Genomic DNA, 113,629 nt, shown 5'->3' on the forward strand with positions numbered 1-113,629 from the left:
CCGCTTCGTTCAGCCCCGCAGGTCCACCAGCAGCGGTGGCGCGTGCTCGCCCCGCACGCCGGTCAGCGACAGCACGGCGTGTCCCGGCGGGACCTCGTGGGCCAGCTGGGAGGCGGACCAGCGCTCCCGCTCGACCTGCTTGGTGGTCACGGCGTCCGTGGTCACGGCCCGGCCGGTCACCAGCTTGCGCAGGGCGTGGATGGCGCGGGTCATCGGCTGGTGGGCGAAGACGGTGTGCTTGGCCACCTCCTTGGTCTCCACCCACTCGGTGCCCCAGGCGTGCGCGAACCGGCTGCCGTCCCAGGTGGTGACCCCGGCAAGGGCCATACGGCAGCCGACGGCCCCCAGCAGCGGGCCGTGCAGCGCCTCGGGCACGTCGGCGACCGAGCGGAGCGCGAGGACGACTCCGGCGTTCTGCGCGCGCAGCCGCTGGATGCGGCGCACCGACTCGGCGGTGACGGTCCCGGTGGCGTCGTCGAGGACCAGGCAGGCGAAGTGCGGGCGCCGGGTGTCCCGTACGACGGTGTGGAACTGGGCCAGGACCAGCCGGGTGATCAGCCGGGACGCCTCCTCGTGCCCCCGCTCGGGCAGGTCGATGCGGACCCGCAGCGGATGGTGGGCCACGGCGCGCAGCGAGAACGGCCTGCTGTCGCTCGTCCCGCCGCCGAAGAACTCGGCGAAGACCGGCCGGTCGAGGAGCGCGAGCCGGTCGGCGAGGGCCGGGCCGGCGTCGGCCGCGGAGCCGGCCTGCCGCATACGGGCGTCCAGCTCGCGCCGCATCACGGCGTGCTCGTCGGCCGCGAGCCCCGCCCGCAGCGAGGCCAGCGCGCCCGGCTCGCCCTCCAGCAGCTCGCGCAGCACCGGCAGCGGCGGGAAGCGGCCGTGCACGGCCCGGTAGGGGCCGAGCAGTTGGGCGAGCGCGGTGGCGGCGCTCTGGTTGCCGACGGTGTCGAGGTCTCCGACCAGGGCCTCGGCGAGGAAGGCGGCGGCCTCGTCGGGGTCGTCGCACTCGGCGTAGGGATCGAGGTCGTGGGCGGAGGCGGGATCGCCGATCCGCACCACCACGTCGTACGCCGCATCCGGGCCGAGCGGGGTCCCGGCGGCGCAGACGGCGACGACCGCGCACCGGCCGGTGAGCGCCTGCAGCGCCAGCGCCTCGGTGACCGGTCCGGTGACATGCCGGGTCTTGCCGGAACCGGGCGGGCCGACCAGCAGCAGCGAGGTGCCGAGGGCATCCGGGTCCACGGCGGCACCGGCGCCCTCGTAGGCGCGCGGGCCCCGTTCCCCCGGCACCCAGCGCCCGAGGCGTACCTGCCCCTGAAGCAGGTCGTGGCGCGCGGTGCGGCCTGGCAGGTCGCGGGCGCCGGAGGGGTGGGTCCAGGCGGCGCCGCCCTGCCGCAGCACGGTGTCGGTGAAGGCGGCCGGGCGCCCCTCCCGCCGGGCCTCGTCCCACATCCGCTCGACGCGGGCGCAGTCCACGTCGTTCATCCGGCCTCCGGCCACCTCGGCGGCCAGCAGGTCGGCCGCCTGATGCTGCCCGGCGTGGCGCAGCTCGGGCCACTGCGAGCGGGGCAGGTCCGCCGGTGGCGGGGCGGCGGGGTCCGTGGCGATCCGGCGGCGGGCGGCGAGTTCCTTGGCGTACGCCCACCAGCCGCCGATCCGGGCGAACGGCCAGACGACCAGCAGGGTGACGATCGCGTACAGCGTGTCGGTGAACAGCGGGGAGGCGAACAGGCCGTAGCCGCCGGAGACGAGCACGACCAGGGAGAACACCGGGTCGACGACCGGCAGGGGATCCCAGCCGACGCCCGGGAAGGCGCCGGGGAAGACCAGGCTCAGCGTGATCAGGGCGCCGGCCGCGGCGAACAGGGCCCGGGCGGGCTGCGGACGGCGGCCCACGAAGTGCCGTACGACATCGGGCCAGCTGCCGAGCCGGCCGACGGCGTAGACGAGCACGGCGAAGAACACGCCGTCGTAGACCACCATGGCCTCGCGGCCCTGCGTCCCCTTCGGGGACACGGTGCCGCCCCACCACCAGTCGTCCGGCGTGAACAGCTTCAGCGGCGCCCACTGGTACGGCAGGGCGCCCTGCCGCCACAGGGACCATACGAGCAGGCCCACGACCAGCGGGATCAGCAGGCCGACGACCGTGATCGGGGGCAGCCGGTCCGGGGTGCGGGCAGCCTTGGGCGGGCGGTGTCCGAAGCGCCAGATGCCGGGGGCGGCAGTCGGGCGGGGGGTGTCGAGCCAGTCGGCGACGGCGGGCCGCGGGGGCTGCCCTTGCGGGTGGTACTCGTATGCGTCCGGGGCGCCCGGAGGCCGGGTCGGCCGCGGTGGCGTCGCGGGAGCGTCCCGCGGCACCGCCGGGCGGGGCACCGGGTTCGCGCGCTTCGGATGCGTACCCCGGGCGTCCTGCGTCCCGTCGTCCATCGCCCTTGCCCCCTGACCAGCCGTTCCGTCCACCATCAGCGAGTCAATCTAACGCCCGGGCAAGGGGAGTTCACCGATTGCGCACCAACGCGCACACCAGTGGCGCCGGTACTCGGCCCTTCCCGGCCCGCCCCCTTCTATATCCACCACGGACAACCGCGACCGCCGACAACGCCCACATGGAGCATGCCCGCCCCTCCCCCGCCGCCTTAACCTGCGAGAAAAGGAGACAGCGTCCGCCTGATGGCCCACCGCACCCATCCGTCGTTTCCCCTTCACCAACGCAAGATCAGCAGGGAGCCCCCCATGACCGCACTTGAGCAGGAGCGCCGCGTCGTCACCGCCATCCCCGGCCCGAAGTCGCAGGAGCTGCAGGCCCGCCGTACGGCCGTGGTCGCGCAGGGCGTGGGCTCCACGCTGCCGGTCTTCGTCACCCGCGCCGGCGGCGGCATCATCGAGGACGTCGACGGCAACCGGATCATCGACTTCGGCTCCGGCATCGCGGTGACCAGCGTCGGCGCGTCCGCCGAGGCCGTCGTACGCCGTGCCTCCGCGCAGCTCGCCGACTTCACCCACACGTGTTTCATGGTCACGCCGTACGAGGGCTACGTGGCCGTCGCCGAGGCGCTGGCCGAGCTCACGCCGGGCGACCACGCCAAGAAGTCGGCCCTGTTCAACAGCGGCGCCGAGGCCGTCGAGAACGCCGTCAAGATCGCCCGCGCGTACACCAAGCGCCAGGCGGTCGTGGTCTTCGACCACGGCTACCACGGCCGGACGAACCTCACCATGGCGCTGACCGCGAAGAACATGCCGTACAAGCACGGCTTCGGCCCCTTCGCCCCCGAGGTCTACCGCGCCCCGCTCGCCTACGCCTACCGCTGGCCGACCGGCCCGGAGAACGCGGGCCCCGAGGCCGCCAAGGCCGCCATCGACCAGATCACCAAGCAGGTCGGCGCCGACAACGTGGCCGCGATCATCATCGAGCCGGTGCTGGGTGAGGGCGGCTTCATCGAGCCGGCCAAGGGCTTCCTGCCGGCGATCCGCCAGTTCGCCGCCGACAACGGCATCGTCTTCGTCGCCGACGAGATCCAGTCCGGCTTCTGCCGCACCGGCCAGTGGTTCGCGTGCGAGGACGAGGGCATCGTCCCGGACCTGATCACCACGGCGAAGGGCATCGCGGGTGGCCTCCCGCTGGCCGCCGTGACCGGCCGCGCCGAGATCATGGACGCCGCCCACGCGGGCGGCCTGGGCGGCACCTACGGCGGCAACCCGGTCGCCTGCGCGGGCGCGCTCGGCGCGATCGAGACGATGAAGGAGCTGGACCTCAACGCCAAGGCGAAGAACATCGAGGCGATCATGAAGGGCCGCCTCACCGCCATGGCCGAGAAGTTCGACGTCATCGGCGACGTCCGCGGCCGCGGCGCGATGATCGCCATCGAGCTGGTCAAGGACCGTACGACCAAGGAGCCGAACCCGGAGGCGACGGCCGCCCTCGCCAAGGCCTGCCACGCCGAGGGCCTGCTGGTCCTGACCTGTGGCACCTACGGCAACGTCCTGCGCTTCCTGCCCCCGCTCGTCATCGGCGAGGACCTGTTGAACGAGGGCCTGGACATCATCGAGCAGGCGTTCGCGCGCATCTGAGACATCTGAGCGGCGGATACGCACGCCTGACGCAGTCGGCGGCGAGCGTGTGAAGAAGGTGTGCGAGGTGGATGGCAGGACGCCGTTCCGGCTGTTCTGCGTCCACCCGCTGCCGTAGGTTCTCTCCTCAGATGAGAGAAACACCCGCCCACAGGGGACTGTGGGCGGCAGGCCGTAGCCTCCCCAGCTTCGACCTGGCCGTGCCTCGCGCACACACCCGGAGCCGGCAGGCTCCGAACCTCCTCACCGATCGGACGGTCGCCCGCCCCACACCCCCCGGGGCGCGCGACGTTCCGATCCGAACGGCCCGCAACTGACGGACCGTTCCCCGTAGGGCCGGCGCAGCTCCCCCCTTGCGCCGGCCCTTCGGCGTGCGCCGCCGCACCTGCGAAGCTGTGCGTGTGTCGTCTTCGCGGGTTTTCCTGCTTCTCGTCTGGCTTGTCGGTCTTCCGGCCGTACTCTTCTCGCTGATCACCTGGCAGGTCGTCAGCCATGGGCCGCTTCTGGGGGTGGACCGGGGGCTCAGTCGCGTTCTGCTGCATCCGGACCGGGGGTCCGAGCTGCTCGCGGATCTCGGGAACGTGCAGGTCGCGGTTCCGGTGCTCGTGGTCGTGCTCGGGTACGTGGCCTGGCAGGGACGGACCACGGGTAGGGACCGGTGGTGGCTGGGGCCCCTCGGGGCGGCCGGGTTGATGGTACTGGTGCCGGTGTTCGTCGTGCCGCTCAAGGAGTGGACGGCCCGGCACGGCACGGCGGCCGTGCCGCCCGGGACCGGTTACTTCCCCTCCGGGCACACGGCCACCGCCGCCGTCGCCTACGGTGCCGCGACGCTCGTGCTACTGCCCTGGCTGCGCACGGCCACCACCCGCCGCGCCCTCGTCTCCGTCTGCGCCGCGCTCGTGCTCGGTGCGTCGTACGGGCTCGTACGGCGCGGCTACCACTGGCCACTGGATGTCGTGGCCAGCTGGTGCCTGAGCGCCGTGCTGCTCTCCGCGCTGTGGCTGCTGCTCAGCGGCCTCGGCCGAAGTAGGCGTCGAAGTTCTTCTGGAACTCCCAGCTCCCGAACCGGTCCCAGTTGACCGACCACGTCATCAGACCGCGCAGAGCCGGCCAGGTGCCGTGGGTGGTGTACGAGCCGCAGTTCGTCTTCCTGGTCAGGCAGTCCAGGGTCTTGGTGACCTCGGACGGGGAGACGTATCCGTTGCCCGCGTTCGTGGAGGCCGGCATGCCGATCGCCACCTGGTCGGGGCGCAGGGGTGGGAAGACGTTCGTCGCGTCCCCGGCCACCGGGAATCCCGTGAGGAGCATGTCGGTCATGGCGATGTGGAAGTCCGCGCCGCCCATGGAGTGGTACTGGTTGTCCAGGCCCATGATCGGGCCCGAGTTGTAGTCCTGGACATGCAGGAGCGTGAGGTCGTCGCGGAGGGCGTGGATCACCGGGAGGTACGCCCCGCAGCGCGGGTCCTGGCCGCCCCACTTGCCCGTGCCGTAGTACTGGTGGCCCATCTGGACGAAGAAGGTCTCCGGGGCCATGGTCAGGACGAACTTGGCGCCGTACTTCGCCTTCAGGGTCTTCAGGGCCGAGATCAGGTTGACGACCACGGGGGTCGTCGGGTTCCTGAAGTCCGTGTCGTTCGCGTTCAGGGACAGGGAGTGGCCCTCGAAGTCGATGTCCAGGCCGTCCAGGCCGTAGGTGTCGATGATCCTCGAAACGGACGAGACGAACGTGTCCCTGGCCGCCGTCGTGGTCAGCTGCACCTGGCCGTTCTGGCCGCCGATGGAGATCAGGACCTTCTTGCCGGCCGCCTGCTTGGCCTTGATCGCCGCCTTGAACTCGGCGTCGCTCTCGACGTTCGGGCACTCGGTGACCGGGCAGCGGTTGAAGCGGATGTCGCCCGAGGTGACCGACGTCGGCTCACCGAAGGCCAGGTCGATCACGTCCCAGCTGTCGGGGACATCGGCCAGGCGGGTGTATCCGGCGCCGTTGGCGAAGCTCGCGTGCAGGTAGCCGACCAGGGCGTGCGGCGGGAGGTCCGTGGTGCCGCCGGATCCGGCGGTCGTCGTCGCCGTCACCGTCGCCGACTTCGCGGACTCGCCCGCGGCGTTCACCGCCGCGACCTGGAAGCCGTACGCCGTCGAGGGTGACAGGCCGGTGATCGTCGCGGACGTGCCGGTCACCGTCTGGGCCTTCGTGCCGTCGCGGTAGACCGCGTAGCTCGTCGCGCCGGTCACCGGGGACCAGGACAGAGCGACGCTGGTCGAGGTGACGGTGCCGGTCTTCAGGCCGGTCGGCGCGGCGGGCGGTTGCTGGCCGGTGTTGCCGCCCGGGCCGACGAGCGAGAGGTCGTCGGCGTGGTAGGCGCCCGTGCCGTACCAACCGTGGGTGTAGATCGTGACCTTGGTGGTCTGCGCGCCGGTGCGGAAGGTGGTGGTGAGCTGCTGCCAGTCGGGGGCGGACTGGGTCCAGGTGGAGACGTCGGTGGTGCCGGTGCCGCTCGCGCCCAGGTAGACGTAGGAACCTCGGACGTAACCCGACAGCGTGTACTGGGAGTTCGGCTGGACCGGCACCGTCTGCGTGCACTGGGCGTTGTCGCTGCCGGCCGGGGTCGCCTGCAGTGCCGAACTGCCGCTGCGGACCGGAGACTTCACCGTCGTACCGGACCCCGAGCAGGTCCAGCCGTCGAGCCCCGCCTCGAACCCGCCGTTGCGCAGGACGTCCGCGTCGGCCGCTCGCGCGGGCGACGTGAGCGCGGTGACGCCGGGCAGGGCGAGGAGCGTGGCCGTGAGCGCGGCGAGCAGTCGGCGCTTGGCCGGTCCGGCTGGTCTGGCTGGTCTGCGTCTGTCACGGTCCACAACTGCCTCCGGACATGGGGGGATTGGGGAGGGTGGAGCGCGCCCCAACCTGGTCCAGACCAATTAAGTTGTCAAGACCTGTGGCGCCATGAGAAGACCTCCCTCTCCCGCGGACGCGCGGGTCGCGTCACGAGGAAGAGGGAGGTCTCCCCTCAGGCGTCAGCTGTCGAAGCCCAGGCCCAGGCGGTCCATCGTGCGCAGCCACAGGTTGCGGCGGCCGCCGTTCGCGTCGGCGCGGGCCAGGGACCACTTGGTGAGGGCGATGCCGGTCCAGGCGAACGGCTCGGGCGGGAAGGGCAGGGGCTTCTTGCGGACCATCTCCAGCTCCGTGCGCTCGGTGCGCTCCCCCGCCAGCAGGTCGAGCATCACCTCGGCGCCGAAGCGGGTGGCGCCGACGCCGAGGCCCGTGTAGCCGGCCGCGTAAGCGACCTTGCCCTGGTGGGCGGTGCCGAAGAAGGCCGAGAAGCGTGAGCAGGTGTCGATGGCGCCGCCCCAGGCGTGCGTGAAGCGGACGCCCTCCAGCTGCGGGAAGCAGGTGAAGAAGTGCCCGGCGAGCTTGGCGTACGTCTCCGGGCGCTCGTCGTACTCGGCGCGTACCCGGCCGCCGTAGGGGTAGATCGCGTCGTAGCCGCCCCACAGGATCCGGTTGTCCGCGGAGAGGCGGAAGTAGTGGAACTGGTTGGCGCTGTCCCCGATGCCCTGGCGGTTCTTCCAGCCGATCGACGCCATCTGCTCGGCGGTCAGCGGCTCGGTCATCAGGGCGTAGTCGTAGACCGGGACGGTGTAGGAGCGGACCCGTTTGACCAGGTTGGGGAAGACGTTGGTGCCGAGGGCGACCCGGTGGGCACGGACCTGGCCGTAGGGGGTGCGTACGGCCATGCCACTGCCGTACGGCTTCAGTGCCAGGGCGGGGGTGTGCTCGTAGACGCGCACGCCGAGCCGTATGCACGCCTGCTTCAGGCCCCAGGCGAGCTTGGCCGGGTGGAGCATGGCGACGCCTCGGCGGTCCCACAGGCCGGCCTCGAAGGTGGGCGAGGCCACCTGCTCGCGCACCGCCTCCCGGTCGAGGAACTCGATGCCGTCGGCGAGCCCCTTCTGCTCCATCTCCGCGTGCCAGTCCTTCAGCTCCCAGGCCTGGTACGGCTCGGTGGCGACGTCGAGTTCGCCGGTGCGTTCGAACTCGCAGTCGATGGAGTGGCGGGCGACCGTCTCCTCGATGGCGTCGAGGTTGCGGGCGCCCAGTTCCTCCAGCTTGTGGATCTCGCCCGGCCAGCGGGCCAGTCCGTTGGGCAGGCCGTGGGTGAGGGAGGCGTCGCAGAAGCCGCCGTTGCGGCCGGAGGCGGCCCAGCCCACCTCGCGGCCTTCCACCAGCACCACATCCGTGCCGGGATCGCGCTCCTTGGCGATCAGCGCGGTCCACAGTCCGCTGTAGCCGCCGCCCACGACCAGCAGGTCGCAGCTCTCGGCCCCGGTGAGCGCGGGCTCCGGGCGGGGCCTGCCGGGGTCGTCCAGCCAGTACGGGACCGGCTGGGCGTCGGAGAGAGAAGTGATCCAGTCGTTCTCACGGCTCATGGCGCTCGGGGCCATGATGTCAACTCCCTACAGAGTCAATTGTGGTGTCCCGGCGAGGCCGTGCCTCATGCCTTCTGCCGGGTACGGCGATTGCTGACGACCATGCCGGTCACGACGAACAGCACGGCGATGAGGAACATGGCCGTTCCTATGACGTTGATCTGGACGGGGGTGCCGCGCTGCGCCGCGCCCCAGACGAACATGGGGAAGGTGACGGTCGAGCCGGCGTTGAAGTTGGTGATGATGAAATCGTCGAAGGAGAGCGCGAAGGCGAGCAGCGCGCCCGCGGCGATTCCGGGGGCCGCGATCGGCAGGGTGACGCGGGTGAACGTCTGGAACGGTCCGGCGTACAGGTCCTGCGCGGCCTGCTCCAGCCTCGGGTCCATCGACATCACACGTGCCTTGACGGCGACGACGACGAAGCTGAGGCAGAACATGATGTGCGCGATCAGGATGGTCCAGAAGCCGAGCTGAGCACCCATGTTGAGGAACAGGGTGAGCAGCGAGGCCGCCATGACCACCTCGGGCATCGCCATCGGCAGGAAGATCAGCGAGTTCACGGCGGAGCGGGCGCGGAAGCGGTAGCGGACCAGCGCGAAGGCGATCATCGTGCCGAGGGCGGTGGCGCCGATGGTCGCCCAGAGGGCGATCTGGAGGCTGAGCGACAGCGATCCGCACATGTCGGCGACGCCGCACGGGTCCTTCCAGGCGTCCGCGGAGAACTCCTGCCACTGGTAGTTGAAGCGGCCCTTCGGTTTGTTGAAGGAGAACACCGTGACGACGATGTTCGGCAGGAGCAGGTAGCCGAGCGTCAGCAGTCCGGCGATGACGACGAGGTGGCGCTTGAGCCAGTTGACGAAGGCCATTTAAACCAGATCCTCCGTGCCGGACCTGCGGATGTAGACGGTGACCATGACGAGGATCGCGGCCATGAGGATGAAGGACAGGGCCGCGGCCGTCGGATAGTCGAGGATCCGCAGGAACTGTGTCTGGATGACGTTGCCGACCATGCGGGTGTCGGTGGAGCCGAGCAGGTCGGCGTTGACGTAGTCGCCGGCGGCGGGGATGAAGGTCAGCAGCGTGCCGGAGACCACGCCCGGCATCGACAGCGGGAAGGTGACCCTGCGGAAGGTGGTGACGGGCCTGGCGTACAGGTCGCCCGCCGCCTCGTGCAGTCGCGGGTCGATGCGCTCCAGCGAGGTGTACAGCGGCAGGATCATGAACGGCAGGAAGTTGTACGTCAGACCGCACACCACCGCGAGCGGGGTGGCCAGCACCCGGTCGCCGGAGGTCCAGCCGAGCCAGCTGGTGACGTCCAGGACGTGCAGCGCGTTGAGGGCGCCGACGAGCGGGCCGCCGTCCGCGAGGATGGTCTTCCAGGCCAGGGTGCGGATCAGGAAGCTGGTGAAGAACGGTGCGATCACCAGGACCAGGAGCAGGTTGCGCCAGCGGCCCGCGCGGAAGGCGAGCAGATAGGCGAGCGGGTAGCCGAGCAGCAGACACAGGATCGTCGCGGAGGCCGCGTAGAGGACCGAGCGGACGAACTGCGGCCAGTACTCGGACAGCGCGTCCCAGTAGGTCACGAAGTGCCAGGTGACCTTGTAGCCCTCTTCCAGGGAGCCCGTCTGCACGGACGTGGACGCCTGGTAGACCATCGGCAGGGCGAAGAAGACCACCAGCCACAGGATGCCGGGCAGCAGCAGCCAGTACGGCGTGAGGCGGCCCCGTCTGCGCGGTGGTTTCTGCTGGGGGGTGGCGGGCGCCGGCGGAGCGGGCGCCTGGGTGACAGCGGCCATCAGGCGGCTTCCTCCTCCACGGTCTCCACGCCCGCGTCGATGTCCTGAGCGGCGTCCAGGCCGAAGGTGTGGGCCGGATTCCAGTGCAGGACGACCTCGGTGCCGGGCACCAGGCGGGCGTCGCGGTCGATGTTCTGGGCGTAGACCTCGAACTCGGGGCAGGCCGGGCTGTCGATCACGTACTGCGTGGAGACGCCGATGAAACTGGAGTCGGCGATCCTGCCGGTGATGCGGTTGCGGCCCTCGGGAATCTCGCCCGCGTCGTCGGCGTGGGTGAGGGAGATCTTCTCCGGGCGGACGCCGACGAGTATCTTGCCGCCGGTCGTCGCCGGGGCCGAGCACCGCGCCTGGGACAGGGAGAGCTTGCAGCCGCCCGCCTTCAGGACGATTTCGTCGCCGCTCCTGGTGTCGACCTCGGCCTCGATCAGGTTGGAGGTGCCGAGGAAGTTCGCGACGAACGTGGTCTTCGGGTTCTCGTAGAGGTCGGTGGGCGAGCCGAGCTGCTCGACGCGGCCGGCGTTCATCACGGCGACGGTGTCGGCCATGGTCATGGCCTCCTCCTGGTCGTGCGTGACGTGGATGAAGGTGATGCCGACCTCGGTCTGGATGCGCTTGAGCTCCAGCTGCATCTGGCGGCGCAGCTTCAGGTCCAGGGCGCCGAGCGGCTCGTCGAGCAGCAGCACCTTGGGGTGGTTGATCAGGGCGCGGGCGACCGCGACGCGCTGCTGCTGGCCGCCGGAGAGCTGGTGCGGTTTCTTGCGGGCCTGCTCGCCCAGCTGCACCAGGTCCAGCATCTCCTCGACCTGTTTCTTCACGCTCTTGATGCCGCGCCGGCGCAGGCCGAAGGCGACGTTCTCGAAGATGTCGAGGTGCGGGAAGAGGGCGTAGGACTGGAAGACCGTGTTGACCGGGCGTTTGTACGGCGGCAGGTGCGTCACGTCCTGGTCGCCGAGGTGGACGGTGCCGTGCGTGGGCTCCTCCAGGCCGGCGATCATGCGCAGGGTGGTGGTCTTGCCGCAGCCGGAGGCGCCGAGCAGGGCGAAGAAGGAGCCCTGCGGCACGGTGAGATCCAGCGGGTGTACGGCGGTGAAGCCGCCGTAGTGCTTGCTGATCTGGGTGAGGCGGACGTCGCCGCCGTTGTCGTTCGTGCTCTTCATCGTCGTCACGCCCCTGTGAGCTTCGCGAACTTCGCTTCGTAGGCCGCTTCTTCCTTGTCGCTCAGGGCGCGGAAGGAGTGGGACCTGGCCACCATGTCCTTGGTGGGGAAGATCAGCGGGTTCTCCGCCGCCGACTTGTCGATCTTGGCCAGCTCTTCCCGCGCCCCGTCGACGGGACTGATGAAGGCTGTGTAGGAGACGAGCTGGGCGGCCTGTTCCGGCTGGTAGTAGAAGTCGATCAACCGCTCGGCGTTCGCCTTGTGGCGGGCCCCGCGGGGAATCAGCAGGTTGTCGGTGGCCGTCGTGAATCCGGCTTCCGGCATGATGTAGTCGACATCGGCGCTGTCCGATTGGAGCTGGACGATGTCACCGCCCCAGGCGAGGCATACGGCGACGTCGCCCTTGGCCAGGTCGGACGTGTAGTCGTTGCCGGTGAAGCGGCGTATCTGCCCCTTGTCGACGGCCTTCTGCAGGCGGGCGATCGCCGCGTCGTAGTCGTCGTCGGTGAACTTCGCCGGGTCCTTGCCCATGTCGATCAGCGTCATGCCCATGGTGTCGCGCATCTCCGAAAGGAAGGCGACCCGGCCCTTGAGCTTGGGGTTGTCCAGCATGTCGGAGATCGACTTCACCTCGATGCCGTCGAGCGCCTTCTTGTTGTAGGCGATGACGTTCGAGACACCCTGCCACGGGTAGGAGTAGGCGCGCCCCGGGTCCCAGTCCGGGCCGCGGAACTGCTCGGACAGGTTGGCGAAGGCGTGCGGCAGGTTCGCCGGGTCCAGCTTCTCCACCCAGCCCAGCCGGATCATCCGCGCGGCCAGCCAGTCGGTGAGGACCATGAGGTCCCGGCCGGTGTCCTGGCCGGAGGCGAGCTGCGGTTTGATCTTGCCGAAGAACTCGTTGTTGTCGTTGATGTCCTCGTTGTACTTGACCTTGATGCCGGTCTGCCGGGTGAACGCGTCGAGCGTGGGGTGCTGCTTGCCGCTGTCGTCGACGTCGATGTACACGGGCCAGTTGGAGAAGTTGACGGTCTTCTCCTTGGCCGAGTGGTCCTCGGCGGAGGTGCCGCCCCGGGTCTGGCCGGCCGCGGGGATCCCGCAGGCGCTCAGCGCCCCGAGGCCGCCGACCGCCAGCGCGCCGCCGGCGGAGGCGCGCAGCAGCGAACGGCGGCTTAGGGAGGCCCTGCCGCCTCGGATGCTGCGCCGCGGGGCGGCCATCCGGGCCGAGGTGAGGCGGTCGGGCTCGTACTGCTCCATGCGCGTGGTGCCCTTTCGGGAAGATGGCCCGGTCACGGGCCAGGATCGTTGCTATCGGTCCCCGAAGATGGTGCGGTGCCAGTCCTTGCGAGCTACCGCGGTGTTGTCGAACATGACGTGCTTGATCTGCGTGTATTCCTCGAACGAGTACGAGGACATGTCCTTGCCGAAGCCGGACTGCTTGTAGCCGCCGTGCGGCATCTCGCTGATGATCGGGATGTGGTCGTTGATCCACACGCACCCCGCCTTGATCTCCCGCGTCGCCCGGTTCGCCCGGTAGACGTCCCGGCTCCAGGCCGAGGCGGCCAGACCGTACGGGATGTCGTTGGCCAGCCGGATCCCCTCGTCGTCGGTGTCGAAGGGGAGTACGACGAGGACGGGGCCGAAGACCTCCGACTGGACGATCTCGCTGTCCTGGGCGGCGTCCGCGATCAGGGTGGGGCGATAGTACGCCCCGTTCTTCAGCTCGCCCTGGGGCGCCTCGCCGCCGGTGACCACGCGCGCGTAGGCACGCGCGCGGTCGACGAAACCGGCGACGCGGTCGCGCTGGGCGTGCGAGACGAGGGGGCCGAGGTCGGTGCCGGGGGCGAAGGGGTCGCCCAGCCGGACGGTCTCCATCAGGGCGGCCGTCCGCTCGACGAACTCCTCGTACAGGGGGCGCTGTACGTACGCGCGCGTGGCGGCCGTGCAGTCCTGCCCGGTGTTGATGAGGGCGCCGGCGACCGCGCCGTTGACGGCGGCCTCCAGGTCGGCGTCGTCGAAGACCACGAAGGGGGCCTTGCCGCCGAGCTCCAGGTGGATGCGCTTGACGGTGGCGGTGGCGATCTCGGCGACGCGCTTGCCGACGGCGGTGGAGCCGGTGAAGGAGGTCATGGCCACGTCGGGGTGGCCGACCAGGTGCTCGCCGGCCTCCTTGCCGGTGCCGGTGACGATGTTGATGACGCCGTCCGGGATGCCCGCGTCCGTGGCGGCCTGGGCGAACATCAGCGAGGTCAGCGGGGTCAACTCGGCGGGCTTGAGCACGATGGTGTTGCCCGCGGCGACGGCCGGGAGGATCTTCCAGGCGGCCATCTGCAGGGGGTAGTTCCAGGGTGCGATGGAGCCGACGACCCCGATGGGCTCGCGGCGGATGTAGGAGGTGTGGTCGCCGGAGAACTCGCCGGCCGACTGGCCCTGCAGATGCCGGGCGGCGCCCGCGAAGAAGGCGGCGTTGTCGATCGTGCCGGGCACGTCGAACTCGCGGGTCAGCTTCAGGGGCTTGCCGCACTGGAGGGACTCGGCCCGGGCGAAGTCCTCGGCCCGGTCGGCGAGCACGGCCGCGAAGCGGTGCAGCGCGTCCGAGCGGTCGCCGGGGGTGGCGCCCGCCCAGCCCGGGAACGCCTCGCGCGCGGCGGCGACCGCGGCGTCGACGTCGTCGGGGCCGGCCAGTTCGTAGGTGTGGACCTCCTCGCCGGTGGCCGGGTCGACGACCGCGTGGGTGCGGCCCGAGGTGCCCTTGGTCAGCCGGCCGGCGATGTACTGCGCGCCGTCCGCGAAACGGTTCTGCGCCGGAAAACGGTCCTGGGCGGCGTTGCCCGGGTTCTGCATGTCGCTCTCCTCCGCCGTCGCCCCTCGTCACCGAGGGCGGGTGGCGTAGCTCCAGCTCGATTTGAGTGCCGATCCTGACAGAGTTAGGGGACTCCAACAAGTGATTCCGTTGTTGCCTTTTGGTTACGCGACGGAATCTGTCGACCAGGTGTCGAGTCGACACGGAAAAGGAGGGACGGAGTGTCAGTGGTGCGTGCCACACTCGCGTGCATGGGGGAGATCGATTCCAGGGAAGCCCTGGTCAGGGAGGTCCGCGCCGGGAGACAGGTCAAGTACCTGCACTTCTGGGGTCACCGGGCGCGCCCGGACGGCCGGGTGGGCGCGAACTGCCTGAGTCAGTGGTGGCCGTCACCGTTCGTGGTGGACGGCGTGCCGTACGCGACCGCCGAGCACTGGATGATGGCCGGCAAGGCCCGGCTCTTCGCCGACGCGGACGCGGAGCGGCGGGTACTGGCCGCGCGGCACCCGGCCGAGGCCAAGAAGGCGGGGCGACTCGTGCGGGACTTCGACGAGCGGCTATGGGAACGGGAGCGGTTCCGGATCGTGGTGGAGGGCAACGTCCACAAGTTCACCGCGCACCCCGCCCTGCGGGACTTCCTGCTGGCCACCGGCGATCGGGTACTGGTGGAGGCCAGCCCGGTGGACCCCGTGTGGGGCATCGGCCTGGCCGCGACCGACGCCGCCGCGACCGACCCGGAACGCTGGCGCGGCCCGAACCTGCTGGGCTTCGCCCTGATGGAGACCCGGCGCCGGCTGCGAACGGGGGCGTAACGCCTGCCGGCGGTGCGCTGGGCGGCGGTGCGCTGGGCGGAGGTGCGCTGGGCGGAGGTGCGCTGGGCGGAGGTGCGCTGGGCGGAGGTGGGGCCGCGGCGGGCCTGAGCGACGTGCACCTGGGCCGGGGACATAGGGCCGCGGAGGGCGGCCCCCACCGGTGACGCACCCGGCACGGCACAGGACCCGCGGACGCCCTCGGCGGGGACGGGTCGCACAGCGCCCGCCGACGGTGCACCCGGCGGCGGGCGCAAGGCCGCCTGGCGCTGAACCCGGCATGGGCGCAGGGCCGCGCGGAACCTGCCCGACGGCGCGCCCGGCACGGGCGCAGGGTCTGCTCGGCGCTGCACCCGGCGGAGGCGTAGGCCGCGAAGGACCCGCGGCGACGCGCCCTGTCCGGCGCGGCGCAGGGCGCACAAGATCCGCTCAGTGATACGACGCCCCGGCGGGAGCGGGCCACACAGGATCCGCCAACGGCGCACCCGGCGGCGGCGCAGGGCCACCTGCGGTGCGTCCGGCGTGGGTGCAGAGCCGCGCAGGGCCTGCTCGGCGGTGCGCCCGGCGGGACAGAGCCGTCCGGTGGCGCTCCCAGCAGGGGTGCGAGCCGCCCGGCCGTGGGGTCGGCGCGGGCGTGGGGGCGCGTAGTGGCTGCTCGGCGGGGGTGCAGGGCCTTGCCCTGGGGGCGGCGGGGTCAGGGGGCGATCGGGGCGGTCGCCGTGGGGAGGGGGGCGCGGGCGTCGTAGTACGGGTCGGCGTCGATCGAATTCCCCTCATTGATGCCGACCACGATGATGACGATCATCAGGACCAACATGGCGAGGCCGAGGACCAGGCCGATGATGCCCGTGATCAGGCCGGCCTGGGCCTGGCCGTGGTTGTTGGCCTCGCCCCGTTCGGCCCGCCGGCGGCCCTTGACGCCGAGGACCACGGCGACGATGCCGAGCACCACGGAGAACACGCCGTACAGGCAGAACATGCTGCAGGACAGGATGCCGAGCACCATGGCGGCGGTGCCCATCCCGTTCTGCGGGGGCATCGTCGGAGTGCCGGGCCAGCCGTAGCCCTGGCCCGGGTAGCCGGGATAGGTGGGGTAGCCGTATCCGCCCGGGGCGGGGCCGGTGGGGGCGATGGGCGGCGGGGGTACGGCGGAGCCGGCGCCCGGCATGGAGACCACCGTCGCCTGGTCGTGCACGGACGGAGGCGGGAAGGCGAGCGGCTGGTTCTGCGCCGGGTACGGGGCCGACGGCTGCTGCGGTACGGGCGGGTTCTTCTCCAGCGAGGGTCTGTCCACGGGCGGCGCCCACGGGTTGTCGTCGGCTCCCGTGCCCCCACCGGCCTGTGTTCCGTCCGTCATGTCCTCGTCTCCCCCTCATCCGATGGCCCGGCCATGCTACGGCCTCCTCACCTCGGCCCCGACAGCCGGGAGGCCGGCGGACCCGGCCGGGCGCCTACGATGGCCGTGCTCACCGATCAGCCGATCACCCGCGCCGCGCCCACCGGGCGGCGCCCGTCCCGGGGAGGGACCCCTTGACCGACCAGCACGCACTGCGTGACCGGCACTCCTTCATCGCCGGACTGCCCAAGGCCGAACTGCACGTGCACCACGTCGGCTCCGCCTCCCCCCGGATCGTCTCCGAACTCGCCGCCCGCCACCCCGACTCCAAGGTCCCCACCGACCCCGAGGCCCTGGTCGAGTACTTCACCTTCACGGACTTCGCCCACTTCATCGACGTATACCTGTCCGTCGTGGACCTGATCCGCACCCCGGAGGACGTCCGGCTGCTGACCTACGAGGTGGCCCGCGACCTGGCCCGTCAGCAGGTGCGCTACGCCGAGCTGACCATCACGCCGTTCTCCTCCACCCGCCGCGGCATCGACGAGCGCGCCTTCATGGACGCGATCGAGGACGCCCGCAAGGCGGCCGAGGCCGAGTTCGGGACCGTACTGCGCTGGTGCTTCGACATCCCCGGGGAGGCCGGCCTGGAGTCCGCCGAGGAGACCGTCCGGCTCGCCACCGACGACCGGCTGCGCCCCGAGGGACTGGTGTCGTTCGGACTCGGCGGGCCCGAAATCGGCGTACCGCGGCCGCAGTTCAAGCCCTACTTCGACCGTGCCATGGCCGCCGGGCTGCGCTCGGTCCCGCACGCCGGTGAGACCACCGGACCGGAGACGGTGTGGGACGCGCTGAACGAGCTGCGCGCCGAGCGCATCGGCCACGGCACGAGTTCCGCGCAGGACCCGAAGCTGCTCGCGCACCTCGCCGAGCACCGGATCGCGCTGGAGGTGTGCCCGACCTCCAACATCGCCACCCGAGCCGTACGCACCCTCGACGAGCACCCCATCAAGGAGTTCGCCCGCGCCGGGGTCCTCGTCACGATCAACTCCGACGACCCGCCGATGTTCGGCACCGACCTCAACAACGAGTACGCCGTGGCCGCCCGCCTCCTCGGCCTCGACGAGCGGGGCATCGCCGAGCTCGCCAGGAACGCGGTGCACGCCTCCTTCCTCGACGAGGCCGGCAAGGGGCGCATCGTGGAGGAGATCGACGCCTACACCGAGCGGTGGCTCGCACCCGGCCCCCTGACACCATGAACCCCATGCAGACCGTGACGGCCGTGGCGCACCGCGGCGATCCCTACCGCTTCCCCGAGAACACGATCGACTCGTTGCGTTCCGCGCTCGACCGGGGCGCGGACGCGGTCGAGATCGACGTACGGCTGACCCGGGACGGCGTTCCCGTGCTGCTGCACGACGAGTCGCTGAAGCGGCTGTGGGCACACGACCGGCCGCTGCGGGCGCTGTCCGCACGGGAGGTGCGCGAGGTGACGGGCGGCCGGGTGCCCACGCTCGAGGACGCGCTCGCCGCGACGGACGGCAGCCGGGTGATGATCGACCTGCCGGGCCCGGCCCGCCCGCGGACGGTGCGGCGGATCGTCGACGTGGTCCGCGCGTGCGGGGCGCACGACCGCGTGTACTACTGCGCGGGCGCCGAGGCGATGCTCACGGTGCGCGCCGCCGACCCCTCCGCCGAGATCGCCCTGACCTGGACCACGCTCGCACCCCCGCGCGCCGGGCTGCTGGACGCGGTGCGCCCGAGATGGCTGAACTACCGCTTCGGCCTGATCAGCCGTGACCTCGCGGCCCGGGTCCGCCGCGACGGCTACCTGCTGTCCGCCTGGACCCCCGACACCAGCCGCTCCCTGCGCCGCCTCCTCGACCTCGGCGTCGACTCGATCACCACCAACCGCGTCGACGTGCTGTGCGCGCTGCGCCGGCGGCCGGCCACGGCCCCGTAGGGACGGCACCCGGACAACTCCCCTGTTTTTCAGGCCAGTTGGTTCGGGACGGCTCGGGGTCGGGTGCCCTCCTCGCCGACGGTCCGCTGAGCGCCGTACGCCCTGAGGATGATTGAGACAGCCGTTCGAACATCCCGTAGGAGCAGCCGATGCGTGCCCGTACCACCGCTCTGACCGCAGCCTCTCTCGTCCTCGCCCTGGCCGCCGGGCCGCTCGCCGCACCGGCCCTCGCCGCACCCATCTCCCCGTCCCCGGTCGCGGCCCGCAGCACGGCCGGGCCGGACGCCGAAGCGCTCTCCGCCGCGATCGCCGGCCTGCCCGACCAGGACGCCACCGCGGCGCTCGTCCGCGTCGGCGGCGACGGGGCCTGGCGCGGGACGGCCGGGGTGCGGGACGTCCGGACCGGGGCGCCGGCCCTCGAGAACGGACGGTTCCGGGCCGGTTCGGTGACGAAGGTGGTGACCGCGGCGATCGTGTTGCAACTGGCCGCGGAGGGACGGATCAGCCTGGACGGCACGGTGCAGCGGTATCTGCCGGGCCTGCTCACCGAGGACTTCCGGCCCATCACCGTACGGCAGTTGCTGAACTACACCAGCGGTCTGCAGCCGGGCCCGTCCCTCGGCGACACCGTCGAGGAGGGATACCCGCACCGTTTCGAGACGCTGACGCCACGGCAGGTCCTGGCGGGCGCGGTCGCCAAGGGGCCCGGATACGCGCCCGGGACGCGGCAGACGTACGGCAACATCCACTACACCGTCCTCGGGATGCTGATCGAGAAGGCGACCGGTGACTCCTACGCACACCAGGCGCAGGTACGGATCTTCCGGCCGCTGGGCATGCGGCACACGTCGTTCCCGGTGGGCGCCGACCCGCGCATCCACGGCCCGCACAACCGGGGGTACGACTGGATCGACGGCGAACTGGTCGACGTCACCGACTGGAACGTGTCCGACCGGTGGGCGGCCGGCGACATGATCTCGACGACCGCCGACCTCGAACGGCTGCTGGTGGCACTGTTCCGCGGCCGGGTGGTGCCCGAGCCGCAGCTGCGGGAGATGTTCACGCTCCCGGACGTGCCGGGCGCGCGGTACGCCGCCGCGCTGGAGCGGTTCGAGCTGAACCGCAGGGTGATCTGGGGCAGGACCGACTCGCGTCCCGGCTACGCCGCGGTGATCGCCGCGACCCGCGACCTGTCCCGGACCCTGGTCCACGGCGTCAACTCCACCGACGCCAAGGGCGACGGCCAGTCCACCGCCGAGCGCTTCGGGTATCCGGCGTTCAACCGCTGACGGCCGTGACGGCTGGGGACGCGGTCGCCGTGGTCAGGGCCTCCAGCCGCTTGATCTTCCTGCGTACGGCATACAGCGGAACGATCCCGAACACCCCGAACGACATGTCGATCACCGACCACCAGAAGGGAATCCCGCGGATCGATCCGCAGACGAGGGCCAGCGGCACGATGCCCGCGCAGGCGATCATCCCGAACTCGACGACCCAGATGTTGCGGACCGGGTCGCGGTACGGGCCGTAGAAGGCGACCGCGATGACGAGGTGGGCGAAGGCCAGCCAGTCCGTGCCGTAGAGCAGGAACGGGTAGTCGCTGTCGGCGGCGTCGAGCCCGTGCCGTACGCGCTCGATCCAGTCCATGAGCGCGGGGAGGTGCTCGGGCACGGACAGGGACCGCAACAAGCTCTCGGTCCAGTGCAGTTCATGGACCAGTGGAAACGCGGTGGCGCCGCTGAGCACCAGGCAGACGACGAAGAGAACCAGCCAAACGCGGATGCCCTTGAGCAGGGCGGCTCTGTCGCTCATGGCAGGAGCGTACGCCGGTCTTGAACATGTTCAAAAGTAGGGGTCGAGCGGGCCGGCCTTCAGCGTCCTCTGAGGACTCGGCGTGCCACCGCGTGCGATGCCGCCGTGGCCGCGCCCGCCAGGCCGAGGCCGAGGGCCAAGTCCCGGGGGCGGGTGGGGCGCAGGACGCCGGCGCGGCGCAGCCGGGCGCGGGCCCAGAGAGTGAAGGGGACCACCACAACGGGCGAGGTGGCCGATCCAGGGGTGTAGCCGCGGACCGCCGCGGCCTGGGCCAGGTGGACCAGGCCGTGGAGGCCGAAGCCGTTGAGTGCCGTCTGGTAGGCGGCGGACCGGCCGCCGGTCGCCGCGCCGGCGGCGGACGTGGTGGCGACGATCGCGCCCATGACCCCGACGGCCGCCGCGAATTGGCGTCCGTCCACGGACTCGGCCCGCCGCCACACCGCCTCCGGCACACCCGGGAACCGCCCCCGCAGCACCGGTACATTGCGCCGCAGCCACCCCGGCAGGGCGGCCAACTCCTCGACGTCGTGCAGGGCCCAGGCCGCCAGCAGCCCGAACGTGACGGCGGGGCCCACGTGTTGGTCGCTCGACGTGTGCGTCATGGATGTGAGTCTGCTACATGTCCACGACCTACATACCCACGATCTTGTTCCAGCGCTTGGCGAACTCCACGCGTTCCTCGGCGGTGATGTTCCTGGCGATGGCGAGGCGCTTGCGCATGGTGGTGTCGGGGAAGATCAGCGGGTTTTCGGCGAGGGCCGCCGTCTCCTCGTCCTTGGAGTCGGCGAGCACGGCCTGGGCCGCCGGGACCGGGCAGATGTAGTTCACCCAGGCGGCGAGCTCCGCGGCGACCTCGGGCTCGTAGTAGTAGTCGACCAGGCGTTCCGCGTTGGTCTTGTGGCGGGCCCGGTTGGGGATCATCAGGGAGTCCGACCACAGCTCGGCGCCCTCCTCGGGCACGACGAAGTGGATGTCGGGGTTGTCCGCCTGGAGCTGGATCACGTCACCCGAGTAGGCCTGGCAGGCCAGGACGTCGCCGCTGACCAGGTCCTTGGTGTAGTCGTTGCCGGTGAAGCGGCGGATCTGGCGCCTGCGGATCTGCCGCTCCATCTGGTCGCAGACGGTGTGGAAGTCGTCGGCCGTCCACTTGGTGATGTCCACGCCGTCTGCCTGCATGAGCAGCGCGAACGCCTCGTCGACGCCGGAGAGCAGGGTGACGCGGCCCTTGAGGTCGCTCGCCCACAGGTCGGAGACCTGGCGGATCTCGCGGCCGAGCCTGCGGCGGTCGTAGGCGATGCCGGTGATGCCCGACTGGTAGGGCACGGTGAACCTGCGGCCCGGGTCGAAGGCGGGCGAGCGCAGCAGCGGGTCCAGGTGCTCGGCCACATGGGGCTGGCGGTTGCGGTCCATCTCCAGCACCCAGCCCAGCCGGACGTAGCGCGCGCACATGTAGTCGCTGATCACGATGAGATCGCGGTCCGTCTGCCGGCGGTTCATCAGCGAGGGGCTGATCTTGCCGAAGAACTCGTCGTTGTCGTTGATGTCCTCGACGTAGTCGACGGAGATGCCCGTGCGCTTCTCGAAGGCCTCGAGGGTGGGCCGCTTGTTCGGGTTGTCGTCGTCGGTGTCGATGTACAGCGGCCAGTTCGACCAGGACAGCCGGCGATCGGCGGCGGAGGCGTCCGGGATCGTACGGTCGCCCGGCTTGACGTAGGCGGCGGGGACACCGCACCCGGCGAGCGCACCGAGCGCGGCCGTGCCGCCCAGGGCGCGCAGCAGGGAGCGGCGGGTGGGCGGAGGCGTCTTCGGAGTCTGGGGCACGCCGCCAGCATGCCGCCCGTGTCCGTGTTCGGACAATGGACGCAGCGTCGAGTGGGCCCGGGCGAAACCGACATCCTGTCGATCACCCGCAGTGCGGAAAACGCACCGCGGCCCCGGACGGTCCGTCCTCCGTCCGGGGCCGCGGGTCCGCGGTTCGTCGCGATCGGCCGGTCATGCGGTCATGCAGTCACCGGGTGGTCGGCGGGTCACGCGTCCAGCGACGTCATGACGTGCTTGATCCGCGTGTAGTCCTCGAAGCCGTACGCCGACAGGTCCTTGCCGTAGCCGGACTTCTTGAAGCCGCCGTGCGGCATCTCGGCGACCAGCGGGATGTGGGTGTTGATCCACACACAGCCGAAGTCGAGCTTCTTGGACATCCGCATGGCGCGGGCGTGGTCCTTGGTCCACACCGAGGAGGCCAGCGCGTACTCGACGCCGTTGGCCCACTCCACGGCCTGGTCCTCGTCCGCGAAGGACTGGACGGTGATGACCGGGCCGAAGACCTCCTTCTGGATGATCTCGTCGTCCTGCTTCAGGCCCGAGACGACGGTCGGGGCGTAGAAGTAGCCCTTGTCGCCGACCTGGTGGCCGCCGGCCTCGACCTTGGCGTGGGCGGGCAGCCGCTCGATGAAGCCGGCCACCTGCTTGAGCTGGTTGGGGTTGTTCAGCGGGCCGAAGAGGACGTCCTCGTCGTCCGGCTGCCCGGTCCTGGTCTCGGTGGCGGCCTTGGCGAGCGCCGCGACGAACTCGTCGTGGACGGACTCGTGGACCAGGACGCGGGTGGCGGCCGTGCAGTCCTGGCCGGCGTTGAAGAAGCCGGCGACCGAGATGTCCTCGACGGCCTTTTCGATGTCGGTGTCCTCGAAGACCACGACCGGGGCCTTGCCGCCGAGCTCCAGGTGGACCCGCTTGAGGTCCTTGGAGGCGGACTCGGCGACCTGCATGCCGGCGCGCACGGAACCGGTGATGGACGCCATCGCCGGGGTCTCGTGCTCGACCATCATGCGGCCGGTCTCACGGTCGCCGCAGATGACGTTGAAGACGCCCTTGGGCAGGATCGAGCCGAGGATCTCGGCGATCAGCACCGTGGAGGCCGGGGTGGTGTCCGACGGCTTCAGCACGACCGTGTTGCCCGCCGCGATCGCCGGGGCGAACTTCCACACGGCCATCATCATCGGGTAGTTCCACGGCGCGACCTGGGCGCAGACGCCGACCGGCTCACGGCGGATGATCGAGGTCAGCCCCTCCATGTACTCGCCGGCCGAGCGGCCCTCGAGCATCCGCGCCGCGCCCGCGAAGAAGCGGACCTGGTCGACCATCGGCGGGATCTCCTCGGAGCGGGTCAGCCCGATCGGCTTGCCCGTGTTCTCCACCTCGGCCGCGATCAGTTCCTCGGCGCGCTCCTCGAAGGCGTCCGCGATCTTCAGCAGGGCCTTCTGACGCTCGGCCGGGGTGGTGTCGCGCCAGCCCGGGAAAGCCGCGGCGGCGGCGGCCATGGCGGCGTCCACGTCCGCCTGCCCGGACAGCGGCGCGGTGGCGTACGCCTCGCCCGTCACGGGGTTGACCACCTCGGTGGTCCGTCCGTCGGCGGCGTCCCGGAACTCACCGTCGATGTAGTTGCGCAGACGACGCAGCTCGGTGCTCACTGCCGGCCCTCCTGATGCTGTTCAAGCTGTCCAGTGGATGAGACATCCACCCTAGCCCGCGCTCTGACGTTTTCAACAGTCCCGCCGCGCCGACTTATACGAAATCCGCAGGTCTCAGTCTCGTAAACAACGAATTTCATCGCCTCGGCCTTGCGGAACTGACGAGACGTCGTGCACAGTGAGGCCGTGCCCAGTCGAAGCGCAGACCACAAGGACTCCCGCGAGTCCAGGAACGGCAACCACCACCTGGACGCCGTCTCCCTCGCCATCATCGAGCAGTTGCAGGAGGACGGCCGCCGGCCGTACGCCGCGATCGGCAAGGCCGTCGGCCTGTCCGAGGCGGCCGTGCGTCAGCGCGTCCAGAAGCTGCTCGACCAGGGCGTGATGCAGATCGTCGCCGTCACGGACCCGCTCACCGTGGGCTTCCGCCGGCAGGCGATGGTCGGGATCAACGTCGAGGGCGACGCGGAGTCCGTGGCCGACGCGCTGACGGGCATGTCGGAAGTCGAGTACGTGGTGATGACCGCGGGCTCGTTCGACATCCTCGCCGAGATCGTCTGCGAGGACGACGACCAACTGCTGGACGTCATCAACAAACGCATCCGGGCCCTGCCCGGCGTGCGCTCCACCGAGAGCTTCGTGTACCTCAAGCTCAAGAAGCAGACCTACATGTGGGGAACCCGATAACCGTGAGCAAGGATCTCAGCCGTACCGCGTACGACCACTTGTGGATGCACTTCACCCGCATGTCCTCGTACGAGAACTCCCCCGTGCCGACGATCGTGCGCGGCGAGGGCACCTACATCTACGACGACAAGGGCAAGCGCTACCTCGACGGTCTCGCGGGTCTGTTCGTGGTCCAGGCCGGTCACGGCCGCACGGAGCTGGCCGAGACGGCGTTCAAGCAGGCGCAGGAGCTGGCGTTCTTCCCCGTCTGGTCCTACGCCCACCCCAAGGCCGTGGAGCTCGCGGAGCGCCTGGCCGACTACGCGCCGGGCGACCTGAACAAGGTCTTCTTCACCACCGGCGGCGGCGAGGCGGTGGAGACCGCCTGGAAGCTCGCCAAGCAGTACTTCAAACTGACCGGCAAGCCCACCAAGTACAAGGTCATATCCCGCGCGGTCGCCTACCACGGCACCCCGCAGGGCGCCCTGTCCATCACCGGCCTGCCGGGCCTGAAGGCCCCCTTCGAGCCGCTGGTGCCGGGCGCGCACAAGGTCCCGAACACCAACATCTACCGCGCCCCGATCTTCGGCGACGACCCCGAGGCCTTCGGCCGCTGGGCCGCCGACCAGATCGAGCAGCAGATCCTCTTCGAGGGCCCGGACACCGTCGCCGCGGTCTTCCTGGAGCCGGTGCAGAACGCCGGCGGCTGCTTCCCGCCCCCGCCCGGCTACTTCCAGCGGGTCCGCGAGATCTGCGACAAGTACGACGTACTGCTCGTCTCGGACGAGGTCATCTGCGCCTTCGGCCGCCTGGGCACGATGTTCGCCTGCGACAAGTTCGGCTACGTCCCGGACATGATCACCTGCGCCAAGGGCATGACCTCGGGCTACTCCCCGATCGGCGCGTGCATCGTCTCCGACCGCCTGGCCGAGCCGTTCTACAAGGGCGACAACACCTTCCTGCACGGCTACACCTTCGGCGGCCACCCGGTCTCCGCGGCGGTGGGCCTGGCCAACATCGACCTGTTCGAGCGTGAGGGCCTCAACCAGCACGTGCTGGACAACGAGGCCGCCTTCCTCTCCACCCTGCAGAAGCTGCACGACCTGCCGATCGTCGGCGACGTCCGCGGCAACGGCTTCTTCTACGGCATCGAGCTGGTGAAGGACAAGAACACCAAGGAGTCCTTCAACGAGGAGGAGACCGAGCGCGTCCTGTACGGCTTCCTGTCCAAGGCGCTGTACGACAACGGCCTGTACTGCCGTGCCGACGACCGTGGCGACCCGGTCGTCCAGCTCGCCCCGCCGCTGATCTCCAACCAGGAGACCTTCGACGAGATCGAGCAGATCCTGCGCGCGACGCTGACGGAGGCGTGGACCAAGCTGTGACCGGCGTGCCTCTTCCGGAGGCGGTCGGGCACACACCTCCGATCAGATGATGATCACGGCCCCGGTGTCGACCGTTCGAGTGAGAAACGGCGGCCCGGGGCCGTGTGCTGTCCGGCCTCCCGGTGTCGGCTGCCTAGCGTCGGTGACCGATCGGCTCCGCCTTCGTTCCCCCGGACGGGGGATGCGCGGGAGGGATCCCACGGACCCGCACGGGAATCCGCGCGGCATTTGAGCTCCGAACCGAGGTGTACGCCATGGACGCCCCACCGGACAACGACGTGCTCTGGGCGCGCGCCCTGCACTACACCCACAAGGACGGCTCGCCCGGCCTCGAGGGCGTCTCGCTCGGCGTCCGGCAGGGCGAGATCCTCGCCGTCGCCGGTCCGAGCGGCAGCGGCAAGACGACCCTGCTGCGGTGCCTGTCCGGAATGGTGCGCGTGCGGCAGGGCGAGGTCTGGTTCAACAGCGCCCCCGTGCACACCCTCGGCCCGCTGGCCCGCGAGCGGCTGCGCCGCGACCGGTTCGGCTGGGTCGACCCCGTTCCGGTGCTCGTACCGGAGCTGAACGTCTGGGAGAACACGGCCCTGCCCCTGATGCTGCGCGGCACGAGCCGGCGCCGGGCCAAGGTGGCCGCCCAGGAGTGGCTGGACCGCCTCGACGTCGGCGAACTGGCCCGCAAGCGCCCGCACCGGCTGCGCCAGGCCGAGCGGCAGCGCGTCTGCATCGCCCGCGCGCTCGCCCCTGCCCCCACGGTGCTGTTCGCCGACGAGCCGACGGCCCCGCTGCACCGGGCCGACCGCGCCCACGTACTGCGCACGCTCACCACGGCGGCCCGCTCGCACGGCATCACCGTCGTGCTCGCCACGCTCGACCCGGAGACCGCGGCCCTCGCCGACCGCACGGTGGCGCTGCTCGACGGGCGGTGCGTGAAGAGCGTGCACCTGCCCCCGGTCGGCGACACGACGGAAGGCCGGGCCACGTGCTCGCTCTCCGTCTGATCCGCGTCGCTCGCCCGGCCGTCCAGCTGCGCCGCCTGACCGTCGTGGCGGCGTCGGCGGGCACGGGCTTCCTGCTGCTGTGCAGCCTCGGCCACGCCCTGGGCCACCCGGAGCACTCGGCCGCGGCGGCGCTGCGGCTGTCCTGGTGCGTGATGCCCCTGGCCGCGACGGTCTACCTCGCGGTCGCGGTGGCCCGCACCGACCCCGGCACCCGTCCCCGGCCGGGGCTGTCGGCGCTCGGTCTCGGCCCCGGCCGCCTGATGGCCGTCTCGGCGGCCACGACGGCCCTGTCCTGCGGACTCGGCTCGCTGCTCGCGCTGCTGCTCTTCCTGCACCTGCGCGGCGACCGGACGGACCTGCCGTTCGACGGCGCGGCGTCGGGCGCCCTGGCCGCGAGTCAACGGCTGCCCGTGGCGGGGGTGCTGACCCTGCTGGCCGTCGTTCCGGTGCTCGCGTCGGGGGTGGTGGCGCTGGTGCTGCGGCCGCGGGAGGACGGCGCTCGACCGCCGCGTCGGTCCGCGGGCGGTGGTACGGCACGCACTCCGGCCGACGGCCCGGCACACACACCCGCCGACGGCCCGGCACACACACCCACCGACGGCCCGGCACGTACTTCGGCCGACCGGTCCGACGCCCGTCCCGACCCCGGGCAGGAACTCACGCACGACGATCCCGACCCCCACCGCCCCCCGGCTCCCCGACAGCCCTCCACCGGACTTCCCTGGGGCATCGCCGTGCTCGCCGCCGGTCTGGCCGTGGAGTCGTACGCCGGCCGGTCCGCGGCCTCCGCCCCCGCCTCCAAAGGCGTCCTGCCCGGCGACCTCGCGGCCGACTCCGTCCCGGTGCTGATCGGCTGGCTGCTGACCGCCCTCGGCCTCGCCCTCGCCGGACCCGGCCTGACCCATCTGTGCGGCCGCCTGCTCCAGTCGGCGCGTCCGGGCGCCCTGCGGCTGCTGGCCGGCCGGGTCCTGATGGCGGAGGCGGGGCGCATCGGCCGTCCCCTGGGCGTGGTGTGCGCGGTGGCGTCGGGGATCTACGCCGTCGTCGCGCCGTACGACGGAACCGCGCGGGTCTTCGGGCCGCTGACCACCCTGGGCACGCTGCTCGTGGCCGGGTGCGCCGTGGCGGCCCTGCTGACCGCGGCCGTCGAGGCGAGGCAGGCCCGCGCCGTCACCATCGCCGCCCTGCGGCGCCTCGGCGCGCCCGCCACGACGCTGCGCACAGCCGCACTCCTGCGCGCCGTCGCCCTGCTGGCCCTGTTCGCCCCGCTGACCCTGCTGATCGCCGACCTCGCCGCGCTGCCGCCGGCCCGCTGACGAACCGTACGGAAAAAAGTTCCGCGCCCACCGATGAGTCTTGCGCGGCCCCGGGGTCCACCCCCGCGAACGACAACGAACCACGAGGGGAGACACCTCACCATGTACCAGCAGATGATCTTCGTGAACCTGGCGACGAACGACGTGGCCGCCTCCAGGAAGTTCTTCACCGAGCTCGGCTACACGATCAACCCGCAGTTCTCGACCGACGACTGCGCCTGCGTCGTCATCAGCGACACGATCATCGCGATGCTGCTCAGCAAGCAGCACTACGCCAACTTCACCAAGAAGGAGATCGCGGACTCGACGAAGACCAGCGAGGTGCTGGTCTGCCTGAGCGCGGAGAGCCGCGAGAAGGTCGACGAGCTGGTCGGGAAGGCCGTCGCGGCCGGCGGCACGGCGACCGGCGAGCCCCAGGACCACGGCCACATGTACGGCCGCGCCTTCGACGACCTCGACGGCCACACCTGGGAAGTCATGTGGATGGACCCGGCGGCCGTGCAGGGCTGAGCCCGCGGGGTGTGGCGGGCACCCCGCTCGCCGTCCGCCAACGCGTCGAAACCTACTGACGGTTAACAAGTAGGTAAAGTCAACGTCGGCGGGCGGCACATGCATTGACACTCCTTACGGGGCGCTTATAAACCTGTGAGCCTCCCGGGGGTGCTGGGACCTCAGCTCGTCGTCACCTCAACACCCCCTCGACCCCCCGCAATTGCGCATCCCGTGAAGGGCAAAGTGGCCATCTTGTCCATATCCCGCCGTACCGCACGCACCGTGCGCATCCTCGGTGTCGTCTCCGCGTCCGCCGCTCTCGCTCTCGGCGCCGCGGGCAACGCGCTCGCCTGCAACATCAAGGAGTTCTCCGCCGAAGCCAAGTGTGACGGGGAGAAGGGTGTCATCGTCGTCCAGGACGTGGACCCGTCCGGCACTCCGGCGAAGATCACCGTGTTCCTCCAGAACAACAACGCCGACGAGAAGAAGGTCGGCGAGCAGGAGGTCAAGGGCTCCCGCCAGGGCGCCACGATCACCTTCGCCGAGGACTGGCAGCCGAACGCTGTCTACCGCATCCACGTCGACGCCGTCGGCAAGAACGGAAAGGTCCTCGTCAACGAGGACATCTCGCCGAACCTGACCACTCCGTCCACGGCCTGCAAGACGGAGACCCCGAGCACGCCGGCCACGCCGACGGAGCCGGAGACTCCGACGCCGTCGGCGTCCGAGTCGGAGTCGGCGCCGACGCCGGCGCCGGAGTCCGCGACCCCGACGCCGTCCGCCTCGGAGAGCAGCACCGCTCCGGCCGACACCGCGAACAACGCTCCGTCGCCCGCGGTCGGTGACTCCAACCTCGCCGAGACCGGTGCCAACTCCAACACCGGCCTGATCGCCGGCATCGCGGCCGCCCTGGTCGTCATCGGCGGCGGCGCGGTCTTCTTCGGCCTGCGCCGCCGAGGAGCGAACAGCAACCGCTGACACCCCCGCAGCACACCACCTGTGGCCCGCCTCCGAACTCGGGGGCGGGCCACAGCCGTTCTCACACCGGGCGCCGCCCGATCAGTCGAGCACCGCGGTTTCGGCCGGGTCGAACTCCACGCCGGTCTCGGCGCCGACCTCCGGTGCCGTGCGAAGGGGGCAGGCCGCTTCCAGGCGGGGAGCGTTGTCGGGCTGGAGGTGGAGGGTGACGTGGGTGCCCTTGAAGGTGCGGGCGGTGACCGTGCAGCGCAGGCCCTCGGTGGTGGGGACGAGGTGGACGCCGGCGGGGCGTACGAGGAGGGTGTGCGTGCCCTGGGATGTGCCGTCGGGGACGGGTACCTTGCCCCAGGGGGTGATCGCGGCCCCGCCGTCCACGGTGGCCTCCACGACGTTCTCGAAGCCGAGGAAGCGGGCGACGAAGGCGTCGGCCGGCCGCTGCCACACCTCAAGTGGCGTACCGCTCTGGGCGATCCGGCCGTCCCGCATCACCACGACCCGGTCGGCGAGCGCGAAGGCCTCGCCCTGGTCGTGGGTGACGGCGAGCACGGTGGTGCCCAACCTTCCGAACAACTCCCGCAGTTCGACGACGAGCCGTTCCCTCAGTGAGCGGTCGAGCTGACCGAGCGGCTCGTCCAGCATCAGCAGGCGGGGGCGGGGGGCGAGGGCCCGGGCCAGGGCCACTCGCTGCTGCTCGCCGCCGGAGAGCGAGGCCACGGCCCGCCGCCCGGCACCGGGCAGTCCGACCAGGTCCAGCAACTCCCCCACTCGCGCGGCCCGTTCGTTCTTCGCCGTGCCGTGCATGCGCAGCCCGAAGGCGACGTTCCCGGCCACGTCCCGCTGCGGGAACAGCTGGTGGTCCTGGAACATCAGCCCGACCTCGCGCCGGTGCACCGGTACCGCCGCCTGGTCCCGCCCGTCCAGCAGCACCCACCCCGAGTCCAGCGGCTGCAGCCCGGCGACCGCCCGCAGCAGGGTGGACTTGCCGCTGCCGCTGGGGCCGAGCACGCACACGATCTCGTGCTCGGCGACACCGAGGTCGACCGCGTCGAGTACGGCCCGCCCGCCGAAGCGCACGGTCGCGGCCTCAAGACTCAGCAGCATCTAGAACTCCCCGCTCCGGTCGATGGGGGTCCCCCCGGTCGAGCTTGTTCGAGACTGGGGGAGCAGCCGCTCGAGCACCAGCAGCGCCACCGCGCATACCACCATCAGAATCGTCGACAGGGCCATCGCCTGGCCGTAGTTGAGGTCGCCGGGCCGACCGATCAGCCGTGCCACGGCGACCGGCAGCGTCGGGTTGTCGGGCCGCGCGATGAACACGGTCGCCCCGAACTCCCCCAGCGACACCGCGAAGGCGAACCCGGCGGCGATCAGCAGCGCCCGCCGCACCATGGGCAGGTCGACCTCCCGCCACACCCGCCACGGCGAGGCCCCGAGCACGGCCGCCGCCTCCCGCAGCCGTACGTCCACCGCACGCAGCACGGGCAGCATGGTCCGCACGACGAAGGGCACGCCGACCAGGGCCTGGGCGAGCGGGACCAGGATCCAGGACTGCCTGAGGTCCAGCGGCGGCTTGTCGAGGGCGATCAGGAAGCCGAAGCCGACGGTCACCGCGGAGACCCCGAGGGGCAGCATCAGCAGCGCGTCGAAACCGCGCACGAGCCGGCCGGCGTCGCGGCGGGCGAGCGCCGCGGCGGCCAGACCGCCGATCACCACGGCGATCGCGGTCGCGGCGGCGGCGTACGACAGGGAGGTGCCGACGGCGTTGATCGGCGCGACCAGGAAGGTACCGCCGTCGGGGTCGGTCAGCGCCCGGTAGTAGCCGAAACCGGGCGCGGTGAGCGAGCGCTGCACCAGCACGACGAGCGGCAGCACGAGAAGCAGCGCGATGGTGACCAGGACGCCGATCAGGAGCGCCCACTGTCCCGCGCCGCGCGGGCGGCGGGCGGTGACGGAGGCGTCCACCAGTTTCAGCGCGCTCTCCCGGCGCCGTACGGTCCAGGCGTGCACGGCGAGGATCGCGCCCACCGCCAGGAACTGGACGATCGTCAGGACCGCGGCGGTGGACAGGTCGAAGATCTGGGACGTCTGCCGGTAGATCTCCACTTCGAGGGTGGAGAAGGTGGGGCCGCCGAGGATCTGCACCACGCCGAAGGAGGTGAAGGTGAACAGGAAGACCATCAGCGCGGCGGCGGCCACCGCGGGCGCGAGCGCGGGCAGGGTGACCTTGCGCCAGGCGGTCAGGGGCGAGGCGCCGAGCATCCGGGCCGCCTCCTCCTGCCGGGGGTCGAGCCCTGCCCACAGGCCGCCCACGGTCCGTACGACGACGGCGTAGTTGAAGAAGACGTGGGCGAGCAGGATCGCCCACACCGTGGTGTCCAGGCGGACGCCCCACAGCTCGTCGAGGAGGCCGCCGCGCCCGACGAGGGCGAGGAACGCGGTGCCGACGACGACCGTGGGCAGCACGAACGGCACGGTGACGACGGCTCTGAGGACCTGGCGGCCGGAGAAGTCGAGGCGGGCGAAGACGTACGCGCCGGGCAGGGCGATGAGCAGCGTGAGCGCGGTGGAGGCGAGCGCCTGCCAGGTGGTGAACCACAGCACGTGCCGGATGTCGGACTGGGCGAGCGCGTCGGCGATCCGCCCCAACTGCCAGACCCCGTCGGCCTTGAGACCGCGCTGGACGATCGCGGCCACGGGGTAGGCGAAGAACAGCGCGAAGAACGCGACGGGCACGGCCATGAGGCCGAGCCGCGCCGCGTTCCCCGTACGGCCCCTGCGGGGGGCTACTTCAGTACGAGCGAGGTCCACGACTTGACCCACTGGTCGCGGTTGTCGGCGATCTTGCCGGGGGCCATGGTCCCGGGGCTCTCAGCCGGGTGGCCGTACTTGGTGAACTCCGGCGGCACCTGGGCGCCTTCGCGCACCGGCGAGACGAACATGTTCAGCGGCATGTCCTCCTGGAACTCCTTGGTGAGCAGGAAGTCGAGGAGCGCCTTGCCTCCCTCGGGGTTCCCGGCGTTGCTGAGCAGTCCGGCGTACTCGACCTGCCGGAAGCAGGTGCCGTACGCGACCGCGGTGGGCGCGGTCTTCGGCCGCGGCTCGGCGTAGATGACCTCGGCGGGCGGCGAGGAGGCGTAGGAGACGACCAGCGGCCGGTCGCCCTTGGCCTTCTTGCCGCCGGCGGAGCCGGAGAACTCCTGGTTGTAGGCCACGTCCCAGCCGTCGACGACCTTGACGCCGTTGTCCTTGAGCTTCTTCCAGTAGTCCTGCCAGCCTCCCCCAGCGGCTCCGCCCTGGGAGGTGCCCCCATCGCCGTACTTGGCGACGGTGCCGAGCAGGAAGCCGAGGCCGGGTGAGGAGGTGGCGGCGTTCTCGGTGACGAGGAGGTTCTTGTACTGCGGCTTGACGAGGTCGTCGAAGGTGGCCGGCGGGGCCAGCTTGCGGTCGGCGAAGTACTTCTTGTCGTAGTTGACGCAGATGTCGCCGGAGTCGATCGGCGTGACCCGGTCTTCGGCCTGGTCGGCCCGGTACTGCGGCTGGATCAGGTCGGAGCCCTTGGGCCGGTACGGCTGGAACAGCCCGTTGTCCAGGGCCCGGGACAGCAGGGTGTTGTCGACGCCGAAGAAGACGTCGCCCTGCGGGTGGTCCTTGGTGAGGATGGCCTTGTTGACGGCCTGGCCGGCGTCGCCGTCCTCGAGGACCTTGACGGTGTAGCCGGACCGCTTCTCGAAGTCCGCGATGACGCTCTTGGAGGCGGCCCACGAGTTGTGACTGACCAGGGTCACAGTCTTGGTGTCCGCGGACGACGAGGTGCTCTTGCCGTTCGACGATCCGCACGCGGACAGCGTGACCAGACCGAGCCCGACCGCCACGGCGACGAACGTCTTGGTGTGCACTGGATTTCGCTCCTGGGGGTTGGCCAGGAGGAGACGCGGCCCTGCCCGGGATCCGCGAGGGATACCCGGGCAGGGCGCAACAGCTCGAGTGATGACCGAACTTCCTACCCAGAATGACCTGGGCGAGGTTCAGAGGGTCTGCGGCCGGTGCCGCACTCTCAGCGCTGTGGCGCTCCCCTGTCGGAATATGAAGATGTGTACGGCCCTAAGGGTACCGTCCGGCTATCGCTCGGTGGCAGCCAGTTGCCCGCACGCCCCGTCGATCTCCTGACCGCGGGTGTCCCGGACGGTCACCGGCACTCCGTGGGCGGCGATGGCCTCGACGAACGCCTTCTCGTCCTCGGGCCGGGAGGCGGTCCACTTGGAGCCGGGGGTCGGGTTGAGCGGGATGAGGTTGACGTGCACCGGCCTGCCCTTGAGCAGCCGGCCGAGCCGGTCGCCGCGCCACGCCTGGTCGTTGATGTCCCGGATCAGCGCGTACTCGATGGAGAGCCGTCGTCCGGACCTGGCGGTGTACTCGAAGCCGGCGTCCAGCACCTCCCGTACCTTCCACCGTGTGTTGACGGGGACGAGGGTGTCGCGCAGCTCGTCGTCGGGGGCGTGCAGGGAGATGGCGAGCCGGCACTTGAAGCCCTCGTCGGAGAACCGGTGGATCGCCGGGACCAGGCCCACCGTCGAGACGGTGATCCCCCGCTGGGACAGCCCGAGGCCGTCCGGCTCGGGGGCGGTCAGGGCGCGGATGGCGGCGACGACGCGGTTGTAGTTGGCGAGCGGTTCGCCCATGCCCATGAAGACGATGTTGGACAGCCGGGCCGGACCTCCGGGGACCTCGCCGTCGCGCAGGGCGCGCATGCCGTCGACGATCTGGTGCACGATCTCGGCGGTCGACAGGTTGCGGTCGAGGCCGGCCTGTCCGGTGGCACAGAAGGGGCAGTTCATGCCGCAGCCCGCCTGCGAGCTGATGCACATGGTCACCCGGTCCGGGTAGCGCATGAGCACCGACTCCACGAGCGTGCCGTCGAACAGCCGCCACAGGGTCTTGCGGGTGGTGCCCTGGTCGGTCGACAGATGCCGTACGACCGTCATCAACTCCGGAAGCAGCGCCTCCTGGAGCTTGGCGCGGGATCCGGCGGGGATGTCGGTCCACTGCTCCGGGTCGTGCGCGTACCGCGCGAAGTAGTGCTGCGAGAGCTGTTTGGCGCGAAACGGCTTCTCGCCGATCGCCGCCACGGCCTCCTTGCGCTCGGCGGGCGACAGATCGGCAAGGTGCCGCGGCGGCTTCTTGACTCCGCGCGGGGCGACAAAGGTGAGTTCTCCGGGCTTGGGCATGGTGCTACCAGTGTCGCAGATCCACTGGGGTGGCCCCGGTCAGCTGTGGACAACCCGGTGGCCGGGTCAGAAGAGGCCTGCGATCAGTGCGCCGATCCAGGAGAGGTACGTCTTCGTCCGGTGCCGGCCGTTGCAGTAGAGCCGCGGCCTGCGCCGTCCGTCCTGGTCGATGAGGGCGTCGCACCAGCGGCACGGCAGGTCGCCGTGGTATCTGTCGTCGTCCCCCAACCAAGCCCGTCCCATGCCGGGGATCTTGTCGGCGGGCCCCATGAGCGGTCGACGCACAGGACGCCGACGGGCCCCCGCCCTGGGGCGGAGGCCCGTGCGGGCGTGGTCCGGACGGGTCAGCCGGAGCCGACGAAGATCACCAGCAGGAGCCACACCACCGGAGCCGTCGGCAGCAGGGAGTCCAAGCGGTCCATGATGCCGCCATGACCGGGGAGCAGGGTGCCCATGTCCTTGATGCCCAGGTCCCGTTTGATCATGGACTCGCCGAGGTCGCCCAGGGTCGCGCTGATGGCGACCGCGAGGCCGAGGAGGAGGCCCTGCCACCAGGCGCCGCCCTCGATCAAAAACTGCGTGCACAGCGCGCCCGCCACCATCGCGAAGGCGACCGCGCCGAACAGGCCCTCGCGGGTCTTGCCTGGGCTGATGCGCGGGGCGAGCTTGTGCCGGCCGAAGCGCCAGCCGACGGCGTACGCGCCCGTGTCGCTGACCACCGTGAGGACGAGGAAGGTCAGCACGCGGCGGGGGCCGTCGTCCGCGGCCAGCATCATCGCCACGAACGTGGCCAGGAACGGCACGTAGAACGCCGCGAAGACACCGGCCGTGACGTCCTTGAGGTAGCCCTCCGGCGGCTGTGTCATCCGCCAGACCAGGACGGCGAGCGCGGTCAGCGCCATCGCCACCCAGGCCCCCTCGGCCCCCCGCACATACCCGGCGACCACCATGGCCGCCCCGCCGACCGCCAGCGGCACGAGCGGCGCCTTGATGTCCTTGCGCTCCTCGAGCCGCTTGGTGAGCTCCCACAGCCCCACCACGACCGCGATCGCGACGACACCCACGAACACGGCCTTGACGACGAACAGCGACGCGACGATCACCACGCCGAGCCCGACCCCGACGCCTATCGCGGCGCCCAGGTCGCGTCCCGCGCCCTTCTTCTGCGGTGCCGGCGCGGGCGCCGGCTGCGGGGCGTCGGGCATGGGCTCCGGATTCTGCGGCGCCGCCCCGTGGGAGGGCTGCGTCCGCGGTGTGTCGTGGGGCCGCTGCTGCGGCGCGTGGTACGGCTGCTGCGGCGGCTGGGGCATGCCGTCGCGGAACGAGGGGCCGCCCTGTCGAGCAGCCCCCTGGTCGTCATCCTGGTTTCCGCCGTGGGCGGGCCCGTCGGGCACGATGGGCATGGGGCGAGTCCGCTGGGCTTCATGCGCATCGTACGCGGGACCCGTCGGGGCGGCCCCCGGGACGGGTCCCTGGGCGGGTGACCGGTCCGCGGGCCCCCAGTACCCGGCCTGCCTCGGCCCCCAGGAAGAGTCGTTCATCAGATCTCGAGCAGTTCCGCTTCCTTGTGCTTCAGGAGCTCGTCCACCTGCGCCACGTACTTCGCGGTGGTGTCGTCGAGCTCCTTCTCCGCACGACGGCCCTCGTCCTCGCCGACCTCGCCGTCCTTGATCAGCTTGTCGATGGCGTCCTTGGCCTTGCGCCGCACGGCGCGGATGGAGACCTTGGCGTCCTCACCCTTGGTCTTGGCGACCTTGATGTAGTCGCGGCGGCGCTCCTCGGTGAGCTCGGGGAACACCACGCGGATGATGTTGCCGTCGTTGCTCGGGTTGACGCCCAGGTCGGAGTCGCGGATCGCCTGCTCGATGTTGCGCAGCGCGCTCTTGTCGAACGGGGTCACGACGGCCATGCGCGGCTCCGGCACGGAGAACGAGGCCAGCTGGTTGATCGGCGTCGGCGCGCCGTAGTAGTCGGCCACGATCTTGTTGAACATCGCCGGGTGCGCACGGCCGGTGCGGATCGCGGCGAAGTCCTCCTTGGCGACCACGACGGCCTTCTCCATCTTCTCCTCGGCTTCGAGGAGGGTCTCTTCGATCACCACTTGCTCCTGCGTGTCTTGAGTAGGCCCGGCTGCGGTTCCTTGTCGGGGCCGGCGGCCGGCTGCGTCGCGTCTTCTTTCCTGCACGGTTCCCGACCGGCAGGACATTGTCCATCCCTGGGTCAGCCCCGGCTGCCTTGGTCACCGACAAGCGTGCCGATCTTCTCACCCTTGACGGCCCGGGCGATATTGCCCTCCGTCAGAAGCTCGAAGACGACGATCGGGAGCTTGTTGTCGCGGCACAGTGTGATCGCCGTGGCGTCGGCGACCTTCAGGTCGCGCGTGATGACCTCGCCGTAGCCGAGCGAGTCGAACTTCACGGCATCCGGGTTGGCCTTCGGGTCGGAGTCGTAAACCCCGTCCACCCCGTTCTTGCCCATCAGCAGCGCCTCGGCGTCGATTTCCAGGGCGCGCTGGGCGGCGGTGGTGTCGGTGGAGAAGTACGGCATGCCCATACCGGCGCCGAAGATGACCACGCGGCCCTTCTCCAGGTGGCGCACGGCGCGCAGCGGGATGTACGGCTCGGCGACCTGGCCCATGGTGATGGCGGTCTGGACCCGGCTGTCGATGCCCTCCTTCTCCAGGAAGTCCTGCAGGGCGAGGCAGTTCATCACGGTGCCGAGCATGCCCATGTAGTCCGAGCGGGCGCGGTCCATGCCGCGCTGCTGGAGTTCGGCACCACGGAAGAAGTTGCCGCCGCCGATCACGACCGCGATCTGCGCGCCGTCCCGTACGACGGCCGCGATCTCACGGGCGATGGCGTGCACCACGTCCGGGTCGACGCCCAGGCCCCCGCCGCCGGAGAAGGCCTCTCCGGACAGCTTCAGCAGAAACCGGCCGGGTACTTTGCCGTCGTCGCTCTTCTGGGCCTTGGTGGTCATGAGATCCCGCCTCTGTTACGTGGTGCACATGCGAAGAAGGCCATTGCCGGTGGGGCGTTTCGCATCCCATGCAGCGGCAATGGCCTCCTCGTCAGATCTGCTGTCGTTCCACGCGCGCGTGTGCGTGGTGGCATACGCACGCGATGTGGACGACTGCTGTCGACCCTATCCGGGTCGGGCGTCCGTCGCGGTACGGACCTGAGACTCTCAGATGCCGACCTTGATGCGCGTGAAGCGCTTCAGGGTGACACCGGCCTCGTCCAGAACCTTCTGGACCGACTTCTTCTGGTCGAGCGCGTACGGCTGGCCGAGCAGCGTGGCGTCCTTGAAGAAGCCGTTCAGACGACCCTCGACGATCTTGCCGATCGCGGCCTCGGGCTTGCCCTCGGCGCGGGTGGTCTCCTCGGCGATACGGCGCTCGGACTCGACGACGTCGGCCGGCACGTCCTCCTTGGAGAGGTACTTCGGCGCGAAGGCGGCGATGTGCTGGGCGACGCCCTTGGCGACCTCGGCGTTGGGCTTGTCGAGCTCGACGAGGACACCGATCTGCGGGGGCAGGTCGGGCATCGTGCGGTGCATGTACGCGGTCACGAAGCCGTCGGAGAACTGAGCGAAGCGGTCCAGGACGATCTTCTCGCCGAGGTTGGCGTTGGCCTCGTCCACGTACGCCTGGACGGTCTTGCCGGGCTCGATCTCGGAGGCCAGCAGGGCCTCGAGGTCGGCCGGGGAGGTCTTGGCGACGTGCTTGGCGATGGCCTTGGCCACGGCCTGGAACTTGTCGCCCTTGGCGACGAAGTCCGTCTCGCACTTCAGCTCGACGAGGACACCGGAGGAGTTGTCGTCGGCGATGATCGAGACCACGGCACCGTTCTCGGCGGAGCGGCCCTCACGCTTGGCGACGCCCTTCTGGCCCTTGATGCGCAGCGCTTCGACGGCCTTCTCGACGTTGCCCTCGGCCTCGTCCAGCGCCTTCTTGCAGTCCATCATGCCGGCGCCGGTGAGCTCGCGGAGCTTCTTGACGTCGGCGGCGGTGTAGTTCGCCATGAGTCTGTGAATCTTTCTCGAAGTCTGGAAGATCGAAGATCAGGGGGCCTGCGAGTCCCATGGGGCGGGGATCGCTGACGCACCGCTGACCCACGGGTGAACGGCGGGAGCGGTTTTCATGTCCCCGCTCCCGCCGTCAACGCTGACGCTGACGGGTCAGGCCTGCTCGCCCTCGGCGGCCGGAGCGGCCTCGGCCGGCTTCTCAGCCTCGGCGGCCGGAGCGGCCTCGGCGGCCGGAGCGGCCTCGGCCGGCTTCTCGGCCTCGGCGGCCGGAGCGGCGGCGCCCTCCGCGTTCTCGGCGTCCGCCTTCTTCTCACCCTCGAGCAGGTCGCGCTCCCACTCGGCGAGCGGCTCGCCCGCGGCCTTCTCGCCCTTGCCCTCACCGGCGCCGGAACGGGCGATGAGGCCCTCGGCGACGGCGTCGGCGATCACGCGGGTGAGCAGGGTGACGGAGCGGATCGCGTCGTCGTTGCCCGGGATCTTGTAGTCGACCTCGTCGGGGTCACAGTTGGTGTCGAGGATGGCGACGACCGGGATGTTGAGCTTGCGGGCCTCGCCGACCGCGATGTGCTCCTTCTTGGTGTCCACGATCCAGACGGCGCTCGGCACCTTCTGCATCTCGCGGATACCACCGAGGGTCTTCTCCAGCTTGGTCTTCTCGCGGGAGAGGACCAGGAGCTCCTTCTTCGTCAGACCGGAGGACGCGACGTCCTCGAAGTCGATCTGCTCGAGCTCCTTCAGGCGCTGCAGGCGCTTGTAGACGGTCGAGAAGTTGGTGAGCATGCCGCCCAGCCAGCGCTGGTTGACGTAGGGCATGCCGACGCGGGTGGCCTGCTCGGCGATGGCCTCCTGCGCCTGCTTCTTCGTACCGACGAACATGACCGTGCCGCCGTGGGCGACGGTCTCCTTGACGAACTCGTAGGCGCGGTCGATGTACGACAGCGACTGGAGCAGGTCGATGATGTAGATGCCGTTGCGCTCGGTGAAGATGAAGCGCTTCATCTTCGGGTTCCAACGGCGGGTCTGGTGACCGAAGTGGACGCCGCTCTCCAGCAGCTCCCGCATCGTGACGACGGCCATGGCCGTACTCTCCTTGAGTTTCTCGGTTGTGCCGCGGATGCCGGACGGCTTCCGCGCCTGACGCCCGCGGTGCGCCGTGCCACGAGGGACCGAGGGGCGCTGACACCGACCGTTGCCGGCCCGGATGTCGGGGCGTGCGAAGTCAACCCGGTGACCCGGGTCGCCATCAGAAGTGTACGGGACCCGGGAGGCGCCGGGTGACGCCGCTGTCCACAACCGGCGAGTTGTCCACAGGCCCCGGCAGGGTCCGGCGGGGGTGCGGGACGGTGGGCGCATGTTTCGGATGCGTGCGATGCGGGGTGCGGGTGCCTGGCTGGGGCTGGTGGCGGGGGTTGTGGCGGCGCTGCTGGCCTCGGTGGCGTGGGCGGGCGGTGCGGGTGGTGGCGGGCCGGTTCCGCCGGTCGGCGTGGGCTCGGGAGAAGAGAACGCGTCGGTGCCGGCCGTGGGCCGGGCGTGGCCGGTGGGGGTACGTCCGCCGGTACTACGGGGCTGGGAGCCGCCGGCGACGGTCTACGGACCCGGGCACCGGGGCGTGGACCTCGGCGCGCCGCCGGGCGCTCCCGTACGGGCCGTGGCGGCGGGGCGGGTGTTCTTCGTGGGCCCGGTGGCCGGGAGAGGCGTGGTGTCGATCGAGCTGACGGGCACGGGAGACCCACCCCTGCGGACGACGTACGAGCCGGTGAGCGCGTCGGTGCGGAAGGGCGGGCAGGTGGCCGCGGGCGAGATCATCGGCACGGCGGAGGCGACGGGGTCGCACTGCGGGGGTGCGTGCATCCACTGGGGCCTGCTGCGCGGCAAGACCTACCTGAACCCCCTTCTGCTGCTCCCACCGTGGCTACTGAACGGCCCGACAAGACTGCTCCCGGTACTGGGGGTGCCGTTGCCGCCGTAGCTCTGCGGGCAGTCGTCGTGCCGCCTGGCCGGGGGTGGGGCGCTTGCCCGCGCTTGGCGGGGTGCCGCTGCGCCCACCCGTGCCGCCTGGGGGTCCCCCTGCTCGAAGAACTTGGGGGAGGCACGACTGCCCGCGGCTGAGGGGTGGCCTCAGCCGCACACCCCACGCAGAGCCATCCCCACTGTGGCCTCCGCGATCTGCTCAGGGTCCTCCGCGGCGCCCAGCTCAATCCTCCGCACGGCCGCGTCCACCACCCCCTGCACCAGCATCGCCGCGAGGCGGGGCTGCTCGTGTCCCAGCTCTCCCAGCGCCTCGACGATCATGGCGACAAGCCCCCCGTGGGCGGCCCGGATCTTCTCCCGCGCGCCGGCGTCGAGCTCACTGGCGGAGATCGCCACGACGGCCCGGTGCCGCCGGTCCCCCACCAGCTCCAGCTGCTTGCGGACGTACGCCTCGACCTTGGCCTCCGGCCCGTCGGCGGCCGCCATGGCCGCCGAGACCTCCGCGGCCCACACCGGGAAGTCGACCTCGCACAGCTCCTCGACCACGGCGGCCCGTGACCGGAAATACTCGTACACCGACGACCGCGCGAGCCCCGTCCGCTCGGCCAGGGCCGGGAAGGTCAGCGCCTCCGTCCCACCCTCGGACAGCAGGGTCCGTGCCGCGTCCATCAGGGCGGCTCGCTGCATCGACCGGTGCTCGGCCACGGAGGCCGCTCGAATCCTTGGCACGTCAACCACTGTACGGACGCGCCCCCCGCCACGGGACACACTCCGCCCGGGTCAGCGCCCGAAGCTCGCCAGCTTGGCGCGCAGCTGCAGCACCGACTTGGTGTGGATCTGGCTGACCCGGCTCTCGGTCACCCCGAGCACGTTGCCGATCTCGGCCAGCGTGAGGCCTTCGTAGTAGTACAGCGTGACGACGGTCTTCTCCCGGTCGGGCAGCGTGTTGATCGCCCGGGCCAGGAACCGGCGCAGCTCCCGGTCCTCGGCCACCTCCACCGGGTTGTCGGCCGCGGTGTCCTCCAGGGTGTCCATGAGGCTCAGCCGGTCCCCGCCCTCACCGCCGACGTGCAGCAGCTCCTCCAGCGCCACCACGTTGGCCAGCGACAACTGACTGAAGACGGCGTGCAGTTCGTCCACCGGGATGCCCATCTCGGCGGCCACCTCGCCCTCGGACGGGGTGCGCCGCAGCCGAGCCTCCAGGGTCGCGTAGGCCCGCTCGACGTTGCGCGCCTTCTGCCGCACCGACCGGGGGATCCAGTCCAGCGCCCGCAGCTCGTCGATCATCGCGCCCCGGATCCGGGTGATCGCGTAGGTCTCGAACTTGATCTCCCGGTCGATGTCGAACTTCTCGATCGCGTCGATGAGCCCGAAGACCCCGGAGGAGACGAAGTCGGCCTGCTCCACGTTGGGCGGCAGGCCGACACTCACCCGGCCGGCGACGTACTTGACGAGCGGCGAGTAGTGCAGGATCAGCTGCTCCCGCAGCCGGTCGTCCCCCGTCGCCTTGTACGACCGCCACAGCTCGTCGAGCGTCGAGGGAGCGGGCGGCCGCACGCTGCCACCGTCACGGGCGGCTGGGGGGATCGCCGCCCGGTCGGGTCCGGAGGTGTGCTGGGGCATTCGTCGCCTTGTGCCGTTCTGCCGTGGGGTGCGGGCGTCTGGGTGAGCTGTCGGTCGGGGTCGTCTCTCTGGTCGGAACCACGTGAGCGTAGCGTGACTGGAGTGTCGCGGTGCGCGAACGGCGGGGCGCGAAGCGTGCGCAGATTCGTTCCTCTGTGCGCCCCGCCGGGTCACACACCTCACCCTCGGTGACCGGGGAAACGCCCAACTGCGGGAATCCCCAGAGCAGTCCGTGATTCCCCCGGACGGCCGAACACGCTCGGTCAGCATCCGTCCCGGCCCGCCCGGGCCGATACCACCGCCCGGCGTGTCAACTTCCATCCCTCGCCGAGCCGTTCGACGTAACCGAGCGATCGGAGTTCGTACAGCCTCGCGATCACGTCGTCCGGGGTCGTCCGGGCACCGCGGGCGATCTCGGCCGGTGTCGCCGCGCCGCGGGCGGGCAGCGCGGCCAGGACCTGCCGGGCGTCGGGTTCCAGCAGGTCGCGCGGGAGTACGGGGCCGCGCCGGTCGGGGGCGAGTTCACCCATGGCGCCGACCAGCTCGACGACTTCCGCGACGTCGGTGACCAGTGTGGCCCCGTCACGCAGGAGTTCGTGGACGCCGGCGGAGAGCGCGCTGGTGGCCGGGCCGGGCACCCCCATGGTGTGGCGGCCCAGCCGCTGCGCCGCCCGCGCGGTGACCAGCGATCCGCTGCGGTAGGCGGCCTCGACGACCACGGTGCCCCGGGTGAGCGCCGCGATGACCCGGTTGCGGACGATGAACCTGCTCGGTGTCGGGTGGTCACCGGGCGGCAGCTCTCCGACGACCAGGCCCTGCTGCGCGATCCTGGTGATCAACTCGGTGTGTCCGCGCGGGTAGGGCCGGTCGACGCCGCAGGCCAGGACGGCGACGGTGGCACCGCCTGCGCCGAGCGCGCCGCGGTGGGCGGCGCCGTCGACTCCGTAGGCTCCGCCGGAGACCACCACCCAGCCGTGCTCGGCGAGGCCGGCGGCGAGGGTGGCGGCCATGTGGGCGCCGTACTGGGTGCAGGCGCGGGCGCCGACGACGGCGACCGAGCGCAGCGCCCATATCCGCAGGCTGGGCCGGCCGCGTACCCACAGTCCCGTGGGGCGGGCGTCGCCGAGGTCGTCGAGCTGGGCGGGCCACTCGATGTCGCCGGGGCGCACGAACCGCACCCCGGTCTCGTGTGCGAGGGCGAGGTCCCGTTCGGGTTCGGTCCGGGCCGCCCGCGCGCACAGTCCCGCCCACCGCTTGTCCGACACCCCGGCGAACCGCGGTGCCCCGTCCCGCAGCCGCCGGGCCACCTCCTCGGCCCCGAGTTCCCGCAGCCACCGCCCGCCGACCTCGTCCCCGGGCTCGAGGACCCGGCTGAGGAAGACCCGGGCGAGCAGTTCGCGGTCGGGTCCGGCCGGGGTGCTCATGCCGGCGCCCCGATGGCCATGGGCACTCCGCGCGGCACTCCGGTGCGCAGTTGCAGTGCCAGGGCGACGTCCGTGGCGTCGGGCCGGTCGTGGCCGACGAGGTCGGCGACCGTCCAGGCGACCCGCAGGACGCGGTCGAGGCCGCGGGCGGTGAGGACACCGCGCTCCAGGCTGCGCTCGGCCTCCTCCATCGCGCCGGCGGCCGCGTGCCAGCGGCTGCGCAGCTCGCGGCCGGGAACTTCGCTGTTGGTGCGCCACGGCGTGCCCGCGAGTCGCGCCGCCGCGCGTTCCCGGGCGGCCCGCACCCGGCCGGCGACCGTCGCCGTGGCCTCGCCGCGGGCACCGCGCCGGGCGAGCTCGGAGCGGGTGACCGGGTCGACCTCGACCCGCAGGTCGACCCGGTCGAGCAGCGGGCCGGACAGCCGGGCCTGGTAGCGGCGGATCGCCGAGGGCGGACACTCGCACAGGCTGTCCCGCTGCGAGAAGCGGCCGCAGGGGCACGGGTTGGCGGCCAGGACCATCAGGAACCTGGCCGGGAACCGCACGACTCCGGCGCTGCGGGCGATCACCACATGGCCCGCCTCCAGGGGCTGGCGCAGGGCGTCGAGGGCGTGGCTGCTGAACTCGGGAGTCTCGTCCAGGAAGAGCACGCCCCGGTGGGCGAGGGAGACGGCGCCGGGCCGTGCCATGCCGGGGCCGCCGCCGACGAGGGCCTGCATGGTGGCCGAGTGGTGCGGGGCGCAGTAGGGGGCGAGGTCGATCAGCGGCTTGCCCGGCGGCAGGAGTCCGGCCACCGAGTGGATCGCCGTGACCTCCAGGGACTCCTCCCGGGCGAGCCTGGGCAGGACCGCGGGCAGCCGCTCGGCGAGCATGGTCTTGCCCGCGCCGGGCGGCCCTTCGAGGAACAGGTGGTGTCCGCCGGCCGCGGCGACCTCCACCGCCGTCCGGGCGGAGAGCTGACCCACGACGTCGGCGAGGTCGTGTTCCTGGTCGTGCTGGGCGGCGCCCGCGCTGTGCATGCCGGCGGCCGCGCCCGTGCCGGGCACGCGCAGGCCGGCGAGGAGGGGATCGGGGCGGCCGTGTTCGTCCGGGTGCTCCTCGGGGACCGGTTCGTCGGTCAGCACGGCGATCAGCTGCCGCAGGCTGCGGATGCCGAGCACGGAGACGCCCGGCACCAGCGCGGCCTCGGCGGCGGCGCACTCGGGCACGACCACCTGCTCGTATCCGGCGTCCGCTGCGGCCAGCACCGCCGGGAGGATGCCCCGGACGGGCCGGACCCGGCCGTCCAGGCCGAGTTCGCCGATCATGACGATGTCAGTGAGCACCCCGGGGTCGATCCGCTCGGCGGCGCCGAGCACCGCACAGGCCACGGCCAGGTCGAAGCCACTGCCGGCCTTGGGCACCGAGGCCGGGCTGAGGCCCACCGTGAGTTTCTTCTGCGGCCATTCACCACCGGAGTTGACCACCGCCGCCCGCACCCGGTCGCGGCTCTCGGTCAGGCTCTTGTCCGGCAGCCCCACCAGGGTGAACGCGGCGACGCCCGGTTCGAGGTCGGCCTGGACCTCGACGACCACGCCTTCGACGCCGACGAGGGCCACGGAGCACGTACGCGCGAATCCCATCAGGCCGCCCCCCGCACGTGCTCGACGACGGGCGCGCCGCGCCGGGGCAGCAGGACGCCGACCACGTCGATGCGGACGCCTCCGGGTGGCGCCCCTCCGTGGGACTGGATCCAGCGTTCGGCGAGGCCACGCAGCCGCTCCGCCTTCTCCGGGGTGACCGCGGCCATCGGGTGCTCGAAGAGACCCTCCCTGCGGGTCTTCACCTCGCAGACGACCAGGACGTCGCCGTCCCGGGCCACGATGTCGATCTCGCCGGTCCTGCCGCAGCGCCAGTTGCGCTCCAGGACCGTCATGCCGGCCTGGGTCAGCCGGCGGGCGGCCAAACCCTCTCCGTACCTGCCGAGTGCGCTGCGTGCCTGATGGGTCTTCATGTCGGCACCACCTCCGGCGCCAACAGTCACGCATCCGCACCGACCGAGTGGATCTTGGTGGGTTACTCGCCGGTTGTGGACAACTCAGTCACTCACACGAGCGACACAGAGCGACGACAACCGGCCGTTCTCACCCGCCGGGCAGCTCCAGGTCGGTCTTGTTCAACTCCTCAATGTTCACGTCCTTGAACGTCAGGACGCGTACCTGCTTCACGAACCGGGCCGGCCGGTACATGTCCCACACCCAGGCGTCGGCCATCGACACCTCGAAGAACACCTCACCCTGGACCGAGTGGACCTGCATCTCGTAGTCATTGGTGAGGTAGAAGCGCCGCTCGGTCTCGATCACGTATTTGAACAGACCGACGACATCGCGGTACTCCCGGTAGAGCTTGAGCTCCATCTCGGTCTCGTACTTTTCGAGGTCCTCGGCGCTCATGGCATGTTCCCCTTCAGCCGTGCGGTCCCACCATTGTGCGCCAGTCCCGTCCGCCGCTAGACAATCTCCGTGTCCAGCACCACGGGCCCGGCCGGGGGGCCTTCGTCGAGCAGTGCGCGCAGCAGCTCGGCGAGTCTGGTCGGATACACCGTCTCATGTGCCCGGATCAGTTCCTGACACGTCCACCAGCGCGCTCCGGCGACACTGCGCCGCTCCAGCTCGGTCAGGGCCGTGGCTGCGGTCGCCGTCCGGTCCGTACGGGCCAGGTAGTACCACTCGTCCTGGTCCCAGCGTCGGCCCGCGAACGGGAACGAGCACCTGCGGCGCCACAGCACCGGGCCGAGCTCGACCTCGGTGATGCCGGTCTCCTCCGCGAGTTCCCTCAGGGCCGCCTCTTCGTGCGTCTCGGCGCCCTCCAGACCGCCGCCGGGCGTGAACCACCAGTCGTCGGCCGGGTCGTCCGGCTCGTGGCCGTGCAGCAGCAGGATGCGGTCCTCGGGGTCGAGCAGGACCACCCGCGCCACCTTGCGCGGTCCGCCCTCGAGCGCGTCCGCCGCCTCAGCGGGCACCGGCGGGCTCCGTCCGGGCGCGGGCGCGCGAGCCGCCCAGCAGCTTGGCGATCGGACCGTATGCGGCACCGGCGAGGACGAGGACGGCACCGACGACGATCATCAGGACCATCGTGCGCAGCGGGCCCGGCTGGGACAGGGCGCCGAGCGTCCCGAAGCCGGTGGGGCGCTCCAGCATGCCGTTCATCGGCCACACCACGGCGTCGACCCGGGCGCTCACGGCGTCGCGCGAGACGGTGCCCTCGGCCGCGTCCGTCAGGTGGGCGGTGGAGTCCAGGGAGCCATGGCGCTCGTCGCCGAGCAGGAACAGCCGGCCCTGCGGCACCTCCACCTCCGGGAAGCCGCCGGTCTCGGCGACGCCGCCCTTCAGGTACGGCTCGTCGATCTGCTTGCCGTTGACGGTCAGCTTGCCCTGCTTGCAGCAGGAGACCGTGTCGCCGCCGACGGCGACCACACGCTTGACCACGGGCGCGTTCTGCACCCACGTCCTGTCACGGAAGACGACGACGTCACCGCGGCGCACCTCGCCGCCGTCCACGCGCTGGGCCAGCACCCGGGCGCCCATGCCGATGGTCGGGGCCATCGAACTGGTGGGCACCGTGTACGGCCGGTAGACCACCGCTGCCCACGCGAATCCACCGAGGAACAGCACCAGGCCCAGCGCCACGGCAAGGCCGGACAGCCGCTGTCCGGCCTTGCCGCCCGCCGGACCCCTGCCTGCGCCGCCGCCGCGCGGGACCGTACGCGTCGTGCTCTCGCCACCCATGGACCCGCACCCTACCCGGCGGTACCGAGAGGGGGCAGCCCCTCTTTCCCGGCCACCGCCGGGGTCTTCACGAGGGTTTCACGACGGACCCGCCGAGGACGGCGCCCCGGTGGCTCAGCGGCTCCCCGTGGCCGTCGTCGCGGTCCCCGTAGCGGCCTGGACCTTCGCGGCCCGCCTGCGCCGCCACAGCGCCACCGGCACGACCGCGGTCAGGGCCATGCCGTGGGGGGCCACCGTCAGGGCGCCCGCCGCCGAGGGCTGCGACCCGATGCCCGGCTGATCGAAGGTGTCCGGAACGGGCAGGGTGCCCCAGCGGTTGATCGGCCAGGCCTTGACGACGGCACGGCCGACCACCTCCTCGGCCGGGACCATGCCGTGGTTCTTGTCGCGCTGGTTGTAGCGCGAGTCCCGCGAGTTCTGCCGGTGGTCGCCCATGACCCAGATGAATCCCTCGGGCACCTTCACCCTGAACTGGCCGCCCTCGGAGTCGACGGAGCACGGCGTGTTGCCCGGATAGACGTACGGCTCGTTCAGCGCGTGGCCGTTGACCAGCAGCGGGCCGGTGTTCCTGCACTCGACGGTGTCGCCGCCCACGCCGATGACACGCTTGATGAGGTCCTTCTCCTCCGCGGACGGCATCAGGCCGATCCAGCTGAGCACCGTCTGCAGCGCGTTGGGCCTGGGCGTCGGCTCGCCGGACAACCAGTCGTCCGGGTCGTGGAAGACGACGACCTCACCGCGCTCGGGCTGGGAGCCGAACCACGGGGTCAGCTTGTCGACCAGGACACGGTCGCCCCGCTGCAGGGTGTTCTGCATCGAGTCCGAAGGGATCGAGAACGCCTGTACGAGGAAGGTCTTGATCAGCAGCGCCAGCACCAGCGCGATACCGATCAGGATGGGCAGCTCCTTCCAGAAGGAGCGCGGCTTCGCCCCCTGCGGGCTGCTGCCGCCGCTCCCCCGGTTGCCGCCGCGCCTGTGCTCCGTCACTGTGCCGTCCTCGGCTGTTTCGCTCTCACTCCCGGAGGTCACGGCGCTGTCCGCAGCCCGGTTCGCTGCTTCCACGGGGTGTCCGCGGTGCTCCTCGCCGTCGTGTCCGGACCGTGCGCCAACCGCCACATCCCCCACGCCAACTCCTTACTCCGTGCCGCCGCCCACGCCGTGCCCGGCGCAGGCCCACCACTCCCATAACGAGCGGGAGTTCCGCAGGGCTCGGGAGCTGAACCGATCCGTTCGGACCGTCTTGGGCAACCCTATGCGACACCCGGGGAGCGGCGGTCGACCCAGCCGTCGAGTCGGACACCGTTGAGAACGTTTTTGGTTCTTCCAGCATGGACCAGTGGCCGATGGGCCAGCCGATCACCATGGCACGCCCCACCACGGAGTCCTCCGGGACCGTGCCGCCGTACGCGGTGTCCTGGTGGGCGCGCGAGTCGGCGGAGTTGGCCCGGTGGTCGCCCATCACCCACAGCCGGCCCTGGGGGACGGTGATGTCGAACGGGGTGTTGGAGGGGGCGTTGCCCGGATAGAGGTAGTCTCCCTCGTTCAGGGGAACGCCGTTGACGGTCACCCTGCCCTGCGCGTCGCAGCACTTGACGTGGTCCCCGCCGACGCCGACGACCCGCTTGATGAGGTCCTTCTCGTCGTCGGAGGGCAGCAGGCCGATGAAGGTGAGGCCCTGCTTGACCTGTTTGACGACGACGGGGTCGTCCTTCTTGACGGTCTGCTCGCCGGCCAGCCAGCCGCCCGGGTCGTGGAAGACGACGACGTCCCCGCGCTGCGGCTTGGATCCGAACCACGGGGTGAACTTGTCGACCAGGACCCGGTCGCCGATCTGGATGGTCTGCTCCATGGAGCCCGACGGGATCACGAAGGCCTGCACGAGGAAGGTCTTCAGCACCAGGGCTATGAGCACGGCGACGCCGACGAGGAGCGGTATCTCCCGGACCGCGGAGCGCCTGCGCCTGCGCTTGACCTTGCGCTGCAGCTTGCGCCGCTCCGCGCGCGTACGGCCGCCGGCCGGACTGGCGGCGCGCCGCGCCCCGGTGGGCAGGAGGTTGTCGGCGGCGCTGGCGGAGACGCCGCGCGGTCTGCCGCGGTTACCCATGGGCGCCGTCCGCGGGGTCGGCGGCGGGCACGCGCGCGTAGGCGTCGGGGCGGTGCAGGCGGGCCCAGCGGCCGAAGGGCCAGACGATCCAGTCGGCCCGGCCGACCACGCCGCCGACCGGGATCATGCCGCCGCCCGGCGAGCCCAGGTGGTCGCGGGAGTCGCTGGAGGCGCCGCGGTGGTCGCCGAGGACGAACAGGGTGCCGTCGGGCACGACGACGTCGAACGGCACTGCGGAGGGGCGGTCGCCGGGGTAGAGGAACGTCGACTCGTCGACCGACCGGCCGTTCACCCGGATCCTCCCGTCCTTGTCGCAGCAGACCACGCGGTCTCCCCCTACACCCACAACGCGTTTGATGTAGTCGGCGTCCCCGAAGTACCCGGTTCCGTCGAACACGACGACATCGCCGCGCCGCGGCGCGGCACCGAAACGGTACGCCAACTTGTTTACGGCAACGCGGTCCCCGATCCTCAATCCCTGCTCCATGGAGCCGCTCGGAATCTGGAACGGTTGCACCACAAACGTGTTGAGAAGCAGCAAAAAGACCAGGCAGATCAGCGCGGTCAGGGCGATCCGCCCACCGGGGAGCCACTCGGTGATCCGCGCCACCAACGCCGAACGCGACCGGTCCTCCGGCCCCCGCGTGTCCGGAGCCTGCTCGGCTTCGGCATCGGAGGGGCGGGAGGAGCGGTCGCGCTCCGTCGGCTGTGCTTCGGTGTCCATCGGGGCCGAATGGTATCCGGCCCCGCTCTGAACCCCGCGAGGCACTCAGCTCTCGCGCTTCTCCTTGATCTTCGCGGCCTTGCCGCGCAGCTCACGCAGGTAGTACAGCTTGGCGCGGCGCACGTCGCCCCTGGTGACCAGCTCGATCTTCTCGACGATCGGGGTGTGCACCGGGAAGGTGCGCTCGACGCCGACGGAGAAGGAGACCTTGCGGACGGTGAAGGTCTCGCGCACGCCGGAGCCCTGGCGGCGGATCACCACGCCCTTGAACTGCTGCACACGGGAGCGGTTGCCCTCGATGACGCGGACGTGGACGTTGACGGTGTCACCCGGGCGGAAGGCCGGGATGTCCTCGCGGAGCGACGCGGCGTCGACGGTGTCGAGCAGGTGAGACATTTCGTCTGCTTTCTTCGCTGATGCCACAGGTCATCAACGGGAACTAGATGGTCGGGATCGACGCTGTGCGGGTCGGGACGGACGTCGTGTCCCCCTGTGGCAGGGGCGCACGCCGGACGGCGCACAGCAGCGGCCTATTCTTCCACGCCCTCGGTCCTACGCCAAAATCTGCCGTACGGCTCGCCGTCGGGGTCCGGCGCCCAGCCCAGGATGGACAGCATCTCGCGGTCCTTCTTGTCGAAGACCTTGGGATCGCAGCACTCGATGAGGTCGGGCCGGCCGGCCGTCGTACGCCTGAGGGCCTCGTCGCGGCGCCAGCGGGCGATCTTCCCGTGGTGGCCGCTGAGCAGCACCTCGGGAATGCCGCGGCCGCGCCAGAGGGGCGGCTTGGTGTAGACGGGGCCCTCCAGGAGGTTGGCCATGGTGCCGGGCGCGAAGGAGTCGTCGCGGTGGGACTCGGCGTTGCCCAGCACGCCGGGCAGCAACCGCGCCACGGCCTCGGTGACGACCAGGACGGCCGCCTCCCCGCCGGCGAGGACGTAGTCGCCGATGGACACCTCGTGGACCGGCATCCGGGTGGCGTACTCGTCCATGACCCGGCGGTCGATGCCCTCGTAGCGGGCGGGCATGAAGATCAGCCAGGGGCGCTCGGAGAGCTCGACGGCGAACTCCTGGGTGAACGGACGGCCGCTGGGCGTGGGGACGATGAGCGCGGGCGCGTGGGAGCCGGTCTCGTAGCCGTCGGCGAGAACGGAGTCGAGGGCGTCGCCCCAGGGCTCGGTCTTCATCACCATGCCGGGGCCGCCGCCGTAGGGCGTGTCGTCGACCGTGTGGTGCCGGTCGTACGTCCACGCGCGCAGATCGTGCACGTGCACGTTCAGCTGTCCACGCGCGCGTGCCTTGCCGACGAGGGAGACGTTCAGCGGTTCCAGGTACTCGGGGAAGATCGTGACGACGTCGAGCCTCATGCGCTGTCGTCCCTGGACGAGGCCACCTCTGCGCGGTCGTCGATCAGGCCCGGCGGCGGGGCGATGACTGCCCGCTGCTCCTCCAGGTCGATCTCGGTGACGATCTCCTCGACGAAGGGGATCATCACCTCGCTGCCGTCCGGGCGCTCGACGATGAACAGGTCCTGGGAGGGCAGGTGGGAGATCTCGGTGATCCGGCCGACCTCCACGCCGTCCTCGGTGACGACGTCGAGGTCGATCAGCTGGTGGTCGTAGTACTCGTCCTCGCCCTCGGGAAGCTCCTCCGGGTCGACCTCCGCGATCAGGAGGGTGTTGCGGAGGGCCTCGGCGGCGTTGCGGTCGCTCACGCCCTCGAAGCGCAGGAGCAGGCGGCCGCTGTGCACGCGGCCCGTCTCGATGGTCAGCGGTCCGGCCGTTGCCGGGTCGGTGGCCAGTACGGCGCCGGGGGCGAGTCTGAGTTCCGGCTCGTCGGTACGTACCTCCACGGTGACCTCGCCCTTGATGCCGTGGGCGCGGCCGATCCGTGCGACTACCAGCTGCACTTGTGAAGATCTCCTGTCGTAACGACTGCGGGCCGGGGACGGCCCAGTGGCCCTCCCCGGCCCGAGCCGGTTGCGATAAGCGTCAGCGGACGTGGTCCACGTCGACGAGGTCGACACGGACCCCTCGACCGCCGATGGCGCCCACGACGGTGCGCAGGGCGCGTGCGGTACGGCCGTTGCGGCCGATCACCTTGCCGAGGTCGTCGGGGTGGACCCGGACCTCGAGCACGCGTCCGCGGCGCAGGTTGCGCGAGGCGACCTGCACATCGTCAGGGTTGTCGACGATGCCCTTCACGAGGTGCTCAAGCGCCTCTTCGAGCATGCTGCTCAGGCCTCGGTCGACTCGGACTCGGCGGCGGCCTCGTCCTTCTTCTCAGCCTTCTTCTTCCGGGTGATCGCCTCACCCTTGGCCTCGTCGTCCCCACCGAGGGCCTCGAACGACGGACGCGCGGCCTTCTCCTCCGGCTGCAGCAGCGGAGCAGGGGCGGGCTCGCCCTTGAACTTCTGCCAGTCGCCGGTCTTCTTCAGGATGGCGAGCACGGGCTCGGTCGGCTGGGCGCCGACGGAGAGCCAGTACGCCACGCGCTCGGCGTTGACCTCGATACGCGAGGGGTTCTGCACCGGGTGGTACAGGCCGATCTCCTCGATCGCCCGGCCGTCACGGCGGGTGCGGGAGTCGGCGACGACGATGCGGTAGTGAGGCGAACGGATCTTGCCCAGACGCTTCAGCTTGATCTTGACTGCCACGGGAGTGGGTTCTCCTGGAATTGACGTGGTTGGGCACGGCGGAGACGCCGCGTGGGGTTGCGGTACCCGAGGTGCCCGATGGACGCGTCAGCCGGAGGAGAGAGGGGTCCTGTGCGGCTGTCGAGTACAGCTAGCCATTGTGCCATACCCTGTGGGGCCCTTTCCGCGGAGGGTGGGGTGAGCTGTACTTGGGCAGGCTTGATCGGCACCCGGCGTTTCGGGTGCCGTCGCGTGGGTCGCGCGGCCCGGCGGTACGGGGGTGCCGACCGCTCCCCCCGGGCCGCCCTGGGGTCTCCCAGGCGTTCAGCACTGGGGGAGGCACGACTGCCCGCGGGTTGCGATGCGGCTGCCACGAGCAGCCGCATCCTCAGTTCGCCGCCGCGCCCACGGGTTCCGGGATCCTGAACGGTTGGCCGCAGCCGCCGCACATGATCGGGGCCTGGGCCAGGACCGAGGGGACGACCCGGACGTTGCGGCCGCAGTCGCACACCGCCTTGACCCGGACGCCGCCGCCGGAGGAGCCGTGGCGGGCGGCCGGGCCGCGGAAGGTGCGGCTGGTGTCGGCGGACGTGGCGGCCGTGTGGGCCTTCAGCGCACGCTGGAGACGCTCGATCGTCGGGCGGTACCGCCGCTTCGCCTCGGGGCTGAGCGTGACCAGTGAGAAGCCGCTGCTCGGATGCGGCTCCTCGGGATGGTCCAGGCCCAGCTCCTCGGCGATCGCGAGGAACCTGCGGTTGTGGTAGCGGCCGGCGCGGGAGGTGTCGCGTACCCCGCGTGCGGCGGCGATGCCGTGGACTGCCTCGTGAAGCAGTCGCTCGAAGGAGAGTTCGTGTCCGCACGCGGACGACGACTCTCCGATCAGGGACTCAGGCGCGGCAAGGTCCGGCAGCTCGGGGTGGTACCGCTGAATGTCGGCCCACGCCTGCGCCAGCTCTGCGGCGAGAACAGGTGGTGTCGTGCTCACGTAATGACAACGAGCCGGAGTGCCGCTGTGTTCCTATTCCGGGGCATCCCAAATAATTTGCACGTACCCGTCAGTTGCCGCTGATGCGTCCTGACGAGGGCGGGTGCGCTGATCTGCGGAGAAGCCTCGCAGCTCATACCAAGGTGGTGCGCAAAGGGAGTACGCACCGGCGCGTACGTCCGTTGCGCGCGCCGGTGCTGCGGGATTGCGCCACGCGCAAGAGGCGTTTCGGTCGCTTCCCGGCCCCGAAGGCCTCACCTTCGGTCAGCGCCCACGGCCCTCGCGACGTTACCCCGTGCGCCGCCGACGCCCGGCGCCGGCCCGAAGGGCCAGTCGACTTCCGGACACGTCGGCCCGGGGCTCAGGTTGCCGGAATGTGAAATCTCGCCCCGGACGCCTCCAGCGCGCAAGCAGGGCCACGCGACCTCTGGACGCGATGGAAGGCTCGCAGTTACCTGGCATACGGGGGAAGTGCGAGCGCACTGCACGGGGGCCACGGAACCGGACACAGCGGCAACTCTCGGCGGATTGGGGCGCTTATCCATGACACCTACGCTCGTGCGGCAGCACGTACGTCACGCGGGGACAGTGCCCCGTGTGGATCCACGTGCACGCGCGCGTGACTGGTCCGAGATCCAGGAGCGGATGCTGGTCCCGCTCTACGAGGCCGTCTACGAGCGACTGGAAGTGGGCTCCGGCACGCGGTTGCTGGCGCTCGGCTGCGGCTCCGGGCTGGCCCTGCTCCTGGCGGCGTCCAGAGGCGCGACGGTCACCGGTGTCGACTCCTCCTGCCCGGAACGGCTCGCCCTCGCCCGGCAGCGGCTGCTGCCGGAACCGTGGGACACACGCGCGTGCACTGCCTCCCCAGCCACCCCGCACGCTCCGACTGCCCGGATCGTCGACGGATCACCGCAGGACGCCGCCGACACCCTCACCCCCTACACCCTCGTGACCGTCTTCGAACCGATCGGCTGTCTCGCCGGTGACTCCGAAGGACTGGGCGACCTGCTCACCGCGGCTACTCCGCTCGCCACGCACGGGGCGCCCGTGGTGCTGGCCGGCTGGGGACCGCCGGAGCGCTGCTCCACGTCGTCCGTCCTGCGGGTGGCCACCAAGCTGGCCGATCCGCTGCGCAGCCCGGGCAGTTGGCGTCCCGCCCTGCGCGACGACCTCGAGGAGGTGGCCCACCGCGCCGGCCTGCGGCCGGACGGCTCCGGCCGGGTCGCCTGCCCCTTCGGCTACGCCGACCTCGACAGCGCGGTGCGCGGACTGCTCTCCACGGGACTGTTCGACGCGGCGATCGCCGCGACCGACCCGAACCAGGTCGACAAGGAGCTGACGGAGGCCCTGCACGCCCACCAGCGACCCGACGGCACGGTGTGGATGCCGAACGTCTTCCGCTACCTGATCGCACGGACGCCCTGAGTCCCCGGAGCATCCTCAGACGCCACCGTTGGTCTCCGCGTCCTTCCTCAGACGGGGAATCCCGGCGACCCGGTAGGCATCGGCCTCCTCCAGCGTCTCGTTCTCCAGCAGGGCCCGCGCCAGCGCGTCCAACTGCCCCCGGTGGTCACGCAGCTTGCGGCACGCCTCCTCGTAGCACTCGTCGACGATGCGCCGCATCTCGGTGTCGATGGCGTCCAGCGTCTGCGGGGCGGCCGCCAGCCCGTACGCCTGCTGGGAGTCACTCGGCAGGGCGGACAGACGGCCCAGGTGCTCACTCATGCCCCACCGGGCCACCATCCCGCGCGCGATGTTGGTGACCTGCTCCAGATCGTGCTCCGAGCCGGTCGTGACGACCCCGTAGACGACGTGTTCCGCCGCCATGCCGCCCAGCGCGCCGATGATGCGGCCGCGCAGATACTCCTCCGTGTACGCGTACTTGTCGGAATCCGGCGTCGACAGCGTCACGCCGAGCGCCCTCCCGCGCGGGACGATGGTGATCTTGCGTACGGGGTCGGCGCCGGGCTGCAGCATGCCGAGCAGGGCGTGCCCGCTCTCGTGGTACGCCGTGCGCCGACGCTCCTCCTCGGGCATCACCAGGGCGCGCTCCGCCCCCAGCTGGACCTTCTCCAGCGCCTCCGAGAAGTCGGTCTGCGTCACCTGCCGCTGCCGCCGCTTGACGGCGAGCAGCGCGGCCTCGTTGGCGAGGTTGGCCAGCTCGGCCCCCGTCATGCCCGGGGTCGTACGGGCCACCCGGGCGAGGTCCACGTCCGGGGCGAGCGGAATCCGGCGGGTGTGGATCCGCAGGATCGCCTCGCGGCCGCCCCGGTCCGGCGGCGACACACTGACCACCCGGTCGAAGCGCCCGGGGCGGGTCAGGGCGGGGTCCAGGACGTCGGCGCGGTTGGTCGCGGCCAGCACGATCACGCCCTCGGAGCCGGAGAAGCCGTCCATCTCGGTCAGGATCTGGTTCAGCGTCTGCTCGCGCTCGTCGTGACCGCCCACCGACGCGCCGCCGCCCCGGGCCCGGCCGATGGTGTCGATCTCGTCGATGAAGATGATCGACGGGGCCACCTTGCGGGCCTCCGCGAACAGCTCACGCACGCGTGACGCACCGACGCCCACGATCATCTCGATGAACTCGGACGCCGACGCCGAGAAGAACGGCACGCCCGCCTCCCCGGCGACCGCCCGCGCGAGCAGGGTCTTGCCGGTGCCCGGCGAACCCGTGAGCAGCACACCCCGGGGCATCTTCGCGCCCATGTGGCGGTAGGCGTCGGGGTGCTCCAGGAAGTCGACGACGTCGTCCAGCTCGCCCTTGACCTCGTCGATGCCGGCCACGTCCGCGAAGGTGGTGCGCTGGGTGCCCGGCTGCAGCTCGACCGGCCTGGGCGGCGTCTTGCGGCCGAGCAGACCACCGGGCCCGCCCAGCCCCGAGCCGATCCGCCGCGCGAAGAAGACCCACAGCGCCACCAGGATCGCGATCGGCGCCAGCGAGAGCAGCAGGTTGGACAGCAGGCCTCGCTCCTGCACCACCGGCCGCGCGGTCACCGTGACATGGTGGTTGCTCAGGCTCTGCCAGAGCCTGTCGCCCGCGAAGGCGGGACGCTGCGTCTTGAACTTGGTGTACCTGCCGCCGCCCTCGGGGTTGTCCCGGGCGCTCTTCAGCTCGCCCTGGATCGCATCGCCCTTGGAGTAGATCTTGCTGACGTTGCCGGCGTCGACCTGCCTGCTGAACTCGGTGTACGAGATCGTCGGCTCGTTGCCCGCGTTGTAGTAACTCAGCCCGCCGTAGGCCAGCAGAAAGACGATCACCGCCGTGACGAGCAGGCCCCACCATCTGCCGCGCATCCTGCTGCCGCCGGGCCGCCCGGACGTCTGGTCCGGGGCGCCCTCGGTGCGCCACGGCTGGTCAGGGACCTTCCGTGGTGGCGCGGCATTGCTCATATCTGGACGTTACGGCACATGGTGGACCTCGGCACGCGCTGAGGGCGCCCTTTCGAGGAAGGGCGCCCTCAGCGTCGTACAGACCCCGCCTCAGCCCATGAACTTCTTGAACTCGTCCGGGAGCTCGAAGTCCTGGCCGCCCTGCTGCGGCAGCCCGAAGGCGCCACCGCCCTGGGCCGCGGCGGCGCGACGGGCCGCCTCCTCCTGCTCCTGCTGCTTGCGCTTCATCGGGTTGCCGGAGCGCTGCTTGCCCTTGGCCTTCTTCGGCTGCTTCTTCGTCCGGCCGGGGCCGCCACCCATGCCCGGGATCCCCGGCATGCCGGGCATGCCGCCGCCCTGGGCCATGCGGGACATCATCTTGCGGGCCTCGAAGAACCGCTCGACGAGGCTCTTCACCGCGCTGACCTCGACACCGGAACCCTTGGCGATACGGGCCCGGCGGGAGCCGTTGATGATCGTCGGGTCCTGGCGTTCGCCCGGCGTCATCGACTTGATGATGGCGGCCGTGCGGTCCACGTCGCGCTCGTCGATGTTGTTGATCTGGTCCTTGATCTGACCCATGCCGGGCAGCATGCCGAGCAGCTTGCTGATGCTGCCCATCTTCCTGACCTGCTCCATCTGGGCCAGGAAGTCGTCCAGGGTGAAGTCCTGGCCCTTCTTGGACGCCAGCTTGGAGGCCATCTTCTCGGCCTCTTCCTGGCTGAACGTCTTCTCCGCCTGCTCGATCAGCGTGAGCAGGTCACCCATGTCGAGGATGCGGGAGGCCATCCGGTCCGGGTGGAAGGCGTCGAAGTCGTCGAGCTTCTCGCCGTTCGACGCGAACATGATCGGCTTGCCGGTGACCTGGCGGATCGACAGGGCCGCACCACCACGGGCGTCACCGTCGAGCTTGGAGAGCACCACGCCGTCGAAGCCGACGCCGTCGCGGAACGCCTCGGCGGTGTTGACTGCGTCCTGACCGATCATCGCGTCGACGACGAACAGGATCTCGTCGGGGCTGACCGCGTCCCTGATGTCCGCGGCCTGCTGCATCATCTCGGCGTCGATGCCGAGGCGGCCGGCGGTGTCCACGATCACGATGTCGTGGACCTTGGTCCTCGCGAAGTCGATGGAGTCCTTGGCGACCTTGACCGGGTCGCCCACGCCGTTGCCCGGCTCGGGCGCGTAGACGGCGATGCCGGCGCGCTCGGCGACGACGCTGAGCTGGTTGACCGCGTTCGGACGCTGGAGGTCGGCGGCGACCAGCACCGGGGAGTGGCCCTGCTCCTTGAGCCACTTGCCGAGCTTGCCCGCGAGGGTGGTCTTACCTGCACCCTGCAGACCGGCGAGCATGATCACGGTGGGGGGCTGCTTGGCGAAGCGGAGGCGGCGGGTCTCGCCACCGAGGATCGTGACGAGCTCGTCGTTGACGATCTTCAGGACCTGCTGGGCCGGATTCAGCGCCTTGGAGACCTCGGCGCCCAGCGCCCTCTCCTTGACGTTCTTGATGAACGAACGTACGACAGGCAGGGCGACGTCGGCTTCGAGCAGTGCGATGCGGATCTCGCGCGCCGTGGCGTCGATGTCCGCTTCGCTCAGCCTGCCTTTTCCGCGGAGGTTTTTGAAGGTCGCGCTGAGGCGGTCGGAGAGAGTATCGAACACGGCGGCGTCGGTCCTCGGGGTCGGGGTCGCAGTCTGAGCGCCTTCCAGGGTATCCGGCTCGGCAAGCAAATCGTCCCCGCCCGCTGAATACAGCGAGCAGGGACACACCCCCGCATCGACGGGGAGCACACCTGATGAACACATGACCCGACCATGAGGTCACGCCCTCAACGTCTCCTCCAGCCGCCGCGCCAAGGACGCCGCCTCCTCGTCCGGCAGCGGGGCGCCCGCCGGGCCGGTGACGTAGAAGGCGTCCACGGCGTTCGACCCCAACGTCGAAGCGTGCGCACTGCGCACCCGTACCTTCGCGTCCTCCAGCGCCCGCCCGATCCGGAACAGCAGCCCCGGTGCGTCCTGCGCCCGGACCTCGATCACCGTGGCGTGCCGGGACGCGGCCGGGGCGACCGTGACCCGGGGCGGAGGTGCCACGACGCCCCGGCGGCGCGGGTAGGCCGCGTCCCGTTCGGCGAGACGGGCCGCGATGTCCAGGGAGCCGTCCAGTGCCCGGGCGAGGTCGGCGCGCAGGAGGGCGGCCTGGGGCAGGGAGCCGTACTCGGCGGCGACCCGCCAGTCCAGCAGCAGTACGGAGCCGTCGTCGACACCGTCCGGCAGGTCCAGGGCCCGCAGCTCGGCCGTGCGGACGGTGAGCCGGTGGGTGGCCAGCACCCCGGCGACCGCGGGCAGGACGCCCGGCTGGTCGGGGACGGCGATCAGCAGCTCGACGCCGAGCGGCTCGGGCTCCCCCGGTGGCTCCCCCGGGTGCTCCTCGGCGAGCGGCTCGGGCCGCGCGCGCAGTGTCAGCACCGGACCGCCCGTGCGGAGGGCCTCGACGGCCAGCCGCTCCTGCTCGGCGGTGGGCGCGGCGGGCTCGGGCTCACCGGGGACGTCCCCGGTGAGGACGGCCGAGACCCGCCGGACCAGTTCGGCGACCAGGGAGCCGCGCCAGGACGACCAGGCGGCCGGGCCGGTGGCCAGGGCGTCCGCCTCGGTCAGGGCGTGCAGCAGCTCCAGCGTGCTCTGGGTGCCGACCGCCTCGGCGACCGAGCGGACGGTGGCCGGGTCGTCCAGGTCGCGCCGGGTGGCGGTCTCGACGAGCAGCAGGTGGTGGCGCACGAGGCCGGCGAGCACGGCCGCGTCGGCGCGGTCGAAGCCGATGCGCGCGGCCACGTCCCTGGCGATGATCTCGCCGGCCGCGCGGTGGTCGCCGGGCCATCCCTTGCCGATGTCGTGCAGCAGAGCGGCGACCAGGAGCAGGTCGGGACGGCCGACACGGCGGGTGAGCGCGGAGGCGCGTACGGCCGTCTCGATCAGGTGGCGGTCGACCGTCCAGAGGTGGACGGCGTTGCGCTGCGGTCGGCAGCGCACCCGTTCCCAGTCGGGCAGGAGCCGGGTGACCAGGCCTTCCGCCTCCAGGGCTGCCCAGACCTCGACGGTGGGGCGGCCGGAGCCGAGCAGGGTGACGAGTTGTTCGCGGGCCTCGGCGGGCCAGGGCGTGGGCAGGGGGCGCGCGGTGGCGGCGAGGTGCCGTACGGCGTGCGGGGAGAGCGGCAGTCCGGCCTGCGCGGCGGCGGCCGCGGCGCGCAACGGGAGCACGGGGTCGCGTTCGGGACGCGCGGTGAGGGCGAGCACCGCCTCGCCGTCCTGCTCCACCACCCCTTCGGCGAGCGGGGACCGCTCCGCGAGGGGCTTTCCGCCGCCCAGCAGGGCGCGCAGCCTCGGCCGCACGGCGCGCGACCTGAGCACGCGCCGCACTTCACGCCAGGTGACGTCAGCGGCGTACGAGATGACACGGGCCGCCTCGTACACCTGGCGCAGAAGGGTGTCGGCGCCGAGGAGGCCCAGCTCGGCGGCGACCTGGTCCTGTTCCTGCAGCGCGAGCCGGTCGGTGGCCCGGCCCGTGGTCAGGTGCAGGGCGTCGCGTACGTCGAGCAGCCGGCGGCGGGCGTCGGCGAGGCCCTCGCGCGGGGCGTCGGCCAGCCAGGAGGCGGCGACGGCACGCAGCGCGGTGGCGTCCCGCAGGCCGCCGCGGGCCTCCTTCAGGTCGGGTTCGAGGAGGTACTGCAGCTCGCCGTGGAGCTGCGCGCGTTCGGTGCACAGGTCCTGGAGCTCGGGGAGCCGTTTCGGCGCCTGGTTGCGCCAGTCGGCGAGGACCGTGGTGCGCAGTGCGGCCGTCAGGCCGCGGTCGCCGGCGAGGTGCCGGACGTCCAGCAGACCGAGCTGGACCTTGAGGTCCTCCCCCGCCGTCCTGCGGGCTTCGTCGGGTGTACGGACCGAGTGGTCGAGGGCGAGGCCGAGGTCCCACACGGGGTACCAGAGGCGGTCGGCGAGGGCGGCGATCTCCTTGCTGTCACCGCTGTCGTGCAGGAGGAGCAGATCCAGGTCGCTGCGGGGGGACAGCTCGCCGCGCCCGTAGCCGCCGACGGCGACGAGCGAGACGCCCCGCCGGCTCTCGGCCGCCCCGGTGAACAGCCCGGCCAGCCAGTCGTCGGTCAATGTGGCGAGGGCCGCTCGGCGCGGCGTCCCGGACCGCGTCCCCTCGGTGAGGAGGCGCAGCCGGGCCGCCGCGTAGCCGCCGGGTCCCGGGTTCTCCGCCTGGCTTCGCACATCCGTACCGGTCACCCGGCGACTCCCGTCCTCGTGCTGTTCAGAGCGCGTCCGGGCCGCGCTCGCCGGTCCGGACCCGGACCGCCGTCTCGACCGGCAGGGACCAGACCTTGCCGTCACCGATCTTGCCCGTGCGGGCCGCCTTGACGATGACCTCGATCAGCTGTTCGGCGTCGTCGTCCTCGGCCAGCACCTCGATACGGATCTTGGGCACCAGGTCGACGGTGTACTCGGCGCCGCGGTAGACCTCGGTGTGGCCGCGCTGCCGGCCATAGCCGCTCGCCTCGGTGACGGTGAGGCCGTGGACGCCGAACGCCTGCAGGGCCTCCTTGATCTCGTCGAGGCGGTGGGGCTTGACGACGGCGGTGATGAGTTTCATGCGTCCACCTTCTTGCTGCTCTGCTTGCCGCTCTGCGTGGCGGCCAGGGCCGGGAGGGTGACGGCGGCGATGACTCCGCCGCCCGCGCCGGTGAAGTCGTACGCGGTCTCGGCGTGCTGGGACTGGTCGATGCCGGAGATCTCCTCGTCCTCGGGGACCCGCATGCCGATGGTCCGGTCCAGGAGGAAGGCGAGGACCGCGGAGGCGAGCAGGGAGTAGGCGAGGACCGCGAACACGCCGGCGCACTGCTTCCAGAACTGGTCCGGTCCGCCGCCGTAGAAGAGGCCCTTGACGGCGGACTGGCCCTTGCCGCTGGCGAAGAGGCCGACCAGCAGGGAGCCGGTGACACCGCCGACCATGTGGACGCCGACCACGTCGAGGGAGTCGTCGTAGCCGAACCGGTACTTCAGGCCGACCGCCATGGCGCACAGGACACCGGCGACGGCGCCGACGGCGATCGCGCCGAGCGGGGAGACCGCGCCGCCGGACGGGGTGATCGCGACCAGGCCGGCGACCGCGCCGGAGGCGGCGCCGAGGGTGGTGAAGGCGCCGTGGCGGATCTTCTCGTAGGCGAGCCAGGCGAGCATGGCCGCACCGGTGGCGACCTGGGTGTTGACGAACATCAGCGGGCCGACGCCGTCGTCGTTGCCGAGCCAGGAGCCGGCGTTGAAGCCGAACCAGCCGAACCACAGCAGGCCCGCGCCGAGCATGACCAGCGGGAGGCTGTGCGGGCGCATCGGGTCCTTCTTGAAGCCGACGCGCTTGCCGATGACGAGGATGACGCCGAGTGCCGCGGCGCCGGCGTTGATGTGGACCGCGGTGCCGCCGGCGAAGTCGATCACTCCCAGCCTGTAGGCCCAGCCGCCGGCGCCCCAGACCCAGTGGGCGACCGGGAAGTACACGATCGTGGCCCACAGCACCAGGAACAGCGTCCAGGCGGTGAACTTCACCCGGTCGGCCAGGGCTCCGCTGATCAGGGCGGGTGTGATGACCGCGAACATCAGCTGGAAGACGGCGAAGACGAGGACCGGGATGGTGTATCCGGGCCAGAGCTCCGTCTTGCCGATTCCGCTGAAGCCGACGAAGTCGGAGGTCCAGCCGATGAGCGAGCCCCTGTCGGCGCCGAAGGCCATCGAGAAGCCGTAGAGCACCCAGAGGATGGTGACGATCCCGAGGCTGATGAAGCTCATCATCAGCATGTTGAGTGTGCTCTTGACGCGGACCATGCCTCCGTAGAAGAAGGCCAGGCCCGGGGTCATCAGCATCACCAGGGCGGAACAGATGAGCATGAAGCCGGTGTTGGCGGACGACAGCTTGGGCGCGTCCGCCGCCAGCGTGACGGCGGCTGGTGCCATCGGCGTCTCCTCGTCGGTGTGAGGGGCGGGCCTGTTATGCGCCACGAGACTCGCGCAGCGCGGTTTCGGCGGACGCCCCGCGGTGTTTCGCCGGGGTGACGAAGGCGGCTGGTGTGTTACGCGTCGGTGAACCGCATGCGAAACCGGCCGCGGCGGCCTTCCGATGACCTGGCATGGGGGAGCCGAGTCGGGCAGTTCGGGAGGGCCGGCCGCGGCCGGGGTTCAAGGGGTGGGGGTCGTCCAGGTCCTGGGGCTCAGACGGCCTCGGCGGTCTCGGGCAGCTCGGCGGCGAGCTGTTCGGTGAGGCCGATGACCTCTGTGTGGTCTCCGTAGTCGCGTACGGCGTTGTCGACGGTCTTTCGGATGCGGGTGTTCACACGCTCGGAGCGGACCTTCTTGGCCACCTTCAAGGCCCGGGCGACGTACTGCGTGCTCTGCTCGGGCTCCCGCTGGAGCAGGTGCACCGTGGCCATGCCGACGAGGTTGAGCGCGTACGACCGCTGGTGCTCGTGGTCCTCGGCGAACAGTTCCACGGCCCTCTGCATCAGCGGCTCGGCCAGCGAGGCGTAGGCGGGGCTGCGGCCGGCGACGTAGGCGAGGTCGCGGTAGGAGTGGGAGTTCTCGGCGTACAGCTCGGCCTCGGAGAAGAATCGGATCCAGTCGGGGTCGGGCTCGTCCCAGTCCTCGGCGTCGGCGAAGGTGTCCTCGGCCATGCGTACCGCGCGCTTGCACCTGCCGGGCTGGCCCATGTTGGCGTAGGCGCGGGCCTCCATCGCGTACAGCATGGACTGGGTGCGGGGGCTCGCGCAGTCCCGGCTGCCGTACTGGGCGAGGTGGATGAGTTCCAGGGCGTCCTCGGGACGGCCGAGGTGGATCATCTGGCGGCTCATGCTGGACAGGACGTACGAGCCGAGGGACTTGTCGCCGGCTTCCTTGGCGGCGTGCAGGGCCAGGACGAAGTACTTCTGCGCGGTGGGCTGCAGTCCCACGTCGTAGCTCATCCAGCCGGCCAGCTGGGCGAGCTCCGCGGCGACCTTGAAGAGCCTGCGGGTGGTGGCCTCGGGCTGGGGCTCCTGGAGGAGGTCCGTCACCTCGTGCAGCTGGCCGACGACGGCCTTGCGGCGCAGGCCGCCGCCGCACTGGGCGTCCCACTGCCGGAACATCCTGGTGGTGGTCTCCAGCAGCTCCAGCTCGGGCCGGGAGAGCCGGCCGAGGCGGCGGGAGGCGGCCTGCGGCTCGGGCTCCCGCAGGGACGGAGGCGAGGGCACGAGCCAGCGCTGCAGCGGCTCGATGAGGGAGGGGCCCGCGGACAGCACCAGCGAGCTCCCGAGGAAGCCGCGCCGCGCCAGCATCAGGTCGCTGCGCGAGAACTCGCTGAGCAGGGCCACCGTCTGCGGGCCCGTCCAGGGCAGGTCGACGCCGGTCGCGGAGGGCGCCTGACGGGCGGTGCGCAGGCCGAGGTCCTCCACCGGGACGACACAGCCGAAGCGCTCGGAGAACAGCTCCGAGAGGATCCTGGGGATCGGCTCGCGCGGGTTCTCGCCGTCCAGCCAGCGCCTGACGCGCGAGGTGTCGGTGGAGATGTGGTTGGCGCCCAGCTGGCGGGCGCGGCGGTTGACCTGGCGGGCGAGCTCGCCCTTGGACCAGCCGCTGCGCACGAACCACGAGGAGAGCAGCTCGTTCGGGCACTTGTCCGCGCTCGCCGCGCCTGTCCCGCTTCTGCCGTTGCTGCCGCTCACTGGAACGCCCCCATCCCTGAGACCACTTGTCGCTGAGTGCGCCAAGCCCTATCAGAATGCCCGTCAATACGGCCGTTCGTCCGCCGATTCTCACTCCTCGAACGGACTGCCGACTTGCCTCCGGCATACCCACGAGCGCATGTGCCCCCAGGACTCGCGCACTTACAGTAATCCCACGATCACCCGTACAGCCATGGGGATCCATGAAACGCCACCATTCGCCACCCCTTCGAATGAACTCCCGGTGGCCCTTACGCGATTCACTTGACACAGGACAACCACGGGCGGGCGGAGCGATGTGCGTGAGGGCGCACATCGCGGGGCGCGCCACCCGGGGTGCTTCCGGACGCCGCGGGGATCCGGCCGCGCCGGGGAGGGATCGGAAACGCAGAGTGACGATCCATATTCGTCTCGTAACCATCGAGGCGGTGGAACCGTTGGAGGGGGCATGGGCTTCACGATCGGCGGCATGCGCGAGATCCGCTCCGGCACGCGGCGGCGCGGCCGGTCGTACCGCTCGTCGGAGTGCACGGCGGTGGCCGAGTACACCGGGCTGTGGGGCTGGGACGTGGTACGGGGCGCGCGGGCCGTCGGCGGCGCGTGCTCCTGCGGTCGCACGGACTGTCCGGCGCCGGGCGCGCACCCTCTGGAGTTCGCGCCCGGGATCCCGGCCGGCGCCACGCTCGACGAGGTGAGCCGGGCGTGGACGGAGCTGCCCGGGGCCTCGGTGATGCTGGCGGTCGGGCGCGTGTTCGACGTCATCGAGGTGGCCGAGCCGGCCGGGCGCCGTGCCCTGGCCCGGCTGGAGCGCATGGGCCTCCCCCTCGGCCCGGTGACCGCCACCCCCGAGGGCCGCGCGCACTTCTTCGTCTCCCCCGGCGCCGCCGCCGAGCTGTCGGCCCTCCTCTACCGCCTGGGCTGGGACGACCCCACCTCGCTCGACCTGCGCGGCCTCGGTCCGGGCACCTATCTCACGGCCCCGCCCTCCGACCGGGGCGGCCGGGGACCGGTCCGCTGGCTCCGCCCACCCGCCCTGGACACCGCCAAGCCCCCCGAGGCCCGCCTCCTCCTGGGCACCCTGGCCTACGCGGCCCACCGCTCCTGGGCGTGACCGCCGGGCGTACGACCACCGCTCAGGAGCCCCGCGGCCACCCCGCGGCGGCGCTCACACGGTGTCTCCAAGACCGTGGCGCCCTGCAGCCCCCCTCGCGGTCACGGCCGTGCCGCAGCAGCCGTCTCGTGGGCCGCGTCCCGGGCGCCTGCGGGGATGCGGCCCCCGTCGGTCGCGCGGGCCCCGTCGACGGCGACGCCCGCCCCGGTGGACCCGGGACGGGCGTTCGCTCGGTGGATGGTGGTCAGTCTCCGATGAGGGCGTCGACGAAGGCCTCCGGTTCGAAGGGGGCCAGGTCGTCCGGGCCCTCGCCGAGGCCGACCAGCTTGACCGGTACGCCCAGCTCGCGCTGGACGGCGACCACGATGCCGCCCTTGGCGGTGCCGTCCAGTTTGGTGAGGACGATGCCGGTGATGTCGACGACCTCGGCGAAGACGCGGGCCTGGATCAGGCCGTTCTGGCCGGTGGTCGCGTCGAGTACGAGCAGCACCTCGTCCAGCGGGGCGTGCTTCTCCACGACGCGCTTGACCTTGCCGAGCTCGTCCATGAGGCCGGTCTTGGTGTGCAGGCGGCCGGCGGTGTCGATGAGCACCACGTCGGCGCCCATCTCCTTGCCCTCCTTCACCGCGTCGAAGGCGACGGAGGCGGGATCGCCGGCCTCCGGGCCGCGCACGGTGTAGGCGCCGACCCGCTCACCCCAGGTCTGCAGCTGGTCGGCGGCGGCCGCGCGGAAGGTGTCGGCGGCGCCCAGGACGACGCTGCGGCCGTCGGCGACCAGGACGCGGGCGAGCTTGCCGGTCGTGGTGGTCTTGCCGGTGCCGTTGACGCCGACGACCATCACGATGCCGGGCTTGCTGGTGGCCGGCTCGGTCTTCACGGTGCGGTCCATGTCGGTGCCGATCAGCGTGAGCAGCTCCTCGCGCAGCAGACCGCGCAGCTCCGCGGGGGTGCGGGTGCCGAGCACGCGCACGCGCTCGCGCAGCCGCTCGACCAGCTCCTGGGTGGGCTGCACGCCGACGTCGGCGGTCAGCAGGGTGTCCTCGACCTCCTCCCAGGTGTCCTCGTCGAGGTGTTCACGGGACAGCAGGATGAGCAGCCCCTGACCCAGGGCGTTCTGCGAGCGGGAGAGGCGGGCGCGCAGCCGTACCAGACGGCCGGCGGTGGGCTCCGGCACCTCGATCGCGGGTGCCGGAAGCTCCTCGACGGGCAGCTCCTCGACGGCGACGGGGGCCGACCCGTCGGGCAGGTCCACCTCCTCGATCGTCCGCCGCGGCTCCTCGCGCGGCGTCTCGGCCTCCTCGCCTACGTGCGGCTCGGCCGGAGGGGCGGTGATGTCGGGGGGCGAGGGCGGTGGCGGGGGCAGCGGCTTCCTCCGCCTGCTGCCGACGATGAGCCCGCCGAGCGCGCCGAGCACCACCACGGCGATGACTACAGCAAGGATGATGGTTTCCATAACCCTGCCAGTATCAGCCATGGTTCCCGGCCTGAGAGGGCTTGTGTCTTCAGCCAGGAGACAAACACCACTAAATGACACAAGTCTGATCAAAGTAGGATGGGGCGGGTCGCGCCCGTACGCGCGGAGTCGTTTTCCCCGACCTAGGCACGGAACCCTTCTTCATGAGCAAGACCGCCGAGACAGAAGGCGCACTGGAGACCCGCGGCATCGAGCAGGTGCCCGATCATGAGCGCACCGCCAGAACCCGCGAGCTGTTCCCCACCTGGGTCGGCGCCAACATCAGCGTGCTGCTGCTCACCATGGGCGCGAGCCTCGTCGTGGCGTACCACCTCAGTCTCTGGCAGGCGCTCGTCGTCGCCGTCGCCGCCCCTGTCCTGTCGTACGGCCTGGTCGGGCTCATCGGCATCGCGGGCAAGCGCGGCGGGGCGCCCGGCATGGCGCTGTCCCGGGCGGTCTTCGGGCAGCGCGGCAACCTGCTGCCCGGCTCGCTGATCTGGGTGGCCCGCTGGGGCTGGGAGACGATCAACGCGGTGGTCGGCGCCTACGCGATGCTCACCATCCTGCACGTTCTGTTCGGCCTGAAGGCGAACAGCGCGCTGGACATGGTGATGCTGCTGGCGTTCGTCGTCGCGACCTTCGCGATCTCCGGGCTCGGCATCAACGCCGTGCAGAGGTGCAACAAGTACGCGACCTACCTCTTCGGCCTGTTCTCGGTCCTGGTCCTCGCCCACCTGATCGTGGACACCGACTGGCCGGGGGTGTTCGCCCACTCCGCCGGTTCGACGGCCGCGGTGATCACCGGTATCGGCATGATCGCGGCGGGCGGCGTCAGCTGGATCCCGTCGGCGCCGGACTTCACGCGCTATCTGCCGCGTACGGCCTCCGCCAAGGCGATCGTGGGCACCTCGATCGGCGGCGCCGGCATCGTCGTCCTGCCGATGGTGCTCATGGGCGCGGTGATGGCGGTCTCCGTGCCGGACCTCGCCTCGGCCGCCGACCCCGTCTCCTTCCTCGGCAAGATCCTGCCGACCTGGATCGCGGTGCCGTATCTGCTGATCGCGCTGATCGGCATGCTGCTGATCAACGCGATGTCGATGTACTCGGCCGGCTTCACCGCGCAGACGCTCGGCTTCAAGGTGCCGCGCCACTGGGCGGTCTCGGTCAACGCCGTGATCTCGCTGGCCTTCGGCAGTGTGCTGATGCTGGCGGCGACCAGTTTCATGGGCTCGTTCATCGCCTTCCTGTCGCTGCTCGCGGTCGCCTTCTCCGCCTGGGTCGGCGTCTTCGGCGCGGACATGCTGCGGCGTACGGAGTACGACGGCCAGGCCATGGCCGACACCACCCGCACCAGCGCCTACTGGTACCGGGGCGGCTTCTCCCCCGCCGCGGTCACCGCCTGGGCGACCGGCCTCGCCGCGGGCCTGATGTTCACCGCGTCCGCCTGGTTCACCGGCCCGCTGGCCAGGAACAACGTCATCGGCGAGTACGGCCTCGGCTGGATCGCGACGATCCTGGTCTCCGGCCTGCTGTACCTGGCGCTGCCCAAGCCACCGGTGCCGCCCCGGGCGGCGGCCACCGCGAAGCCCGCCGAGCGGCCCGAGCCCCTGGGCGTCTGACGGCGTCCCGGCCACTCCCCCTCCACCACAGGTGGGGCTCCGCCGGCGAGAACGGCCGGCCCGCCTGACCCGGGTGCTGCTCCCCTGTTCTCATGGGTCTGCTGGTGGAAGTGTTCGTTCGGGGACCGGACGGCGACACGCGGATACTCGACGTGCCGGAGGACTTCCATCAGTCCGCCGGGTTCGAGTCCTGGCGTACGACGGTGTGGGGATCGGAGCTTGTGCGCTCGCCGGGTGCCCGTTTTCTCCCCGTGCCGGCCGGCAGGAATCCGGAGGTCGAGGCGGCTCGGGTGCCGGACTTCCTGCGCGAGGTCGCCCTGCTGCGCGCCCGTCCCGACCTGATCGCCTTCGGCACCAGGCGCCCGCGGACGGCCGAGGAGCACCGGGACCGGATCCAGGACCGGCTGCGGATCAACGAGGAAGCCGCTCTGCGGGCTCTGGTGATCGGCGGCGGTGTTCTCGTCCGGTGACGTACGGGCTGCGGTGACGTGCAAGAACCGCCGCCCCGCTCGGGCGGTGACCGAGCGGGGCGGCGGACGGGACGAGGAGAGGGGCGGCGGGGACCTGGGCCCTTCTCCCCGGGACTGTGCGGGGAGTTACCCCATCTCCTCCAGCGCCTTGCCCTTCGTCTCCTTGACGAACTTCAGGACGAACGGGATGGAGAGCGCCGCGAAGAACGTGTAGATCATGTAGGTGCCGGAGAGGTTCCAGTCGGCCAGCGACGGGAAGCTCGCGGTGATGGCCCAGTTGGCGATCCACTGGGCGGAGGCGGCCACGCCCAGGGCGGCGGCGCGGATCTTGTTCGGGAACATCTCGCCGAGCAGCACCCAGACGACCACGCCCCAGGACAGGGCGAAGAACAGGACGAAGAGGTGGGCGGCGACCAGGGCGACCATGCCCTGGGTGGCCGGCAGCTTGCCGTCGACCAGCGGGTGCGAGAACGCCCAGGCCTCCAGGGCCAGGCCGACGACCATGCCGGAGGAGCCGATGAGCGCGAGCGGCTTGCGTCCGATGCGGTCCACGAAGATCATCGCGATCACGGTGCCGATGATGTTGATGATCGACGTCGTGAACGAGTAGAGGAACGAGTCCGTCGGGTTGATGCCGACCGACTGCCACAGCGTCGTGGAGTAGTAGAACGCGACGTTGATGCCGACGAACTGCTGGAAGACGGACAGGCCGATGCCGATCCAGACGATCCGCTTGAAGAGGAAGCTGCTGCCGAGCAGGTCCTTGAAGGTGGACTTGTGCTCGCGCTTCATGGCGGCCTCGATCTCGGCCACGCGTGTGTCGAGGTCGACGCCCTTGCCCTCGACCTCGGCGAGGATCGCGCGGGCGCGGTCGCGGCGGCCGACGGAGAGCAGGAAGCGCGGGGACTCGGGGATGACGAAGGAGAGCAGCCCGTACAGCGCGGCCGGGACGACCATCACGCCCAGCATGACCTGCCAGGCCTCCAGGCCGATCAGATTGCCGCGCTGGTCGCCGCCGGCGGCGTTGAGCAGGCCCCAGTTGACCAGCTGGGACACGGCGATGCCGACGACGATCGCGGCCTGCTGGAAGGAGCCGAGGCGTCCGCGGTAGGCGGGCGGGGCGACCTCGGCGATGTAGGCGGGGCCGATGACCGAGGCCATGCCGATGGCGAAGCCGCCGACGATGCGCCAGAAGGCGAGGTCCCACAGAGCGAAGGGCAGCGCCGAGCCGATGGCGCTGATGGTGAACAGGGTCGCGGCTATCTGCATGCACCGGATGCGGCCGATGCGGTCGGCTATGCGGCCCGCGGTCGCGGCGCCGACGGCGCAGCCGATCAGGGCGATGGCGATGACCTGGGCCAGCTCCGCGGATCCGATGCCGTAGCGGCTCCGGATGGCCTCGACGGCGCCGTTGATCACGGAGCTGTCGTAACCGAAGAGGAAACCGCCCATGGCGGCCGACGCCGCGATGAAGATGACGTGCCCGAGATGTTCGGGATGAGCCGTACCGGCTCCTGGCCCGGGGGCCTGCTCTGTGCTGGTCACGTGTACTCCTCGGGCACACCGGCAACGCCGCCGGAGTGGGGGTCAGCCTTTCCAGGTGAGACCTGAAGGTAAAAGCAATACTGCAGAGATCATGACTTCAAGTATCGAAGCCAAAATCCCTGTCTTCATGAACTTCTACCGCCCGCTGGGCAGACTTGCGTTCAGATGTTGTAGTCAAGCACTGGACATGATCCGACTACCCCGAAGTCGCGGAGGCACGCGGAGCCCGTGGCAATGGCTAGCGCAGCCGCTGGCTGATGACCTTCGACACACCGTCGCCCTGCATGGAGACGCCGTAGAGCACGTCTGCCACTTCCATGGTGCGCTTCTGGTGCGTGATCACGATGAGCTGCGAGGTCTCCTGCAGCTCCTGCATGATCCGGATCAGCCGCTGGAGGTTGGTGTCGTCAAGGGCCGCCTCGACCTCGTCCATGACGTAGAACGGACTCGGACGGGCCTTGAAGATCGACACGAGCAGTGCGACGGCCGTCAGCGACCGCTCGCCGCCGGAGAGCAGGGACAGCCGCTTGACCTTCTTGCCCGGCGGGCGGGCCTCGACGTCGAGGCCCGTGGTGAGCATGTTGTCGGGGTCGGTCAGCACGAGACGTCCCTCGCCGCCCGGGAAGAGCCGGCCGAAGACGCCCTCGAACTCGCGGGCGGTGTCCCGGTAGGCCTCGGTGAAGACCTGCTCGACGCGCTCGTCGACCTCCTTGACGACCTGGAGGAGGTCGGCTCGGGTCTTCTTGAGGTCCTCGAGCTGCTCACTGAGGAACTTGTGGCGTTCCTCCAGTGCCGCGAACTCCTCCAGGGCCAGCGGGTTGACCTTGCCGAGCTGCTGGTAGGCGCGCTCGGCGGCCTTCAGCCGCTTCTCCTGCTCGGCCCGGACGAAGGGGCGGGGCCGGTTGCGCGGATGCTCCGGGTCCTCCGGCAGTTGCTCGCCCTCGGCGGGCGGCGAGGGCGGCACGAGCTGGTGCGGCCCGTACTCCGCCACCAGCCCCGCCGACTCGACGCCGAGCTCCTCCAGCGCCTTGGTCTCCAGTTGCTCGATGCGCAGCCGCTTCTCGGCGCCGAGCACCTCGCCGCGGTGGACGGAGTCCGTCAGCTTGTCGAGTTCGGCCTTGAGCTCGCGTCCCTCGGCGCGGGCGGCGGTCAGCTCCTGCTCGCGCCGGGCCTTGGCGGCCTCGGCGGCGGCGCGCTCCTGCTCGGCGCGGGCCACGGAGACCTCGACGTGCGCGAGCAGCTGCCGGGCGCCGGAGGCGACCGCCCCGGCGACGGCCGCCTCGTGACGCAGCCGGGCGCGCCGCTGCTCGGCACGCGCGCGTGCCTCGCGTTCGGCGCGGGCGGCCCGGTCCAGGGAGTCGGCCCGGCCGGCCAGTCCCTTGACCCGTTCCTCGTGCGTACGGGCCTGGAGGCGGGCCTCCATCTCGGTCTGGCGGGCGTTGGCGCCGTCGGCGGCGAGCCGGTCCCGTACGGAGGTGTCGGGCTCCTCCTCGATCGGCGTCTCCTCGGCGACGGCGAGCCGTTCGGCGAGCTCCTCGACCTCTTGGAGCGCCTTGTCGAGGGCCTCCTGGGCGCGGGCGGCGGCGGCCGTGGACCGCTCGGCCTCCCCGGCCGCGCCGCGCGCCTGCCCGGCGAGCCGGCCGAGCTGCTGGGCGACGGCCGACTTCTCCCGGTCGGCGGCCCGCCGCCGCTCGCCCAGCTCCTCGACCAGGGCGGCGCGCTCCTTGCGCCGCTCCCCGGCCCGCTGCTGTGCCTCGGTTAGCTCCTCGCACCGCACGGCGAGCTCTTCGAGCTCGGCGGCGGCCTCGTCCACGGCGGCCTGTACCTCCAGCAGACTGGGTGCCCCGGCGGACCCGCCCTGCGCGAAGTACGCCCCGAGCAGATCCCCTTCCGCGGTCACGGCCGTGAGATCGGGCCGCGCCTGAACCAGGTCCTCGGCGTCCTCCAGCGTGCCGACGACGACGATCCCCCGCAGCAGACGGCGTACGGCGGGCATCAGCTCGGTGGGGCCGCTGACGAGATCGGCGGCGAAGGGGTGCCCGGCTGCGGTACGGTCCTCGGCCCGCTCGCTCCCCGGCACATCGGAGGCCGCGAGGAGCAGGGCCGCGCGGCCCGCGTCCTGTTTGCGCAGGAGACGGAGGGCGTCCGCGGCCGCGGGGGGAGAGGTGGCCGCGAGGGCGTCGGCGGCGGTGCCGAAGGCGGTGGCCAGGGGAGTTTCGTAGCCGGGGGTGACCGTCAGGAGTTCGGCGGCGGGGCCCAGGAGGCCAGTGAGGCGGTCTCTCGCGTCGAGCAGGGCGCCGGTGCCGTCCTTGCGGCGCAGGCCGATGGCCAGGGCGTCGTGGCGGGCCCGGGTCGCCGCCCGTTCGCGTTCGGTCGCCGTGACGGCCTCGCGGGCGGCCGTGAGGGCGGCCTCCGCCTCGGCGAGGGCCGCCTTGGCCGCCTCGTGCCGGCCGGCGAGCTCTTCGTCGCCGGCGTCGAGGCCGTCGACCTCGACCTTGAGGGCCTCGTACTCCTCCTGGGCGGCCACGGCCCGTTCCTGGGCCTCGTCCCTGGCGGCGGCCAGCCGGTCGATCTCGGCCTGGGCGGAGGCGGCGCGCGAACGGGCCGCGTTCACCTGGCCGCTGAGCCGGGCCAGGCCCTCGCGGCGGTCGGCGATGGCGCGTGCCGCGTCCTTCAGGCGGCGCTCCTCGACGGCGAGTTCGCGTTCCAGCTCGGCGCGGTGGGCGACGGTGTCGTCGAGTGCCCGCTGGGCCGCCTCGAGGGCCGCCTCGAGCTCGGCCTCCTGTTCGCGGACGCGGGCGGCCTCGCGCTCCAGGTCCTCCGGGTCGCGCCCGCGCCGCTCCTCGGGCGGCGCGGAGGTGGCGCTCTTCACGCGCGCGTCGGCGAGCGAGATCGTGCCACGGACGCGTTCGGCGAGCTGGGACAGCTCGTACCAGGTCTGCTGGGCGCGCTGCAGGCGCGGGGCGAGCCGGCGTACCTCGTCCTCCAGCAGGGCCTCGCACCGCAGGGCCTTCCTCAGCTCCTGCTCGGCGGCCCCCTTGCGTTCCTTCAGGGTCGCCTCGTCGGCGATCTCGGCCTTCAGGGCCTCCCGGAGGCGTACGAGGTCGTCGGCCAGCAGGCGCAGGCGGGCGTCGCGGAGGTCGGCCTGGATGACCGCCGCCCGGCGGGCGACCGCCGCCTGCCGGCCCAGCGGCTTGAGCTGGCGGCGCAGTTCGTCGGTGAGGTCCTGCACGCGCGCGAGGTTGGCCTGCATCGCGTCCAGTTTTCTGAGCGCCTTCTCCTTGCGCTTGCGGTGCTTGAGGACGCCCGCGGCCTCCTCGATGAAGGCGCGGCGGCCCATGGGGTCGGCGTGCAGGACGGAGTCGAGCCGGCCCTGGCCGACGATGACGTGCATCTCGCGGCCGATGCCGGAGTCGGACAGCAGCTCCTGGATGTCGAGCAGCCGGCAGGTGTCGCCGTTGATCTGGTACTCGCTGCCGCCGTTGCGGAACATGATCCGCGTGATGGTGACCTCGGCGTACTCGATGGGCAGCGCCCCGTCGGAGTTGTCGATGGTCAGCGACACCTCGGCGCGGCCGAGCGGCGGACGCCCGGTGGTGCCGGCGAAGATGACGTCCTCCATCTTGCCGCCGCGCAGCGATTTGGCGCCCTGTTCGCCCATGACCCAGCTGAGCGCATCCACGACATTGGACTTGCCCGAGCCGTTCGGGCCGACGACGCACGTGATCCCCGGTTCGAACCGGAGCGTGGTCGCCGAGGCGAACGACTTGAACCCTCGGAGGGTCAGGGCCTTGAGGTGCACGGCTTCGGACTCTACCCGCCGCCGTTATCCCACTCCATGAACCCTCGCAACCGCGCGGTTTCACGCATGAACATGCAGGGCACACCAGACGTTAAGACGGTGGAAGGATGCGCGGGGGGCAGGAGGCGGGGCAAAGAAAGAAGGGACGCCGAAGCGTCCCTTGCAACTCTGACAACTGAGCGGTTGATACGGGCAGCCCAACCACTGTGTCGTTGTGCGATGCAGTGATCAGGTGAGCGCAGGCTCCGCCTGGTGTGCGTCGACGCGCTCCATGATCCTGTCGTGAGAAGCGGCAGCCGCCAACGCGTCGTTCTCCGCCTGGATCCGTACCAGCTCGGATTCCAGATCCTGGACGCGCTGCTGGAGCCGTCGCATCTCGGCGAGGAGTCGAGGGTCGGAGCCGCCGACGTAACCGAGAAGCGCCTTTGCCATGATGGATGGTCCTCCACACTGAGTGACCGACCGATGCGGTGTGGGTCGTGAGGGATTTGCACCCGTGGTGCTTGGCACTGTTGAGTTTGTGCTGCCGTTCATCCATGCCAAACAGCTAAGGTGCGCGGGCTTTCAGCGTCTCACCAAAAAGTTTGACGGTCAACACGATCACGCCCCGTATCGACGGGCGTCCCGGGGGCGCGCGACCGGAAAACGGTGGCGCTGCGACTCCTGCGGGCCCTTCGGGGCGTGGCGATCATCCTGCCCTGCGGAGCCTGCCACGGCAAGCGTTTCTCGGCAACCACCTGCCCGTTTTCCTTCCGGGCTTCCTTCCGGCAGGTGCCGGCGGCAGTTTTCGCCGCTTCCGTGCGGGCCGCGGAGCGTCACACGGTCAGCGGATCGCGAAGCCGTCGTAGCCGCCGCGAGGTGTGTCCCAGATCTCGGTGACGCCGTCCACCCGCCCGGGCGTGTCGCCGCCCTGCAGCCAGTCGAGGAGCTTCCGGCAGGCCTCTGGGGTGCCCTCGGCGACCACCTGTACCCGCCCGTCGCCCAGATTGAGAGCAAAACCACTCAGCCCGCCGATCTCCAGGGCCCTGGCCCGCGTGAACCAGCGGAAACCAACTCCCTGGACACGTCCGCGCACCCAGGCGACCAGTCGCACATCCTCGCTCATGACTGCAACCTAACCGGCCAATGTCTCTCGGGGCACTTCCTCCCCTCGCGCCATGCGGTACCGTCCCGACCCAGTGAATCTCACATGAAACTCACTCGATCGAGTGAGTTGGGTTGACCGCGACGGCTCAGGGCGCGTGTCGACCGCCAGGGACGAGGAAGGCCAGGACATGGGACGCCACCGACGCTCGGACGCCGGCCGCGCCGCCACGGGCCGCGCCGCGGGGGTCACAGAGACGCACGGCTCTTACGCGCGGGGCCGCGATCCGCAGGACGTCCATCCGCAGGACCGCGACGACCGCTTGGGCATCGCGCCCTATCTGAACCCGGACTTGTACGCCGACGCCTACACCAAGGCCGAGGGGTACCTCTACGCGACGGACGACGACTACGCCCGCGCCACCGACACCGTGACCTTCCCGGCCGAGGGCTTCAACCCGTCGGACGGGCCGCGCGAGCGCGGCCACCGCCGGAAGAAGAAGGCCGCGACGCCGGTCCGCACGGGGCTGCTCGGCGTCTCGGCCGCGGTCGCCCTCGGCACGGTGGCGGTGGCCACCGGCGCCGTGCCGGGCCTGGAGAACTACAAGCTGGGCGGCGGGAACAGCGGCGGCGCCGACAAGGTGCAGGCCGCGGACTCACCGACGAACAGCGAGAACCCGCAGGGCGGTACGTCCGGCAGCGCCGACCCGGGCGGCGGCCGGGCCGGCGGCTCCTCGACCAGCCGTGACGCCAACCGCTCCGCCTCCCCCACGCAGTCCCCCTCGGAGTCGGCCTCGGCCTCCCCGTCGGACACCGCCTCGGAGTCCGGAGCGCCTACGAAGGCGCCGGCGACGAAGCCGACCGCGGCACCGGACACGACGGCGAAGCCGGAGACCACGCCGGCCGACACGGCCACCGAGGCACCGGGCAGGGAGAAGGCCCCGGCGGGGCTCTCCAAGGAGGCCGCCGTGGAGGCCGAGGTGCTCAGACTCGTCAACGAGGAGCGGGCCAAGGCGGGGTGCACCCCCGTGGCGGCGAGCAGCACGCTGACCGGCCTCGCCGAGGACTTCAGCAAGGCCATGGCCGACGGCGACTTCTTCGACCACACCGACCCCAGCGGCGCCTCGCCGTGGGACCGGGCGGCGAAGGCCGGCATCACCAACCTCGGCGGCGAGAACATAGCCCGCGGCCAGGCCGACGCGGAAGCGGTGATGGAGGCCTGGATGAACAGCCCCGGCCACCGGGCCAACATACTGAACTGCGACTTCAAGACCCTGGGCGTCGGCGTGCACTTCGGCGACGGCGGGCCGTGGTGGACACAGAACTTCGGCTACTGACGGCACGGCGGGCTCCCGGGTGGCGCCGGCTCCCTGCCGGTGCCGCCTCGGGTGTCACGTTGTCGGGCGCGGCGTCCGCTGGCACCTCGGGCAGTAGTAGCTGGAGCGGTTCATCCAGGGGCGGCGGCGCAGCGGGGTGGCGCAGCGGCGGCAGGGCAGGCCCTCGCGGCCGTAGGCGTCCAGGGAGCGGTCGAAGTAGCCGGACTCGCCGTTGACGTTGACGTAGAGGCTGTCGAAGCTGGTGCCGCCCACGGCGAGGGCCGCGTGCATCACGTCCCGGATGTGGCCGAGGAGTTCGGCGGTGCGCGGGCGGGTGAAGCCGGCGGTGGGGCGCTCGTAGTGGATGCGGGCCCGCCACAGCGCCTCGTCCGCGTAGATGTTGCCGACGCCGCTGATCAGCGACTGGTCGAGCAGGGCCCGTTTGATGGTGGTCCGCTTGCGGCGCAGCGCCTGATGGAAGGCCTCGTCGTCGAACAGCGGATCGAGGGGGTCACGGGCGATGTGCGCGATGACGTCGGGCAGCCCGTCGGGGGTGGTGTCGTGCAGCGACAGGCCGCCGAAGGTTCGCTGGTCGACGAAGCGGAGTTCGGCGTCCAGCGCGTCGTCGAAGCGGATACGGACGCGCAGGTGCTTCTCGGCGGGCGCCTCGAGCGGCTGGACGAGCAGCTGGCCGCTCATGCCGAGGTGGGCCAGGATCGCCTGGCCGCTGTCCTCAAGGGGCAGCCACAGGTACTTGCCGCGGCGGCTGGGCAGGCCGACGCGGTGGCCCTTCAGCCGGTGTGCGAAGTCCTCCGCGCCCGCCAGGTGACGGCGTATCGCGCGCGGGTGCAGCATCTCGACGTCGGCGACGCCGCGGTGGGCGACCCACCGCTCCAGACCGCGCCGTACGACCTCGACCTCGGGCAGCTCGGGCATGATTCCCCTGTACCTCCGCGGCCGCAGGGGCCGTCGTATGGGCCGAGCGCCCACCCCGGGACGGGGCGGGCGCTCGGGTCGTGCTGTGGATCAGGCGGAGGCCGACGTCTCGTCAGCGCCTTCGGCGCCCTCGGCGGTCTGTGCCGCCTTGGCGCGTTCGTCCGCCGCGGCGTGGATGGACCGCCACGCGGACTCGGCGGCCTGCTGCTCCGCCTCCTTCTTGCTGCGGCCGGTGCCGGTGCCGTACGAGACGCCTCCGACGCGGGCGGCAGCAGTGAAGGTCTTCTCGTGGTCGGGGCCGGTCTCCGTGACCAGGTACTCGGGTACGCCGAGCCCTTCGGTCGCGGTGAGCTCCTGGAGGGACGTCTTCCAGTCCAGGCCGGCTCCGAGGTTGGAGGACTTCTCGATCAGCGGGTCGAACAGGCGGTGCACCAGTTCGGAGGCCGCGTCGAGGCCCCGGTCGAGATAGACCGCGCCGATCACCGCTTCCAGGGTGTCGGCGAGGATGGACGCCTTGTCCCGGCCGCCCGTGCCCTCTTCACCGCGGCCGAGCCGGATGAAGGAACCCAGGTCGAGGCCGCGGCCGACCTCCGCCAGCGCACGCGAGTTGACCACCGCGGCCCGCAGCTTGGCCAGCTGGCCCTCGGGCAGGTCGGGGTGGGTGCGGTACAGCGTGTCCGTGACGACGAGGCCGAGGACGGAGTCACCGAGGAACTCCAGCCGCTCGTTCGTCGGCAGACCGCCGTTCTCGTACGCGTAGGAACGGTGGGTCAGCGCACGCACCAGAAGGGCGGACTCGATCTTGTAGCCGAGCCGCCCTTCCAGAAGCGTGTGGGACGAGGCCGTGTTGTCCGACGTAGCACTTCCGCGTCGGCGGGGACTGCCTGCTTCGGCGCCTTCCGCCTTCTTGGCAGTGGACACAGTGCCTCTCACCAGCCGCTCAGACCTCGAGGACCTGGCGCTTGTTGTAGGTGCCGCACGACGGGCACGCGATGTGCTGCTGCTTGGGCTCGTGGCAGCGCTCGCACGCAACCAGGGTGGGGACCGCAGCCTTCCACTGCGACCGGCGGTGGCGCGTGTTGCTGCGCGACATCTTCCGCTTCGGAACAGCCACGGCTACTTCTCCTGCTTCTCGTCGACGCCCGCTTCGGCGCCGCTCATCTCGTCCTTCTCGCCGTCCTTCATGGTGCCGGCGAGTCCCTGCAAAGCCGCCCAACGGATGTCGACGGCGTCGTGGTGGTGGTCCGGGTCGTCCGCGAGCCGCGCTCCGCAGTGGGAGCACAGGCCCGGGCAGTCTTCCTGGCACACCGGCTGCATCGGCAGTGCGAGCACCACCGCATCGCGCAGCAGAGGTTCGAGGTCGAACAGTCCGTCCTCGAGGAAGAGCCTGTCCTCGTCGTCCTCGTCGTCGGCGGCGTTTTCGTCGGACCGTGCGATCCCACGGCCCCGCTCGTCGGCGTCAGGGTACGAGAACAGCTCCTGGAAGTCCGCTTCGAGATCAAGCCCGAGCGGCTCCAGACACCTTACGCACTCCCCCTCGGCCTGTGCACGGGCGGTGCCTGTGACGAGCACCCCTTCCATGACCGACTCGAGCCGGAGTTCGAGCTCCACCGGGGCGCCTTCCGGCACTCCGATCACTCCCTTGAGACCGAGGTCCCTGGGCGCGGGGGCCGTGCGGGTCAGGCGCTGCAGCGCGCCGGGCCGCCGCCCCAGCTCGTGCGTGTCGAACACGAGAGGGTTGCGATGGTCGAGGCGGGCGTTGTGGGCCATTCCTGCTTTCGGTTTCCGAGCTCGACGGGACGCCGACCCGGAGATGTCCCCGGGCAGCGCAGATCGCGGACGTACTCGCGACCGAAGAGCCAGGATACTGGACCTTTCGCTCTCGTCCCAATCCGGTGCTCGGTGGCCGGTGACCGGTGTCCGCCTACAGGCCGCGGCCCTGCTCGTAGGCGCGCAGCTGCTCCGCGCTGATCATGCTGGTGTCGAAGAGGCTGGTCTCGTCGAGGGCGTGCGCCTGCGGCTGGGCGTAGCCGTGGCGGTCCTGGTGGTCCTGGTGCTCCTGCTGGGCCTGGTTGGGGTCGTACGGCTGCTGGTGGGGGTCGTAGCCCTGGTAGGCGTACGACGGGTCGGCCTGCTGGTAGCCGTACTGGTCCTGGCCGCCGTAGCCCTGCTGGTAGCCGCCGTACGGGTCGGTCTGCGCGGGCTGCTGGTAGCCGTAGGCCGGCTGTGGTTCGTACTGCGGCTGGGCGGGCTGCTCGGCGGGCGCGGCCGGGGCCGGGGCCGGCGGGGTGTCGGCGAGGGCCGCGAGGTCGGCGAGATAGTCGGCGTCGCTGGAGTGCTGGACGGTGGTGGTGTCGTCGGCGAGGGCGCCGAGGTCGTCGGTGGCGATGCGGCCGTGCAGCTTCTGCCGGCCGCGGCCGACGGCCTCCAGGGTCTTGGCGAGGACCGCCTCGAAGGCGCCGAGCTTGGTGTCGACGTACGCGTCGGCGTTGCGGCGCAGGGTCTCCGGGTCGTGGCTGCGCTCGGGGGCGTCCTCGTCCTCGTAGCCGTCCTCGTCGAGGCCGGGTCCGGTGCCGAGCAGCTTCTCGCGGCCGCGGCCGACCGAGCCGAGGGTCTTGGTGAGGACGACCTCGAAGTTGGCGAGCTTGGAGTCGACGTAGTCGTCGGCCTCGGCGCGGACCTCCTCGGCCTCCTGGCGGGCCTCGGCGAGGATCCGGTCGGCCTCGGCCTGGGAGCGGCGGGCGACCTCGGTGCCGGAGATCAGCGAGCCGCGCTCGGCGTGCGCGCTCTCGATGATCCGCTCGGCCTCGCGCCGGGCCTCCTCGACCATCTGGTTGCGGTCGCCGATCAGCTCCTGCGCCTGCGCGAGCGAGCCGGGCAGGGCCTGGCGCACCTCTTCGAGCAGCGCGAGCAGCTCGGCGCGGTTGACCACGCACGACGCCGACATGGGCATGGACCGGGCGCTGGAGACCGTGGCCACGATCTCGTCGAGCTTGTTCTGCACGTCCACCGTGTGCTCGCCACTCTCTACAAGTGTGTTGGACTACCGATGTGTCGGAGACCGACGGGACGACTGTACGGCCATGAGGTGATCGCCGGACACCGAGTGACGGGCCGTCGGCGGTTCAGTCCTTCCTCAGGCGCCGGGTGAGGGCGTCGAGGACCTGCGGCGGCACCAGGTGCGAGACGTCGCCGCCCCAGGTCGCGACCTCCTTGACCAGGGAGGACGACAGGAAGCTGTAGGTGGGATTGGTGGGCACGAAGAGCGTCTCGACGCCGGAGAGGCCGTTGTTCATCTGGGCCATCTGCAGCTCGTAGTCGAAGTCGCTGACGGCGCGCAGGCCCTTGACGATGGCGGGGATGTCGCGCTGCTTGCAGAAGTCGACGAGGAGGCCGTGGAAGGCCTCGACCCGGACGTTGCCGTACTCGGCGGTGACCTGGCGGATGAGGTCGATCCGCTCGTCGATCTCGAACAGGCCCTTCTTGGACTGGTTGATCATCACCGCCACGTACACCTCGTCGTAGAGGCGGGAGGCACGGGCGATGATGTCGAGATGTCCGTTGGTGATGGGGTCGAACGACCCGGGACAGACGGCGCGGCGCAACTGGGATCCCTCGCTCTCCGGTCCGGTCATGGTGTGTGTTCGCTCGTAGAGGCGGCGCGACCGTACCAAAACGTCCCTTCGCCGTAGCGACGGGCCCGGATCGCATCGAAGCCGTGCGGCCACCCGAATTCGCCGCCTCTGGTGCTGCGCTCCACGGTGACGAGGGCGTCCCCCGTGAGCCACCCCTGGGTGCGGAGTGTGAGCAGAATCTCGCGAAGATCGGCGTCGGTGACGGCGTACGGAGGGTCGAGGAAGACGATGTCGTACGGCTCGTCCGGCGGCGGGGAGTGGACGATCTGTTCCGCTTTGCCCGCCCGCACCTCGGCGCCGGGCAGGCCGAGTGCCCGCACGTTCTGACGGAGTGTGCGGACCGCGCGCGCGTCGGCCTCCACGAGCAGGGTGTGCCCGGCGCCGCGGGACAGCGCCTCCAGGCCGACGGCTCCCGAGCCGGCGTACAGGTCCAGGACCCGTTCGCCGCCCAGCGGGCCGCCGAGCAGGGACTGCCAGGTGGAGAACAGGCCCTCGCGCGCCCGGTCGGAGGTGGGGCGGGTTCCGTGGCCCGGCGGTACGGCGATACGGCGTCCACCGGCCCGGCCGGCGATCACGCGGGTCATGTCCTTGGTCCTTGTCGGTGCGGTCCGGTCCTGGTGCGGCCCGGTCCTGGTGCGGCCCGGGTTCTGGCCTGTTCCCAGTCTGTCAGTCCTTCTCCGGGTGCCTGTCAGCCTCCAGGCATCCGTCAGCCCTTCTCCAGGTACTGCTCCCGCTCGTCGTCCAGCAACGCGTCCAGGGCCGTGCGCAGTCCGGGCAGGTGCTTCAGGTCCGGATCGGCGGCGACCACGGCGGCGGCCTCCTCGCGGGCCTCGGCGATGATCTCCTCGTCGTCGATGACGGCGAGCACCCTCAGGCTGGAGCGGGCGCCGGACTGGGCCTGGCCGAGGACGTCGCCCTCGCGGCGCTGTTCGAGGTCGATGCGGGAGAGCTCGAAGCCGTCGAGTGTGGAGGCGACCGCGTTCAGCCGTTGGCGGGCGGCGCTCGCCTCGGGCATCTCGGTGACCAGCAGGCACAGGCCGGGGGCGGAGCCGCGGCCGACGCGGCCGCGCAGCTGGTGCAGCTGGGAGACGCCGAAGCGGTCGGCGTCCATGATCACCATCGCGGTGGCGTTCGGCACGTTCACCCCGACCTCGATGACCGTGGTGGCGACCAGGACGTCGGTCTCGCCTGCGGCGAATCGGCGCATGACGGCGTCCTTGTCGTCGGGCTGCATGCGGCCGTGCAGCACCTCGACCCAGAGCCCGCGCAGTGGTCCCTTGGCGAGCTGGTCGGCGATGTCGAGGACGGCGAGCGGCGGGCGCTTCTCGGCCTCGTCCTCGGGGGACTTCTTCCGTGCGCCCTTCTTGGCGTCCTCCTCCTCGTCCCCGATGCGCGGGCAGACCACGTACGCCTGGTGGCCGCCTGCCACCTCCTCGCGCACCCGTTCCCAGGCCCGGGCCAGGAAGTGCGGCTTGTCGGCGGCCGGGACGACATGGCTGGCGATGGGCGAGCGGCCCGCCGGGAGCTGGTCGAGGACGGAGGTCTCCAGGTCGCCGAAGATCGTCATCGCGACCGTGCGCGGAATGGGGGTCGCGGTCATGACCAGCAGGTGCGGTGGCTGCTTGCCCTTGCCGCGCAGGGCGTCGCGCTGCTCGACGCCGAAGCGGTGCTGTTCGTCCACGACGACCAGACCCAGGTCGTGGAACTGGATCTTGTCCTCGATCAGCGCGTGCGTGCCGATGACGATGCCGGCCTCGCCGGTGGCCAGGTCGAGCAGGGCCTGCCGCCTGGCGGCGGCGCCCATGGACCCGGTGAGCAGCACCACCTTGGTGGCGTGCTCGGCCCCGCCCAGCATTCCCCCCTCGGCGAGCTCCCCCATCATCTCGGTGACCGACCGGTGGTGCTGCTGGGCCAGCACCTCGGTGGGCGCGAGCATCGCGGCCTGCCCGCCGGCGTCGACGACGGCGAGCATGGCGCGCAGGGCGACCATGGTGTTGTGGGTGACTGTGAAGTTGTCGGTGACGTAGGCATGGCTGGGATGCGTGACGCTGATGCACTGCACAGGCTTGCGCCCCACATACTCGACTGCCCGGACTCCGCGCCGGAACGTGTTGTACTTCGGTCGTGGACGAACGCGGTCTGCCTTGCGCGTGAGCCGGAAGGGAGCGTACTCGTCGGGCAGTGCCACGGACACGTTGAAAGCGGATCTCTCGGGCAGGACACGAGCCCGGCCGCCCAATGACCGCACGAGCCATGCCACGTCGTCTGCCAGCCTGCGCGAGGCCGAGCACAAGGAGATGCTGAATCCGTCCTGGTCGATGGTCCCGTCGGTGTCCAGGAGCCCCTGCAGGAGCGCGAGACGGTTCTTGACCGACGTGTTCTTGAACTCCGCGGGGATGAACTTGCCGTGGGACGTCAGGCCCCAAAGGCCCATGTCACGCAGGGACTGGATGACGGGGTTGCGCACACCCACCACACGCTGAGCCAACTGGATCGTGTAGTCGCACCGAGAACCCGTCACCGGGACAAGACGGCACTCAGGAGCCACCGCGTCGGCCACTGCGTCACGGATCTCGGCATCGATCGTGGACAGCCGCAGATTGTGCCGGAACGAGCCGTCCCCCAGAAGCAGTCCGAACAGGTAGGGATCGAGCGGAAGCCCCGAGTCGCCACCAAGATCGACCGGGACCGCCGCCGGGATGTACCACTTCGGCGATCCGTTGGCCTTGAGCGCGTCGCTGCGGATCTCCCGCGTGGTCAGCACCTTGGGCGGCTGCCCTCGATGCCAGCCGCAACTGGTACCGACGATCCAGAGGTGCTCGTCGTCGCATTCCACGGAACTTCCGTCGGAAAGCACCATACGCCACACATCGCGTTCCCCCTGGGGAAAGACCCCGTCCACCGGAGCGACCTCTCCGGACGGCACAATGACCTCGTCCCCCACCCGCATGTCGCCCATCCGCCGGAACCCGCTCGGCGTGAGCACCAGCGAGTCCAGAGGCTGGGCCTTGCCCGAACCCACCTCGCCCTGGAGCAGGCGGTGCATCGGGTGCTCGGTGGCCAGGTCGTCGAAGATCTCCTCGGAGACCTTCTGCTGGCCCTCGGTGAGGGTGAAGGGCAGGCGGTCGTCGAAGGCGGCGAGGAGACCGTCGGGCCCGGGTCGGCGGGGGACGGCGGGGAGCTGGGTGTCCGCGTGGCGGCGGCGGGCGAGGGCGACCTGGAGGACGAAGGCCTCGTCCCACTTCAGGCGGGCGCGGGCATCGGCGATGTCCGCCTTGGTGTGCGGGCGGTGGATCTTGAGCAGGGCCTCGGGCAGGGCGACCAGGCCGCGGCCCGCGCGGAGGGTGTCGGGCAGCGGGTCGACGGCCTCCTGGGCGCTGGGCAGGACGGTCTGGACCGCCTTGCCGATCTTCCAGGACTCCAGTTTGGCGGTGGCCGGGTAGATGGGGATGAGGGCGCCGGCCCAGCTCTCGACCGCTTCTCCGGTGTCCTCCTTCAGCAACTCGTACGCCGGATGGGCCAGTTGGAGCCGCCGGTTGAAGACGGAGACCTTGCCCGCGAACATCGCGCGTGTGCCCGGCAGGAGTTCCTTGTGGGGTTTGTGCACGCCGTTGCCGAAGAAGACCAGTTGGATCCGGCCGCTGCCGTCCGTGATCGTCACCTCCAGGCGCTGGCCCTTGCCGCGGGGCGCCCGGGAGGAGGCGAAGGTGTGCAGGCGGGCGTCGGCGACCTGGGCGACCACCGTGACGTGCTCGTCCATGGGCAGGTCGGCGAGGTGGGTGAGCCGGCCGCGCTCCTCGTATCTGCGTGGGTAGTGGTGGAGGAGGTCGCCGACGGTGTGCAGGCCGAGATGCTCGGCCATCACCTTGGCGGTGGCGGGGCCGAGCACCGATTTCAGCGGTTGTTCCAGTGGTTCTTGCAGTGCGGGCACGAGATCCATTGCACACCACGGCACTGACAATGCCGTACACGTCCCGGGAAACCCCTGGTCAGTCGATCCGTCCGGGACCCAGGACGATGCGCTCCGGCCTCCTTCCGCGGTCACCGCCCAACCGGGGCCGCCCGATCCCGCGCCGACGCGAACGTCCCCCACCGGCCCTGCGACGATGGACTTCCAGACCTCATAGTCAGCACAGCAGTCATCCCGGACACCTCATTCATTCCCTCGCCCCAGTCGCGCTGATCGGCACGGCGACCGAGTTGTTGTACGGGCAGGTGTTGCTGATGACGCAGCGCCCGCTGCGGTCGAATGCCGGCGGACATGCTGGGCCGGCCGCACGTCCGTCGGCCTCCATGGAGAAGTGGCTCGGCGAGACGGAGCACCTTCACCGGCTGGCCGACCACTCCGAACGTGCCGTGCGCAGTGCCGAGTTCAGCGTCGCCCGGCACCGGTCCGAGCAGCAGCACCACACGATCCCCGCCCATTCGACCGCCGAGTCACTGAGCCGCGCGGGCGAACTGTGGCGCTCCCTGGGCAGCGTGCATGGCGTGGTCCGCGCTCTGCCCGCGTGTGGCCGGCGTTGCACACGGAGGCCGGGCTGGACGCGGCACGGGAGCTGATGCGGGTCGCCGTCAGGGAGGGCGAGGACGCGCGAGACGCGGCGGCCTGCCAGTGGTTCGTGACCGAACTCGGCCACACGCAACGGCAGTTCGGCGACCTGATCGCCCACTCCGCCGACGACGTGGAGGACGAGGTGTTCAAGGCCGCCTTCGAGGAGGCCGTCTCCAGGACGGAACAGGCGGTCGCCGTCCTCGCCCTGCACGAGCGGGCCCCGGCGGAACCCGCCGCCGAGTGGCCGGCGGCCGACCTGGAACGGCCCGCCGAAGCAGCGGCACGCACGCGTGGCGACCTGGCGGCCTACGAGGACGCGGACGCCGAGGAGGGCCTGGTGCGGGTCCGGCGGACGAAGGCCGAACGGTTGCTGCGAGTCTTGGGGGAACCGTCGGAGGACTGAGCGGTCGGAGGGCCTGGGGGTACTTGGCCCGCTGAGCAGCAGCGCGCCCTCAGCGGTGCCGCCCCGCACGAACGGTGCGGGACGGACCGGGCCGCGGGCAGAAGGAGGCGGAGAGACGACACGCCCGGGTGGGCTCAGGGCAAGCTGTTGCTGCGCAGCAGGGTGGGGGCGGTGAGATCGGTGTCCTCGGGCAGGACGTGCAGCAGCCGGGGCCACAGTGCGCCGGGCACGCACCGGCTCACGGCGCACACACCACGCGAACCGGGTCCGGGCGAGGCGTTGGTCGCCGTGCGGTCCGTCGGCCCGCCGGCTCCCATGAGCCCGGCTGCTACTCCACCCCGATGAGCAGCGGTGCTCCCTGCCTGCCGCCCCGGTACACCACCGTGTCCACGGCGAGGTACGACTCGCGGACCCGGGCCTGCAGGCGGTCGGCGACGGAGTCGGGGACCTCGTCGTCGAGAACCAGGGTGACCAGCTCGCCGCCGGCCGCGAGCATGCGGTCCAGGACGGTCTCGGCGGTGGCCGTGACGTCCTGGCCGATCACGGCCACGTCGCCGTCGACGAGGCCGAGGACGTCACCGGCCTGGCAGATGCCGGCCGTGGTCCAGGACCGGTGCTCGGCGACGGTGACCTCGGCGTAGCGGGTGGCGCCGGCCGCCGAGGTCATCGCGACGACGTCCTCGTCGAAGCGGCGCCCGGGCTCGTGCACGGCGAGGGCGGCGATGCCCTGCACGGCCGAGCGGGTCGGGATCAGGGCGACGCGGACGCCCTCTCCGCGGGCCTGCTCGGCCGCGGCGGCCGCGGTGTGGCGCAGTTCGTCGTCGTTGGGCAGCAGGACCACCTCGCGCGCGTGCGCCCGCCGTACGGCCTCCACGAGCTCGCCGCTCGCGGGCGGCTCCCCGGGGCGGGCGAGCACCGCGGTCGCCCCGGCCTCGGTGTACAGCCCGGCCAGGCCCTCGCCGGGCACGACGGCCACCACGGCGCGCTGGGCACTCTCCCGGGGCGTCCGTACGGCCCCGGTGCCGTGCGCGTCGCCCGTGCCGAAGTGCGTGATGCGGATGCGGTGCGGCCGTCCGGCCTCGACGCCCGCCTCCACGGCGGCTCCGGCGTCGTCGACGTGCACGTGCACGTTCCACAGCCCGTCGCCGCCGACCACGACGAGGGAGTCCCCGAGCGCGTCGAGCCGCTCGCGCAGCCGGGCGACGGCCGCGTCCTCGGCGTCCAGGAGGTAGATCACTTCGAAGGCGGGACCGGCCGAGGACCGGTCGCAGGTGCCCGGCGCGTCGTCCTCGGCGTGCCCCGGGCGCGCGTGCGGCACGGTCGGCAGGGCGCCGGCCACCGGACCGGCTCCCGGCGGGGAGGCGGGCTCTCCCGGCAGCTGTCCCGTGAGCGCCTCCACCAGGGCGGCGAGCACCGCCACCAGCCCGCGCCCGCCGGCGTCGACCACTCCGGCGCGCTCCAGGACCGCGAGCTGGCCGGGGGTCGCGGCGAGGGCCGCGCACGCTCCCTCGTAGGCGGCCCGTGCGACCGTCCCGCAGTCGCCCTCGGCGCCGGTGGCCGCGTCGGCGGCCGCCGAGGCGACCGACAGGACCGTGCCCTCCACGGGATGCGCCACGGCCTGCCGGGCGGAGTCGGCCGCGTGCCGCAGGGCCAGGCACAGGCCGCGCCCGTCGGTGTGCGCGCACTCGCCGTCGGCGGCGAGCACCTGGGCCATGCCGCGCAGCAGCTGGGCGAGGATCGTCCCGGAGTTGCCGCGCGCGCCGATGAGCGCCCCGTGGGCCATCGCCCGCGCGGCGTCGGCCAGGGTGGGCCCCCCGGAGCCGGCCCCGCCGTCCACCTCGTGCGCGGCGAACACGGCCTCCACGGCCGCGACGGCGGACTCCACGGTCAGATACAGGTTGGTGCCGGTGTCCCCGTCGGCCACGGGGTAGACGTTGATCGCGTCGATCTCCTCGCGCGCGCGTCCCAGCGCCCGCAGTGCCAGACCGCACCAGGTGCGCACCGCCGGCGCGTCGAACGTCTGCGGCACCTGCGCCACTGCGCCTCCCTGAGCTGCTGGACTGGACGCAGCGTAGACCCCGGGGCGGTGCGGGCCGGAAGTGGGCCCGGGCGGGCCCCGGAGCCACCATGGTAGTTTCGCTGTACGGACGCAGCCGTTGTATGCTGCTCCGGTTGCCCGATCCTGTCGGGCTCTCCCCTGGCAACGCCACTCGGATCTCGAAGTGCTCCCCGAGCCTGAGATCTGGATCCCGGCATGCCGGGATCCACCGTAAGTGCATCTGAAGTCTTTGGAGTGACCCGTGGCTGCCAACTGCGACGTCTGCGGCAAGGGGCCGGGCTTCGGCAACAACATCTCGCACTCGCACCGCCGTACGCCCCGCCGCTGGAACCCGAACATCCAGCGTGTGCGTACCGTGGTCGGCGGGACGCCGAAGCGCGTGAACGCCTGCACCTCGTGCATCAAGGCCGGCAAGGTCTCGCGCTGACGCACAGCAACAGCTAAGCGCGCGGCCACCGCTGGTTCGCTGCACTGAGCCGGTCCACTTCGGTGGACCGGCTTTTTGCCGTACCCGAGAACAGCCGGGGCCGCTGCGCGGCTATCCGGCCGCGTGCGGCTTGTGGAAGGTCCAGCCGTGGTCCACGGGGCCGATCCCGCCGCCGAGCGCGAAGCCGGCCGCGATGGCCCCGGTGACGTAGCTCTTGGCCGCCGCCACTGCCTGGGGCACGGACTGGCCCTTCGCGAGCTGCGAGGCGATCGCGGAGGCGAGGGTGCAGCCCGTGCCGTGCGTGTGCCGGTTGTCGTGGCGGGGGGCGCGCAGCCAGTGTTCCTCGGTGCCGTCGGTGAGCAGGTCGACGGCCTGGTTCCCGCCCTCCCGCCCGGCGTCCCCGGCCAGATGGCCGCCCTTGATCAGCACCCACTTCGGCCCGTACGCCAGCATGGCCTCGGCCGCGTCCCGCAGCCGGTCCTCCGACCCGACCCGTACGCCGGTCAGTTGGGCCACCTCGTCGAGGTTCGGGGTGGCGACCGTCGCCGCCGGCAGCAGTTTGGTCCGTACGGAGTCCAGCGCGGAGGCGGCCAGGAGCGCATCGCCGTGCTTGGAGACGCCCACCGGGTCGACGACCGCGGGCGCGTCCGTTCCGGCGAGCAACTCGGCCACCGCCTCGACCAGTTCCGCGGAGGCCAGCATCCCGGTCTTGACCGCCTGGACGCCGATGTCGTCCACGACACTGCGGTACTGTGCCCGCACGGCCTCCACCGGCAGCTCCCAGGTGCCCTGCACGCCGAGGGAGTTCTGCGCGGTCACCGCGCTGATCACGCTCATGCCGTGCACACCGAGGGCGAGCATCGTCTTCAGGTCGGCCTGGACGCCGGCGCCGCCCCCGGAGTCGGAGCCCGCGACCGTCAGGACGCGAGGAGGAGCCGCGGTCATGACTCGATGTCCCCGAAGTGGTCCCAGCCGCCCTTCCTGGTCCACGGTGCCCCGTCGACCGTGACCTGGGGCAGCGCCGAGGGGTTGAGTACTTCGCCGATCACTTTCCAGCGGGCCGGCAGCTTCACGTCCGGCGGGAAGGTCGCCACGATCGCGTGGTCCTCTCCCCCGGTCAGCACCCACTGCAGCGGGTCGACGCCGACGGCCTGCCCGATGTCGTTCATCTGCGAGGGGATGTCGATGGCGCCGGAGCGGATGTCGATGCGGACCTTGCTGGCCTCCGCGATGTGGCCCAGGTCGGCGATCAGCCCGTCGCTGACGTCGCACATCGCGGTCGCGCCGAGCCCGGCCGCCGCGGGGCCCGCGTGGTACGGCGGCTCGGGGCGGCGGTGGGCCTCGACGAAGGCGCGGGGCGAGCGGAAGCCGCGGGAGAGCACCGCGAACCCGGCGGCGGACCAGCCCAGCCAGCCGGTCACCGCGACCAGGTCGCCGGGTTGTGCGCCGGCGCGCGTCACCGGCTCGTGGTTGCGCAGATCGCCGAGTGCGGTGATCGACACCGTGATCGTGTCGCCGCGCACCACGTCTCCGCCGACCACGGAGGCGCCGGCGACCTGGCACTCGTCACGCAGCCCGTCCATCAGTTCGGTGGGCCAGGTGACCGGGAGTTCCGCGGGCACGACCAGGCCGAGCAGCAGCGCGGTCGGCACCGCGCCCATGGCGGCGATGTCCGCCAGGTTCTGGGCGGCCGCCTTGCGGCCCACGTCGTACGCCGTGGACCAGTCCCGGCGGAAGTGCCGCCCCTCCACGAGTATGTCGGTGCTCGCCACGACCCTGCGGTCGGGGGCGGCGACCACCGCGGCGTCGTCGCCGGGGCCGACCCGGACCGCCGGGGTGGTGGTGAGACGGGAGGTGAGCTCCCTGATGAGCCCGAACTCCCCGAGCTCACCAACAGTGCCCTTCATTGCCCTTTCGCCCCTTCTTTCCCTGTCCGTTCCCGGTCGCGCGTCGACGCGGTCCTCGTTACGGTCAAGATGACCGTCAACTTCTGTCCTACCTGCACCCGGCACGCGCGTCGCGGCCTTCGCGGGTCTCCCCGCGACGCGCGGCGACGCGATACCGTGGCTTCCCTTTCCCCACATGATCCTCGTGGTCGCCCTGGAGGTTCCGTGGTACAGGCGTACATCCTGATCCAGACGGAGGTCGGCAAGGCGTCGACCGTCGCTGAGACGATCAGCAAGATCCCTGGGGTGATCCAGGCCGAGGACGTGACAGGACCGTACGACGTCATCGTGCGCGCCCAGGCCGACACGGTGGACGGCCTGGGTCGCATGGTGGTCGCGAAGGTCCAGCAGGTGGACGGCATCACACGCACCCTGACCTGTCCGGTCGTGCATCTGTAGCCCCCGTCTACCCTTGGCCGGTGAGCTCTTTCCGTCACCGGCTTCTCGGCCTGCCCGTCCTCGCCCTGCTGATCGCCGCCACGGGCTGTTCCTCGAGCGACGACAGCGCCACCGTGGCGGTTCCCAGCCCGGACGCGGCGGTCACGAAGCTGTGCCGAAACCTGGACGGGGCGCTGCCGCGGACGGTGGACGGACTGAGCCGCGAGGACCCCCGGCCCGCCTCCGCACTGACCGCGGGCTGGGGAAGCCCGGCGATCATACTGCGCTGCGGGGTTCCGCGGCCCGCCGCGATGGATGATCCGGAGGCCGATGGGGCGGAGGTCGACGACGTCGGCTGGCTGCTGCAGAAGCAGGGCGACGGATCGTTTCGCTTCACGACGACCCTGCGGCTGGCGTATGTCGAGGTGACGATCCCCGCGGAGCGCTCCGCGCACGGTGTGGCGCCGTTGGTTTCGCTGGCGCCTGCGATCAGGAAGACGATTCCTGAGGGGATCGCTGACTGATCGCCGTGGGCGGCGCGGGTCGTCTGTCGGCTACCGGTCGTGCGTGGTTGCTCGCGCCCACGCGGCGGAGCCGCATATTGGACACGGCCCCGCGCCCTTTGGTGGGTCAGCGCAGGCCCGTTGAGCGGCGCAGCGCTGCCTGGATCAGGAGGTCCACCAGCTCGGCGTAGCTGATTCCGCTCGCCTGCCACATCTGTGGGTACATCGAGATCGGGGTGAAGCCGGGCATCGTGTTGATCTCGTTGATCACGAACTCGCCCTCCTCGGTGAGGAAGAAGTCCGCGCGGACCAGCCCCTCGCAGGAGGCCGCCTCGAAGGCCTCCACCGCGAGCCGCCGCACCTCGGCGGTCTCCTCCTCGGTCAGCGGGGCGGGGACGACGCCGGGCGTGGAGTCGATGTACTTGGCCTCGAAGTCGTAGTACGCGTGCGACTCGGCCGCCGGGATCTCGGCCGGCACGGAGGCCCGTGGGCCGTCCTCGAACTCCAGCACCCCGCACTCGATCTCACGGCCGCGCACCGCGGCCTCCACGAGCACCTTCGGGTCGTGCCGCCGGGCCTCCTCGATGGCCTCGTCGAGGCCCGAGAGGTCGTCGACCTTGGTGATGCCGATGGACGAGCCCGCGCGCGCGGGCTTCACGAACAGCGGCCAGCCGTGCTCGCCGGCGAAGTCGACGATCTTCTTGCGGGCGGCCGCCTGGTCCTGGGTCCACTCACGGGGCCGGATCACCACGTACGGGCCGACCTTGAGCCCGAAGGAGGTGAACACCCGCTTCATGTACTCCTTGTCCTGGCCGACCGCCGAGGCGAGCACCCCGGAGCCCACGTAGGGCACGCCGGACAGCTCCAGGAGGCCCTGGAGGGTGCCGTCCTCGCCGTAGGGGCCGTGCAGCACCGGGAAGACCACGTCGACCTCGCCGAGCGCCTTGGGCACCGAACCGGGCTCGGCGTAGACGACTTCGCGGTTGGCCGGGTCGACGGGGAGCACCACGCCGCCCTCGCTCGACTCGGCGAGCTCGTCGACGCTGGGCGTACGGCGATCGATGATCGCCATGCGCTCCGGGTCGTCCGCGGTCAGGGCCCAACGGCCGTCCCGGGTGATGCCGATCGGCAGGACCTCGTACTTGGACCGGTCGATGGCGCGCAGCACCGCGCCGGCGGTGACCACGGAGATCCCGTGTTCGGAGCTGCGGCCACCGCAGACGACGGCCACGCGTGGCTTGCGGGACGGCTGCTCAGGGCTCTGGGGGAGGTTCTCGGTGCTCATATCGCGATGAGAGTACCTGTTGGCCAAGGCGCGAGTCAGTGTGGGAAACGCGGCGTCGCTCAGCGTCGCTCGGGCTTGGCGCTGCGCGACATCAGCTCCTTGAGGGCCACCACCGGCGATTTGCCCTCGTGCACGATGCCGACGACGGTCTTGGTGATGGGCATGTCGACGCCGTGGCGGCGGGCCAGATCCAGCACCGACTCACAGGACTTGACGCCCTCGGCCGTCTGCCTGGTGACCGCGATGGTCTCCTCGAGGGTCATGCCCTTGCCGAGGTTGATGCCGAAGGTGTGGTTGCGTGACAGCGGCGAGGAGCAGGTCGCCACCAGGTCGCCGAGGCCGGCGAGTCCGGAGAAGGTCAGCGGGTCGGCGCCCAGCGCCATGCCCAGCCGGGTGGTCTCGGCGAGGCCGCGCGTGATGAGCGAGCCCTTGGCGTTGTCGCCGAGCCCCATGCCGTCCGCGATGCCGACGGCCAGGCCGATCACGTTCTTGACCGCACCGCCGAGTTCGCAGCCGACGACGTCGGTGTTGGTGTACGGCCGGAAGTACGGGGTGTGGCAGGCGCCCTGGAGCCGCCGGGCCACCTCCTCGTCGGTGCACGCCACCACGGCGGCGGCCGGCATGCGGGCGGCGACCTCGCGGGCGAGGTTGGGCCCGGTGACCACGGCGACGCGGTCGGCGCCGACCTTGGTGACGTCCTCGACGACCTCGCTCATCCGCATGGTCGAGCCCAGTTCGACGCCCTTCATCAGGGAGACGAGGACCGTGTCCGGGGCGAGCAGCGGCAGCCACTCGGCGAGATTGCCGCGCAGGGTCTGGGAGGGGATGGCGAGCACCGTGAAGTCGGCGTCGCGGGCGGCCTCGGCGGCGTCGGCCGTGGCCCGCAGGTTCCTGGGGAGTTCGACGCCGGGCAGGTAGTCCGGGTTGGTACGGGTGGAGTTGACCGCTTCGGCGAGTTCGGCGCGGCGGGCCCACAGGGTGACCTCGCAGCCGGCGTCGGCGAGGACCATGCCGAAGGCGGTGCCCCACGACCCGGTGCCGAACACGGCCGCCTTGACCGGGTTGCTCACGTGCCCTGCCCCTCTTCCTGCACGGCTTCCACGGCCGGCTCCTGCTGTACGGCCGACGCGGCCCTGCCCTGGGTCTGCGCCTCGGTGCGGCGGCGCTGCTCGATCCGCTCCCGGCGCGGGTCGTAGGGCACGGCGGGCGCCTTCTCGCCGCGGATCTGCTCCAGCTGGCGGGTGATGGCCGCCATGATGGCCTCGGTCGCCTCCTTCAGCAGCTCCGGGGTCACCTCCCGGTCGTAGAAGCGCGAGAGGTCCACGGGCGGACCGGCCAGGACGTGGTGGGTCTTGCGCGGCAGCAGGTCGGGCTTCTTCGCGTAGGGCGGCAGCAGTTCGTTGGCGCCCCACTGGGCGACCGGGATCACCGGGCACTTGGTCTGCAGAGCGACCCGGGCGGCGCCCGTCTTGCCGGTCATCGGCCAGCCGTCCGGGTCGCGGGTGAGAGTTCCCTCGGGGTAGAACGCGACGCACTCGCCGCGCTCCACGGCGTCGATCGCGGCGCGGAAGGCGCTCAGCGCGTCCGTGCTCTCGCGGTAGACGGGGATCTGTCCGGTGCCGCGCATCGCGGCCCCCACCATTCCCTTCTTGAAAAGCCCGCTCTTCGCCAGGAATCGCGGCACGCGTCCGGTGTTGTACTGGAAATGCGCATAAGCGAAGGGATCGATATGCGAATTGTGGTTCACCGCGGTGATAAATCCACCCTCGGCCGGAATGTTCTCCATTCCGCGCCAGTCCCGCTTGATCAGAACCACCAGAGGCGGTTTGCAGATCACCGCTGCGAAGCGGTACCAGAAGCCGATTCTGCGGCGGGACACGCGGACACCTTCCTCTAGGGCTGCCACCTGGACCGGGGGCCGCACAAGTGTCGCCCCAGGCCGCCTGTCTGTCGAGGACACCGTACGCCCGCCCGTCACCCACCACCGCCCTTGCAAGGAGCTTCGCGCCCCTCCCTCTCCCGTGCGGCCCGAGGGTCCGGGGGACAATGGCGGCCACACGAGAGGGACGGAACGCCGGTGCAGTGGACCTTGGTCATCCCCCTGAAGCCCCTGACCCGGGCCAAGAGCAGGCTGTCGGACACCGCCGGCGACGGGGTGCGGCCGCGCCTCGCCCTGGCCTTCGCCGAGGACACGGTGGCGGCCGCGCTGGCCTGCCCGGCGGTCGCGAATGTGGCAGTCGTCACGGACGACGGCGTGGCCGGGCGGGAGCTGGCGGCGCTGGGCGCCCGGATCGTGGCCGACGAGCCCCGCGCCGGGCTGAACGCCGCGCTCACGCACGGAACGGCGGTCGTACGGTCCGCACGTCCCGAAGCTCCCGTTGCGGCCCTGAACGCCGATCTCCCGGCGCTGCGGCCCGGGGAATTGGCCCGGGTTCTGCAGGCGGCCGCACAATTCCCGCGTGCCTTTCTCGCGGATTCGGCTGCGGTCGGCACGACTTTGCTGGCGGCGGCTCCGGGCCGTGCGCTGCTCCCGGCTTTCGGCACCGATTCCCGGGCCCGGCACCGGGCGTCCGGTGCGGTGGAACTGTCCCTGGACGCGGTGGAGTCCGTACGCCGGGACGTGGACACCGGGGACGACCTGCGGGCGGCGCTGGCCCTCGGGGTGGGACCGCGCACGGCCGCCGCGGCGGCGCGGCTGCTGATCCCCGGGCAGTGAACCCCGAGCCGGGGAACGCGAGGGCGTCGACGAGGGGGCAGTAGGCTGCCGTCATGCAGGCGACCGCATACACGTACGACCCCGAAAGCCGCAGCGGACAGGTGCTCCTGGACGACGGCACCCCGGTGCCCTTCGAGGCGCCGGCGTTCGACGCGGGCGGTCTGCGGCTGCTGCGTCCCGGGCAGCGGGTGCGGATCGAGACGGAGGGCGAGGGGGACGGCCTGCGGATCACGCTGGTGACGCTGCAGACCTTCTGAACTGGCCGAGCGGGCCGGGCATCTCGCGCAACACGGCCCCCACCAGCCGCAGGAGCGCCGAACACACCGCGGGCCGGGCTCCCTGGGGAGTCCGGCCAGGCGCGTGAGTACCTCTGCGCTCCTACTTGCCGCGGGTGGTGGTCTTCTTGGCGGTGGTCTTGCGGGCGGTCGACTTCTTGGCCGGGGCCTTCTTGGCCGTCGCCTTCTTCGCCGGGGCCTTCTTGGCCGTGGTCTTCTTGGCGGCGGCCTTCGCGGGCGTCGCCTTCTTGGCGGCCGCCGCGGTCTTCTTCGCCCCGGCGGTCTTCTTGGCGGTGGCCTTCGCCGCCGCGGTGGTCTTCTTGGCGGCGGCCTTCTTCGCCGCGCCCGTCGCCTTCTTGGCGGCGGCCTTCTTGCCGACGGCCTTGGCGATGGTGGCGGGCGGGCCGGAGAGGCTGCCCTTGGGCGCCTTCTTCACCGCGATGTCGTGCTTCGGAAGCTTCTTCGAGCCGCTGACCAGGTCCTTGAAACCCTGGCCGGCCCGGAAGCGGGGAACGGAGGTCTTCTTGACCCGCACCCGCTCACCCGTCTGCGGGTTGCGCGCGTAGCGGGCGGGACGGTCGACCTTCTCGAAGGACCCGAAGCCGGTGACCGAGACCCGGTCTCCCGCGACGACCGCGCGGACGATGGCGTCCAGTACCGCGTCGACGGCATCGGCGGCCTGCTGGCGGCCGCCCATCTTGTCGGCAATCGCTTCTACGAGCTGCGCCTTGTTCACGTCTTCCCCTTCGGAGACCTTGCCAGAACGAAGGTGTTCAAGCATTTTCGCACGTTAGGCGGATATATACCGCAAATCAAACACGAAACGGGCTAATCACCCTTGTGTCGCAACGGACTCAACGGTCTCGGGTTGTTCAGCCTTCCTCACCGGGGATTCGGCCCTCGTCGAGGTCTGTCGTGAACCTCTCCAGGCGCCTTGTCGCACCGGCAAGATCGTGCTTGGCCGCGGCCGTAATGACCAGCAGCTTCCGGGTCAGCGCCATCCGTACGCCCTCCGGGACTTGCAGTGCGCGCACCCTTGCGTGCGCTTCCTTGAGTTGGGCCGCGACCGCCGTATAGAGCTCGAGTTGGCCGTCGTTGTCCATGCACAGATTGTGCCATCTGGGGCGAGTTGTCGCCTGCGCTGGGGGCAACTGCCGCCTCGGACAGCCCTCCCGGCACCTTCGCCGACCGGGGTCCTGGACCTCACGTACCCCGGCAACAACCGTCATAACGTGGGGAGTTGAGAGTGGGCGCGACAGCGCTGCGACGGATGGGGGCCCGGAAACGGCTGTACCCCCGATCGGGGCGATCGGGGGTACAGGGGGGTGGCGCGGTGGCCGAAACCCGACTTGTGCGGGCGCCGGACCGGGGGTCGGCTCAGCTGTCGATCATCGGCCGGGGTGCCGGATCAGACCGGCAGGGTGCGCGGCTTGAACGACGGGCGCTTCGCCTCGTACTCCGCGATGTCGGCCTCGTTCTGCAGGGTGATGGAGATGTCGTCCAGCCCGTTCAGCAGCCGCCAGCGGGAGTTCTCGTCCAGCTCGAAGGAGGCGGTGATCCCCTCGGCGCGCACCTCGCGGGCGACCAGGTCGACGGTCACCTCGGCTTCGGGGTTCTTCTCGGTGAGCTCCCACAGCGCGTCCACGGTCTTCTGGTCCAGGACCACCGTGAGCAGGCCGTTCTTCAGCGAGTTGCCCCGGAAGATGTCCGCGAAGCGGGAGGAGATCACGGCCTTGAAGCCGTAGTTCTGCAACGCCCAGACGGCGTGCTCGCGGGAGGAGCCGGTGCCGAAGTCGGGGCCGGCGACCAAAACCGTGGCGCCGTGGCGCTCGGGGCGGTTGAGCACGAACTCGGGGTCCTTGCGCCAGGCCTCGAACAGCCCGTCCTCGAACCCGTCGCGCGTGACCTTCTTGAGCCAGTGCGCGGGGATGATCTGGTCGGTGTCGACGTTGCTGCGGCGCAGCGGGACGGCCCGGCCGGTGTGGGTGGTGAAGGCTTCCATGATCTTTCAGACTCCAGCGGGCGTACGGGTGTCGGCGTCGGACAGGTCGGCCGGGGAGGCCAGGTGGCCCAGGACCGCGGTGGCGGCGGCGACCTGCGGGGAGACCAGGTGCGTACGGCCGCCCTTGCCCTGCCTGCCCTCGAAGTTGCGGTTGGAGGTGGAGGCGGAGCGCTCGCCGGGGGCGAGCTGGTCGGGGTTCATGCCCAGGCACATCGAGCAGCCCGCGTGCCGCCATTCGGCGCCGGCCTCCTTGAAGACCACGTCCAAGCCCTCGGAGACGGCCTGCAGGCCCACGCGCGCGGAGCCGGGGACGACCAGCATCCGTACGCCGTCGGCGACTTTGCGGTCCTTCAGGATCGCGGCGGCGGCGCGCAGGTCCTCGATACGGCCGTTGGTGCAGGAGCCTACGAAGACGGTGTCCACCTTGATGGAGCGCAGCGGCTGGCCGGCCTCCAACCCCATGTATTCCAGGGCCTTTTCGGCGGCCAGGCACTCCGAAGCGTCTTCGTACGAAGCCGGGTCGGGGACGGAGGCCGAAAGCGGCGCGCCCTGGCCGGGGTTGGTGCCCCAGGTGACGAACGGGGACAGCTCGGCGGCGTCGATGACGACCTCGGCGTCGAAGACGGCGTCGTCGTCGGTCCTCAGGGTCTTCCAGTACGCGACCGCCGCGTCCCAGTCCTCGCCCTCGGGGGCGTGCGGACGGCCCTTGAGGTAGGCGAAGGTGGTCTCGTCGGGGGCGATCATGCCCGCGCGGGCACCGGCCTCGATCGACATGTTGCAGATGGTCATGCGGGCCTCCATCGAGAGCTTCTCGATGGCGGAGCCGCGGTACTCCAGGATGTAGCCCTGGCCGCCGCCGGTGCCGATCCTCGCGATGATCGCCAGGATCAGGTCCTTGGCCGTGACGCCCTCGGGCAGTTCGCCTTCGACGGTGATCGCCATGGTCTTCGGGCGGGCCATCGGCAGGGTCTGGGTGGCCAGCACGTGCTCGACCTGGGAGGTGCCGATGCCGAACGCCAGCGCGCCGAAGGCACCGTGCGTGGAGGTGTGCGAGTCGCCGCAGACGACGGTGGTGCCGGGCTGGGTCAGACCCAGCTGCGGCCCCACGACGTGGACGACGCCCTGCTCGACGTCGCCCAGCGGGTGCAGCCGGACGCCGAAGTCGGCGCAGTTCTTGCGCAGGGTCTCCAGCTGGACGCGGGAGACCGGGTCCGCGATGGGCTTGTCGATGTCGAGGGTCGGGGTGTTGTGATCCTCGGTGGCGATGGTCAGGTCGAGCCGGCGCACGGTGCGGCCGCTCTTGCGCAGGCCGTCGAAGGCCTGGGGGCTGGTCACCTCGTGCAGCAGGTGCAGATCGATGAAGAGGAGGTCGGGCTCGCCCTCGGCGCGCCGGACGACATGGTCGTCCCAGACCTTCTCCGCGAGTGTCCTAGCCATCGCTTTCCCTCCGGCCGAACGCGAACACGCCGACCCAACTAGAGATCTTGAGGATGCGGCGCCCGCTCCCCCCAAGGCCGGGCGACCGTCGCGGACCCGTCGGTCCGCGGGCCCCGTTGTGATTCCAGGGTGGCGCGTTCCACGGAAAATTGAACTTGCGTTTCACAGAGTGAGACGCAAGTATCGTTGCATGGACAACAGTAGCGGCGTCGGCGTTCTGGACAAGGCAGCCCTTGTCCTGAGCGCTCTGGAGTCCGGTCCGGCTACCCTCGCGGGCCTGGTCACGGCCACCGGACTGGCACGACCCACGGCCCACCGGCTGGCCGTGGCGCTGGAGCACCACCGCCTGGTGGCGCGGGACATGCAGGGCCGGTTCATTCTCGGCCCGCGCCTGGCGGAGCTGGCCGCGGCGGCGGGCGAGGACCGTCTGCTCGCCACCGCCGGTCCGGTGCTCACGCACCTGAGGGACGTGACGGGCGAGAGCGCGCAGCTCTACCGCCGCCAGGGTGACATGCGCATCTGCGTCGCCGCGGCGGAGCGCCTGTCCGGCTTGCGGGACACGGTCCCGGTCGGCTCCACGCTCACGATGAAGGCGGGTTCCTCGGCGCAGGTCCTGATGGCCTGGGAGGAGCCGGAGCGCCTCCACCGCGGCCTGCAGGGCGCCCGCTTCACGGCGACGGCCCTGTCGGGCGTACGGCGCCGGGGCTGGGCCCAGTCGATCGGCGAGCGCGAGCCGGGCGTCGCGTCCGTCTCCGCGCCCGTACGCGGCCCCTCCAACCGCGTCGTGGCCGCGGTCTCGGTCTCCGGCCCCATCGAGCGCCTCACGCGCCACCCCGGCCGCATGCACGCCCAGGCGGTCATCGACGCCGCCGCCCGCCTCTCCGAGGCACTCCGCCGCTCCGGCTGACCCCACCGCGAGGAGGGCGGCCTCAACGCCGCGGCAGGCCCTCCGGGCGGAACCCCGACGACCACTCCGGCCGCCCGGCCCTGCGGGTCCCCGCCGACCGGCAGCGGGGACCCGCACTCAGCCTCCGCTGCCGTCCTCGCCCACCCGCCCGACTCGCCGGGGTGAGGGGCCCACCCCGGGGCTCCGCCCCGGACCCCGGCGGGGACTCCGTCCCCTGCACCCCTGGCAGAGCCGGGCCAGACCCGGCGGACAACTCCACCACCTACACCCCTGACGGGATACTGCCCAAGACCCGGCGAAGACCGCCTCCCCACACCCCTGACGGAGCGCTGCCCCGGAGCTCGGCGGGGACTCCGTCCCCTGCACCCCTGACGGGGCGCTGCCCAGGGCCTGGCTGGGATTGCCTACCCGCACCCCTGCTCAGCTCACCGGGTTCGCAGTGTCCGCTCAGGAGATGCGCAGGCGGGTGGCTGCGCGGTCTCCTCGGCGGGTGACCGGTATGACGCCCGTGACCTTGCCGAGGCCGGATTCAGGCATGTTCATGTAGATGGATTCGTAGGCGCCGGCCGGGACGACGTACGTCTCGTGCCACATGCCGACCTTGCCCTTCCCCTCGCGCAGCCGTCGATTGAAGGCGGACCAGGCCGGGTGGTGGTTCTTGTCGGGCGCGGCGGCGTAGGCGAGAAGTTTCTCCTTGGACTCCCAGTACTGCACGAGCTGCACCTCGCGGGGTCCGGCCGGCAGGGCCCGGTAGCCGAGGAGGCCGCTGTCCGGGTCGCGGGTCAGTTCCGCGAGCATCGGCCCCATGGCCCTGGCCACCGGCCACCAACTGCGCACCGCGGCAAAGCTGTTGATCCGCATTCCGATGAGGAGGACGACAACCTCCCCCTCGCTCGCGGCGGTCATGCGTCCTTCGATCGGCTTGGCACTCATGACGTCCCCCCTTCTCGATCGCTCGCGATCGCTCCCAACTATTGGATAGCTCCACTATCCCTGTTGGATAGTGGAGCTATCCAACAGGGGGCGCAAGAGGGAAAGGGCCGGTACGGACATGCGACTGGCGGAGCTGAGCGCACGCAGCGGCGTCTCCACCGCGACGATCAAGTTCTATCTGCGCGAGGGGCTGCTGCACCCCGGCCGCCGCGTCACGGCCACACAGGCCGACTACGACGAGGGACACCTGCGGCGCCTGAGGCTGGTGCGGGCGCTGATCCAGGTGGGGCGGATCCCGGTGAACTCCGCCCGTGAGGTGCTCGCCGCCCTGCGGGACGATCGGATGGACCGCAACCAGCGCCTGGGCACCGCCACCTGGGCCCTGCCGCACGGTCCGGAGCCCGACGAGACGGACCCGGCCACCGACGCCGCCCGGCGCACCGCCGACGAGCTCATGGGCCGGCTCGGCTGGTGCTACGGCCGCACCTCCGGCCAGGCCCCGACCGCACCGGCGTACGGGATGCTGGTGACCGCGATCACCGCTCTCTCCCGGCTCGGCTACCCGTGCGCCGCCGAGGACTTGGAGCCGTACGCCCGCGCCGCGGAGCGGATCGCCGTCAGCGATCTGGACCTGGTGGAGCGCTACGGCACGCCCGACGAGCAGGTGGAGGCCGCGGTGGCGCTGACGGTGCTGTACGAGCCGGTACTGCTCAGCCTGCGCCGGCTCGCGGAGGCTGAGCAGTCGCGCCGCCGGTTCGGCGAAGGGTGACCACGGAATCGAGTAGGAGGGCCGGGTCGCCCGGCCCTCCTCTCACACCACCGGACATGCGGGCCCGCATCCGGCGGTTCACCGAGCTGGTCTCATCCGGTACCAGGTCGCCTTGAGGGTCAGCAGGCCACGGTCTTCCCAGTAGGAGTTGGGCAGTGCCCGCTGGAGGACGGCCGAACCCGCGATCCGCCAGTAGCCCTTGCTGCTGTATCCCCACTTGCTGGAGAAGTGCTCGTTGATCCCGAGCTTCAGCAGGCTGGCCCGACGGGTCCTGGGCCGCTTCCATTCCTTCCAGCGGATCTGCCGCATCCTGCGGCGGAACCATTCATCCAGATCCCGGAACGGCCTGGAGGCGTCCGAGAGCCGGAAGTAGCCCATCCATCCGGTCATGAAGCGGTTGATCTCCGCGATACGTTCATCCATCGCGATGCTCCACCGCCGCGAGGTCAGCTCCCGGATACGGTCCTTCCAGCGCGCCAGCGCCTTCGGGTCGACACGGATTCTCACCCCGCCCCGGGTGAAGTAGAAGCCGAACCCCAGCAGCACCGCCGAGCGGGCGTGGACCACCTTCGACTTCTCCCGGTTGACCTTCAGTTTCAGCCGCTGCTCGACCACGGCCGTGACCGAGGCGAGCACCCTGTGGGCGGCCCGTTCGCTGCGCACGAAGACGCGCACGTCGTCGGCGTAACGCACGAACCGGTGACCGCGCCGAAACAACTCCCGGTCCAGATCATCGAGCATGATGTTCGACAAGACGGGCGACAGCGGGGACCCCTGCGGGGTCCCCTCCACGCTCGGCGACTTCACGCCGTCCACCATGATCCCGGCGTCCAGATACCGGCGAATCAGCTTCAACACCCTGCGGTCACCGACCTTGCGCGCCACCCGTGCCATCAGGACGTCATGCTGGACCCGGTCGAAGAACCGGTCCAGATCAAGGTCCACGACCCACCGGCAGCCGTCCTCAACCGCCCGCCGCGCGACCCGCACCGCCTGATGGGCGGACCGGCCGGGGCGGAACCCGAAGGACGACCCCGAAAACCGCGGGTCGAAGATGGGCACGAGCACCTGCGCGACGGCCTGCTGGATCAGGCGGTCCAGCACCGTCGGCACCCCCAGCATCCGCTCGCCGCCGCCAGGCTTCGGGATGACCACCTGACGGACCGGCGCCGGCCGGTAGGTGCCCGCATCGAGCTCGGCCCGCACAGCGGGCCAGTGGACCAGCAGCCACGGGCGAAGTTCCGCCGTGGCCATCCCATCCACCCCGGGGGCACCCCGGTTCGCTTCGACACGGTTGAGCGCCGCGAGCAGGTTCTCCCTCGAGAGCATCAGCTCCCACAGGGCCTGCCCCTGTTCGCGGTGAACGATCTCCTCAGCGCGCGCCGACCGGCCACTACGCTCTGACGCGGTGTTCAACGGAATGCACCGTCTCCTTCCGCACCAGGCCCGCAAAGCGGGGTGGCTGCGATGTCCGTGACCAGCACGAGCAGCACCGATTCCTTCGTTCCACTCGATGTTCGGCCCTTCCCAGCCCGCCGCCCTCGCGGCCCATCCCGGCTGGTACTACGGCCTCTGCTGACTTCTGCCCGGTCAGCCCGCGCCCTCACGGGCACCGGCCGTCGGCGCGGCGGCATCTTCAGCACAACCGACACCCGGACAGATCTCCCCAGGTAAGAACGATCAATGTCCCCGGATCCCCGCCGCGTCTACGCACTGGCCCCCTTGGCAGTGACGGGCATCGCCGAGCATGGCAGGCTCACCCAGACCAGCACGCCTTCTACGCGGTTCGTGTTCCTCGGTACCCGGGTCTCGCCTCGGGCTTCCTCCAGACCCCACCTCACGGTGACGCCCTTGCCTCCGGCTCGGGGTCAGCACCGCCTCTTCCCCCAGGGGACTTCCACCCCAATCGATCGCCCATGCTGGGCGCACCACGACGAAGGGCCCTCCCGGGGGAGGGCCCTTCGTCTCGTGTACCCCCGACCGGATTCGAACCGGCGCTACCGCCTTGAGAGGGCGGCGTGCTAGGCCGCTACACAACGGGGGCGTGGACACTGCGTCTCCGCAGGTCCGAGCTGGTCTACCTGGACTCGAACCAAGACTAACTGAACCAGAATCAGTCGTGCTGCCAATTACACCATAGACCAATGATGGTTTAGACCAGTCGTACCCCCGACCGGATTCGAACCGGCGCTACCGCCTTGAGAGGGCGGCGTGCTAGGCCGCTACACAACGGGGGCCTTGATCCCGAAGGATCCGTACCCCCGACCGGATTCGAACCGGCGCTACTGCCTTGAGAGGGCAGCGTGCTAGGCCGCTACACAACGGGGGCTTGCGGATGTGATCCGCGGTGCAGATGAGCTCTGCGAGCTGGCCTACCTGGACTCGAACCAAGACTAACTGAACCAGAATCAGTCGTGCTGCCAATTACACCATAGGCCACTGGAACGCAAGCCCCTGCGGGGATCTTGTTCTAGCATTACGCCTGCGGACCCGGGCCGGTGGCCCGCGCCCCGCGGCGCAGGAAGAACATTACCCGAAGGTGGACGGGGCTCCAAAACGCATATCCGTGCCGAGGATGTCGGGAAGTTCGCCAAGCGAGGCGATCCGGCGCGGACCGGCGTCCCCGACCGGGGCGGTGTGCACGCCGTCGCGGTCGATCCAGACGGAGAGCAGCCCGGCCTCGGCGGCCCCCCGCCCGTCGATCTCCGGATGGTCACCGACGTACGCCACCTGGTGCGGAGCGAGCTCCAGCGCGTCGCACGCCTCGTGGAACGCCCGGGCCTCCGGCTTCGACACACCGAGCTCGGCGGCGCACAGCACGGCCTCGAAGCGGTCGCGCACACCGAGGACGCGCAGCTTGTGCTCCTGGACGTGAAGGCTCGAGTTGGACAGCACCGCGTGCCGGTAGGCGCCGGCGAGGGCGTCCAGGACGGGCAGCACGTCCGGGAAGAGCGCCCAGGCGGCCTCGTAGTGGCCCAGGTACCGCTCGAACCACGCCTCGGTCTCGTCGTCGGTCAGCTCCGGCCTGCCGAGGAAGACCCGCACCCGGTCCCGCCGCTGCTCCTCGAAGGACGCCTCCCCCGCCGAGAACCGCGCCCACTGCGCGTCGGTGATCCGCCGCCAGTGCGCCAGGGCCTCCTCCGCGGTCCCGTACCCGTCGAGCAGCCCCTCGGCAGCCAGGTGCGCCCGCATGCCGACGCGGTCGGCGGTGGTGTAGTCGAAGAGGGTGTCGTCGACATCCCAGACCACGGCTTTGATCGGCATGACACCGACGGTACCGCCGCACGGGTGCGGGAGGGTCCAGGATCGCCCTGGCAGCACGGAGGGGCGGCACCCGAGAGCGGGTGCCGCCCCTGACGTACGGGTGCGTCGCCCTACGCCGACAGCTTCGCCAGCGCCGCGTCGATGCGGGCCAGCGTCTTGTCCTTGCCCAGGACCTCCAGGGACTCGAAGAGGGGCAGGCCGACCGTGCGGCCGGTGACGGCGACGCGGACCGGGGCCTGGGCCTTGCCGAGCTTGAGGCCGTGGGCCTCGCCGGCGGCCAGGACGGCCTCCTTCAGGGACTCGGCGGAGGTCCAGTCGGCGGACTCCAGCTTCTCGCGGGCCGTGCGCAGGAGGGCGTCCGAGCCCTCCTTCATCGCCTTGGTCCAGCTCGCCTCGTCCTCGGTCGGCTCCGGCAGGAACAGGAAGTCGACGTTGTCCGTGATCTCGGACAGGACCTTCAGACGGGTCTGGGCGTGCGGGGCGATCGCCTGCCACTTGGCCTCGTCGAAGTCCTCCGGGGCCCAGGGGGCGAACGGGGGCTGCAGCCACGGGCGGCAGCGCTCGGTGAAGTCCTTCACGTCCAGCAGGCGGATGTGGTCGCCGTTGATCGACTCGCACTTCTTCAGGTCGAAGCGGGCCGGGTTGGGGTTCACGTCCTTGATGTCGAAGGCCGCGACCATCTCCTCGACGGAGAAGATGTCCTGGTCGGCCGAGAGCGACCAGCCGAGCAGCGAGAGGTAGTTGAGCAGGCCCTCGGGCAGGAAGCCGCGCTCGCGGTAGAGGTTCAGCGAGGACTGCGGGTCGCGCTTGGACAGCTTCTTGTTGCCCTCGCCCATCACGTACGGCAGGTGGCCGAACTCGGGGATGCCCTTGGCGATGCCGAGCTCCATCAACGCCTTGTAGAGGGCGATCTGGCGCGGGGTGGAGGAGAGCAGGTCCTCGCCGCGCAGGACGTGGGTGATCTCCATCAGGGCGTCGTCGACGGGGTTGACCAGCGTGTAGAGCGGGGCGCCGTTGGCACGGACGATGCCGTAGTCCGGGACGTTCTCCGGGGTGAAGGTCAGCTCGCCGCGGACCAGGTCGGTGAAGGTGATCGTCTCGTCGGGCATGCGGAAGCGGACGATCGGGGCGCGGCCCTGGGCCTTGTACTCCTCGACCTGCTCGGCGCTCAGGTCGCGGCAGTGGCCGTCGTAGCCGGAGGGCTTGCCCGCGGCGCGGGCGGCCTCGCGGCGGCTGTCCAGCTCCTCCTGGGAGCAGTAGCAGTGGTAGGCGTGTCCGGCGTCCAGCAGCTTCTGCGCGACGTCCTTGTAGAGGTCCATCCGCTGCGACTGGCGGTACGGCGCGTGCGGGCCGCCGACCCCGGGGCCCTCGTCCCAGTCGAAGCCCAGCCAGCGCATCGCGTCGAGCAGCTGGTTGTACGACTCCTCGGAGTCGCGGGCCGCGTCGGTGTCCTCGATGCGGAAGACCAGGGTGCCCTGGTGGTGCCGGGCGAACGCCCAGTTGAACAGGGCGGTGCGGACCAGGCCCACATGGGGGTTACCGGTGGGCGAGGGGCAGAAACGGACGCGTACGGGGGATGGGGGTACCCCCTGCTCGAGCGAAGCCGAGAGCTTGGGGGAGGGTGCGCTAGCCACGCTTGACAACCTTGTTGGTGAGAGTGCCGATGCCTTCGATGGTGACGGCGACCTCGTCGCCGACGTTGAGGGGGCCGACCCCTGCCGGGGTGCCCGTGAGGATGACGTCGCCGGGGAGCAGCGTCATGGCCTCGGAGATGTTGACGATCAGGTCCTCGATGGGGTGGATCATCTCGCTGGTGCGGCCCAGTTGCCGCTGCTCGCCGTTGACGGTGAGCTGGATGGTCAGATCGGCCGCGGCGGCGATGTCGATGTCCGTCTCCACCCAGGGGCCGAGCGGGCAGGAGGTGTCGAAGCCCTTGGCCCTGGCCCACTGCTTCTCGCGCCGCTGGACGTCGCGGGCGGTGACGTCGTTGGCGCAGGTGTAGCCGAAGATCACGTCCTTGACGCGCTCGCGCGGGACCTCTCGGCACATCCGGCCGATGACCACGGCCAGCTCGGCCTCGTGATGCAGTTCCTCGGAGAAGGAGGGGTACTGGATCTGGTCGCCGGGGCCGATCACCGAGGTGGAGGGCTTGAAGAAGGCGAACGGGGCGTCGGGCACCTCGTTGCCGAGTTCGCGGGCGTGCTCGGCGTAGTTGCGGCCGAAGGCGACGACCTTGTTGGGGAGCACCGGCGGCAGCAGCCGTACCTTGCTCAGCGGCACCCGCGTGCCGGAGAGCTCGAAGTCCGCGAACGGGATGCCCTTGATGATGTCGAGGACGAGCTCGTCCGGCTGGTCGCCCTCGACCGCGCCGAAGGCGACGTTCCCGTCGATGGAGAACCTGGCGATGCGCACGGGTTGCTTGGCCCCTTGGCTTGAGCGGCTGGAGTCTGACGCTCCAGGCTAACGCGGGCGGGGGCCCCGGACCTCGCGCATTACGGCGCACAGGGCACGAAGGAGGGGCGCCCCGGGCTCGGGGCGCCCCTGATCTCCACGCGCGGGTGATCTGCTCGTCGGCCGCCGTGAGCATCCGGCGGCCGGGCCGCGTATTACTCGGCGACGGCGGCCGCGACCGGCGCGTCCATGAGGACGGTGCGCCTGGGGTTGGCGGTCTGGGCGGGAAGGGAGACGGAGTGCTCCGGCTGCTCCGGCGTCTGCAGGGCTTCGGCATCCTCGAGGTGCGTCAGCGTCGTGCGCCGGGGGTTGGCTATGGTGCGGAACATCATCGTCGTCTTCACGGTTGTACGAGACCTTGTCGTGTACGGGCGCCGGGGCGTCGAAAGGCTCCCACGCCGGGTTGTCGGATTTGCCAACTCTGTAAAGCGTCAGGCTAAACATTCAATTCCCGACCGAAGACGCGAAGAGCCCGTGATCCCGGTGTGATTTTGCTCACGGACACATCGACAAACCGGGCAATTCCCCGGCACCCCCTCCGTCGCCGAAACGGACATTGGCCCACTGAAGCCATCATTCCGCTCCCGATCATGGCGACTGGGACACCTCTTGTGACTCGCGGGTACGTAGCGATATGTCCCCCTATGAGCGAGACGCCTTTCCACATCCGGTAACCCGGCACTCACGGACCGTCACGGAGGTCACAGCCTGGCCCTCACGCCTTGTTGGAGATCCGGCACTGTGCTGGAATGCCACGGACCGCCGCAGGATCGTGCCGGCGCACAGGGGCGCAAACAGCGCCGAGTGGCGGCGGGAAGGGGGAGCCAGCGCCGGTCACTCACGACCACCGAGGGAAGCGTCCCAGGACGCTCCCCACCACGCCGACACCGTCCTTCCGCTCGCGCGGAGGGGCGCCTGGTCCAGAGGTTGCGACGCTAGTGCAGGGACGTTTCAAGAGGGATGGCAGCGCTTCGGCGGAGCCGGAGCCGCACGGCGGGACTGGCCCCATGCCAGGCAGCTCCTCGCCCCAGCACGCCCAGAACCCGGGCCCCGGCCCGGTCGGCGACAGCGGTGAGCGCCCCGGCGCGGCCGGCGCGTCGGCGTTGCCGAGCCCCGCTCCGGCGGTCAAGCCGGCCATGGGCCCCGTCGGCCCCGGTTCACGCATAGCGATGCGCAACTGGCGCATCTCCACACGTCTGGTGTCACTGCTCGCGCTCCCCGTGGTCGCCGCGACCACGCTGGGCGCGCTGCGCATCGACCAGAACATGAACGACATCCAGCAGCTCGACAACATGAAGCTGCTGACGGACATGACCACGCAGGCCACCGAGCTGGCCGCCGCGCTCCAGGAGGAGCGCGACCAGTCCGCCGGCCCGCTGACCCAGCGCTCCGAGGCGGCCGCGATCGCCATCAAGGGCGTCCGGGACAAGACGGACCGGGCCCGGGACAACTTCATCTCCCAGTCCGAGGACATCGACACCGCCAGCAGGAAGGGCGACCTGCAGGGTGTCCGCGACACCCTCGTCGGCATCGTCAGCGACCTCAACGGCCTCAGCAAGATCCGCAAGGACGCGTACAAGGACAAGGACAACTCGTCCCGGACGGTCGACCGGTACCACCGGCTGATCACCGAGCTGCTCGCCCTCTCCCAGGACATGGCCGAGGCGACCAGCAATCCGGCGATGATTCAGCGCACCCGCGCCCTGGCCGCCTTCTCCTCCGCCAAGGAGTACGCCTCCGTCCAGCGTGCCGTGATCGCCGCCGCCCTGCCGGCCAGCAACACCACGGCCGGTGACCTCTCCGAGAACGACCGCCTGTACGCCCAGGCGGCACTGGAGAGCCAGACCTCGGACCTCAACAGCTTCCGCAACATCTACGGCGACGGAGCCGAGGAACTCATCAGGCCCATGGAGGAGGGCAACCCGACCATCCTGGCCGCGGACACCTACGCCAAGCGCGTGCTGGACAGCCAGAACGGTCTGCGGCAGGCGAACAAGCGTTCCTACCGCGACTGGGTCGACGACAGCTCCACCAAGATCCAGCAGATGAAGAACATCGAGCACCGACTGCTCGAGGAGATGGACCAGAAGGCCCGCGAGCTGCGCAGCGCCACCGAGCGCGAGGCCATCATCTCCGGTACGCTGATCCTGCTCGTCCTCGGCGTGTCGCTGGTCGGCGCCTTCGTCATGGCCCGCTCCATGATCCGCTCGCTGCGACGGCTGCAGGAGACGGCCACCAAGGTCGCCCAGGACCGCCTGCCCGAGCTGGTCAAGCAGCTGTCGGAGTCGGACCCGCAGGACGTCGACACGTCCGTGGAGTCGGTCGGTGTGCACTCCCGGGACGAGATCGGCCAGGTGGCCACGGCCTTCGACGAGGTGCACCGCGAGGCGGTCCGCCTCGCCGCCGAGCAGGCCCTGCTGCGGGGCAACGTCAACGCGATGTTCACCAACCTCTCGCGCCGCTCCCAGGGTCTGATCCAGCGCCAGCTGTCGCTGATCTCCGAACTGGAGTCCCGCGAGGCCGATCCGGACCAGCTGTCCTCGCTGTTCAAGCTCGACCACCTCGCCACACGTATGCGCCGTAACGGTGAGAACCTCCTCGTCCTCGCGGGCGAGGAGCCCGGCCGCCGCTGGACCCGCCCGGTTCCGCTGGTCGACGTGCTCCGTGCCGCCGCGTCCGAGGTGGAGCAGTACGAGCGCATCGAGCTGGCCGCCGTGCCGACCACCGAGGTCGCCGGCCGCGTGGTCAACGACCTCGTGCACCTGCTCGCCGAGCTGCTGGAGAACGCGACCTCGTTCTCCTCGCCGCAGACCAAGGTCAAGGTCACCGGTCACGCGCTGCCCGACGGACGGGTGCTCATCGAGATCCACGACACCGGTATCGGTCTGTCTCCGGAGGACCTCGCCGCGATCAACGAGCGGCTCGCCTCTCCGCCCACCGTGGACGTGTCGGTCTCCCGCCGCATGGGTCTGTTCGTGGTCGGTCGTCTGTCCCAGCGGCACGGCATCCGCATCCAGCTGCGCCCCTCCGACTCCGGTGGTACGACGGCTCTGGTCATGCTGCCCGTCGATGTCGCCCAGGGCGGCAAGAAGCCTGCCGCGGGCAAGCCCGGTGGCCCTTCCGCGGGTGGTCCTGCGGCCGCGGCTGCCGCCGCAGGCGCCGCCGCGGCGCGCCGTCAGGCGGGCGGCGGTGCCCCCGGCGCGGGCGCGCCGCAGGGTGGCGCCGGCCGGCTCGGTGCCGGAGCCGCTCCGCGCGGCCAGGTCGGTACCGGCCAGGGCCCGCGGGCCGCGCTGCCCGGCGCGGGCCGCCAGGGCGGTCCGGGCTCGCCGCGCGGGCCGCAGGGTCCGGGACAGCCGCAGCAGGGCCGTCCGGCCCCGGCGGGCGCGACCGGTGCCTTCGGCGGCCAGGCGCCCGGTGGGCCGCAGGGCCCGCAGGCGGCCGGTCCGGGTGCCCCGCAGGGCTTCGGCGACGGCCGGCGGCAGGACGTCTTCGGTGGCGGCGCCCGTGGTGCCGTACCCCCGCAGCGGACGAACGGCAGCGAGCAGGGCCGGCAGCCCCAGCTGCCGCCGCGCGGCGGTGCGCGCGCCGAGCTGCCGGGCGGCAACGGGCCGTCCCGTACGCAGGGTTGGGGCGACCAGAACGCGGGCGGCCGGGCCGCCCTGGACGCGCCGCGCGGCCACGACGAGCAGGACGCGGCGCACTCCTCCCGGATGCCTCGGTTCGACGAGCGCCAGGGGCCGAGCTCGACGACGGAGATGCCCCGGATCGACGACCGGCAGGGGCCGGGCTCGACGGCGGAGACGTCGGCGTTCCCCCGTCCCGACTTCGACGCTCCGCGTCCGGGTGCGGGCGGTGCGCAGAACACGGGCCAGTTCGTCCGTCCGGACGTCTTCGGTCCGTCCGGGCAGAACAACCCGTCCCAGACCGGCCAGTTCGCGGCCCCGCAGGCGTACGACAGCGGCTCCACCGGCCAGTTCCCCGCCCAGCCGGGCTACGACAACGGCTCCACCGGCCAGTTCGCCGCCCAGCAGGGCTACGACAACGGCTCCACGGGGCAGTTCGCCCGGCCGGGCCAGCACAGCGGCGCCACCGGCCGGCACTCCCTGCCGGGCCGTCAGGACCCCGCGTCCACGGGCCAGTTCGAGCGGCCGCAGCCGGGCGGTCCCGCCGGCTTCGGCGGTCTGCGCGGCCCGGCCGCCCAGCGGCCGCAGCAGCGTCCCGCCCGTCCGGAACAGGGCAACACGGGTGCCCCGCAGCAGCGTCCCGACGACGGCTGGGCCCTGCCGCCGGCCACCGGTCCCGGCGACGGCCGTACGCCGCTGTACGACACCCTGGAGACCAACTGGTTCCGCGGTGGCAGTCAGCAGAGCGGTGAGCCGGCCCCGGCCGCGCAGCAGCCGCAGGCCCCCGCGGCCCAGCCGTCCTCTTCCGCTCCCCAGCGGAACACCGCCCCCGCCTGGCGCAACTCGCCGAACGACGAACTCGTCCGGCAGGCCGAGCGGGTCAGGCAGCCGGCCGCGGGCGGGATCACCACCTCCGGCCTGCCGCGCCGGGTGCCCCGGGCGAACCTCGTCCCGGGCACGGCTCAGCAGCAACAGCACCAGAGCGGTCCGCAGGTCTCGCGTGCGCCCGACGACGTACGCGGCCGGCTGACCAATCTCCGTCGGGGCATCGCACAGGGTCGTCAGGCCGGTCACGGCCAGACGGGCAGCTTCCCCACTCACCAGCAGGAGCGTTAGTTGAGCCAGATGAGCCAGGCGGCACAGAACCTCAACTGGTTGATCACCAACTTCGTGGACGACACCCCAGGGGTGTCCCACACCGTCGTGGTCTCCGCCGACGGACTGCTTCTGGCGATGTCCGAAGGGTTTCCGCGCGACCGCGCCGACCAGCTCGCGGCCGTCGCCTCCGGTCTCACCTCGCTGACCGCCGGGGCCTCCCGGATCTTCGAGGGCGGCAATGTGGCGCAGACGGTCGTGGAGATGGAGCGGGGTTTCCTCTTCCTGATGTCCATCTCGGACGGGTCGTCCCTCGCGGTCCTGGCTCACCCCGAGTGCGACATCGGCCTCGTCGGCTATGAGATGGCACTGCTCGTCGACCGTGCAGGGGCGGTCCTCACGCCCGACCTGCGCGCCGAACTACAGGGCAGTCTGCTCCACTGATCGGCTCCGGCACCACCCACCTCACCAAATCACCGTCCGGCCGCCACAATCCCCCCACCGGCCTCGTCAGACGGCTTGACTGACCGACTTGCTGTCCCGCCCGGAGGATTCATGACCCCGCCCACCGCCTC

At 71.1% G+C, this 113,629-nt stretch carries 104 protein-coding genes and 5 tRNA genes (1 of these 109 only partly in view); 29 read left to right on the plus strand and 80 right to left on the minus strand.

Going from position 1 to position 113,629, the window contains the following annotated elements; genetic code table 11:
• Positions 1-9: 9 nt before the first annotated feature.
• Positions 10-2,430 carry an ATP/GTP-binding protein gene (locus ACX25U_RS09975; RefSeq protein WP_454390700.1) on the minus strand — a complete coding sequence of 807 codons (2,421 nt, stop codon included), beginning with the start codon at positions 2,428-2,430 and terminating at the stop codon, positions 10-12.
• A gap of 306 nt (positions 2,431-2,736) precedes the next feature.
• Here ACX25U_RS09975 and gabT point away from each other — a divergent pair, with 306 nt between their 5' ends.
• Both gabT and ACX25U_RS09985 read left to right on the plus strand, forming a co-directional pair.
• Positions 2,737-4,071, plus strand: coding sequence for a 4-aminobutyrate--2-oxoglutarate transaminase (gene gabT, locus ACX25U_RS09980; protein WP_454390702.1), 1,335 nt, complete (start codon positions 2,737-2,739; stop codon positions 4,069-4,071).
• 401 nt (positions 4,072-4,472) lie between these two features.
• Positions 4,473-5,150: a phosphatase PAP2 family protein gene (locus ACX25U_RS09985; protein ID WP_454390704.1), complete on the plus strand. Its 678-nt coding sequence runs from the start codon at positions 4,473-4,475 to the stop codon at positions 5,148-5,150.
• Here the strand turns inward: ACX25U_RS09985 and ACX25U_RS09990 are convergent.
• The 7 genes from ACX25U_RS09990 to ACX25U_RS10020 all read right to left on the minus strand — a co-directional run bounded on the left by ACX25U_RS09990 (position 5,080) and on the right by ACX25U_RS10020 (position 14,289).
• Positions 5,080-6,924 (minus strand): chitinase, encoded by a 1,845-nt coding sequence (locus ACX25U_RS09990; protein ID WP_454390706.1) that lies wholly within the window; start codon positions 6,922-6,924, stop codon positions 5,080-5,082. The genes ACX25U_RS09985 and ACX25U_RS09990 overlap by 71 nt on opposite strands.
• Positions 6,925-7,083: 159 nt before the next feature.
• A complete protein-coding gene (locus ACX25U_RS09995; RefSeq protein WP_454390708.1) occupies positions 7,084-8,511 on the minus strand; it encodes an NAD(P)/FAD-dependent oxidoreductase in 1,428 nt (475 codons plus the stop codon).
• 50 nt (positions 8,512-8,561) lie between these two features.
• Positions 8,562-9,362: an ABC transporter permease gene (locus tag ACX25U_RS10000; RefSeq protein ID WP_454390710.1), complete on the minus strand. Its 801-nt coding sequence runs from the start codon at positions 9,360-9,362 to the stop codon at positions 8,562-8,564.
• Positions 9,363-10,292 (minus strand): ABC transporter permease, encoded by a 930-nt coding sequence (locus tag ACX25U_RS10005; protein WP_454390712.1) that lies wholly within the window; start codon positions 10,290-10,292, stop codon positions 9,363-9,365.
• Positions 10,292-11,458 (minus strand): ABC transporter ATP-binding protein, encoded by a 1,167-nt coding sequence (locus tag ACX25U_RS10010; RefSeq protein ID WP_454390714.1) that lies wholly within the window; start codon positions 11,456-11,458, stop codon positions 10,292-10,294. The genes ACX25U_RS10005 and ACX25U_RS10010 overlap by 1 nt, the downstream gene beginning before the upstream one ends.
• Entirely contained in the window at positions 11,455-12,702 is a 1,248-nt protein-coding gene (locus ACX25U_RS10015; protein WP_454390716.1) for a polyamine ABC transporter substrate-binding protein, read from the minus strand. Before ACX25U_RS10015 ends, ACX25U_RS10010 begins: the two co-directional genes overlap by 4 nt.
• A 51-nt stretch (positions 12,703-12,753) precedes the next feature.
• Positions 12,754-14,289, minus strand: coding sequence for a gamma-aminobutyraldehyde dehydrogenase (locus ACX25U_RS10020; protein WP_454390718.1), 1,536 nt, complete (start codon positions 14,287-14,289; stop codon positions 12,754-12,756).
• Positions 14,290-14,499: 210 nt separating this feature from the next.
• Here ACX25U_RS10020 and ACX25U_RS10025 point away from each other — a divergent pair, with 210 nt between their 5' ends.
• Positions 14,500-15,060 (plus strand): NADAR family protein, encoded by a 561-nt coding sequence (locus tag ACX25U_RS10025; RefSeq protein WP_454390720.1) that lies wholly within the window; start codon positions 14,500-14,502, stop codon positions 15,058-15,060.
• 691 nt (positions 15,061-15,751) lie between these two features.
• Here the strand turns inward: ACX25U_RS10025 and ACX25U_RS10030 are convergent.
• Entirely contained in the window at positions 15,752-16,414 is a 663-nt protein-coding gene (locus ACX25U_RS10030; RefSeq protein ID WP_454390722.1) for a DUF4190 domain-containing protein, read from the minus strand.
• 173 nt (positions 16,415-16,587) lie between these two features.
• Between ACX25U_RS10030 and ACX25U_RS10035 the strand changes: the two genes are divergently transcribed.
• The 3 genes from ACX25U_RS10035 to ACX25U_RS10045 all read left to right on the plus strand — a co-directional run bounded on the left by ACX25U_RS10035 (position 16,588) and on the right by ACX25U_RS10045 (position 19,645).
• Entirely contained in the window at positions 16,588-17,652 is a 1,065-nt protein-coding gene (locus tag ACX25U_RS10035; RefSeq protein ID WP_454390724.1) for an adenosine deaminase, read from the plus strand.
• Positions 17,653-17,657: 5 nt separating this feature from the next.
• A complete protein-coding gene (locus ACX25U_RS10040; RefSeq protein ID WP_454390726.1) occupies positions 17,658-18,356 on the plus strand; it encodes a glycerophosphodiester phosphodiesterase in 699 nt (232 codons plus the stop codon).
• Positions 18,357-18,505: 149 nt separating this feature from the next.
• Positions 18,506-19,645, plus strand: a complete 1,140-nt coding sequence (locus ACX25U_RS10045; RefSeq protein ID WP_454390728.1) for a serine hydrolase domain-containing protein — start codon at positions 18,506-18,508, stop codon at positions 19,643-19,645.
• On the opposite strand, the gene ACX25U_RS10050 is transcribed toward ACX25U_RS10045, so the two are convergent.
• From ACX25U_RS10050 to ACX25U_RS10065, 4 genes are all read right to left on the minus strand, one after another.
• Positions 19,635-20,168: a hypothetical protein gene (locus ACX25U_RS10050; protein WP_454390730.1), complete on the minus strand. Its 534-nt coding sequence runs from the start codon at positions 20,166-20,168 to the stop codon at positions 19,635-19,637. The two genes, ACX25U_RS10045 and ACX25U_RS10050, sit on opposite strands and share 11 nt — an antisense overlap.
• A gap of 59 nt (positions 20,169-20,227) precedes the next feature.
• Positions 20,228-20,770, minus strand: a complete 543-nt coding sequence (locus tag ACX25U_RS10055) for an HXXEE domain-containing protein (RefSeq protein WP_454390732.1) — start codon at positions 20,768-20,770, stop codon at positions 20,228-20,230.
• 28 nt (positions 20,771-20,798) lie between these two features.
• On the minus strand, positions 20,799-21,989 hold the full coding sequence (locus ACX25U_RS10060; RefSeq protein WP_454390734.1) for an ABC transporter substrate-binding protein: 1,191 nt from the start codon (positions 21,987-21,989) through the stop codon (positions 20,799-20,801).
• Between the two features lie 206 nt (positions 21,990-22,195).
• Positions 22,196-23,635 (minus strand): gamma-aminobutyraldehyde dehydrogenase, encoded by a 1,440-nt coding sequence (locus tag ACX25U_RS10065; protein ID WP_454390736.1) that lies wholly within the window; start codon positions 23,633-23,635, stop codon positions 22,196-22,198.
• A 171-nt stretch (positions 23,636-23,806) separates the two neighbouring features.
• Between ACX25U_RS10065 and ACX25U_RS10070 the strand changes: the two genes are divergently transcribed.
• The 6 genes from ACX25U_RS10070 (at position 23,807) to ACX25U_RS10095 (ending at position 29,470) form a co-directional block, all read left to right on the plus strand.
• Positions 23,807-24,322, plus strand: coding sequence for an Lrp/AsnC family transcriptional regulator (locus ACX25U_RS10070; RefSeq protein WP_454390738.1), 516 nt, complete (start codon positions 23,807-23,809; stop codon positions 24,320-24,322).
• Positions 24,307-25,686, plus strand: a complete 1,380-nt coding sequence (locus ACX25U_RS10075; RefSeq protein ID WP_454390740.1) for an aspartate aminotransferase family protein — start codon at positions 24,307-24,309, stop codon at positions 25,684-25,686. Before ACX25U_RS10070 ends, ACX25U_RS10075 begins: the two co-directional genes overlap by 16 nt.
• A gap of 254 nt (positions 25,687-25,940) precedes the next feature.
• Positions 25,941-26,684, plus strand: a complete 744-nt coding sequence (locus ACX25U_RS10080; RefSeq protein WP_454390742.1) for an ABC transporter ATP-binding protein — start codon at positions 25,941-25,943, stop codon at positions 26,682-26,684.
• Entirely contained in the window at positions 26,666-28,000 is a 1,335-nt protein-coding gene (locus tag ACX25U_RS10085) for a hypothetical protein (RefSeq protein WP_454390744.1), read from the plus strand. Before ACX25U_RS10080 ends, ACX25U_RS10085 begins: the two co-directional genes overlap by 19 nt.
• Before the next feature lie 102 nt (positions 28,001-28,102).
• Complete coding sequence (locus tag ACX25U_RS10090) at positions 28,103-28,510, plus strand: VOC family protein (RefSeq protein WP_454390746.1); 408 nt, start codon at positions 28,103-28,105, stop codon at positions 28,508-28,510.
• A gap of 225 nt (positions 28,511-28,735) precedes the next feature.
• Positions 28,736-29,470 carry an LAETG motif-containing sortase-dependent surface protein gene (locus tag ACX25U_RS10095; protein WP_454390748.1) on the plus strand — a complete coding sequence of 245 codons (735 nt, stop codon included), beginning with the start codon at positions 28,736-28,738 and terminating at the stop codon, positions 29,468-29,470.
• An 81-nt stretch (positions 29,471-29,551) separates the two neighbouring features.
• Here ACX25U_RS10095 and ACX25U_RS10100 read toward each other — a convergent pair whose 3' ends face one another.
• From ACX25U_RS10100 to rpsB, 10 genes are all read right to left on the minus strand, one after another.
• A complete protein-coding gene (locus ACX25U_RS10100) occupies positions 29,552-30,571 on the minus strand; it encodes an ABC transporter ATP-binding protein (protein ID WP_454390750.1) in 1,020 nt (339 codons plus the stop codon).
• Complete coding sequence (locus ACX25U_RS10105) at positions 30,572-32,209, minus strand: ABC transporter permease (RefSeq protein ID WP_454390752.1); 1,638 nt, start codon at positions 32,207-32,209, stop codon at positions 30,572-30,574.
• Between the two features lie 44 nt (positions 32,210-32,253).
• Positions 32,254-33,366 (minus strand): thiamine ABC transporter substrate-binding protein, encoded by a 1,113-nt coding sequence (locus ACX25U_RS10110; protein WP_454390754.1) that lies wholly within the window; start codon positions 33,364-33,366, stop codon positions 32,254-32,256.
• A gap of 222 nt (positions 33,367-33,588) precedes the next feature.
• Positions 33,589-34,695: a 23S rRNA (adenine(2503)-C(2))-methyltransferase RlmN gene (gene rlmN / locus ACX25U_RS10115; RefSeq protein WP_454390756.1), complete on the minus strand. Its 1,107-nt coding sequence runs from the start codon at positions 34,693-34,695 to the stop codon at positions 33,589-33,591.
• A gap of 66 nt (positions 34,696-34,761) precedes the next feature.
• Positions 34,762-34,938: a hypothetical protein gene (locus ACX25U_RS10120; protein ID WP_454390758.1), complete on the minus strand. Its 177-nt coding sequence runs from the start codon at positions 34,936-34,938 to the stop codon at positions 34,762-34,764.
• 101 nt (positions 34,939-35,039) lie between these two features.
• Positions 35,040-36,236, minus strand: a complete 1,197-nt coding sequence (locus ACX25U_RS10125) for a phosphatidate cytidylyltransferase (protein ID WP_454390760.1) — start codon at positions 36,234-36,236, stop codon at positions 35,040-35,042.
• A complete protein-coding gene (gene frr, locus ACX25U_RS10130; RefSeq protein ID WP_073950284.1) occupies positions 36,236-36,793 on the minus strand; it encodes a ribosome recycling factor in 558 nt (185 codons plus the stop codon). The genes ACX25U_RS10125 and frr overlap by 1 nt, the downstream gene beginning before the upstream one ends.
• A 122-nt stretch (positions 36,794-36,915) precedes the next feature.
• Positions 36,916-37,674 (minus strand): UMP kinase, encoded by a 759-nt coding sequence (pyrH, locus tag ACX25U_RS10135; RefSeq protein ID WP_111006545.1) that lies wholly within the window; start codon positions 37,672-37,674, stop codon positions 36,916-36,918.
• Positions 37,675-37,881: 207 nt separating this feature from the next.
• Positions 37,882-38,718, minus strand: a complete 837-nt coding sequence (gene tsf, locus ACX25U_RS10140; protein ID WP_454390762.1) for a translation elongation factor Ts — start codon at positions 38,716-38,718, stop codon at positions 37,882-37,884.
• 156 nt (positions 38,719-38,874) lie between these two features.
• Complete coding sequence (gene rpsB / locus ACX25U_RS10145) at positions 38,875-39,798, minus strand: 30S ribosomal protein S2 (protein ID WP_454390764.1); 924 nt, start codon at positions 39,796-39,798, stop codon at positions 38,875-38,877.
• 274 nt (positions 39,799-40,072) lie between these two features.
• Here rpsB and ACX25U_RS10150 point away from each other — a divergent pair, with 274 nt between their 5' ends.
• Complete coding sequence (locus ACX25U_RS10150; RefSeq protein WP_454390766.1) at positions 40,073-40,690, plus strand: murein hydrolase activator EnvC family protein; 618 nt, start codon at positions 40,073-40,075, stop codon at positions 40,688-40,690.
• A 149-nt stretch (positions 40,691-40,839) separates the two neighbouring features.
• On the opposite strand, the gene ACX25U_RS10155 is transcribed toward ACX25U_RS10150, so the two are convergent.
• The 17 genes from ACX25U_RS10155 to ACX25U_RS10235 form a co-directional block, all read right to left on the minus strand.
• Positions 40,840-41,397 carry a TetR/AcrR family transcriptional regulator gene (locus ACX25U_RS10155; protein WP_454394192.1) on the minus strand — a complete coding sequence of 186 codons (558 nt, stop codon included), beginning with the start codon at positions 41,395-41,397 and terminating at the stop codon, positions 40,840-40,842.
• Positions 41,398-41,472: 75 nt separating this feature from the next.
• Positions 41,473-42,315 (minus strand): RNA polymerase sigma factor WhiG, encoded by an 843-nt coding sequence (whiG, locus tag ACX25U_RS10160; RefSeq protein WP_454390768.1) that lies wholly within the window; start codon positions 42,313-42,315, stop codon positions 41,473-41,475.
• 263 nt (positions 42,316-42,578) lie between these two features.
• Positions 42,579-43,739 (minus strand): DNA-processing protein DprA, encoded by a 1,161-nt coding sequence (gene dprA, locus ACX25U_RS10165; RefSeq protein ID WP_454390770.1) that lies wholly within the window; start codon positions 43,737-43,739, stop codon positions 42,579-42,581.
• Entirely contained in the window at positions 43,736-45,361 is a 1,626-nt protein-coding gene (locus ACX25U_RS10170; protein ID WP_454390772.1) for a YifB family Mg chelatase-like AAA ATPase, read from the minus strand. Before ACX25U_RS10170 ends, dprA begins: the two co-directional genes overlap by 4 nt.
• Positions 45,361-45,732, minus strand: coding sequence for a YraN family protein (locus ACX25U_RS10175; protein WP_454390774.1), 372 nt, complete (start codon positions 45,730-45,732; stop codon positions 45,361-45,363). Before ACX25U_RS10175 ends, ACX25U_RS10170 begins: the two co-directional genes overlap by 1 nt.
• Before the next feature lie 130 nt (positions 45,733-45,862).
• Complete coding sequence (locus tag ACX25U_RS10180; RefSeq protein WP_008745401.1) at positions 45,863-46,171, minus strand: DUF2469 domain-containing protein; 309 nt, start codon at positions 46,169-46,171, stop codon at positions 45,863-45,865.
• A 56-nt stretch (positions 46,172-46,227) separates the two neighbouring features.
• Entirely contained in the window at positions 46,228-46,740 is a 513-nt protein-coding gene (locus ACX25U_RS10185) for an NUDIX hydrolase (RefSeq protein ID WP_454390776.1), read from the minus strand.
• A complete protein-coding gene (gene lepB, locus ACX25U_RS10190) occupies positions 46,730-47,506 on the minus strand; it encodes a signal peptidase I (RefSeq protein ID WP_454390778.1) in 777 nt (258 codons plus the stop codon). Before lepB (ACX25U_RS10190) ends, ACX25U_RS10185 begins: the two co-directional genes overlap by 11 nt.
• 114 nt (positions 47,507-47,620) lie before the next feature.
• Positions 47,621-48,631, minus strand: a complete 1,011-nt coding sequence (gene lepB, locus ACX25U_RS10195) for a signal peptidase I (protein WP_454390780.1) — start codon at positions 48,629-48,631, stop codon at positions 47,621-47,623.
• Complete coding sequence (lepB, locus tag ACX25U_RS10200; RefSeq protein WP_454390782.1) at positions 48,519-49,610, minus strand: signal peptidase I; 1,092 nt, start codon at positions 49,608-49,610, stop codon at positions 48,519-48,521. Before lepB (ACX25U_RS10200) ends, lepB (ACX25U_RS10195) begins: the two co-directional genes overlap by 113 nt.
• Positions 49,603-50,334: a signal peptidase I gene (lepB, locus tag ACX25U_RS10205; protein WP_454390784.1), complete on the minus strand. Its 732-nt coding sequence runs from the start codon at positions 50,332-50,334 to the stop codon at positions 49,603-49,605. The genes lepB (ACX25U_RS10200) and lepB (ACX25U_RS10205) overlap by 8 nt, the downstream gene beginning before the upstream one ends.
• 45 nt (positions 50,335-50,379) lie before the next feature.
• Positions 50,380-50,730, minus strand: coding sequence for a 50S ribosomal protein L19 (gene rplS, locus ACX25U_RS10210; protein WP_454390786.1), 351 nt, complete (start codon positions 50,728-50,730; stop codon positions 50,380-50,382).
• Between the two features lie 134 nt (positions 50,731-50,864).
• Entirely contained in the window at positions 50,865-51,698 is an 834-nt protein-coding gene (trmD, locus tag ACX25U_RS10215; protein WP_454390788.1) for a tRNA (guanosine(37)-N1)-methyltransferase TrmD, read from the minus strand.
• Positions 51,695-52,240 (minus strand): ribosome maturation factor RimM, encoded by a 546-nt coding sequence (rimM, locus tag ACX25U_RS10220; RefSeq protein WP_454390790.1) that lies wholly within the window; start codon positions 52,238-52,240, stop codon positions 51,695-51,697. Before rimM ends, trmD begins: the two co-directional genes overlap by 4 nt.
• An 82-nt stretch (positions 52,241-52,322) precedes the next feature.
• Positions 52,323-52,562, minus strand: coding sequence for an RNA-binding protein (locus ACX25U_RS10225; protein WP_003973401.1), 240 nt, complete (start codon positions 52,560-52,562; stop codon positions 52,323-52,325).
• Between the two features lie 5 nt (positions 52,563-52,567).
• Positions 52,568-52,987 (minus strand): 30S ribosomal protein S16, encoded by a 420-nt coding sequence (gene rpsP, locus ACX25U_RS10230; RefSeq protein WP_454390792.1) that lies wholly within the window; start codon positions 52,985-52,987, stop codon positions 52,568-52,570.
• 367 nt (positions 52,988-53,354) lie between these two features.
• Entirely contained in the window at positions 53,355-53,951 is a 597-nt protein-coding gene (locus ACX25U_RS10235; protein ID WP_073950249.1) for a hypothetical protein, read from the minus strand.
• A 543-nt stretch (positions 53,952-54,494) separates the two neighbouring features.
• On the opposite strand from ACX25U_RS10235, the gene ACX25U_RS10240 reads away from it, so the two are divergent.
• Positions 54,495-55,376 carry an SAM-dependent methyltransferase gene (locus ACX25U_RS10240; RefSeq protein WP_454390794.1) on the plus strand — a complete coding sequence of 294 codons (882 nt, stop codon included), beginning with the start codon at positions 54,495-54,497 and terminating at the stop codon, positions 55,374-55,376.
• Between the two features lie 15 nt (positions 55,377-55,391).
• On the opposite strand, the gene ftsH is transcribed toward ACX25U_RS10240, so the two are convergent.
• The 6 genes from ftsH to nsdA all read right to left on the minus strand — a co-directional run bounded on the left by ftsH (position 55,392) and on the right by nsdA (position 65,059).
• The gene (gene ftsH, locus ACX25U_RS10245; protein WP_454390796.1) at positions 55,392-57,341 is read right to left on the minus strand and encodes an ATP-dependent zinc metalloprotease FtsH; all 1,950 of its coding nucleotides are present in this window, start codon (positions 57,339-57,341) and stop codon (positions 55,392-55,394) included.
• A gap of 90 nt (positions 57,342-57,431) precedes the next feature.
• Positions 57,432-58,982 (minus strand): signal recognition particle protein, encoded by a 1,551-nt coding sequence (gene ffh / locus ACX25U_RS10250; RefSeq protein ID WP_454390798.1) that lies wholly within the window; start codon positions 58,980-58,982, stop codon positions 57,432-57,434.
• 159 nt (positions 58,983-59,141) lie between these two features.
• Positions 59,142-61,601: a [protein-PII] uridylyltransferase gene (locus ACX25U_RS10255; protein WP_454390800.1), complete on the minus strand. Its 2,460-nt coding sequence runs from the start codon at positions 61,599-61,601 to the stop codon at positions 59,142-59,144.
• A 25-nt stretch (positions 61,602-61,626) separates the two neighbouring features.
• The gene (locus tag ACX25U_RS10260; protein ID WP_030990174.1) at positions 61,627-61,965 is read right to left on the minus strand and encodes a P-II family nitrogen regulator; all 339 of its coding nucleotides are present in this window, start codon (positions 61,963-61,965) and stop codon (positions 61,627-61,629) included.
• Entirely contained in the window at positions 61,962-63,320 is a 1,359-nt protein-coding gene (locus ACX25U_RS10265) for an ammonium transporter (RefSeq protein WP_454390802.1), read from the minus strand. The genes ACX25U_RS10260 and ACX25U_RS10265 overlap by 4 nt, the downstream gene beginning before the upstream one ends.
• 254 nt (positions 63,321-63,574) lie before the next feature.
• Complete coding sequence (gene nsdA, locus ACX25U_RS10270) at positions 63,575-65,059, minus strand: transcriptional repressor NsdA (RefSeq protein WP_454390804.1); 1,485 nt, start codon at positions 65,057-65,059, stop codon at positions 63,575-63,577.
• Positions 65,060-65,507: 448 nt separating this feature from the next.
• On the opposite strand from nsdA, the gene ACX25U_RS10275 reads away from it, so the two are divergent.
• Positions 65,508-66,170, plus strand: a complete 663-nt coding sequence (locus ACX25U_RS10275) for a bifunctional DNA primase/polymerase (RefSeq protein WP_454390806.1) — start codon at positions 65,508-65,510, stop codon at positions 66,168-66,170.
• A 244-nt stretch (positions 66,171-66,414) separates the two neighbouring features.
• On the opposite strand, the gene ftsY is transcribed toward ACX25U_RS10275, so the two are convergent.
• Positions 66,415-67,623, minus strand: a complete 1,209-nt coding sequence (ftsY, locus tag ACX25U_RS10280) for a signal recognition particle-docking protein FtsY (RefSeq protein WP_454390808.1) — start codon at positions 67,621-67,623, stop codon at positions 66,415-66,417.
• A 164-nt stretch (positions 67,624-67,787) separates the two neighbouring features.
• Here ftsY and ACX25U_RS10285 point away from each other — a divergent pair, with 164 nt between their 5' ends.
• Both ACX25U_RS10285 and ACX25U_RS10290 read left to right on the plus strand, forming a co-directional pair.
• A complete protein-coding gene (locus ACX25U_RS10285; protein WP_454390810.1) occupies positions 67,788-69,242 on the plus strand; it encodes a cytosine permease in 1,455 nt (484 codons plus the stop codon).
• Positions 69,243-69,334: 92 nt separating this feature from the next.
• Positions 69,335-69,712, plus strand: a complete 378-nt coding sequence (locus tag ACX25U_RS10290) for a hypothetical protein (RefSeq protein WP_454390812.1) — start codon at positions 69,335-69,337, stop codon at positions 69,710-69,712.
• Positions 69,713-69,838: 126 nt separating this feature from the next.
• Here the strand turns inward: ACX25U_RS10290 and ACX25U_RS10295 are convergent, their stop codons facing one another.
• The 4 genes from ACX25U_RS10295 to ACX25U_RS10310 all read right to left on the minus strand — a co-directional run bounded on the left by ACX25U_RS10295 (position 69,839) and on the right by ACX25U_RS10310 (position 76,164).
• Complete coding sequence (locus tag ACX25U_RS10295) at positions 69,839-71,257, minus strand: sugar porter family MFS transporter (RefSeq protein ID WP_454390814.1); 1,419 nt, start codon at positions 71,255-71,257, stop codon at positions 69,839-69,841.
• A 238-nt stretch (positions 71,258-71,495) separates the two neighbouring features.
• Positions 71,496-75,059 (minus strand): chromosome segregation protein SMC, encoded by a 3,564-nt coding sequence (gene smc, locus ACX25U_RS10300; RefSeq protein WP_454390815.1) that lies wholly within the window; start codon positions 75,057-75,059, stop codon positions 71,496-71,498.
• Positions 75,060-75,287: 228 nt separating this feature from the next.
• Complete coding sequence (locus ACX25U_RS10305) at positions 75,288-75,491, minus strand: hypothetical protein (protein ID WP_018567931.1); 204 nt, start codon at positions 75,489-75,491, stop codon at positions 75,288-75,290.
• Between the two features lie 391 nt (positions 75,492-75,882).
• The gene (locus ACX25U_RS10310; RefSeq protein ID WP_454390818.1) at positions 75,883-76,164 is read right to left on the minus strand and encodes an acylphosphatase; all 282 of its coding nucleotides are present in this window, start codon (positions 76,162-76,164) and stop codon (positions 75,883-75,885) included.
• 169 nt (positions 76,165-76,333) lie between these two features.
• On the opposite strand from ACX25U_RS10310, the gene ACX25U_RS10315 reads away from it, so the two are divergent.
• Complete coding sequence (locus tag ACX25U_RS10315; RefSeq protein WP_454390820.1) at positions 76,334-77,479, plus strand: CAP domain-containing protein; 1,146 nt, start codon at positions 76,334-76,336, stop codon at positions 77,477-77,479.
• A gap of 54 nt (positions 77,480-77,533) precedes the next feature.
• Here the strand turns inward: ACX25U_RS10315 and mutM are convergent, their stop codons facing one another.
• The 8 genes from mutM to ACX25U_RS10355 form a co-directional block, all read right to left on the minus strand.
• The gene (gene mutM / locus ACX25U_RS10320) at positions 77,534-78,394 is read right to left on the minus strand and encodes a bifunctional DNA-formamidopyrimidine glycosylase/DNA-(apurinic or apyrimidinic site) lyase (RefSeq protein WP_454390822.1); all 861 of its coding nucleotides are present in this window, start codon (positions 78,392-78,394) and stop codon (positions 77,534-77,536) included.
• Positions 78,395-78,484: 90 nt separating this feature from the next.
• Positions 78,485-79,327 (minus strand): ribonuclease III, encoded by an 843-nt coding sequence (gene rnc / locus ACX25U_RS10325; protein ID WP_454390824.1) that lies wholly within the window; start codon positions 79,325-79,327, stop codon positions 78,485-78,487.
• A gap of 7 nt (positions 79,328-79,334) precedes the next feature.
• Complete coding sequence (gene rpmF / locus ACX25U_RS10330) at positions 79,335-79,508, minus strand: 50S ribosomal protein L32 (RefSeq protein ID WP_003951102.1); 174 nt, start codon at positions 79,506-79,508, stop codon at positions 79,335-79,337.
• 2 nt (positions 79,509-79,510) lie between these two features.
• Positions 79,511-80,164, minus strand: coding sequence for a YceD family protein (locus ACX25U_RS10335; protein ID WP_454390826.1), 654 nt, complete (start codon positions 80,162-80,164; stop codon positions 79,511-79,513).
• 154 nt (positions 80,165-80,318) lie between these two features.
• Entirely contained in the window at positions 80,319-81,404 is a 1,086-nt protein-coding gene (locus ACX25U_RS10340; protein WP_454390828.1) for an ATP synthase F0 subunit B, read from the minus strand.
• Positions 81,405-81,519: 115 nt separating this feature from the next.
• Positions 81,520-81,999 (minus strand): pantetheine-phosphate adenylyltransferase, encoded by a 480-nt coding sequence (gene coaD, locus ACX25U_RS10345; protein ID WP_454394194.1) that lies wholly within the window; start codon positions 81,997-81,999, stop codon positions 81,520-81,522.
• Positions 82,000-82,025: 26 nt separating this feature from the next.
• Positions 82,026-82,613, minus strand: a complete 588-nt coding sequence (gene rsmD, locus ACX25U_RS10350; protein ID WP_454390830.1) for a 16S rRNA (guanine(966)-N(2))-methyltransferase RsmD — start codon at positions 82,611-82,613, stop codon at positions 82,026-82,028.
• A 122-nt stretch (positions 82,614-82,735) separates the two neighbouring features.
• Complete coding sequence (locus ACX25U_RS10355; protein WP_454390832.1) at positions 82,736-85,969, minus strand: helicase-related protein; 3,234 nt, start codon at positions 85,967-85,969, stop codon at positions 82,736-82,738.
• A gap of 568 nt (positions 85,970-86,537) precedes the next feature.
• Here ACX25U_RS10355 and ACX25U_RS10360 point away from each other — a divergent pair.
• On the plus strand, positions 86,538-86,984 hold the full coding sequence (locus ACX25U_RS10360) for a hypothetical protein (RefSeq protein WP_454394880.1): 447 nt from the start codon (positions 86,538-86,540) through the stop codon (positions 86,982-86,984).
• Between the two features lie 328 nt (positions 86,985-87,312).
• Here the strand turns inward: ACX25U_RS10360 and ACX25U_RS10365 are convergent, their stop codons facing one another.
• Positions 87,313-89,022, minus strand: coding sequence for a DAK2 domain-containing protein (locus tag ACX25U_RS10365; protein ID WP_454390834.1), 1,710 nt, complete (start codon positions 89,020-89,022; stop codon positions 87,313-87,315).
• Between the two features lie 262 nt (positions 89,023-89,284).
• Between ACX25U_RS10365 and rpmB the strand changes: the two genes are divergently transcribed.
• Complete coding sequence (gene rpmB / locus ACX25U_RS10370) at positions 89,285-89,470, plus strand: 50S ribosomal protein L28 (RefSeq protein WP_004924906.1); 186 nt, start codon at positions 89,285-89,287, stop codon at positions 89,468-89,470.
• A 111-nt stretch (positions 89,471-89,581) separates the two neighbouring features.
• Here the strand turns inward: rpmB and thiD are convergent, their stop codons facing one another.
• Together thiD and ACX25U_RS10380 are read right to left on the minus strand one after the other, a co-directional pair.
• Positions 89,582-90,415 carry a bifunctional hydroxymethylpyrimidine kinase/phosphomethylpyrimidine kinase gene (gene thiD, locus ACX25U_RS10375; RefSeq protein ID WP_454390836.1) on the minus strand — a complete coding sequence of 278 codons (834 nt, stop codon included), beginning with the start codon at positions 90,413-90,415 and terminating at the stop codon, positions 89,582-89,584.
• Positions 90,412-91,377, minus strand: coding sequence for a thiamine-phosphate kinase (locus ACX25U_RS10380; RefSeq protein ID WP_454390838.1), 966 nt, complete (start codon positions 91,375-91,377; stop codon positions 90,412-90,414). Before ACX25U_RS10380 ends, thiD begins: the two co-directional genes overlap by 4 nt.
• Positions 91,378-91,581: 204 nt before the next feature.
• Between ACX25U_RS10380 and ACX25U_RS10385 the strand changes: the two genes are divergently transcribed.
• On the plus strand, positions 91,582-91,815 hold the full coding sequence (locus ACX25U_RS10385) for an Lrp/AsnC family transcriptional regulator (protein ID WP_111002102.1): 234 nt from the start codon (positions 91,582-91,584) through the stop codon (positions 91,813-91,815).
• Between the two features lie 20 nt (positions 91,816-91,835).
• A complete protein-coding gene (locus ACX25U_RS10390; protein WP_454390840.1) occupies positions 91,836-92,318 on the plus strand; it encodes a DUF3515 domain-containing protein in 483 nt (160 codons plus the stop codon).
• 106 nt (positions 92,319-92,424) lie between these two features.
• On the opposite strand, the gene ACX25U_RS10395 is transcribed toward ACX25U_RS10390, so the two are convergent.
• From ACX25U_RS10395 to ACX25U_RS10405, 3 genes are read right to left on the minus strand one after another with little or no spacing between them, the layout of a single operon-like run.
• Complete coding sequence (locus tag ACX25U_RS10395) at positions 92,425-93,582, minus strand: D-alanine--D-alanine ligase family protein (protein ID WP_454390842.1); 1,158 nt, start codon at positions 93,580-93,582, stop codon at positions 92,425-92,427.
• A gap of 59 nt (positions 93,583-93,641) precedes the next feature.
• Entirely contained in the window at positions 93,642-94,652 is a 1,011-nt protein-coding gene (locus tag ACX25U_RS10400; RefSeq protein ID WP_454390844.1) for an NAD(P)H-dependent glycerol-3-phosphate dehydrogenase, read from the minus strand.
• A complete protein-coding gene (locus tag ACX25U_RS10405; protein ID WP_454390846.1) occupies positions 94,649-95,461 on the minus strand; it encodes a lysophospholipid acyltransferase family protein in 813 nt (270 codons plus the stop codon). The genes ACX25U_RS10400 and ACX25U_RS10405 overlap by 4 nt, the downstream gene beginning before the upstream one ends.
• Positions 95,462-95,659: 198 nt before the next feature.
• On the opposite strand from ACX25U_RS10405, the gene cofC reads away from it, so the two are divergent.
• Positions 95,660-96,298 carry a 2-phospho-L-lactate guanylyltransferase gene (gene cofC, locus ACX25U_RS10410; RefSeq protein ID WP_454390848.1) on the plus strand — a complete coding sequence of 213 codons (639 nt, stop codon included), beginning with the start codon at positions 95,660-95,662 and terminating at the stop codon, positions 96,296-96,298.
• Between the two features lie 53 nt (positions 96,299-96,351).
• Positions 96,352-96,555, plus strand: coding sequence for a hypothetical protein (locus ACX25U_RS10415; protein WP_073950195.1), 204 nt, complete (start codon positions 96,352-96,354; stop codon positions 96,553-96,555).
• A 121-nt stretch (positions 96,556-96,676) separates the two neighbouring features.
• Here ACX25U_RS10415 and ACX25U_RS10420 read toward each other — a convergent pair whose 3' ends face one another.
• The 4 genes from ACX25U_RS10420 to leuC all read right to left on the minus strand — a co-directional run bounded on the left by ACX25U_RS10420 (position 96,677) and on the right by leuC (position 100,012).
• The gene (locus ACX25U_RS10420) at positions 96,677-97,309 is read right to left on the minus strand and encodes an HU family DNA-binding protein (protein ID WP_454390850.1); all 633 of its coding nucleotides are present in this window, start codon (positions 97,307-97,309) and stop codon (positions 96,677-96,679) included.
• A 136-nt stretch (positions 97,310-97,445) separates the two neighbouring features.
• Entirely contained in the window at positions 97,446-97,676 is a 231-nt protein-coding gene (locus ACX25U_RS10425; protein ID WP_454390852.1) for an SCO5555 family protein, read from the minus strand.
• Between the two features lie 305 nt (positions 97,677-97,981).
• A complete protein-coding gene (gene leuD / locus ACX25U_RS10430; RefSeq protein WP_454390854.1) occupies positions 97,982-98,575 on the minus strand; it encodes a 3-isopropylmalate dehydratase small subunit in 594 nt (197 codons plus the stop codon).
• Positions 98,576-98,581: 6 nt separating this feature from the next.
• The gene (leuC, locus tag ACX25U_RS10435; protein ID WP_454390856.1) at positions 98,582-100,012 is read right to left on the minus strand and encodes a 3-isopropylmalate dehydratase large subunit; all 1,431 of its coding nucleotides are present in this window, start codon (positions 100,010-100,012) and stop codon (positions 98,582-98,584) included.
• 190 nt (positions 100,013-100,202) lie between these two features.
• Between leuC and ndgR the strand changes: the two genes are divergently transcribed.
• Positions 100,203-100,919: an IclR family transcriptional regulator NdgR gene (ndgR, locus tag ACX25U_RS10440; protein WP_073950186.1), complete on the plus strand. Its 717-nt coding sequence runs from the start codon at positions 100,203-100,205 to the stop codon at positions 100,917-100,919.
• Positions 100,920-101,366: 447 nt separating this feature from the next.
• On the opposite strand, the gene ACX25U_RS10445 is transcribed toward ndgR, so the two are convergent.
• Positions 101,367-101,852 (minus strand): DUF4188 domain-containing protein, encoded by a 486-nt coding sequence (locus tag ACX25U_RS10445; protein ID WP_454390858.1) that lies wholly within the window; start codon positions 101,850-101,852, stop codon positions 101,367-101,369.
• Between the two features lie 118 nt (positions 101,853-101,970).
• On the opposite strand from ACX25U_RS10445, the gene ACX25U_RS10450 reads away from it, so the two are divergent.
• A complete protein-coding gene (locus ACX25U_RS10450) occupies positions 101,971-102,621 on the plus strand; it encodes a MerR family transcriptional regulator (RefSeq protein ID WP_454390860.1) in 651 nt (216 codons plus the stop codon).
• A 78-nt stretch (positions 102,622-102,699) separates the two neighbouring features.
• Here the strand turns inward: ACX25U_RS10450 and ltrA are convergent, their stop codons facing one another.
• From ltrA to ACX25U_RS10500, 10 genes are all read right to left on the minus strand, one after another.
• Positions 102,700-104,037 carry a group II intron reverse transcriptase/maturase gene (ltrA, locus tag ACX25U_RS10455; protein ID WP_454383785.1) on the minus strand — a complete coding sequence of 446 codons (1,338 nt, stop codon included), beginning with the start codon at positions 104,035-104,037 and terminating at the stop codon, positions 102,700-102,702.
• Positions 104,038-104,592: 555 nt separating this feature from the next.
• Positions 104,593-104,665, minus strand: a tRNA-Glu gene (locus tag ACX25U_RS10460).
• Between the two features lie 28 nt (positions 104,666-104,693).
• Positions 104,694-104,765: transfer RNA gene (locus ACX25U_RS10465), tRNA-Gln, on the minus strand.
• A gap of 20 nt (positions 104,766-104,785) precedes the next feature.
• Positions 104,786-104,858: transfer RNA gene (locus ACX25U_RS10470), tRNA-Glu, on the minus strand.
• A 19-nt stretch (positions 104,859-104,877) separates the two neighbouring features.
• Positions 104,878-104,950: transfer RNA gene (locus ACX25U_RS10475), tRNA-Glu, on the minus strand.
• A 38-nt stretch (positions 104,951-104,988) separates the two neighbouring features.
• Positions 104,989-105,060 (minus strand) — tRNA-Gln (locus ACX25U_RS10480).
• 90 nt (positions 105,061-105,150) lie between these two features.
• A complete protein-coding gene (locus ACX25U_RS10485; protein ID WP_454390862.1) occupies positions 105,151-105,885 on the minus strand; it encodes an HAD family hydrolase in 735 nt (244 codons plus the stop codon).
• A 110-nt stretch (positions 105,886-105,995) separates the two neighbouring features.
• A complete protein-coding gene (gene gltX / locus ACX25U_RS10490) occupies positions 105,996-107,519 on the minus strand; it encodes a glutamate--tRNA ligase (RefSeq protein ID WP_454390864.1) in 1,524 nt (507 codons plus the stop codon).
• On the minus strand, positions 107,512-108,297 hold the full coding sequence (locus ACX25U_RS10495; RefSeq protein ID WP_454390866.1) for a fumarylacetoacetate hydrolase family protein: 786 nt from the start codon (positions 108,295-108,297) through the stop codon (positions 107,512-107,514). The genes gltX and ACX25U_RS10495 overlap by 8 nt, the downstream gene beginning before the upstream one ends.
• Before the next feature lie 194 nt (positions 108,298-108,491).
• Positions 108,492-108,680, minus strand: coding sequence for a hypothetical protein (locus tag ACX25U_RS10500; RefSeq protein ID WP_454390868.1), 189 nt, complete (start codon positions 108,678-108,680; stop codon positions 108,492-108,494).
• A gap of 594 nt (positions 108,681-109,274) precedes the next feature.
• On the opposite strand from ACX25U_RS10500, the gene ACX25U_RS10505 reads away from it, so the two are divergent.
• The 3 genes from ACX25U_RS10505 to ACX25U_RS10515 form a co-directional block, all read left to right on the plus strand.
• Positions 109,275-113,075 (plus strand): nitrate- and nitrite sensing domain-containing protein, encoded by a 3,801-nt coding sequence (locus ACX25U_RS10505; RefSeq protein ID WP_454390870.1) that lies wholly within the window; start codon positions 109,275-109,277, stop codon positions 113,073-113,075.
• Between the two features lie 9 nt (positions 113,076-113,084).
• Positions 113,085-113,498: a roadblock/LC7 domain-containing protein gene (locus tag ACX25U_RS10510; RefSeq protein WP_454394197.1), complete on the plus strand. Its 414-nt coding sequence runs from the start codon at positions 113,085-113,087 to the stop codon at positions 113,496-113,498.
• Positions 113,499-113,609: 111 nt separating this feature from the next.
• Positions 113,610-113,629: the 5' portion of a DUF742 domain-containing protein gene (locus ACX25U_RS10515; protein WP_454390872.1), read on the plus strand. 379 nt of this gene lie beyond the right edge of the window; the window shows 20 of its 399 coding nt (coding positions 1-20); it begins with the start codon at positions 113,610-113,612; its stop codon lies off the right edge, out of view.

It is taken from the genome of Streptomyces sp. JNUCC 63 (genome assembly GCF_054366325.1).

Coding starts and splice junctions, on each gene's coding strand:
- ACX25U_RS10125 (WP_454390760.1), bottom strand. CDS start 36,236: ATGAACGACTCTTCCTGGGGGCCGAGGCAGGCCGGGTACTGGGGGCCC.
- trmD (WP_454390788.1), bottom strand. CDS start 51,698: ATGAGGCTCGACGTCGTCACGATCTTCCCCGAGTACCTGGAACCGCTG.
- thiD (WP_454390836.1), bottom strand. CDS start 90,415: ATGACCGCGGCTCCTCCTCGCGTCCTGACGGTCGCGGGCTCCGACTCC.
- ACX25U_RS10050 (WP_454390730.1), bottom strand. CDS start 20,168: ATGAGCGACAGAGCCGCCCTGCTCAAGGGCATCCGCGTTTGGCTGGTT.
- ndgR (WP_073950186.1), top strand. CDS start 100,203: ATGGACAACAGTAGCGGCGTCGGCGTTCTGGACAAGGCAGCCCTTGTC.
- ACX25U_RS10005 (WP_454390712.1), bottom strand. CDS start 10,292: ATGGCCGCTGTCACCCAGGCGCCCGCTCCGCCGGCGCCCGCCACCCCC.
- whiG (WP_454390768.1), bottom strand. CDS start 42,315: ATGCCCCAGCACACCTCCGGACCCGACCGGGCGGCGATCCCCCCAGCC.
- ACX25U_RS10120 (WP_454390758.1), bottom strand. CDS start 34,938: ATGGGACGGGCTTGGTTGGGGGACGACGACAGATACCACGGCGACCTG.
- ACX25U_RS10380 (WP_454390838.1), bottom strand. CDS start 91,377: ATGAAGGGCACTGTTGGTGAGCTCGGGGAGTTCGGGCTCATCAGGGAG.
- dprA (WP_454390770.1), bottom strand. CDS start 43,739: ATGAGCACCCCGGCCGGACCCGACCGCGAACTGCTCGCCCGGGTCTTC.
- ACX25U_RS10090 (WP_454390746.1), top strand. CDS start 28,103: ATGTACCAGCAGATGATCTTCGTGAACCTGGCGACGAACGACGTGGCC.
- lepB (WP_454390782.1), bottom strand. CDS start 49,610: ATGGGTAACCGCGGCAGACCGCGCGGCGTCTCCGCCAGCGCCGCCGAC.
- ACX25U_RS10000 (WP_454390710.1), bottom strand. CDS start 9,362: ATGGCCTTCGTCAACTGGCTCAAGCGCCACCTCGTCGTCATCGCCGGA.
- leuC (WP_454390856.1), bottom strand. CDS start 100,012: ATGGCTAGGACACTCGCGGAGAAGGTCTGGGACGACCATGTCGTCCGG.
- ACX25U_RS10290 (WP_454390812.1), top strand. CDS start 69,335: ATGGGTCTGCTGGTGGAAGTGTTCGTTCGGGGACCGGACGGCGACACG.
- ACX25U_RS10395 (WP_454390842.1), bottom strand. CDS start 93,582: ATGAGCACCGAGAACCTCCCCCAGAGCCCTGAGCAGCCGTCCCGCAAG.
- ACX25U_RS10040 (WP_454390726.1), top strand. CDS start 17,658: ATGCAGACCGTGACGGCCGTGGCGCACCGCGGCGATCCCTACCGCTTC.
- ACX25U_RS10150 (WP_454390766.1), top strand. CDS start 40,073: ATGTTTCGGATGCGTGCGATGCGGGGTGCGGGTGCCTGGCTGGGGCTG.
- ftsY (WP_454390808.1), bottom strand. CDS start 67,623: ATGGAAACCATCATCCTTGCTGTAGTCATCGCCGTGGTGGTGCTCGGC.
- ACX25U_RS10275 (WP_454390806.1), top strand. CDS start 65,508: ATGGGCTTCACGATCGGCGGCATGCGCGAGATCCGCTCCGGCACGCGG.
- rsmD (WP_454390830.1), bottom strand. CDS start 82,613: ATGACCCGCGTGATCGCCGGCCGGGCCGGTGGACGCCGTATCGCCGTA.
- rplS (WP_454390786.1), bottom strand. CDS start 50,730: ATGTCTCACCTGCTCGACACCGTCGACGCCGCGTCGCTCCGCGAGGAC.
- ACX25U_RS10445 (WP_454390858.1), bottom strand. CDS start 101,852: ATGAGTGCCAAGCCGATCGAAGGACGCATGACCGCCGCGAGCGAGGGG.
- ACX25U_RS10485 (WP_454390862.1), bottom strand. CDS start 105,885: ATGCCGATCAAAGCCGTGGTCTGGGATGTCGACGACACCCTCTTCGAC.
- ACX25U_RS10305 (WP_018567931.1), bottom strand. CDS start 75,491: ATGGCAAAGGCGCTTCTCGGTTACGTCGGCGGCTCCGACCCTCGACTC.
- ACX25U_RS10260 (WP_030990174.1), bottom strand. CDS start 61,965: ATGAAACTCATCACCGCCGTCGTCAAGCCCCACCGCCTCGACGAGATC.
- ACX25U_RS10315 (WP_454390820.1), top strand. CDS start 76,334: ATGGGACGCCACCGACGCTCGGACGCCGGCCGCGCCGCCACGGGCCGC.
- ACX25U_RS09975 (WP_454390700.1), bottom strand. CDS start 2,430: ATGGACGACGGGACGCAGGACGCCCGGGGTACGCATCCGAAGCGCGCG.
- rlmN (WP_454390756.1), bottom strand. CDS start 34,695: ATGCCCAAGCCCGGAGAACTCACCTTTGTCGCCCCGCGCGGAGTCAAG.
- ACX25U_RS10450 (WP_454390860.1), top strand. CDS start 101,971: ATGCGACTGGCGGAGCTGAGCGCACGCAGCGGCGTCTCCACCGCGACG.
- ACX25U_RS10105 (WP_454390752.1), bottom strand. CDS start 32,209: ATGGCCGTGCCCGTCGCGTTCTTCGCGCTGTTCTTCGCCTACCCCGTG.
- ACX25U_RS10175 (WP_454390774.1), bottom strand. CDS start 45,732: ATGAAGACCCATCAGGCACGCAGCGCACTCGGCAGGTACGGAGAGGGT.
- ACX25U_RS10240 (WP_454390794.1), top strand. CDS start 54,495: ATGACACCTACGCTCGTGCGGCAGCACGTACGTCACGCGGGGACAGTG.
- rpsB (WP_454390764.1), bottom strand. CDS start 39,798: ATGGCCGTCGTCACGATGCGGGAGCTGCTGGAGAGCGGCGTCCACTTC.
- ACX25U_RS10080 (WP_454390742.1), top strand. CDS start 25,941: ATGGACGCCCCACCGGACAACGACGTGCTCTGGGCGCGCGCCCTGCAC.
- leuD (WP_454390854.1), bottom strand. CDS start 98,575: ATGGAAGCCTTCACCACCCACACCGGCCGGGCCGTCCCGCTGCGCCGC.
- lepB (WP_454390778.1), bottom strand. CDS start 47,506: ATGGGTGGCGAGAGCACGACGCGTACGGTCCCGCGCGGCGGCGGCGCA.
- ACX25U_RS10285 (WP_454390810.1), top strand. CDS start 67,788: ATGAGCAAGACCGCCGAGACAGAAGGCGCACTGGAGACCCGCGGCATC.
- tsf (WP_454390762.1), bottom strand. CDS start 38,718: ATGGCGAACTACACCGCCGCCGACGTCAAGAAGCTCCGCGAGCTCACC.
- ACX25U_RS10170 (WP_454390772.1), bottom strand. CDS start 45,361: ATGGGATTCGCGCGTACGTGCTCCGTGGCCCTCGTCGGCGTCGAAGGC.
- gabT (WP_454390702.1), top strand. CDS start 2,737: ATGACCGCACTTGAGCAGGAGCGCCGCGTCGTCACCGCCATCCCCGGC.
- mutM (WP_454390822.1), bottom strand. CDS start 78,394: ATGCCCGAGCTGCCCGAGGTCGAGGTCGTACGGCGCGGTCTGGAGCGG.
- ACX25U_RS10025 (WP_454390720.1), top strand. CDS start 14,500: ATGGGGGAGATCGATTCCAGGGAAGCCCTGGTCAGGGAGGTCCGCGCC.
- pyrH (WP_111006545.1), bottom strand. CDS start 37,674: ATGACCACCAAGGCCCAGAAGAGCGACGACGGCAAAGTACCCGGCCGG.
- ACX25U_RS10335 (WP_454390826.1), bottom strand. CDS start 80,164: ATGGCCCACAACGCCCGCCTCGACCATCGCAACCCTCTCGTGTTCGAC.
- ACX25U_RS10020 (WP_454390718.1), bottom strand. CDS start 14,289: ATGCAGAACCCGGGCAACGCCGCCCAGGACCGTTTTCCGGCGCAGAAC.
- ACX25U_RS10510 (WP_454394197.1), top strand. CDS start 113,085: ATGAGCCAGGCGGCACAGAACCTCAACTGGTTGATCACCAACTTCGTG.
- ACX25U_RS10030 (WP_454390722.1), bottom strand. CDS start 16,414: ATGACGGACGGAACACAGGCCGGTGGGGGCACGGGAGCCGACGACAAC.
- ACX25U_RS10015 (WP_454390716.1), bottom strand. CDS start 12,702: ATGGAGCAGTACGAGCCCGACCGCCTCACCTCGGCCCGGATGGCCGCC.
- ACX25U_RS10055 (WP_454390732.1), bottom strand. CDS start 20,770: ATGACGCACACGTCGAGCGACCAACACGTGGGCCCCGCCGTCACGTTC.
- ACX25U_RS10355 (WP_454390832.1), bottom strand. CDS start 85,969: ATGGATCTCGTGCCCGCACTGCAAGAACCACTGGAACAACCGCTGAAA.
- ACX25U_RS10180 (WP_008745401.1), bottom strand. CDS start 46,171: ATGAGCGCCGAGGACCTCGAAAAGTACGAGACCGAGATGGAGCTCAAG.
- ACX25U_RS10100 (WP_454390750.1), bottom strand. CDS start 30,571: ATGCTGCTGAGTCTTGAGGCCGCGACCGTGCGCTTCGGCGGGCGGGCC.
- ACX25U_RS10425 (WP_454390852.1), bottom strand. CDS start 97,676: ATGGACAACGACGGCCAACTCGAGCTCTATACGGCGGTCGCGGCCCAA.
- lepB (WP_454390784.1), bottom strand. CDS start 50,334: ATGGACACCGAAGCACAGCCGACGGAGCGCGACCGCTCCTCCCGCCCC.
- ACX25U_RS10415 (WP_073950195.1), top strand. CDS start 96,352: ATGCAGGCGACCGCATACACGTACGACCCCGAAAGCCGCAGCGGACAG.
- ACX25U_RS10045 (WP_454390728.1), top strand. CDS start 18,506: ATGCGTGCCCGTACCACCGCTCTGACCGCAGCCTCTCTCGTCCTCGCC.
- ACX25U_RS10225 (WP_003973401.1), bottom strand. CDS start 52,562: ATGCTCGAAGAGGCGCTTGAGCACCTCGTGAAGGGCATCGTCGACAAC.
- ftsH (WP_454390796.1), bottom strand. CDS start 57,341: ATGAGCAATGCCGCGCCACCACGGAAGGTCCCTGACCAGCCGTGGCGC.
- ACX25U_RS09995 (WP_454390708.1), bottom strand. CDS start 8,511: ATGGCCCCGAGCGCCATGAGCCGTGAGAACGACTGGATCACTTCTCTC.
- ACX25U_RS10265 (WP_454390802.1), bottom strand. CDS start 63,320: ATGGCACCAGCCGCCGTCACGCTGGCGGCGGACGCGCCCAAGCTGTCG.
- ACX25U_RS10310 (WP_454390818.1), bottom strand. CDS start 76,164: ATGAGCGAGGATGTGCGACTGGTCGCCTGGGTGCGCGGACGTGTCCAG.